The organism is Massilia sp. CMS3.1 (assembly GCF_051262535.1).
In the GTDB taxonomy this organism is placed as follows: Bacteria; Pseudomonadota; Gammaproteobacteria; order Burkholderiales; family Burkholderiaceae_D; genus Telluria.
Genome location: NZ_JBIMES010000002.1, coordinates 281,794 through 394,791, shown reverse-complemented (window position 1 = coordinate 394,791; position 112,998 = coordinate 281,794). Strand labels below are relative to the sequence as shown.

Here is a 112,998-nt window from a genome sequence, read left to right as displayed (position 1 = left end):
GCGTCAAATGAATTTCGCGCTCGCGCTGCTGACCGCAGCGACGCTGGCTGCATGCGGCGGCACCGGCAGCAGCGGTGGCGATCAAACGCACAAGGTTGCGTTCACCCAGCAAGTCACCTTCGGCGACAGCCTGTCGGACGTCGGCACCTATAACGTCGGCGCCATCACGGCCGCCGGCGGCGGCAAGTACACCATCAACGGCGACAACACGAGCGCGAACGCCGCCTACACCGGCCTGAACTGGACTGAAGTGCTGGCCGCGGAACTGAACCTGCCCAAGCCATGCGCCGCCCAGACCGGCCTGCTCGGCGCGGACAACGCCAGCCCGGCGCTCGACTTCAATGTCGCGATCGTCAACAACGCCAATTGTTTCAACTACGCACAGGGCGGCGCCCGCGTGAGCGATCCGATCGGCTCCGGCAACCGTGCCGTGAACCCGCAACTGGGCCAGATGACCCTGCCGGTCGTGAGCCAGGTCGCGAACCATTTGGCCAAGACCGGCGGCAAGTTCAAGGGCACCGAACTGGTCACCATCATGGCCGGCGGTAACGACGTCCTGATGCTGCTCGGCCAGCTGAGCAGCGGCGCCACGGTCGCCGGCACCCGCGCCGGCCAGACCGCATTCCCGACCCTGCTGATCGGTGGACTGGTTGCCACCGTGCCGGCCGCCAACCAGGCTATTGCCCAGCAGCGCATCGGCCTGGCAGTCCAGAACGCAGCGGCCGCAGGGGGCAGTCAGCAGGCTATCGCCGGCGCGGCCGCGATGGCAGCGATCCAGCTCGGCGCACCGCAAGACGTAGCGCTGGCCGCCGCCGCCAAGGCCGGTACCGACGCGCAAGCGGCCGGCGCCAAGGCAGGCGCCGACTACGCCGCCCAGCAAGGTCCGCTGATGGTCGCTGCAATGGGCAAGGCCGGCGTCGAACTGGCCGCCATCGTCAAGACCGAGCTGGTCGCCAAGGGCGCGAACTATGTGATCGTCAACAACCTGCCGGATGTTGCCAGCACCCCGTCGGGCAAGAAACAGAGCGTGGAGATCCAGGCGCTGATCAAGGCCATGGTCGACACCTTCAACGCACAGCTGAAGGCTGGCCTCGGCGACGACGCGCGCATCGCCTACGTCGACCTGTTCACGATCAGCCGCGACCAGGTGACCAATCCTGCGCCTTACGGCCTGACCAACACCGCGGTTCCGGCCTGCACCACCGAGTCTTCGCTCACCTGCACCAAGAGCACGCTGTCGGGTCCGGACGTGAGCCACTACATGTTCGCCGACGACATCCACCCGACTCCGTACGAGTACTGGCTGGTCGCGCGCTATGTCTTGTCAGACATGGCCAAAAAGGGCTGGCTGTAATCCTTATAAAAAATTGCTCGGCTGTACCGGCCTGCGGGCAGGCCGGTACAGCCGGTCGTCACAAGAATTCAGGAGAAAGTATGAAAGTACGTATGAATAGCGTCGCCAGGACCTTGATCGCCAGCGCCGCGCTGGCGTGCGCCGCGAGTGCATCGGCACAGTCGGCCGGCCAGTTTACGGCAAAGTTCGGCTTCAACCAGCTGACCCCGAAGGTCGACAGCGGCAACGTCTCCGCGCCGGCCCTGCCGTTCACCAAGGCCGATGTCGAGCGTGACATCCAGCCGGTGGTGATCATTGCCTACGGCCTGACCGACAACATCTCGCTCGAAGGCGCGCTCGGCACGCCGTACAAACACAAGATCATTGGTGCAGGTTCGATCGCCGGCACCGGCCAACTGGGTACGGTCGAGGCGCTGCCGCCGACCCTGTTTGCGCAGTACCGCTTCTTCGCGCCGACGGCCACCTTCCGTCCGTTCGTCGGCGTCGGTGCCACCTACGCCTTCTTCATGAAGGAACGCGGTTCGGGCGTATTGACCGCGTTGACCAACCCAGGCGGCCCGGCAACGACCTTCGAGATCGACAACAAGTTCACCTACACGGCTCAGCTCGGTGTGGCGATGAACTTCAGCGAGCGCTGGTTCGCCGACGTGACCGTCAACAAGAGCCGCGTGCGCACCGACGTGCACTTTTCGACCGGCCAGACCCAGCACATGAAGCTGGACCCGGTTGCCGTGGTGCTGGCGGTCGGCTACAAGTTTTAATACACTGCCTGCAGTGCGCGAAAAACCGGCGGGGCGCAGGCCCGGCCGGTTTTTTTTCGTCTCCGCATCTAATGCAATACTGCCGCATAAGCCGCGAAATGCTCGCCGCTCAATGCGCGTTCATAGAGAAAACCCTGGTAGACGAAGCAGCCGGCTTCGGACAGCCACTCGCGCTGGCCCTGGGTTTCGACGCCCTCGGCAATCACTTGCAGCCCCAGGCTGCCGCCGAGCGCGATGATCGAGCGCACGATCGAGGCGTCGTTGCGGTCGGTGAGCACGTCGCGCATGAAGGAATAATCGATTTTCAGCTGGTCGAGCGGCAGCTTGCGCAGGTAGGCCAGCGACGAGTAGCCGGTGCCGAAGTCGTCGAGCGAGAACGTGATGCCGAGGCGGCGCAGCGTTTCCATGGTCTCGACCGTGTGCGCGAAATCGGTCACCACCAGGGTCTCGGTCAGCTCGAATTTCAAACCGTGCGGATCGACGCCGGTGGCGGCCAGGATTTCCTGGGTCATGGCGACGAAATCGGGTTCGACGAACTGGCGCGCGCTCACATTCACCGACAGCGACAAGTGCTTCGTCACCGGATTACGCTGCCAGGCCGCCAGTTCGTTGCAGGCGGTGGCCAGCACCCAGCGGCCGATCTCGACGATCAGGCTGGTTTCCTCGGCTTGCTTGATGAAGTCGGTCGGATACAGGATTTCGCCGTTCGGCTGGCGCCAGCGCAGGAGCGCCTCGGCGCCGATCACGCGGCTGGCTTCGTCCAGTTGCGGCTGGTAGTTGAGCATGAATTCATGATTGCGCAGCGCCCGCCGCAACCCGTTTTCCAGTTCCGAACGGGCGTTCCACTTGGCCTGCATGTCGGGATCGAAAAAGCGGAAGGTATTCCGGCCGGCCGCCTTGGCCTGGTACATCGCCGTGTCGGCCTGCTTCAGGGCCGACTCCACCGTATCGAGCGCGCCGCTGATCATCGTCACGCCGACGCTGGTCGACACCGCATATGCGAAGTCGGCCAGCTGGAACGGCGTGCGCATGGCAGCAACCACCTTGGCCGCCACGGTTTCGGCCTGGTGCGCCGCCGCCTCTAGCGTGTCTTCCTCGGGCTGGACCAGGATGACGAACTCGTCGCCGCCGATGCGCGCGACCATGTCGGCTTCGCGCACGCTGTGCTCGAGGCGCCGCGCGACTGCCTGCAGCAGCATGTCGCCGGCCGCGTGGCCGTGCGTATCGTTGAGCGTCTTGAAGTTGTCGAGGTCGAGGAACATCAGGGCCCCGATCTTGCGCGAGCGCGCGCTGCCGAGCAGGGCGCGCCGCAGGTGGTCGAGCAGGCTGGCGCGGTTCGGCAACTCGGTCAGCGCGTCGAAATAGGCCAGGCGATGGATGCGCGCTTCGTTGTTCTTGCGCTCGCTGATGTCGGTGCTGATCACCAGGATCTTCTGCGGCACGCCTGACGCCGGGTCGGCCGGCACCACGGTCCAGCGGGTGTCGGCCTGCAGTTGCGTGCCGTCGCGCCGGTGCTGCAGCAGTTCGCCGACCCATTCGCCTTCGTCGAGCGCCGTCTTGTAGGCCTCGCTATAGGCCGCGTGGTTGTCGCACAGCATGTCGCACATGCGCTGTCCGATGGCCTGGGCCGCGTCCCAGCCATAGAGCCGCTCGGCGCCCTTGTTCCAGTAGATGATGCGCGAACCCGTGTCCATCACGAAGATCGCATCGCGCGCCTGGTCCAGCAGCGCCGCCTGTTCCTGCACCAGCAGGTCGGCGCGCCGCAGTACCGTGATGTCGGCAACGAAGCCTTCGAGCGCCTCGACATTGCCGTGTTCGTCGAAGACGGCCGAACCCTGCTCCCAGGCCCAGCGCAGCTTGCCGGACGCGGTCGTGATTCTGTAACTTAACTGGAAAGGACGACGTTCGCGGATCGCCGCATTGGTGTCGTCGACCACCCTGGCGCGGTCGTCGGGGTGGATCAGGCTGGCATACGACATCGCGTGCTCGCCAGTGAAGGCGGACGGCGGATAGCCGGTGAGCTTCTCGACCCCGGCGCTGAGGAAGATCATGGTCCAGCTGGGGTCGTTCACGCAGCGGTAGACGACACCCGGCAAATTGCTCAGCAATAGATCAAGCGACAACGCCGACGCATCGTGTGATCGCAAATTCGTCAATACTGGTTGGCCAGATGAGGGCATGTTCCTGCACTTGAGATAGGTGGAACACTAGCGGGACAACGTGTGATCTAGCACACATGGTAACGCGAAATATGCGTCGATTCGTTACTGTAAAGACAATTTATTTGAGTTGATGGCAAATCGATACGCTCAGCTAAGCTTTAACCCGGCTCGGGTAAGGAACCGGGGAAAACGCGCAGACTCTGTCAGAACGCGGCGATGCCCGTCTGCGCCCGGCCCAGGATCAGCGCGTGGATATCGTGTGTGCCTTCATAGGTGTTCACGACTTCCAGGTTGACCATGTGGCGGATGATCCCGAACTCGTCCGAAATGCCATTCCCGCCCAGCATGTCGCGCGCCACCCGCGCCACGTCGAGCGCCTTGCCGCAGGAATTACGCTTCATCATCGAGGTGATTTCCACCGCAGCGGTACCCTCGTCCTTCATGCGGCCCAGGCGCAGGCAGCCCTGCAGGCCGAGCGTGATCTCGGTCTGCATGTCGGCCAGCTTCTTTTGTACCAGCTGGTTTGCCGCCAATGGTTTGCCGAACTGGTGGCGATCGAGCGTGTACTGGCGCGCCGCGTGCCAGCACGCTTCGGCAGCGCCCAGCGCGCCCCAGGCGATGCCGTAACGCGCCGAGTTCAGGCAGGTAAACGGACCTTTCAAACCACGCACGTCCGGGAAGGCGTTCTCTTCCGGGCAGAACACGTTGTCCATCACGATTTCGCCGGTGACGGACGCGCGCAGGCCGAACTTGCCGTGGATCGCCGGGGCCGACAACCCTTTCGAGTCTTTGTCGAGCACAAAGCCGCGGATCGCGCCTTCGTCATCCTTGGCCCAGACCACGAACACGTCGGCCACCGGCGAATTCGTGATCCACATCTTCGAGCCGGTGAGCGAATAGCCGCCATCGACCTTGCGCGCACGGGTCACCATCGAACCGGGATCGGAGCCGTGGTTCGGCTCGGTCAAACCGAAGCAGCCGATCCATTCGCCGGTGGCCAGTTTCGGCAGGTATTTTTGCTTCGTTTCTTCGTTGCCGAATTCGTAGATCGGCACCATGACGAGCGAGGACTGCACGCTGGCCATGGAGCGGTAGCCGGAATCGACACGCTCGATTTCGCGCGCGATCAGGCCGTAAGCGACGTAGTTCAGGCCGGGGCCGCCGTACTGCTCGGGAATGGTCGGACCGAGCAGGCCGAGTTCGCCCATCTCGCGGAAGATCGAATTGTCCATTTTCTCGTGGCGGAAGGCCTCGAGAATGCGTGGCTGCAGCTTGTCCTGGCAGTAGGCGTTGGCCGCGTCGCGGATCATGCGTTCGTCATCAAGCAGCTGGCTGTTGAGCAGCAGCGGATCGTCCCAGTGGAAAGAGGCTTTACTTGGCGAATCGGCGTGGTGCATGGAGGTCCTGGTCTCGGTTCTTGTAGGAAGGCGAAGCGAACGATGCCGCTGCGCCGGGCCGAGCCATTATAAAAAGGACATGCCGGGGGATCTTTTCAAACTGCGACAGCCATTTTCATTTTTGTCCAACGTAAGGCCCGGCTTGCCTACTGCGTGAAGGAGACGGCATGTATCAAATCACCGTCGCGCAGGCGCGTCATGTCGCGCGTCGGGGGCGTGCCGAAGTGACGCGCATAGTCGCGGCTGAATTGCGACACGCTCATATAACCGACGCGCTGGCAGGCCAGGCCCGCATTCATGCCGGTGGACAGCATCAGCCGGCGCGCTTCCTGCAGGCGCAGCGTTTTCTGGAATTGCACGGGACTCATCGAGGTCAGCGACTTGAATTGCTCGTGCAACGAGGAAGTGCTCATGTGTGCCAGCGCAGCCAGCTCGTCGATGCGGATAGCCTGGTCGAAATGGGCGCGGATCCAGGCGACGACCTTGCCGATCCGGTGCGATTCGATGCGGCCGAGCTGCGCCAGCCGGGCACCGAACGGACTGCGCAGCAGCCGCAGCATGATTTCGTCGATCACCAGCGGCGCCAGCAGTGCAGCGTCTTCCGGCTGGGCCGCCAGCGCCATCAGGCGTGCTGCCGCGTCGATCACGGGTTCTCCCGCCTGGGCGACGTGCACGGCGCGGTTTTCGCGCAGGAGCGGCACGCCGTCGGGATAGACCTTCAGGATCAGTTCTCCCAGGCGCTCCTGGTCGAAATCGAGTCGGAACGACAGGTAAGGCGCCGCCGTGCTGGCTTGACGGATCAAGGCCGCAACCGGCAGGTCGAGCGAAAAGATCATCATGCGCGACGGATCGTAGTCGTAGGATTCGGCCCCGAGCATGACCGTCTTGGCTCCTTGTGCGACGATGCACAGCGCCGGCCGGTGCAGGCCATGCACCAGTTCCGTGCTCGCACTGCCGGCGCGTATCGCGTGAACGCCGGGAATGCAGGTCGCGAACGAACCGTCATGGGGCGCATGTGCGGCCAGCAGGCAGGCCAAACGCGCCAGGGCGGGTGCGCCGGTGCCGGCAGGGGGCGAATGGCCGAATGGTGTCATGATGCGGGCCCCTGGCTCATGCCTGGTGGTCGGTCGATGCCGATAGGGCCCGCCATTCCTGCAAATCGGCACTGCGCGCCTCCAGCGCTGTGCTCGTCATGGCGACGGCGTCGCTTCCCGCCAGGAACTGGGCAGGGGGCGCTTCCATCCCGGCCAGCCGGACGATCGCGGCGGCAAGCCTGGCCGGATCACCCAGTTGCTTGCCCCGGTACGGGCTGTAGGCGTCTTCGACCGAGCCCTGTGCGGCGTAATCGTCGATCACCCTCGTGCCGTAGCGGACTGAACTCTGTTCAAGGAATTCGGTGCGGAAGAAACCAGGCTCGACGGCCGTGACGTGGATACCGAACGGTTTCAGTTCGAGTGCGAGCGAGGCCGACAAGCCCTCGATCGCATACTTGGTAGCGCAATACACTGACGCGCCGTTGAAGCCGACCAGGCCGCCAACCGAACTGATGTTGATGACGTGGCCCGCGCGCTGGCGGCGCATGACAGGCAGGGCTGCCTGCAGCATGTGCATCACGCCATACACGTTGACGGCGAACTGGCGCCCGATATCGGCCATCGGCACCTCTTCCAGATTGCCCATTTGTCCATAGGCCGCATTGTTGACGAGCACATCGATACGACCGAATCGGGCGACGGCCGCCTCCACGGCAGGCAGGGCCTGGGCCTCCACGGCGACGTCGAGTTCGACCAGCATCAGGCGTGCCGGATCGGCAGCGCCGAAGCTTGCCTGTAGTTGTGCAAGATTGCGTCCCGTGGCGACCACCTTGTCGCCCTGGGCAAGGGCGGCACGGACGACGTCGGCGCCAATGCCGCGGCCGGCACCCGTAATGAACCAGACTTTACTCATGATTGCTCTCCATGTTGTGCCACGCGAGCGGCGTTGATGTGGAGAGCATGGTAGGGCGCGGAGCCGTGCGCAACTTGCCCGAAACTCCGGCAAGCTGGCGCAATCCTCGGCACATGCACGGCGTGCCTTCCTGGCGGGGCAGTGGTCAGGCCGGCCCGGTACTGCCGAAACGCCCACCATGAAACAGCAGGCCCGCCTGCGGCTGCACATTGCACTCCTCGACTTCGCCGACAAAAATCACGTGGTCGCCTTCCGGGTAGCGGCTGCGGTTGTGGCATTCGAACCAGGCGGCCACGCCCGTTAAAATCGGCAGGCCGGTGCGCGAGAGTTCGTAGTCGATGCCCTCGAAGGGATTGGTGTCGGTGCGGCGCGAAAAGCGCAGCGCCAGGTCTTGCTGGCCGGCGGCGAGCACGTTGATGACGTAATGCGAGTTGCCGGAAAAAACAGGCATGCTGTTGGCGCCCGCACCCAGGCTCCATAGCACCAGCGGCGGGTCGAGCGAGACGGAATTGAACGAACTGGCGGTCAGGCCACGAAAGCTGCCGTCGGCGAGACGCGTCGTGATCACGGTCACGCCGGTGGCAAATTGCGACAGCGCCTGGCGGAAATGCGCCGAGTCGAAACCGCGCGCGGCGGCGCGGGGGGAGCGTGTATTCATCGGTACCTTGGAAAGTTGCATGCACATTATGCCACCGCCGCTTGCCGGCCGTCGCCACGGGCGCATCACAGTCCCTATCGCGCCCCCATGAAGCGCCCCTTTGCGTTAGCATCGGGTCATTCAATGCAATGACGGGGCATGCGATGAACGAGCGAGGGCAGGGCGAGGTGGCAATTCTGGGCGGCGGATGTTTTTGGTGCGTCGAGGCCGTGTACCTTGAAGTGCGCGGCGTCACGCGCGTCGAATCGGGCTACATGGGCGGGCATGTCGTGAACCCGACCTACGAACAGGTCTGCGGCGCCGGCACCGGGCACGCCGAGATCGTGCGGCTCGAATTCGATCCATCCGTCATCAGCTACCGCGACATCCTGCAAATCTTCTTCACGATCCACGATCCGACGACACAAGACCGCCAGGGCAACGACGTCGGCCCGCAATACCGGTCCGTGGTCTTCTTCGAGAACCCGGAGCAGGAAGCGACCGCGCGCCAGGTGATCGCGGAGATGGCCTCGGTCTGGGACGCGCCGATCGTTACCCAACTTCTGCCGAGCGAGACCTGGTACAAGGCCGAGCAATATCACCAGAATTACTATGCCCAGCACCCGATGCAGGGGTATTGCGCGTTCGTTGTCGCGCCCAAGGTGGCGAAGTTTCGTAAAACGTTCACGCACTGGATGAAGTAGTGTGGTCGGCTCTACCCGGGAATGTGATCAGCCGCGACCCTGATGCCGCCCACGCGTTCATCCGGCTTCGTGATACCTCGCGACGCCGCAGACGTGCTTTGAACGCCCGCGTGGAGCCGACCGCTGAAGACGTCATTGAGGCCATTGGCCTAATGCCAGTCAGTTAAGCCTAGCGTCAACCGATGAGACAGGTGCTTACGGTTGCAGACGCTGCCTTGCCCAGCTTCCGTCTTCCTGCCGCGTGTAGACGATGCGGTCGTGGAAACGCGAGCGGCGTCCCTGCCAGAACTCGATGCGCTCGGGCACCAGGCGGAAACCGCCCCAGTTGGAGGGCCGCGCCGGCGCGTCGCCCGCAGTGGCGGCGACCGCTTCGTAGTTCCGTTCCAGGGCCGCGCGGTTGTCGATCGGCGCGCTCTGCCGGGAGGCGATCGCCGACAGGCGGCTCTTCAACGGCCTGCTGTGGAAATACTTGTCGCTTTCTTCAGCCGAGGTCGTTTCGACCCGGCCTTCGATGCGAACCTGGCGTTCAAGCTCGCTCCAAAAGAATAGCAGGGCTGCGTGCGGATTGGCGTGCAGTTCCTGAGCTTTCCTGCTGTCATAGTTGGAGTACCAGGTGAAGCCGCGTTCATCGAACTGTTTTACCAGCACGATGCGCGAACTCGGCCGGCCATCGGCATCGGTCGTCGCCACGTTCATCGCATTCGGCTCGTTCACTTGCGCGCTGATCGCCTGCTCGAACCAGCGCGTGAACTGCAGCATCGGGTCGTCCAGCACGTCGTCCTCGTTCAGGCTGGCCTGGCCGTAATCCTTGCGCAGGTCGGCCACCGCATCGCCGATCGTTGGCTGCACGGCGCTCGTTTCTTCACCGATGCCGCGGCGGCGCGCCATCGCCGTGCCGAGCTGCGTCATCTGGTCAGGCGAGAACAGGCGCATTGCCATCGGCGCCATCGTGCTTTCCTCGCGCTCCATATGGGCCAGGTAGCGTTGGCTAAAGCGCTGCACGCTCGAGCTCGACAGGGTGCCGGCGCCGCCGTCGGCAATCGCGGTCAGCTGCTCATGCAAATCCTGCCAGAGCGCGTCCATATCCTGGTGGTCTTGCAGGATCACAGGCGCCAGTGCCTGCAGCGTGGCGGCGTCTTCCCCTTGCGCCACGGCGCGCAGCATCGGAATCAGGTCTTGTTCCTCGTCGTCGTGGTGCAGGTGCGCGGCCTTCTCGAAATACTTCAGTACGGCGCTTGCCGCCTGGCGCGCGGCCTCATCAGCGCCGTGCTCGGGCAGGTGCGACAGCAGCCGCTCGAGGGTGCTTATTTGCTTGCGGATGCGGCCGTGGCAGTGCTTGAGCACGGCGATGGGCTGGTCGAAGCCGGGCGCCGTATCAGGAAGGAAATCGTTCATGTGCGTATTTTTGACAGTGGGAAGTTTTTTGATTGACTAAGCGTCATTTTAGAGCAGGCGTGAAAGACCGGTCCGGTAAAATGCCCGGATGACCTCGAACGACACCTTACTCCTTTCTCCGGCAATCGATGCCGACATCGACTTTGCGCGCCGCTTCGGCGGCATTGCCCGCCTCTACGGCGAGCGTGCACTCGAACGCTTCCGCACGGCGCACGTTTGCGTGATCGGCGTGGGCGGCGTCGGTTCCTGGATCGTCGAGGCGCTGGCGCGCAGCGCCGTCGGCCACCTGACCCTGATCGACCTCGACAACGTGGCCGAATCGAATGTCAACCGCCAGATCCAGGCCTTGACAAGCACGATCGGCCAGCCGAAGATCGAGGCGCTGCGCGACCGTATCGCCCAGATCAATCCGTTCTGCAAGGTGACCCTGGTCGAGGACTTTATTGATCCCGACAACATCCGGCAGATGATCGATGGAAAAGGTTTCGACTACGTCGTCGACGCCATCGACAGCGTCAAGGCCAAGGCCGCCCTGATCGCGTATTGCCGCGAGCACGCGCTGCCCCTGGTCACCATCGGCGGCGCCGGCGGCCAGATCGACCCGACAAAGATCGAGGTGCGCGACCTCGGCCGCACGGAGCAGGAACCGCTGCTGAAAAAGGTGCGCAAGCTGCTGCGCGCGCAGTATGGTTTTTCACGTGGCGAGAAGCAGAAATACGGTATCGACGCCGTGTTCTCGATGGAGCCGCTGCGCTATCCGGAAAGCGAAGACGCCTGCGAGATTGGGTCGAGCGTCACCGGCCTGAACTGCGCCGGCTTCGGTTCGAGCATGGTGGTGACGGCCAGCTTCGGCATGATCGCGGCCGCCCACATCTTGCGCAACATGGCCGGGGCGGCGCTTGCCTCAGCGCTCGCGCAGGAGCAGGCTGCCAAGGCCACGCAACCGGACTTTGTAACCACCTGAGTCCCCGCTGGGCATCGTGCCCCGGGCTTGCTATGATGGGATATCGCTTGAAACCCTGTCATTGAAAGAGCCCTCATGATGCGTCGTATCACTTTAGCCGCCCTGATGCTGGCGGCCGCTGCCGCCAACGCCCAGCAGGCCACTCCGGCCGCCACCCCGGCGAATGCCCCGCAAAACGCCCCCGCCGCCGACCAGGCAGCCAGCACCGTGCGCCAGCAGGGCGTCCAGAGTGCGGCCGACCAGGCCGCCGCCGCTTCTCAGCAGGCCGCCGGCCAGGCCGCCGCCGCCCTTGAACCCAGCACCGCCGCCCAGGCCGCTGCCGCCGCGCAGGCTGCGCAACCCGTGCCGCCACCACCATCGGGTCCCCAGCTCGAGACCATCGACCGCGTGGTCGGCAAGGGCCGCGAAGCAACGCTCGGCAGCCAGGTGCGGGTCAACTACACGGGCTGGTTCCACAAGCCGCTATCAAGCACCGGGCGTGGCCGCAAATTCGATTCCTCGCTCGACGGCGGCCGCGAGCCGCTCGAGTTCCGTCTCGGCGCCGGCCAGGTCATCAAGGGCTGGGAGCAGGGCGTGGCCGGCATGAAGATCGGCGGCAAGCGCACCCTGATCATTCCGAGCCAGCTCGCCTATGGCAAGCGCGGCGCACCGGGCGGCATGATTCCGCCGGACACGGATCTCATTTTCGATGTGGAACTGCTCGGCGTTAAATAAACGACACTTACTGGTGGGAGAACGGTTATGCGAATTGCGAACGATGTCACTGAACTGATCGGCAACACCCCGCTCGTCAGGATCCGCAAGCTGGCGCCGGGCGGGGCGGAAATCCTGGCCAAGCTCGAGTTCTACAATCCCGCGCACAGCGTCAAGGACCGGATCGGCCTGTCGATGATCGAGGCAGCCGAGCAGGCCGGCCTGATCGGCCCCGACACCGTCGTGGTCGAGCCGACCAGCGGCAACACCGGCATCGCGCTGGCCATGGTCTGCGCCGCGCGCGGCTACCGCTGCAAGCTTGTCATGCCGGAAACCATGAGCAACGAACGGCGCATGCTGCTGCGCGCCTATGGCGCCGAACTCGTGCTCACGCCCGGCTCCGAAGGCATGCTGGGCGCGATCCGCCGCGCCGAAGAGATCGTCGCGAGCGACCCGCGCGCCTTCATGCCGCAACAGTTCAACAATCCCGCCAACCCGGAAGTGCACCGGCGCACGACGGCCGAGGAAATCTGGCGCGACACCGACGGCAAGGTCGACATTCTGGTTGCCGGCATCGGCACTGGCGGCACGATCACCGGCGTCGGCGAAGTGCTGAAGGAACGTAAGCCCGGCTTCCAGGCCATCGCGGTCGAGCCGGAGGCGTCGCCCATGCTGTCGAAAGGTACCAAGGGCCCGCACCCGATCCAGGGCATCGGCGCCGGCTTCGTGCCGCAAGTCTTGAACACCGCGATCTACGACGAAATCATCACCGTCAGCAACGACAACGCCTTCGAGACGGCGCGCGCCGCCGCGCGCCAGGAAGGGCTGCTGGTCGGGATCTCGTCGGGCGCGGCGCTGTGGGCGGCGATGCAGGTGGCGGCGCGGCCGGAGAATGCCGGCAAGGTGATCGTGACGATCATCCCGTCGTTTGGCGAGCGTTACCTGAGCACCGCGTTGTTCGCCAATTTAGCTGGCTGAAACGTCGCGTGGGCACGCTGAAGTGCCCACGCGGTCGTGCTCTGCGTTATCAGGTCACCAGCGCGCAGCGGTGCTGCAAGGTCCCCTCTTCGACCTGCAGCGTGCAATGCTTGACCGCGAAATCGTGGCGCAAGCGCGTCACGATCTCCTCGATCGCCCGGTCTCCCGGATAACCACCCGGCATCACCAGATGGACAGTGAGCGCCGTCTCCGTCGTGCTCATCGCCCAGATGTGCAGGTCGTGCACCTCGGCCACGCCGGGCTGCCCGGCGAGAAATCGGTCGATCGCCACCGCGTCGACGCTCGCGGGCACGGCGGCCATCACCAGCCGCAGCGATTCGCGCAGCAGTGACCAGGTCCCAAGCACGATCACCAGCACGATCACCAGGCTCACTAGCGGGTCGAGCCAGGTCCAGCCGGTGCCCATGATGACCAGTCCCGAAATCACCACCCCCAGCGAGATCGCGGCGTCGGCCGCCATGTGCAGGTAGGCGCCGCGGATGTTCAGGTCGCCCTTGCTGCCGGCCATGAAGAGCCAGGCCGAGAAGCCGTTGATGGCCACGCCGATGGCCGCCACCACCGACACGGTCAGGCCTTCCACCGGGGCCGGCGCCGTGAAGCGGTGCACCGCTTCCCAGGCGATCGCGCCGCAGGCCAGTAGCAGCAGCATCGCATTGCCGAGCGCGGCCAGGATCGAGGAGCTGCGCATGCCATAGGTATAGCGCGCGCTTGGCGCGCGTTTCGCCAGCAGCGCCGCGCCCCAGGCCAGTATCAGCCCCAGCACGTCCGACAGGTTGTGTCCGGCGTCGGCCATCAGCGCCGTCGAGTTGGCGAGGAAGCCGTAGACGAATTCGATGGCTACAAAAACCGCATTCAGGGCGATCGCCAGCGCAAAGGCGCGCCCGTGGCCGGGTTCGGGAATGTGGTGATGGTGGTGGCCATGGCCGTGGTGGCCGTGACCATGCTGATGGTCGTGATCGTGGTCGTGGCTCATGGGTCGATTCCGGTGGTGGGTTCTGCGATGTGTTCGAACATGGTGGCGAGCAGGGTACTGATGTGGGCGTCGGCGGCGGCGTAGAACACCTGCTTGCCCTGGCGCTCGGCCTTGACGATGCGCGCCGCGCGCAGCAGGCGCAGGTGGTGGCTGACGAGGGAACTCGACAGTGCAAGCGTGGCGGCAATCTCGCCCACTGCGGTTGGCTGCCCCAGGCAGGCCAGCACGATGCGCAGGCGGGTCGGGTCGCCCAGCAGGTGGAACAGGTCCGCCAGCTGGTCGACCGCGTCATTCGGATAATCGGGTGTGTTCATTATAAACATGTGAATATTTGTTCATATGTTAGAGCAAGCCAGAAAATTACGCAACGCAATCATGCTGAAAGCCAGTGTGGAAGGGCGTTCCGGCCCCTTCCAATCGAACGGGGGTTAACCCGAACCCCATCATATAATTGTCGGTGTATTAATAAAAAGAACGACCGCGAACAGGCTAAGCGTCTTACAAGAACTGAAATTTACGCATGGGCGCAGGTCCGGTCAGCCGGTGGACCGCGCTCCCTGTGACCATCAACAATCAACAGTCAGGATAGATACACATGAACAAGAAAATCGCCATTGTCGGCGCTGGATTTTCCGGAGCTGTGATTGCCAACCAGCTCGCGCAAGCTGGTTACACCGTTGAAGTCTTCGAATCGCGCCCCCACATTGCAGGCAATTGCCACTCCGAACGCGATGCCGAAACCGGCGTCATGCTGCACGTCTACGGTCCCCACATTTTCCACACCGACAACGAGCGTGCTTGGGAATTCGTGAACCGCTACGCCGAGTTCAAGCCGTACGTGAACCGCGTCAAGGCAATCACCAAGGGGCAAGTGTTCACGCTGCCGATCAACCTGCTGACGATCAACCAGTTCTTCGGCAAGACCATGGGTCCGGCCGAAGCGGAAGAATTCCTGCAGTCGCTCGGCGACAAGACGATCGAAAACCCGACTACCTTCGAAGAGCAGGCGCTGCGTTTCGTCGGCCGCGAACTGTACGAAGCCTTCTTCAAGACCTATACCGTCAAGCAGTGGGGCCTGGAGCCGAGCGAACTGCCCGCCAGCATCCTGAAACGCCTGCCGGTGCGCTTCAACTACGACGACAATTACTTCAATCACAAGTACCAGGGCATGCCGGCCGACGGTTACACGGCGCTGGTCGAGAACATCATCACCGTGCCGGGCGTGACCGTGCACCTGAACACCCGTTTCGACCCGGACCTGAAATCGGATTACGAGCACGTCTTCTACAGCGGCCCGATCGACGCCTGGTTCAATCATGCCGAAGGCCGCCTGCCGTACCGCACGCTCGACTTCGAAACCTTCCGCGCCACCGGCGACTACCAGGGCAACGCGGTCATCAACTACTGCGACAACGAAAAGCCGTACACCCGCATCACCGAGCACAAGCACTTCTCGCCGTGGGAAAAGCACGAAAAGACGATCTGCTACAAGGAATACAGCCGCCAGTGCGAAGAGAAGGACATCCCTTACTATCCTATCCGCCTGGCGCGCGACAAGCAGCAGCTCGAGCTGTACGTGAACCTGGCGAACAAGGAGCCGAACGTCACCTTCGTCGGCCGCCTCGGTACCTACCGCTACCTGGATATGGACGTCACCATCAACGAAGCGCTGATGACGGCAGATAAATTCCTCGACTGCGCGCGGGACAAGGCGGCGATGCCGGCGTTTGTGATCGATCCGCTGGCGTAAGTCTGCCGGCGCTGCGGCGCCGCAGTCACGAAGCCCGTCAGTTGACGGGCTTTTTTTTGTCCTGCATGCCACTGCAAGTTACAAAAATGCTACTCACTGACGGGGCTGGGCGATAATGTCAAGATTCTCTTCCAGCTCATCCGATCAGAAAAGGAAATATGGCTTCGATGACCCGACGCAAGCGCGTCCGCTGGGCAGCAGCGGTCCTGATGTGCGCATGGTGTTTCCCCGGCACCGGCTGGGCTGCGGACGATGCCACGGCGCTGCGCGCCGCGGTCGATGGGGCGATCCGGCCCCTTATGGCCGAGCATGACGTACCCGGCATGGCCGTTGCCGTCACGGTCGATGGCCGGGTCAGCTTCTTTAACTACGGCCTCGCCTCGCGCGAGCAGAATTCGGCCGTCAGTGAACACACCTTGTTCGAACTGGGATCGATCAGCAAGACCTTCGCGGCAACGCTGGCGGCCTACGCACATGAGCAGGGCGCGCTGTCGCTCGCCGACCATCCTGGCACCTGGCTGCCGCAACTGAAAGGAAGTGCACTCGATCGCGCCACCTTGCTCCATCTCGGCACGTATACGGCAGGCGGGCTGCCGCTGCAAGTGCCTGAAGAGGTGTCGGACCTCCCCCAAGCGATGGCGTATTTCCAGAGCTGGAAGCCGGAGGCCGCACCCGGCACGGTGCGCCGCTATTCCAATCCGAGCCTGGGTTTGTTCGGGTATATCGCCGCGCTGGCCATGAAGAGCGATTTTGCCGGCGCCGTCGAAGGCCTGCTGTTTCCGCAATTTGGATTGCGCCAGACCTATGTGAAGGTGCCGGCCGGCGCCCAGGAAAACTATGCGTGGGGCTATAACCGTGCCAACAAGGCGATCCGGGTCAATCCCGGCGTGTTCGATGCCGAGGCCTACGGCGTCAAGTCGAGCACGGCCGACATGATTCGTTACGTGCAAGCCAATATCGATCCCTCCCGGCTCGCCGCACCGCTGCAGCGCGCGGTCGAGGCGACCCATGTCGGCCATTTCGACGTGGGGCCAGTGGTGCAAGGGCTAGGATGGGAACAGTATCCCTATCCGGTAACGCTCGGACGTCTGCTGGCCGGCAATTCGGACACCATTATCATGAACGCCAATCCGGTCCGGCCGCAGGCTTCCGGTGCGAAGCGCGGGCCGATCCTGTTCAACAAGACCGGCTCGACCGGCGGCTTCGGTGGCTATGTGCTCTTCGTGCCGGACAAGAAAATCGGCGTCGTCATGCTGGCAAACAGGAATTATCCGATTCCCGCCCGCGTGAAAGCGGGCTACGCGATCCTGGAGCAGCTCGCGCGCGCGGCGAAATAGGCGATTCGCGCGTGCCGGCCAGCCGGCTCAGCCCGGCAATTGCCCCATCAGAATCAGCGACACCGGCTTGCCGGTCTCCGGGTGCACCGGTTCGCGCAGCGACGTGATACGCAGGCCGCTGTCGATGAACAGCGCGACCCAGCTCGCCAGCGTGCGGAAATACCAGGGCGGGGCATCGGTAAAATCGGTGCTGAAACCGGCCCAGCTGCCTTCGCGCCAGCCATCGGCGTAGGGTGCGTCGCCGCAGGAGACGAGCGGGTGTACCGTCTGCACGATCAGGCTACCGCCCGGGCGCAGGTAAGTGGGCGCAGCGCGCAGCAGGCCGGCCGTGGACTCCTCGCCAATGAGCGAAAAATTGCAGATGGCGACATCGCTCGAGAGCTGCAGTGTGCCGGCGGCGATCTCTTCGTACGACATCACCCGGAAGTCGCCCGCGCTGCCGCTCGATGCCCGCGCCGCCTCGACCAGGCCGGAAATGGCATCGACCCCGACCATGTTTACTTCCGGCAGCGCGCGCACCAGCCAGCCTTCACCGCAGCCGAGGTCGACCCCAATGCGCGGCGTGCAAGAACGCACGGCGTCCACGATCGCCGCATCCGTCACCAGCGCGCGGCTGGCAATCTCCCGGCCGCGCACGGCGGCCACCCACGGGTCGCTGTTGCGCGACCATGATTGAACGATGCGTTCATCGGTCAGCTCGGCCATGCCCTCTCCTTGTCAACCTATCCGTCCTCAGGGACGCAGTTGCCCCTCGCTGTCGCGCAACTCGCTCGGGCCCAGTTTCAGTTTTTCCAGCTGCGGCGCAATCTTCTTGCGCTCGCCCACGGCGACAACCACCAGCTTGCCTGGATCGAGGTAGCGCTTCGCCGCCGCCTGGACGTCGGCCGCCGTGACGGCGGCCAGGCGCGCCGGCAGCTGGCTGTAGTAGTCGAGCGGCAGGCCGAAGACAAACGTCTCGGCCAGGCTGGCACCGATGTCGCTGTTGGTCTCGAAGCGGTTCGGCAGCGACAAGAGTTCCGCATTGCGCGCGCCGGCCAGTTCGTCGGGGTCCAGGGGTTTGTCGACCATGGCCTGGGCTTCCTTGAGCAGCTCGGTCACCGAGGCGCCCGTGACGTTGGCGCGCACGCTGCCGGCGATGATGAAGGGTCCCGGCGTGCGGTCGTATCTGAAACCCGAGTACACGCCATAGGTATAGCCTTTGTCTTCACGCAGGTTCTGGTTGATGCGGCTGGTGAACAGGCCGCCGAAGGCGGCATTCATCACTTCCAGCGCCGGGTAGGAAGGCGTCTTGCGATCGGCGGCGAGCGTCGTCAAGCGCAGTGCTGTCTGGCCCGCGCCCGGCTGGTCGACCAGCACCACGCGCGCTTTCGTCGTGACGGGCGTGCCGGGCACCAGCGGCGGCACCGGGGCGCTCTCCCAAGCGAGGAAGCGCGCCTCGGCCAGGGTTTCCAGTTCGGCGCGCGAAATATCGCCAGACACCACCAGCGCCGCATTGCCCGGCACGTAGTGGCGGCGCCAGAAGCCGTGCAGGTCTTCGCGCGTCACCGCGCGAATCGCCGGTTCGGTGCCCAGCTGGCCGTAGCCATACGGGTGGCGCGGGCCGAACAGGGCGCCGGCGGCGGCCAGTGCCGCGATCAGTTCCGGCTCGTCGCGCTGCTGCATCAGGTCGCCCAGGCGGCTGGCGCGCTGGCGCTCCACTTCCGCGGTCGGGAAGGCCGGGTTCTGCACGACATCGGCCAGCACCTCGAGTGCGGCGCCGAAATTGGCACGCAGCGACAGCAGCGAGACGGCGGACGCCGCGGTGCTGCTGTCGGCGTCCATGAAGGCGCCCAGCTGCGCGATGTCGTCGGCGATGCGCGGCGCGCTGCGCGTGGCTGTGCCTTCGGTAAGCATCTGCGCCGTGAAGCCGGCCAGGCCCGGCAGGGCAGGCGGGTTGGCGTCCGAACCGCTGCGCACGACGAGTTCGGCCGACACCAGCGGCAGCGCCGGATTGTAGTGGTGGATGACGGTCAGGCCGTTGGCCAGTGTGAAGGCGTCGCCTTGCGGCAGCTTCATGCGCGGCGCCGGCCCCGCTTTCGGCATCTGCGCGCGCCAGGCTTCGGCTTCGTTGATGCCGCCCGCGCCATGGCCGGAGCGCGCCTTCGGCGGCTTGGGTGCCGGCGGGTCGGGCGGCAGGTCGGGAATGCCGGGCACGCCGGCGACGACCACGCGCGATTTCTTTTGCAGCCAGGTGCGCGCGGCCTGCTTGACATCGGCGGCGGTGATGTTACGCAAGCGCGCGACGTCCTGCGCCAGGTAGCCGGGGTCGCCCGTGTACTGGTTGTAATGGTTCAGCTGGTCGGCCAGGCCGTCGCCGCCCAGTTTTTCCAGCGAGCTGACGATCGCCGTTTCGATCTGGTTGCGTGCGCGCGCCACTTCCTGTTCGGTCGGTCCATGGTCGCGCAGGGCGGCCAGTTCGGCGTCGATCGCTTCCTCGATTTCGGCCGGCGTGTGGCCGGCACGCGCGGTCACCTCGATCAGGAAAGCCGACGTCAAGGCGCGCGCATCCTGGTTGGCGTCGACGTCCTGGGCGATCTGGCGCCCGTAGACCAGCGATTTGTACAAACGGCTCGACTTGCCGCCGGCGAGAATCTGCGCGGCCACGGCCAGTTCGGCGTCGCCCGGTTGATACGCGGGGGGCGTGAGCCAGCCCATGTACACGCGCGGCAGTTCGACCCGGTCCGGCACCACCAGGCGTTTTTCAAGGGTGATCGGGGGCGTCGTCACCTTCGGGCGCACCACGGCCGGGCCGCGGCGCAGGCTGCCGAAATACTTGGCGACCAGGGCCCGCGTTTTCACCTTGTCGATGTCGCCGGCGATCACGATGCTGGCGTTGTTCGGGCCGTAGTAGCGGGTGAAAAAGTCGCGCACGTCCTCCAGCCTGGCGTTCTGGATGTCGGCGTGCGAGCCGATCACCGAGGCGCGGTACGGGTGCTCAGGCGGGAACAGCGCGTGGTTCAGCGCTTCCTCGACGATCCCGTAGGGTTCGTTCTCGACCGTGTCGCGGCGTTCGTTGCGCACCACGTCCTGCTGGTTGGTGAGCGACTTCTGGTCGAGCACGTCGAGCAGGTAGCCCATGCGGTCGGCGTGCACCCACAGCGCCAGCTCGAGCTGGTTCGAGGGCACGGTGTCGTAGTAATTGGTGCGGTCATAATCCGTGCTGCCGTTGCTGTCGCTGGCGCCGGCGCCTTCCATCAGGCGGTCGGCAAGACCGCGCGGCAGGTGCTTGCTGCCGGCGAACATCATGTGCTCGAACAGGTGGGCAAAGCCAGTCAGGCCCGGCACTTCGTTGGCCGGGCCGACGTGGTACCAGACGTTGACCGCCACCAGGGGCAGGCGCTTGTCTTCGACCAGGATCACCTGCAAGCCGTTGGGGAGCGTGTACTTGTCGAAGGCGATGGTCGGAATGCCGGGCAGGCTGGTGTCAGGCGCCGCGCTTGCGCTGACGGTGCTGCCCCCGCCGCCCTGCGCCCCGGCGCCGTTCAGGGCAGCCATCAGCAGCGATGCGGCAAACAGTGGGCGGGTTTTCATGTGATGCTCCAGAAAAAGAGGTAATGCTGAAATTCAGTGGCAGGCAGCGTTGCCGTGGTCGGGTGGCGAGGCGTTCGGTAACTGAGGTGGGGTCGCTTCCAGGAATTCCCAGTCGTAGCCACCCGCGTACAGGCGCAATCGCAGCACGCCGTTGCGGCTGGCGTCGCGCGTTTCGCTGTTTGCCAGGGGCAGCAGGAAGGGCGTCGGATAGGCGCCGCCGGTGCCGGCCACGAACTGGCGCGGGCCCTGCGGATCGAACTTTCCGTGTGCATCCTGGGGCGCGAAGCGCTCGTAATCGTGGTCGTGGCCCGACAGGACCAGCTCGGCGCCGGCTTCCCGCAGCAGCGCCCAGGCCGCGCGCATTGCCGGCACGCTGCCGTGGCCGCCCGAACTGTACAGCGGATGGTGCCAGAATGCCAGCGTGCAGGGCGGCGTGGCGCCTGGAGCGGCAAGGGCATCGCGTGCCAGTTCTTCTTTCAGCCAGGCCAGCTGCCTGGCCTGCGCGGCGCCCGCCAGATTGCTGTCGAGCGAATAAATGCGCCAAGCACCCAACTGCAGGCTGTAATGGCCACGGCCGGCACGCGCGCCGAAGTAGGCGAAATAAGGCGCCGCGTCCTTTGTATAGTATTCATGGTTGCCGGGAGAGGGCCAGGTGCGCTCCTTGAAGCGGCCCCAGGTAGGCCCATAGCACTGTGCGAATTCAGCAGCCGTGCCGCGCGGATAGGTGTGGTCGCCCAGGGTCAGCACGACGGCATCCGGGTCCGCTGCCAGGCCCGCCGCCACCACGGCGGCCGTGTCGGCGGCGCCCGACCAGCGCGGGTCGGGGTGGCTGCAACGGGCGATGTCGCCGACGGCGTACACGGTCTGGACCCCGGCCGCGGTGTTCGGAGAGGCGTCGCCGGCTGCATGGGCTGATCCCATCGCGCCGCCCAGCGCACAGCCGAGCAGCAGCGCGGCGCGCGGTGCCCTGGCAGGGCGCACTATGCGCGCCTCGCTATTCAATAAAACGCAGCAGGCCGCGCAGCGCATGCGCCACGCTCTGCTCGCGCACAGCCTGGCGGTCGCCCTGGAACACGAGGCGCTCGGTGTGGGTCGTGTCGCCGCGCGCCCAGCCGAAGCAGACGGTGCCGACCGGTTTGCCCGGCACCGCGCCGGTCGGGCCGGCGATGCCGGTGGTCGAGACGGTGACGTCGGCGTTGCTGTTGGCCAGCGCGCCCTCGGCCATTGCACCCGCGACTTCTTCGCTGACCGATCCGAACTGGGCCATCAGCGCCGGCGACACGTCGAGCATCTCGGCTTTCGAGGAATTCGAATAGGTCACGAACCCGCATTCGAACCAGCCGGTCGAGCCGGCGATTTCCGTGACGGCCTGCGAGACGCCGCCGCCGGTACAGGATTCGGCCGTCGCCAGCACCAGGCGTTTGGCCTGCAGTGCCATGCCCACTTTCGTTGCAAGATCGATCAACTCGTTCGTCACGTGCAGCTCCTTCAGGTAGCGCCGGGCGCACCCGGCGGCGGCGACAGCGGGTGGTCGCGCATGGTTCATTCTAGCGCGACGAGGCTTGGACGGGTGTGGCAAACTTGCTGCGCTCCGGACGCGCGCTACCCAAAGACCACGTGAGCGGGTAGAGTAAGTTCGATAAGTTCGTTAATAAATGTCCCGTGCGACACGACGACAATCCGGCCTGCTATTCTGCATCGCGGCGGTTTTCCGCCGCGTTTCTTTTTTTCAACAGACATCTCATGCCGCATGCATTTTTGACGTGCTCCCGGGTAGGGTCGGTCCGAGCGGCCTCAAAATCAGCGCGCGCCTGCTGGCGGTCGCCTTGCGCGTGACGGGGGCCTCGTGACCCGGCACTCCTCGATCCGCAAGAAGCTGGTGCTGGTCGTGATGGCCACCACCCTCGCCGCGCTGCTGGTGTCGGTCGGCCTGATCATCACCTACGACCTGCGCACTTACCAGCGCTCGCTGGTGAACGACTTGTCGACCCAGGCCGAACTGGTCGGGCACATGACCTCGGCCGCGCTGGCCTTCGACGACCCGCGCCTGGCGGGCGAAAACCTGGCGCTGCTGCGCACCCGGCCGATAGTCGGGGCGGCCGCGATTTTCGACGAGAACGGCCGCCTGTTCGCTTCCTATTCGGCGCGCGGGAAACCGGCGGTCTTCCCGCCACGGCCGCAAAGCGCCGGCGCGCGTACCGAGGGCGCGTCGCTCGTGGTGTTTCGCCCGATCGTTGAAAACGGCGAGACCATCGGCACGGTCTGGCTGCACGCCGAGAACCGGATGCTGGCGCGCACGCTCGACTATCTGGCCATTGCGCTTGGGGTGATGCTGCTGGCAATGGGCACGGCCTACCTCCTGATGCGCAGAATGGGACGCGTCATCACGGCGCCGATCGTCGCCGTCACCGAGATTGCGCGCGACGTCGTCGCCACCCGCGACTATTCGCGGCGCGCGCCGCGCGTCGGCAACGACGAGGCGGCCGAGCTGGCCGACTCGTTCAACGCGATGCTGACCGAGATCGAGCAGCGCACGCGCGAACTGGAAGACTCGAACGGCGAAATCGTGCGCGAAGCGCAAGAGCGCTCGCGCGCCCAGCAGGAAGTGATGCGCCTGAACGAGCAGCTCGAGCACCGCGTCGACGAACGCACGCTGCAGCTGGCGCTGGCGAACGCCGAGCTGGCCAACGCCATCGATGAGGCGCGCAAGGCGAACCAGGCGAAATCGGCCTTCCTGTCCTCGATGAGCCACGAGCTGCGCACGCCGCTCAACGCGATTCTCGGATTTGCCCAGATCCTGACGTCGCAGGCGCTGCCGACGACCGACGCGCAGAAGAAGGAATTCGCGAATCACATTTTGAAGTCGGGACGCCACCTGCTCACGCTGATCAACGAAATTCTCGACCTGGCGAAAGTCGAGTCGGGGACGATCACGCTGTCGATGGAGCCGGTCGGGCTGGGCGAGATCCTGGGCGAATGCCAGGGCATGATCGAACCGCTGGCGGCGGCGCGCGGCATCCGCGTGCTGTTCCCGCAGCAGGTCGACGCGGTGCTGATGGCCGACCGCACGCGCCTCAAGCAGGTGCTGATCAATCTCTTGTCGAATGCGATCAAGTACAACCGCGATGCCGGCGCCGTGGTGCTCGACTGCGTACAGGCGGGTCCCGAGCGCCTGCGCATCTCGGTGCAGGACACCGGCATGGGCCTGCGTGCCGACCAGGTGGAGAACCTGTTCCAACCGTTCAACCGGCTCGGCCAGGAAGCCGGCGCCCAGGAGGGGACCGGCATCGGCCTGGTCGTCACGCGGCGCCTGGTCGAACTGATGAACGGGACCATCGCCATGAGCAGCAGTCCCGGTGTCGGCAGCGTGTTTACGATCGAGCTGGGCACCACGGCGCCGCTGCCCTCGAGCGCCGGCGCCGGCATCGTGCCCGAGGCGGTCGAAGCGACGAGCGCGGAGGGCGCGCCCCACCTGCTGCTGTATGTCGAGGACAATCCGGCCAACCTGAAACTGGTGGAGGAAATCGTGCGCTTTCGCTCCGACCTGCGCCTGCTTGCCGCCGGCGACGGCCCGCTCGGCCTGTCCCTGGCGCGCGCGCATCGCCCCGAGATCATCCTGATGGACCTGAACCTGCACGGCATGAGCGGGCTGGAGGTACTGGCGCAGCTCCAGCGCGAGCCGGCCACGCGCGACATTCCGGTGATCGCGCTGACGGCCAATGCGATGGCGAGCGACATCGAGCGCGGCATCGCGGCCGGGTTCTTCCGTTATCTCACCAAGCCGATCGACATCGACCAGTTCAACGAGGCGATCGACACCACGCTGGCGCACCTGCGTGCGCCCAAGGGCGCCGGAGGGGCCGCGCCATGATCACGCCGGCCGATGTGCGCCGCGCGCGCGTGCTGGTGGTGGACGACCAGCCGGTCAACGTGCAGCTGCTGGAATACCTCCTGAAAACCACGGGCTACGAGAACGTGCACAGCACGACCGACCCGCGCCAGGTGGTGTCGCTGCACCTGAAATTCCGCTTCGATCTGATCATTCTCGACCTGCACATGCCGCACATGGACGGCTTCCAGGTGATGGAGGCGTTAAAACCGCTGGAGAGCGAATCCTGGCTGCCGGTGCTGGTGGTGACGGCCGAACCGGACAAGAAGCTGGCCGCGCTGGAAGCGGGCGCGCGCGATTTCCTGGGTAAACCGTTCGACACGGTCGAGGTCATGACGCGCATCCGCAACCTGCTGGAGGTGCGCCTGATGCACCGCGAGTCGCGCGAATACGGTGCGCGCCTGGAACGCACTGTGCGCGAACGCACCGCGGCGCTGGGGCGTTTTCGCAGCGCCATGGACGCCACCACCGACGGCATCTTCCTCATCGACGTGGCCAGCCTGGCGCTGGTCGATGTCAGCGACGGCGCCTGCCGCATGCTCGGCTTTTCGCGCGAGGCGCTCCTGCGCATCGATCCGGTGGCGCTGGGCCTGACCACCGGCGCCCAGCTGGAACGGCACTTGGCCACGAATGGCGCGGCGCACGAGGCCGACATCGCCGAGACCGAGCTGCTGCGCGCCGGCGGCGAAGGCGCAGTGCCGGTCGAGATCAGCTGGCAGTGGCAGGAGGCCGGTTCGAGCAAGTTATTGATTGCCGTGGCGCGCGACATCAGCGAACGCCTGCAGACGCAGCAGCACTTGCGGCACCTGGCCAGCTTCGACGCGCTGACCGGCCTGCCGAATCGCACGCTGTTTTTCCAGCACCTGCGCGAGACGATCGAGCTGGCGCAGGACAAGGCCTGGCGCGTGGCGGTGCTGTTCATCACGCTCGACCGCTTCAAGATCGTCAACGATTCGCTCGGCCCGAAGCTGGGCGACGAGCTGCTGCGCCAGTTCAGCGACCGGCTGGTGCGCGTGCGCGAGCAGCGCGGCGCGGTCGGGCGCCTCGGGGGCGACGAGTTCGCCGTCATCCTCAGCATGACGCGCGAGCAGCAGGAAGGGGCGGCGCACCTGGCTAATGAGATCCGCGAGGCCTTGCGCGCGCCCTTCGACCTTGAAGGCCAGCAGGCGGGCATGACCGCCAGCATCGGCATCGCCATGTATCCGGACGACGCGGTCGAGCCAGGCACGCTGGTGAAATATGCCGACACCGCGATGGTGCGCGCCAAGGAGGCGGGGCGCGACGGCTACCGCTTCTTCACCGCCGGCATGAACGTGCAGGTGCTGGCCCGCCTTGACCTCGAGGTGGCGCTGCGCGGCGCGCGCGAGGGGCATCAGTTCGTGCTGCACTACCAGCCGAAACTCGAACTCTCGACCGGCCGCGTGTGCGGGGTGGAGGCGCTGCTGCGCTGGCACCGGCCCGGCCACGGCCTGGTGTATCCGGCCGAATTCGTGCCGGTGCTGGAAGAAACCGGGATGGTGGTGCGCATCGGCGACTGGATCATCGACGAGGCGTGCCGCCAGATCGCCGAGTGGAACGACCACAGCGTGCGCGACCTGCGGGTGGCGGTCAACGTGTCGAGCCGCCAGTTCGTCGAGGGCGACCTGGAGGGCGTGGTGCGCGCGGCGATCGGACGCCACGGCATCGAGCCGGGCATGCTGGAACTTGAACTGACCGAAAGCGCGCTGATGACGAACGCCGAGCGCACCATCGAGGTGCTCGAAGGGCTGAAAGCGCTCGGCATCCGCATCGCGATCGACGACTTCGGCACCGGCTATTCGAGCCTGGCCTACCTGAAGCGCTTCCCGATCGACAAACTCAAGATCGACATCGCATTCGTGCGCGACATCGTCACCAGTCCCGACGACGCGGCGATCGCGCTGGCGATCATCAGCATGGCGCACAGCCTGCACATGCAGGTGATCGCCGAAGGCGTCGAGACGCGCGCCCAGATGGCTTTCCTGCGCCGCCACCGCTGCGACGAGATCCAGGGTTTTCACTTTTCGCGCGCGCTGCCGCCGGCGCAGCTGGCCCAGCTGGTGCGCAGGAACCGCGAGACGCCGGACCGCCCGAGCGCCGACGACAGCAATGTGCAGACGATCCTGGTGGTCGACGCAGACGTCAACACGCTCAGTGCGCTGCACCGGCTGCTACGGCGCGACAATTACCGCGTGCTGACCGCGGCAACGCCGACCGACGCGTTTGCATTGCTGGCGCTGTACCGGGTGCAGGTCGTGATGTGCGACCAGCGCGTGCCTACCATGAGCGGCACCGACTTCCTCAGCAAGGTCAAGGAGATGTATCCGGACACGATGCGAATCATCTTGTCCGGCCCCACCGGCGTGCAGACCGTGCTCGACTCGATCAACCGCGGTGCGATCTACAAGTTTTATACTAAGCCGTGGATCGATACCGAACTGCGCGAGAACGTGCGGCAGGCGTTCCGGCACTACTGGATGGAGCATGGGCCGTATGATGACCGCAAGGAGGAGCGGATGGGTCAGGGAACCATCATTCGCCAGTAAAATGATCCCATCCCTGCACATCCATCTCCACCGGCTCGCCCGCCGCATCGACCAGCCGTAAGCCCGGCTGTGCATCGATCGTCCCCACGCGCGTGACCGGCGTGCCGGCCGATCCCGCCGCCGCCAGCACGGCCGCACGGTCGGCCGCCGCGGCCGTGAAGCACAACTCGTAATCGTCGCCGCCGGCGAGGGTAAAACGGCGCCGCAGCGCGAGCGGCTGCTGCGCCAGCGCCGGGCCGGCCGGCAGCGCGTCGATGTCCAGGGTGGCGCCCACTTTCGAGGCGTCCAGGATGTGCCGGAGGTCGCCTGCCAGCCCGTCCGAAATGTCGAGCGCAGCATGCGCGATCGGCAGCGCGGCCAGCGCGCGTCCGAGTTCGACGCGCGGCGTCGGCAGGTGCATGCGCGGCGCGGCCAGTGCCAGCGCCCCGGCATCGAGCGCGATTTCCTTCCAGTAGCCAGCCAGCGCCAGGCGCGCGTCGCCCAGGGTGCCCGAGATCCAGATGTCGTGCCCCGCGCGCGCGGCAGCGCGCCGCAATGCGTGGCCGGGCGCGATCTCGCCGAACACGGTGATGCAGATCGCCAGCGGCCCGCGCGTGGTGTCGCCGCCGATCAGTTCGCAGTCGTGCAGGTCGGCCAAGGCGAACATCCCGTTTGAAAACGCTTCGAGCCATTCCGGGTCGGCGCCCGGCAGGGACAGGGCCAGCGTGAAGCCGACGGGTTTCGCACCCATCGCCGCCAGGTCCGACAGGTTCACGGCCAGGCTTTTATGGCCCAGCATGCCGGCGTCGGCGCCGGCGAAGAAATGGCGCCCTTCGATCAGCAGGTCGGTGGAAATCGCTGTATGCATGCCAGGGGTCGGGGCCAGCAGGGCGCAGTCGTCGCCGATGCCGAGGATTGCATGGCCGGCGCGGGCGCGGCGGAAGTATTGTTTGATGAGGTCGAATTCGGAAAGCATGGGCCAATTCTACCGTCCGGCGCCGCCGCGTGCGGCTGCGCAGGCTGCGCACCGATGTGAATTTATCGGTTTTGCTTATAAAGTAGCTCATCGTATAAGCAAAACTTATCGACTCCTCAGGCGTGGAAAATACGTAGCCGACTGCAATAGCCATTCTGATAAAATTGGAGGCTCCCCTCTAAGTTTCAGGAAGGCTGCATAGCATGGACTCATCGGACAAAAAAGAAGAACTGCGCCAACAACTGCGTGCTGCAGCGCTCGAGTACCACGAGTTTCCCCGTCCTGGCAAGATCAGCGTCACCCCGATCAAGGGCTTGCTCAATCAGCGCGACCTCGCCCTGGCGTACTCGCCGGGCGTCGCGGCCCCATGCGAAGAGATCGTCAAGGACCCGGCGGCATCGTTCAGATACACGTCGCGCGGCAACCTGGTGGCGGTGATCTCGAACGGTACCGCCGTGCTGGGCCTGGGTAACATCGGTCCGCTGGCCTCCAAGCCAGTGATGGAAGGCAAGGGCGTACTCTTCAAAAAATTCGCCGCGATCGACGTCTTCGACATTGAAATCGCCGAAAACGACCCCGACAAGCTGGTCGATATCATCGCCTCGCTCGAACCGACCTTTGGCGGCGTGAACCTGGAAGACATCAAGGCGCCCGAGTGCTTCTACATCGAGCGCAAACTGCGCGAGCGCATGAAGATCCCGGTCTTCCACGACGACCAGCACGGCACCGCGATCATCGTCGGCGCCGCCATCCTGAACGGCCTGAAGGTCGTCGACAAGGACATCACCAACTGCAAACTGGTCGTCTCCGGCGCCGGCGCGGCGGCCCTGGCCTGCCTCGACCTGATCGTCGATCTGGGCTTCCCGATCGAGAACATTTTTGTGACCGACCTGGCCGGTGTTGTTTATAAAGGTCGTCTTGAATTGATGGACCCGGACAAGGAACGCTTCGCGCAAGAGACGACGCACCGCACCCTGTCCGACATCATTCCCGGCGCCGACATCTTCCTCGGCCTGTCGGCGGGCGGCGTGCTGAAGCCCGACATGGTCGCCGCGATGGGACCGAATCCGATCATCCTGGCGCTGGCCAACCCGAATCCTGAAATCCTGCCGGAAGACGCGAAAGCCGTGCGCGCCGATATCATCATGGCCACCGGCCGTTCGGACTATCCGAACCAGGTGAATAACGTCCTGTGCTTCCCGTACATCTTCCGTGGCGCGCTCGATTGCGGCGCGACGACCATCACGCGCGCAATGGAAATCGCGGTCGTGCACGCGATCGCCGACCTGGCCCACGCCGAACAGTCCGATGTGGTCGCGACGACCTACGGCATCAACAACCTGTCCTTCGGCCCGGAATACCTGATCCCGATGCCGTTCGACCCGCGCCTCCTGACCCATATCGCGCCGGCGGTGGCGAAGGCCGCGATGGACGGCGGCGTTGCCGCCCGTCCGATCGCGGACCTGGAAGCCTACGCCGAAAGCCTGCAGCAGATCGTGTACCGCAGCGGCTCGTTCATGAAGCCGCTGTTCCAGGTCGCCAAGGCCACCCCGCCGGAACTCAAGCGCATCGTCTACGCCGAAGGCGAGGACGAGCGCGTGCTGCGCGCGGTGCAGGTGGTGGTCGACGAGCGGCTGGCGCGCCCGATCCTGGTCGGCCGCCCGGCGGTACTCGAGCAGCGCATCGAGAAGTTCGGCCTGCGCCTCAAATTGGGCGTGCATTTCGACGTCATCAACCCCGACTTCGACGAGCGTTACCGCGACTACTGGCAAACTTACCACCAGATGGTGATGCGCAAGGGCGTGACCGCGGACATGGCCAAGCTGGCGATGCGCCGCCGCCATACGCTGATCGGCGCGATGATGATCCACAAGGGCGACGCCGACGGCATGATCTGCGGCACCTACGGCACCACCTGGACGCACCTGGACTTCATCGACAAGGTGCTGGGCCGGCGCGCGGGCACCAACGTGTATGCCGCGATGAACTTCATCATCACCGAGGAACGCCAGCTGGCCATGGTCGACACCCACGTCAACGAGAACCCGACGGCCGAAGAGCTGGCCGAGATCACGATCATGGCGGCAGAGGAACTCGAGCGTTTCGGCATCACCCCACGCGTGGGGCTGCTGTCGCATTCGAATTTCGGCACGTCCGACAGCGAGTCGGCGCGCAAGATGCGCGCCACGCTGGCGCTGGTGCGGCAGAAGGCACCGAACCTGGAGATCGACGGCGAGATGCATGCCGACGCGGCGCTCGATTCGAAGCTGCGCGCCAAGATCATGCCGCAGTCGACCCTCAAGGGCGACGCCAACATGGTGGTGATGCCGAACATCGAGTCGGCCAATATCGCCTACAACCTGCTCAAGACGGCGGCCGGCAACGGTATCGCGGTTGGCCCGGTGCTGCTTGGCTGCGCGAAGCCGGTGCACATCCTGACGCCGTCGGCCACGGTGCGCCGGATCGTTAATATGACGGCAATGTGCGTGGTCGATGCGGTGTCGAACCGTTGAGATTAGGCAGTGCAGGCCTCCCGAAAGTTCGGGCTGCCTGACGCTTTCTTGCGATGGACCGACAGGCGAGCGTGCTCGCCTGTTTTTTTTGGATGGGACGAGTAACAATCCGTAAGCGCCTGCCTGGCGGCGCTGTGTTTCGGCGCACAATGCGCTGCCCTGCGGCCTGTTGTTATGCAGTACTGCTGCACCTGTACGGTGCAAGCGGCTCTGCTACAATGTGCGGTTGTCAGAAACGTATTCGCCGCGTACGCACTCATCCGGAATTCATATCATGCAGAAAACAACTAAACGAGCCGTTATCACCGGCATTACCGGCCAGGACGGCGCCTATTTGGCCGAATTGTTGCTGGAAAAAGGTTATCACGTCACCGGTACCTTCCGCCGTGCCAGCTCCACCAATTTCTGGCGTATCGAGGAACTCGGCATCCAGGCGCACCCGAACCTGGCGCTGGTCGAATACGACCTGACCGACCTGGCATCGAGCCTGCGCCTGATCCAGAACGCGGAACCGGATGAGGTCTATAACCTCGCAGCGCAAAGTTTCGTCGGCGTGTCCTTCGACCAGCCTCTGACAACCGCGTCGATTACCGGCCTGGGGGCCGTCAACCTGCTCGAGGCGATTCGTGTGGTCAACCCGAAGATCCGCTTCTACCAGGCGTCGACCTCGGAAATGTTCGGCAAGGTGCAGGCCATTCCGCAGGTCGAGGACACCCCGTTCTATCCGCGCAGTCCGTACGGCGTGGCCAAGCTGTACGCGCACTGGATGACGATCAACTACCGCGAGAGCTACGGCATCTTCGGTTCCTCGGGCATCCTGTTCAACCACGAGTCGCCACTGCGCGGCCGTGAGTTCGTCACGCGCAAGATCACCGATTCGGTGGCGAAAATCGTCCTGAACAAGCTCGACGTGCTGGAACTGGGCAACCTCGACGCCAAGCGCGACTGGGGCTTTGCCAAGGAATACGTCGAAGGCATGTGGCGCATGCTGCAGGCCGACCAGCCCGACACCTATGTGCTTGCTACCAACCGCACCGAGACCGTGCGCGATTTCGTCACGATGGCATTCAAGGCCGCCGATATCGCGATCGAGTGGAGCGGCAGCGGCGAGAATGAAACCGGCCAGTGCGCCAAGACCGGCAAGACCCTGGTGCGCATTTCGCCGAAGTTCTACCGTCCGGCCGAAGTCGAACTCCTGATCGGCGATCCGGCCAAGGCCAAGCGCGAGCTGGGCTGGGAGCCGAAGACGACTTTGGAAGAGCTGTGCCAGATGATGGTCGAGGCCGACCTGCGCCGCAACGAGCAGGGCTTTTCGTTCTGATATGAGTATCGCCATGGCAGATCCGCAGCAGGGCGCCGGCCCGCGCGAGGGCGAGGGCAAGCGCGCCCTGATCACCGGCCTGCGCGGCTTTACCGGGTATTACGTGGCGCGCGAACTCGAAGCGGCAGGGTACCGGGTGTTCGGCACCGTCATGCCGGGCAAGGACCTTGGTGAGGATGTGCTGCCGGTCGACCTGTGCGACCGCACAGCCGTCGCCGCGATGGTCGAGCAGGTGCAGCCGGACGTCGTGGTGCACCTGGCCGGCATCGCTTTCGTGGCCCACAGCGACGTCGAACAGATCTACCGTGTCAATGTGGTCGGCACGCGCAACTTGCTTGAGGCATTGGCCGCAGTTCGTCACCGGGCGTCAGCCGTGCTGTTGGCCTCGTCGGCCAACATCTATGGCAATGCCAGCGTGCCTGTCATCAGTGAAGACGTGGTGCCTGCGCCGGCCAACGATTACGCCGTCAGCAAGCTGGCGATGGAGTACATGGCGCGCCTGTGGATGGAGAAGCTGCCGATCATCATCGTGCGCCCGTTTAATTACACGGGCCAGGGCCAGGGCGACAATTTCCTGCTGCCGAAGATCGTCTCGCATTTCCGCCGCCGCGAGCCCCGCATCGAACTGGGCAATCTGGCGATCGCACGCGACTTTTCCGATGTGCGCATGGTGGCGCGCAGCTACCGCAGGCTGCTGGCAGCCGCGCCGAGCGGGGAAGCATTCAATATCTGTTCGGGCCGCAGTAATTCGCTGGAGCAAGTGATCGACATGGTGTCCGAGATCGCCGGTTACCGCATCCAGGTCGAAGTCAATCCCGCCTTCGTGCGCGCCAATGACGTGCTGACGCTCACTGGCAGCAACGCCAAGCTGGCGAGCGTGATCGGGCCGATCGAGCCGTTGCCGCTGTTTGACACCCTGCACTGGATGTACCAGGGGTGAGCATGCATCGGTTGACCGTGGGCCTGGGGACGACCACGATCGAACCCGGGCCTACCGGCGGCCACGTCGATGGCATCGGCGTGTACACCCGCGCGCTGCTGTCGCACCTGCCGCAAGCCGGATGCACCGTCGCACCGTATTCCTGGCCGCATGGCGCCGACCCGACCGTGGTCGGCCAGGCGCTGCCGCATTCGTTCGGGCGCGCCACCCTGGCTGATCTGGCCACGCCGCCGTGGCATCGGCTCCCCATGCCGGTCGACCTGTTCCACGCCACCGACTACCGGATCGTCCGCATGGCGTGTCCGGTCGTGGCCACCTTGCACGATGCATTGCCGATCAAATATCCCGAATGGTGCAATCCGCGCATGCGCCGCCTCAAGAATTGGCTGCAACGCAAGGCCGCCCGCAAGGCCGACCATGTGATCGCGGTGTCGCACTTTGCTGTCGATGAGCTGGTCGAGTGTTTCGGGATCGACCCGCAGCGTGTGTCGGTGGTCCACAACGGCGTCGACGACAGCTGGCTCGACGCTCCCGAGCCGCAAGCGATGGCTGCCACACTGGCGCAGTATGGCCTGCAACCAGGCTATTTTCTGTTTGTCGGTACTTTGCAGCCGCGCAAGAATGTCGAGGGTCTGCTCGCCGCCTGGCTGCGCCTGCCGCGGGCCGTGCGCTGCGAACGTGCGCTGGTGCTCGTGGGCGCTGCCGGTTGGCGGTGCGAAACACTGCTGCGCCGGATCGACGCGGCACGCGCGAATGGCGAAAACATCATCTGGCTCGACAAGCTCGGCGGCGCAGAAGCGCTGCGCCACGTGTATGCCGGCGCCGGCGTATTCGCCTTCCCCTCCCTGTACGAGGGTTTCGGCATTCCGCTGCTCGAGGCATTCGCCTCAGGCGTGCCGGTCGTGACCTCGAACACCAGTTCGCTCCCTGAAGTGAGCCAGGGGGCTGCGCTGGAAGTCGATCCGCTCGATGAGGGTGCGCTTGCCGACGCCATGCTGGCGCTGACGCGCGACGCATCGCTGCGCACGCGCTGCATCGACGCCGGGCGAGTCCGCGCCGCCGCCATGACCTGGCGCGCCACCGCGCATGCCACCGCCTCCGTCTACCGCACGCTCCTGGCGCGGTAACCTTTCCGCTTTCCGATACCTATGCGCGTTCTTCATTTCTACAAGACCTATTATCCCGACAGCGTCGGCGGTATCGAGCAGGTCATCCGCCAGATGTGCGTCGGCACCGGCCGCCTCGGCGTGACCAACACGGTGCTGTCGCTGTCGCGCGAAAAAAACCTGGTGCCGATCGCCTTCGAGGGCCATACCGTGCACCGCGTCCCGCTCGACTTCGAGCTGGCCTCGAATGCCTGCTCGGTGGCGTCCCTCGGCGCCTTGGCGCGCCTGTCGAAGGACGCCGACGTCGTGCACTATCACTTCCCGTGGCCCTTCATGGACCTGGCCCATTTCATCGCGCGCGTGAAGAAGCCGACGGTGGTGACCTACCACTCCGACATCGTGCGCCAGAAAAATCTGCTGCGCCTGTACCAGCCGCTGAAGCAGCGTTTCCTGCGCAGCGTCGACGCCATCGTCGCGACCTCGCCCAACTACATGGAATCGTCCCCGGTCCTGGGACGCTACCGCGACAAGACCCGCATCATCACCTACGGCCTGGACCGGACCACCTATCCGCAGCCCGACCCGGCGCGTCTGTCGCACTGGCGCAAGCGGATCGGCCCGAAGTTCTTCCTGTTCGTCGGCGTGCTGCGCTATTACAAGGGCCTGCACGTGCTGCTCGAGGCCGTGGCCGGAACCGATTACCCGGTCGTCATTGTCGGGGCGGGCCCGGAAGAAGCGGCATTGAAAGCGAAGGCGCGCAGCCTGGGCCTCGACAATGTCGTTTTTGTCGGCGCAGTCGGCGAGGAAGACAAGGTCGCCTTGCTGACCCTGTGCTACGCGCTGGCCTTCCCCTCGCACCTGCGCTCGGAAGCCTTCGGCATTTCGCTGCTGGAAGGGGCGATGTACGGCAAGCCGATGATCTCGTGCGACATCGGCAGCGGCACCACGTATATCAACATCGATGGCGAGACCGGGCTGGTGACGCCACCGGCCGATCCGCAGGCATTGCGCGCGGCGATGCGCACGCTATGGGACAACCCGGCGATGGCGCGCGACATGGGCGCGCGTGCCGCGGCGCGCTTCGAGGAAGTGTTTACGGCCGAGCAGATGGCGGCCAGTTATGGCGCTTTATACCGCGAAGTCGTGGCGCGTCGCGCCTGAGCCCTTTGTCAGGCGCTCCAGGGCAGTAGGGCCGGTCAGGCCGCTTCCGCCCAGCGCTCGCGCACGGTGCGGATTGCCGGCAGCTGGGCGACGAACAGGTCGATCAGGACCGGGTCGAAGTGCTTGCCCTTTTGCTGCACCATGTGGTCGATCGCTTCCTGTTCGGTCCAGGCGCGTTTGTACGGCCGGATCGAGGTCAGCGCGTCGAACACGTCGGCAATGGCCACGATGCGCCCGGTGAGCGGGATCGCGTCGCCGGCCAGTCCCTTCGGGTAGCCGCTGCCGTCGTATTTCTCATGGTGGGTCAGGGCGATCTCGCGCGCCAGCGCCAGCATGCCGCCGCCATGTTCGCCGATGATCTCGGCGCCGATCGTCGCGTGGCTCTGCATCACCTTCCACTCGTCCGGATCGAGCGGTCCTGCCTTCTGCAGGATGCGGTCGGGGATGCCGATCTTGCCGACGTCGTGCATCGGCGCCGCGTGCAGCAGGTCGTCTGCTTCCTGCTCGGTCATGCCGGCCGCCAGCCCCAGGATCTGCGAAAAATGGCTCATGCGGATCACGTGCAGGCCGGTCTCGTTGTCCTTGTACTCGGCCGCCAGGCCGAGCCGCTGGACGATCGCCAGGCGCGAGGCTTTCAATTCTTCCATCCGTACCAGCGACAAGTGGGTGCGCACGCGCGCGCGCACCACCGGCGGGCTGACCGGCTTGGTGATGTAGTCGACCGCGCCGGCTTCAAAACCCTCCAGCTCGTCGGCCGTGTCGGACAGGGCGGTCACGAAAACCACGGGAATGGGCGCCGTCAGCGGATTGGCTTTCAGGGCCGCGCAGACTTCATAGCCGTTCATCCCCGGCATCATCACATCGAGCAGCACCAGGTCGGGGCGCTCTTTATTTGCCAGTTCGAGCGCTCGGGCGCCGTCCTTCGCGAACAGCAACCGGTAGTGGTCCTGCAGGATCTGGCGCAGCAGTTGCAGGTTGCTCGCTTCGTCGTCGACCGCCAGGATCAGCGGCTTGGTGCTGGTAGTGCTCATCACATCGTTTCCTGTGGCGCGAAGTTATCGTGTTCGTCATGCTCGCCGAGTGCGGCCAGCGCGGCATCAAGCTGTTGCTGGGCGAGGTCGAAATCGAAATCGGCAAGCGCGGCCTGCACCTGGGTGACGCGGGAGGCGACCGGGTGGCCGCACAGCGCGGCTGCCAGACCGGCCAGCGCGGCGTCGTCGAGCGCGCCGCGGGACAGCGCCGCGCGCAGCACCTTGCCGGCACGCAGGGCGCGCGGAAGATCGGCAGCGCCCGCAGGTGCCGTCTGCGCCGGCACCGCGGCCGGGCGCTCGGCGCGGATCATCAGGAGCGCCGCCGCATGCGCGGCCTCGGCACGGGCCAGGGCTTCCGGCAGCAAGGCCACGCCGGCCAACTGCTGGCCCTTCTCACCTTCGGCCAGCTGTTCGAGCTCGGCCAGCGCATCGGCCAGCAGTTCCAGGCCGATGTTGGCGGCCACCCCACGCGCCTTGTGCGCCAGCATGCGCAGCGACGGGTAGTCGGCGCTGGCGAGGAAACCTTGCAGGAACTGCGGCAGCATCGCGTGCTGGTTGCGGAAGTGTTCCAGCGCTTCGCGCCAGGCGTCTTCCTTGCCGCCCCAGCGCTGTACGCCGCCGCTGCGGTTGAGCACATGGCGCTCGAGTTGCGTCGCCGCGTCATGCCCCGTGTTGCCGGAGCCCAGGCCCAGCACGCGCGCAATCTCGTGCGACAGCGTGACCCAGTCGACCGGTTTCGAGGCGAAACCATCCATGCCCACCTCGGCGCTGGCACGGCGGTGTTCGGGCAGCACGCTGGCCGTCATCGCGATCACCGGGACGCGCGCGCGTCCCGCGGCCAGCGCCTGCGCGCGGATCAGGCGCGTGGCGGAGAGGCCGTCGAGCACCGGCATCTGGAAGTCCATCAGAACCAGGTCGAATTCCTGGCGCGCGGCCATCTCGACCACGGCGGCGCCGTCGGACACCGCCGTCATCGTGTGGCCGCGGCGCGCCAGCAGCAATTGCAGCAGCTCGAGGTTCTGCGGCACGTCGTCGGCCGCCAGCACGCGCAGCACCGGCAGGGCGGCGGCGGTGCGTACGCGTGCCTGCTGCGGCGCGAAGCGCGCGACCAGCAGCGGCAGCACCACGTGGAAAGTCGTGCCTTCGCCGATGGTGCTCTCGGCCCAGATCTTCCCGCCCATCAGCTCGACCAGCTGCTTGCTGATCGTGGTGCCGAGACCGGTGCCGCCGAAACGGCGCGTCATCGAGGCGTCGGCCTGGGTGAACGGGTCGAAAATCGCCTGCAGCCGGTCCTGGGCGATGCCGATGCCGGTGTCTTTTACGCTGAAATGAAGCTTGCCGTCCTGCTGCTCGGCGCGGAGAATGACGGTGCCGGCGGCGGTGAACTTGATCGCGTTATCCAACAGGTTGGTGAGGACCTGGCGGATGCGCAGCTCGTCGCCGCGCAGATTGGTCGGCAGGGCCGGGTCGTAATGGATGTCGACCTGCAGGCCCTTGGCGCGGGCGTTGGCGGCCAGCGTCGAGGACAGCTCGTCGATCAGGGACAGCAAATTGAAATCGTTGACCTCGAGTTCGACCGCGCCTTTTTCCAGTTTGGCGGTGTCGAGGATCTCGTTCAGCAGGCGCATGAGCGAGCGGCCGTTGCTGCGCACCGTGTCGAGGTGACGGCGCTGGTCCGGCGCCAGTTCGCCGTCGAGCAGCACGTCGGTGAAGCCGAGGATCGAGTTCATCGGCGTGCGGATCTCGTGGCTCATGTTGGCGACAAAACTGGCGCGCGCCGCGGCGGCCTGCTCTGCCGCGTCCTTCGCTTCGCGCAGCGCGTCTTCCATCGTGCGGCGCTCGCTGATGTCGAGAATCACGCCGTCGAGCCAGGTCAGCACGCCCGTCTCGTCGTGCACGCCGGCGCCGTTTTCCCACAGCCAGCGGGTCGACCCATCGGCATGCAGCAGGCGGTATTCGACCAGGTAGGGGCGGTCTTCCTGCAGCGCCGTCTGAATCGCTTCCGACACGCGTACGCGGTCGGCGGCATGGATCAGGGCGCCGAAGCAGCGCCGCGGCGGGTTGCCGGTGAAGTCGTGGGCCGGGTAGCCGGCCACACGCTCGACGGCGTCGCTGATGAAGATTATCGGATGCGCGCCTTCGATCCGGCTGCGGTAGGAAATGCCGGGGATGGTGCCGATCAGGGAGCGGAACTGCTGCTCGCTGGCGCGCAGCGCCGCCACCATTGCGCGGCGCTCGCTGATGTCGGTGACGAAGCAGACGAAGAGCTCGCGCTCGCCGAGGCGCGCATGGCCGACGGCGACGCGGATCGGCACCAGGCTGCCGTCGCGGCGCACCGCTTCGACTTCGGCATTGTTCGGCGCGGCATGGGCGCCGCTGTCGCGCAGGTAGCCGAGCAGGCCGCCTTCGTTGTTGCGTTCGGCGTCCCCCATCAGGAGGCGGACATTCCCGCCGACGATGTCGTCGCGTTTCCAGCCGAAGATCTTCTCGGCCGATGCGTTGAATTCCTCGATCGTGCCGTTGCGGTCGACCGTGATCACGCCATCGACCGTGGTGGTGAGCAGGGCGCGCATCCAGGCTTCGCTGCGCGAGAGTTCGACATATAGCTGACGGTAGCGCAGCAGGCCGTTCGCGCCCAACACGACGAGCGTAAACAGGACCGTGATCAGCGAAATCGCCAGCGCCAGGAAGGTCGTGTCGGAAGCGACGCTTGCGTTCGGGTCGACCGTACCCACAAAACGCGCGGCGGCCATGCCGGTGTAATGCATGCCGGTGATCGCGCAGCCCATGACGATCGCGCCCAGCAGCAGGCGCTTGCCTTCGCTCAGGCGGCGCAGGCGGGTCAGGCCGAAGCGCACCCACAAGGCCAGCGTGGCCAGCACGACGGCCACCACGATCGACAGGCCGAAGGTAAATGGATCGTAGCGCAGGTCCAGGCTCATGCGCATGCCCGCCATGCCGGCGTAGTGCATCGCGCCGATGCCGGCGCCGACCAGCACGCCGCCCACGATCAGGCTGCCGGTGCCGATGCGCTCGCGCGCGATCAGGCTCAGCGCCACGTAGGAAGCGCCGATGCTCGGCAGGTTCGACAGGATCGTGATCATCGGGTCGTAATCGACCTGGGTGCACAAATTAAAGGCCAGCATGCCGATGAAGTGCATGGCCCAGACGCCGGCGCCGAGCGCCAGGCTGCCGGTGAACAGGAACAGGGTGCGTTGGCGCGTCTGCTGGCGCGCCTGGCCGGCGATCTGCAAGCCCATCCAGGAGGCGAAAATTGCCACCAGCAACGACAGCACGACCAGCTTCGGATCGTAGATTCCGTAACTGAGCAACGATGGATCGTCGGGCAACATGAAAAGCGACATGGGAATTCCGGCGGAAGAGAGCGCCCGGAACGGGCGGCGTTATCGTCAGTATGACATTTTCCACACGGAAAGTCTTTTTGGAATTGTTGAAATTGCTGAAGTCACAATTAATCTGTCGCGCAGTTGCCACCATATGGACGAGCACGAAAGCACAGCGGGTGGAACGGCTTGGCCGATGCGGTATGCTGGGCACATGCGGGGCACTTATGACGATGTTCCGGACGGGCGCGCTATGCTGATTCGACAAATTCAATGGACGGTGCTGGCAACGGTCCTGTTGCTTGGCGCCGCTTCGGCGCAGGCGGACATGCGCGCCGACACGGGCGGCCCGGCACGCCGTCCCGCTCCCCTGTACATCACGACCGAAACGGCCGCCCCGTCGAGCATGCAGGACAGCCAAGGGCAGGTGGTCGGCATCTCCACCGACAAGGTGCGCGCCGTCCTGGAGCGCGCCGGCCTGGCCTACACGATCGAACTGCTGCCCTGGAAGCGGGCGTACGCCGCCGCGCGCGAGCGCTTTGACGGCTGCGTCTACTCCACCACCCGCACGCCCGAGCGCGAGACGCTGTTCAAATGGGTTGGCCCGATCGACACCGCCGAATGGGTGCTGATGGCGCGCGCCAACCGCCGCTTCTCGCTGCGCACGCTGGAAGATGCGCGTCCTTACCGGATCGGTACCTACAACGGCGACGCGCGCGACGATTTCCTGCGCAGCCGGGGTTTTCGGGTCGACCCGGCGCCGAACGATCTGACCAATCCGCGCAAACTGCTGCTCGGACGGATCGACCTGTGGGCTGCGGCGCTGCGCGCGGGCAGTCCCGTCCTCGAGCAGAACAACTGGGCCGGGCAGATCGTGCCGGTGCTGGTATTCCACCGGCTCGACGTCTACCTTGCCTGCAACCGCGCGGTGCCGGACGACGTCATCGCCCGGCTCAACGGCGCTTTCTCGGCGCTGGAGCGCGATGGCACGATGGGGCGGATCGAGCGTTCGTACGACAGCTGGTCGGTGAGGGCGCCCGCGAAGTAAGCGCGCCCTGCACCCATGCATGCCGCATGGGGGGAGCGCCCGACGATACCTTGACGCTCGCCCGGCAGGACTTCGGATCGCGCTGTTGCCGCGCGCCGGTGGGTTTGCCAGGATGGACCCCGTTCATTCGCGGAGGTCCTCATGCGCCACCTACTTGTCGTTTCCCTGTTCAGCTTTGCCATCGCCTCCGGCACGGCAAGCGCGGCGCCAGACGGCGCCTCGTCCGCCCTGTCGCAGGCCAGCGCGAACCTCTCTGGCGTCGTCGTCGGCGGATCGATCCTGACCGTGGCCGCAGCCGGCAGTGTGCTCGTCGCCAGTGTGCGCACGGTCGGCGATGTGCTCGAGATCGTGCTGGAAAGCGCGGTCGACGCCAGCCGCACCACCGTGCGCGTATCGAGCGCCGCGGCGGGCGGCTTGTCGCTGGCCACCGGGACGGTGCTGGAAGTGGTCGCCGCTTCCACCGGTTATGTGCTGGTCATGTCGGGCAAAGCCATCGCCTTCCTGCCGAACGAAGCGGGCAAGGCGCTGCTGCACCATGCGCGGGCGGTCTAGCATGAAACGGCTGCTGCCAACGCTGCTGTTGGCGGGCGCGTTTGAAGCCCAGGCCGGCCAGGCCTGCGAGGAAAAGCGCTTGAGCCCGGACGAGGTCATCCGGTCGATGGACCTGGCCCAGCGCACCGTGCAGGCGTTGGAGGCCAGCGGCGCCCGGGTGGCGCTGGTTGCGCGCGCCGGCCAGGACCTGAGCCGCTATAAGGTGCGCTACTCGCACATGGGCGTGGTCGTGCGCGACCATCCGCGCGGCCGCTGGACGGTCGTGCACGAACTGAACGACTGCGGGACGGCATCCTCCGGCCTGTATTACGAAGGGATGGGCAATTTCTTCCTGACCGATCTGTACCGCTTCGAGGCGCAGCTGCTCATTCCGGGAAGCGCCATGCAGCACCGGCTGGCGGCGCTGTTCGCCACGCGCACGCCGCTGCGCATGCACGAGGCGCGCTACAACATGCTGGCCTACGTGTACTCGACGCGGTACCAGAATTCGAACCAGTGGGTGCTGGAAACGTTTGCCGCCGCCAGTGCGCCGCCGGGCGAGGTGGCAACCCGGGAGGAGGCGCAAGCCTGGCTGAAAGGCATGCGCTACCAGCCGCCGACCCTGGAGATCCCGGCCTCGGTGCGCCTGGGGGCGCGCCTGTTCCGGGCGAATGTCGCTTTTGACGACCATCCGTTCGATCGGAGGATGGCGGGGCAGATCGATACGGTGACGACGGATGCGGTGCGGCGGCTGGTGCGCGCCGTCGATCTGGAAATGAAGACAATGGTGATTGATAACTAAGCAGCTATCGAGAATGTTCCATGGATGAGCGTGGCGTAGAATCTCGTGCTGTTATCCGATAATAAGCAAGGTACCAGAAACGTTCGTCTCTGCATGCCCCACATCCGAAGGCTTCTGGCTGCTTGAAACTGAAAGCGGGTATGTGGTCTTTAACCTGGAACGAGGCACGCGAATGTATCACGCAGCATTCGGGAAACTTGAACCAGCATTCCTGCATTGGCTTGATCAAGAGCTGCGCTCATATCTCTTGCCTGGCAAACAGGTAGGCGCCTGTTAAAGTTCGCAGAGAATTTAAATCTGGACGCCGCCCTGGCTGGATAAAGCAGGTGGTCGGGCCAACCCGCCTCCAGAAATGCAAAACCCGCGTCCTCCAATGAAGAACGCGGGTTTTTTATATTCGTGCGTTGGTGCCGGGAGCCGGAATCGAACCGGCACGCCTCGCGGCGCGGGATTTTGAGTCCCGTGCGTCTACCTATTCCGCCATCCCGGCAACGCGCCCTGCATTATCGCTGATTTGCATTGCAGCGGCAACACTTTCCCGGCTTGAAAGAACGGCGCCGTCTTCCGCAGGAACCGGTGGGGGTGTCGTTCCCGCCAGCCTTGCCTGCAAGGCGCGCAGGGTCGGGATCGAGCCGGTGACTTCGAGGGCGTAGGGGCCGATGCGCACGCTGACCGACTGGGCGCGCCAGGCGCTGGTGCCGGCCTTGAGGTAGCGCACGCGCTCGGGTCCGGAGAGGGCTTGGGTGAATCCCATTTCGCCGAGTGCGCTGTCGAGCGTGCTGCGCATGTGATGGGCGTGGAAGCGGGTGCTGACGTTGAGCCGGCCCGGGGCATTGGTGCACAGCGGCAGGGCCAGGCCCGCCAGCACCGGCAGCACGATGCAGGCCAATGGTGCATCGGGGAAGGCTGCGCATAGTGCCAGCACCAAGAGCGGCATGCCGATTGCCAGGGTCAGGCCGTAGGCGGTCAGCGGGCTCAGGCCGCGCAGACCGGGACGGCGGGGTGCTTGCACGATTTCCGAGAACATTACGCTTTTCATGTTGTCTCCTCCTGAGGGACGGATCGGGATCGGCAAGGCACTTCTAGCATTGTCGGCCCCGCTTGCGCCCTGGAGTTGACGCGACTCAAACAAGCTGACCGGGTCGCTTGCCATGCCGGGCGTCGTTTCACGGCCAGCGCACTGCTTGTGCCCCAAAAACAAAAGCCGCCCGGGAAGGCGGCTTGCGTGACCTGAGCGGAGCGCTCAGGGCGCGCGCCGGTACAGGCGGAAGCGCTCGTTGCGGTCGGAGGCACGCCGGCCTTCCCACAGCAGCGTGGCGCCGCGCGCCGACCAGCTGCGGAACAGCGTGCGGTCGTCGCGCGTCTTGACGTTGTCCTGCAGCAGCACGTAATCGCACTGTCCGCCTTCGACGCCGACGAACGGCAGGCGCCCGTAGTAGGCGAACGAGGCACGCTGGGCGGCGCCGACATTCGTGTCGATGCAGTTCGCGTCGTGCGGCAGCTGGGCGGCGATCGCCTGCGCCACGCCGGCGTAGCTCTTGCTGTAGTTCAGGTCCGGCAGGAACAGGGTCATCAGGAGCACCCACAGCAGGATCAGGCCGCTCGACGAGAGCACGACGGCGCGCCACAGCACCGTGCGTTGACGCGACACGCGCCAGCGCACCAGCCAGATCCAGCCGATCGATACGGCGGCGGCCACCGTGAAGGCAATGACCCCGAATTCGGGCGTGAAGCCGGGCACCAGTTTCAATGCATTGTGCGACAGCTTGGCCGGCCAGCCGGTCAGCTTGGCGATCCAGAACAGCCAGACCAGGGCCGCCAGCGTCGTCAAGGCCATCACCGAGAACCAGTCGATGGCATTGATCGCCCCGCGCTTCATGGTTGGCAGGCCGAAGGCGGCCATCAGGGCCAGTGGCGGCAGGAGTTTCAGCAGGTCGCCGTTTTCCGGCGACGGGTCGCACAGGAACAGCGTGGTGAGGGCGCCCAGGAGGGTCAGCGGCAGCACGATGTGCAGCATGTTTTCCTGGCGCCGCCAGGCCCAGATCGCCCAGCCGGCGAACGGCCAGGCGGGCCAGAAGAACCAGACGCCGACGCGGAAGAAGGCCTTGATCGACACCCAGCTCGGCAGCGCCAATTGTTCGATATTCGAGCCGAACCAGGCTGCGCCCGGCGACTGGCCATACGGTTGCACCAGGCTGGCAGGGAGGATCCACACCAGGGTCAGGGCCAGGGCCGCGGCGCTGGCCAGGGCCGCGTGGCGCAAGGCAATACCGGGTGGGATATGGAAGAAGCGCGTGCACAGCAGCAGCGCCAACAGCAGGGCCAGCGGCGACAGCGGGCCGCGCGTCAGCGCCAGCGCGCCCAGCGACAGGCCGACCAGGGCGGCATTGCGCAGGCTTGCCGTCTCGATGTAGCGCACCGCGCGGTACAGGAAATAGGCGACCAGTGAACCTTGCAGCGTGACGGCCAGCGTTTCGTGGCTGTAGAGCAGCAGGCCGAGCGAGCCGAGGTAGACCAGCACCGTCGTGTCGGCCAGCGTGCGGCCATAGGCGTCGGGCTCGGGCTGGCCACCAAAGGCCAGGCGCAGCGGCTGCGCTTCGGGACGGCGGCCGAGGTGGAAAGCGGTGTACCAGAGCGACATGCCGCCCATCACGAAGATGCCGAGGTTCGACACGCGCGCCGCCAGCACGTCGCCCAGCAGCCAGCCGAACAGCTTGATGCAGACGGCGCCGAGCCAGAAGGTGAGCGGACCGTCTTCCAGGGCCGGCAAGCCGGCGATATTCGGATACAGCCAGTCGTCCAGGCCGCCCTTGGCCATCGTCCACATGATCCCGAAACTGCCTGCGTCGTCCTTCCACGGATCGCGGCCGATCAGGCCCGGCAGGATATACAGCAGGCCGAGCGCGAACAAGGCCCAGCGTGGCAGGGCCAGCGTGGCGGCGGCGGGGAGGCGGACTGGTTTCATCGATAAGTCTGATGTGTGAAATTAATGTCGCGCTAGTATAGCGGCTGGATATAAAGGCGAAAAAAAAGAAGCCGGAACGGCTTCTTTTTTTGAGACCCTGCGGGCTTTTGTATTTAACCCTGGTCGTTCGCGATGGCAGTCTTCGAACCGACGGCGCCGAACTTCTGGCGGAACTTCTCGACGCGGCCAGCGGTGTCGACGATCTTGTGCTTGCCGGTGAAGAATGGATGCGATTCAGCCGACACCTCGATCTTGACCAGTGGGTAGTCTTTACCTTCGAAGTTGATCGTTTCGCGGGTGTTGATGGTCGAACGGGTGACGAATTTGAAGTCGCACGACACGTCGTGGAAGACGACGTCGCGGTAATCTGGATGGATTTCGTTTTTCATGGTTCTGCCTTGGGTAGGGTTGGTAGCCAAACAGCACTTCGTCGGTCGTCTTGCTTCGTGACCCGATTGCCGCTCACTTGCCAGGGTTGAGGTCTTGCTGAACCGACGATTATAAGCCGCGCTGCGCCCCAAGGCAAGCTTTTGGCGGCCTGCTGTCGCGTCACGCAAATAAAAAATGGCGACCGAAGCCGCCCTTGTGGGGATGCTTTAAACGGTATTAACCGCCGCGGCGCATCATGTCGAAGAATTCGATATTCGTCTTCGTCGCACGCATCTTGTCGAGGATGAACTCCATCGCTTCGATCTCGTCCATCGAGTACAGCAACTTGCGCAGGATCCAGATCTTTTGCAGCTGGTCCGGCTTGATCAGCAGTTCTTCGCGACGCGTACCCGACTTGTTCAGGTTGATCGCCGGGTAGACGCGCTTCTCGGCCAGGCGGCGCTCGAGGTGCACTTCCATGTTGCCGGTGCCCTTGAATTCCTCGAAGATCACGTCGTCCATGCGCGAGCCGGTTTCGATCAGGGCAGTCGCGATGATGGTCAGCGAACCGCCTTCTTCGATGTTGCGGGCGGCGCCGAAGAAACGCTTCGGACGCTGCAGCGCGTTGGCGTCGACACCACCGGTCAGTACCTTGCCCGAGGCCGGGATCACGGTATTGTAGGCGCGTGCCAGGCGGGTGATCGAGTCGAGCAGGATCACGACGTCCTTCTTCATTTCGACCAGGCGCTTGGCCTTTTCCAGCACCATCTCGGCAACCTGCACGTGGCGGGTGGCAGGCTCGTCGAAGGTCGAGGCGACGACTTCGCCGCGCACCGAACGCTGCATCTCCGTCACTTCTTCCGGGCGCTCGTCGATCAGGAGGACGATCAGCGTCACGTCAGGGTGGTTCGAGGTGATCGCGTGGGCGATGTGCTGCAGGATGACCGACTTGCCCGACTTCGGCGAGGCCACCAGCAGGCCGCGCTGGCCTTTGCCAATCGGCGCGATCAGGTCGATGATGCGGCCGGTGATGTTCTCCTGGCCGTTCATGTCGCGCTCGAGGCGCAGCGGATCGGTCGGGTGCAGCGGCGTCAGGTTTTCAAACAGGATGCGGTGCTTCGAGGCTTCGGGCGACTCGCCGTTGACCTTGTCCACCTTTACCAGGGCAAAGTAGCGCTCGCCGTCTTTCGGCGTACGCACTTCGCCTTCGATCGAGTCACCCGTATGCAGGTTGAAGCGGCGAATCTGCGACGGCGAAATATAAATGTCGTCGGTCGATGCCATGTAGCTCGCATCGGGGGAGCGCAGGAAGCCGAAGCCGTCCGGCAGGACTTCGAGGGCGCCATCGCCGAAGATCTGCTCGCCGGATTTGGCGCGCTTCTTCAGGATCGCGAACATCAGTTCCTGCTTGCGCAGGCGCGCTGCGTTGTCGATGTCGAGGCCGATGGCCATCTCCAGCAGCGCGGAGACGTGCATTGCCTTCAGTTCAGATAAGTGCATGTTGTGTGGGTGTCCCGTGACGGGAAGTAAAGGTAGGGGAGGGAACTGCGTGGGTTAATAATCAAGTTGGGAGCGGTCGGAGCCGACCGGATTCCCGTCCGGACAATGGCGGCAGTGCGGGCGCACTGCCGCCGCTATGCGATCTTAGATATTGCTGTCGATGAAGGCCGTCAGCTGGCCCTTGGCCAATGCGCCGACTTTTTGCGCAGCGACTTCGCCGTTTTTGAACAGGATCAGGGTCGGGATGCCACGGATGCCGAACTGGGCCGGTACGGCCTGGTTGGCGTCGACGTCCATCTTCGCGATCGTGATCTTGCCGTCATATTCCTTGGCGACTTCTTCGAGGATCGGGGCGATCATCTTGCACGGACCGCACCACTCGGCCCAAAAATCGACCAGTACCGGGCGCTCGGACTTGAGCACGTCGGTTTCGAAAGAAGCATCGCTGATGTGTTTAATGTTTTCGCTCATGTTTTCCTCAAAGAGAGGTAAGGATCAATGTACGCCTGGAGACGATGCTGTTTTGCAGCTCATCCAGCTTCCGATTGCGAGTAAAGCTGGCTGCAGCACAATGGTGGAGGCAGTGTGCGCGAACTCAATATTGGAAGGTCGTCTGGAGGACGTCAGGCGGGGGATTTAGGCCGAATAATACCTTATTTTCCCAAAAGGTGTTCGGTCGTTTGTACAAAATCTTAAGTACTTCAACGCGCTACAGCCGAGCGCAACTGGTCCAGTGCGATCGGTTTGCGGAAGATACCCGCCACGCGTAATCCCAGCACCCGCGCCAGTTCGCCGGCCGCGTCGCGTACTCCGGAATCCATTCCTGACAGCAGGATCACGTCACCGCGAAAGCCGCGTTCGGCCGCTGCCTGCAGGAATTCGATGCCATCCATGTCGGGCAGCGCCAGGTCGCAGATCAGCACGTCCGGCGCTTGCTCAGCGAGGGTCGACAGGGCATGGCGGGTGGTGGCTTCGGTATACACGTCATGCACGCCGATGGTGTGCAGCATGTCCTCTAACATATCCAGCATGAAACGGTCGTCGTCGAGTACCAGCACACGGGGCGGTGGGTGATTGCCTGATACGGCGAGCATATTCATACAATTGGTTCCGGGGAATTATTGACTGGCAGCGATTATGTGCGAGAACTGGTGTTCTTGGAACATTATGTTCAAAATATTCGCGTCAGATGGCTTTGCCTTGAAGCCACGGGGCATCGATACACCGTAGCGAGCGGAAGGAGTGCCGGCTGAGAAGCGGAGCTGTACGAAAAGTACAGCGAGCATCGCAGGGCGGCACTACGACGCGCAGTAGGTTTATCGATGTCCCCTCAATTAACGCTGCCGGTAAACTGAATCAGGTGACCCGGATGCCACATCGTGACGACCGAGGCCACACGGCCCTCCGACGTCGTCCTGCGCTTGAGCACGAGGCAGGGCGTGCGGCCGTCGATGCCGAGCAGCTCCGTCACTTCGCGTGGCGCCGCCAGGGCTTCCAGGCTGTAGGTCGCGCCTTGCAGGGGGGCGACCGCCATCAGGTGTTCGTTCGGGGTGATACTGGCGAAATCCTGCTCCAGGTAGGCCGGGGCGCAGGCCGGATTGACCCAGCGGTCCTCGAGCTGGATCGGCACCTCGTTTTCGAAATGCACGATCAGCGAATGGAACAGCGGCGCGCCGGGGGCCAGTCCGAACTGCAGCGCCAGCGCTTCGGCGCCCGGCGCTTCTTCGAGCAAGTGCAGGCGGCTGGCGTGGCGGTGTCCGCGTGCGCGCACTTCATCGGCGATGCTGCGGATCTCGACCAGGGTCGCCTGGTACTTGCGCGGCGCGACATAGGTGCCCGAACCCTGGCGCCGCGTGAGTACCTGTTCGGCGGTCAGTTCGCGCACGGCGCGGTTGACGGTCATGCGTGAGACGCCGAACAGGCGCACCAGCGCCTGTTCCGACGGCACCAGGTCGCCTTCTTTCCAGCGCCCGGTGGCGATTTCGCCGACCAGGTAGTCCTTGATTTGCTGGAAGATGGGGATGCTCGCTTGCGCGCTCGATTCGTCCAAACTGCTCTCCGAAAGGCGATAATGTTGGCTGTTGAATGGTCCGATTCTAGCATCGCGAATTCGAAAGCAAGCGGCGAGGTGCGTACCGGCCTGCGAGCTGGCAGGATGACGTCATTCACCTCTGACCGGATTGCGCCATGAAAATCGAGACCATCGCCGAACCCTATGCCAGCATGGATGCGCGCTGGGCCGCTGTGCAAAGCCGCGACCTTGCTGCCGACGGCGTCTTCTTTTACGCGGTGCGCACGACCGGCGTGTATTGCCGCCCATCCTGCGGCGCGCGCTGCGCACTGCGCGCCAACGTCACCTTTTACACCAGCTGCGCCGATGCGGAATCGGCCGGCTACCGGGCCTGCCTGCGCTGCCGACCCGACCAGCCGCCTGTGGCCGAGCGCCAGGCGCAGGCCGTGGCCGCAGCCTGCCGCATTCTCGACGCGCTTGAGGCCGCACCGGACTTCGACGCGGTCGCGCAGGCGGTCGGCATGAGCCGCTTCCACTTCCAGCGCGTGTTCAAGGCGCATGCCGGCGTGACGCCGAAAGCGTATGCGGCGGCGCGCAGGGCCGCGCGCGTGCGCGCTGCCCTCAGCCAGGACGGCACGGTCACCGATGCGCTGTATGCGGCCGGCTTCAACTCGAGTTCGCGCTTCTATGCCGGCAGCGAGGCGATGCTGGGCATGGCGCCAGGCAGCTTCAAGGCCGGCGGCGCGGGCGAATCAATCCGGTTCGCGGTGGGCGCCTGTTCGCTCGGGGCGATCCTGGTGGCCGCGACCGAACGCGGGATCTGCGCGGTGCTGATGGACGACGACCCGGAGCTGCTGGTGCGCGACTTGCAGGACCGTTTTCCGAAGGCGCGCTTGATCGGCGCCGACGCCGGCTTCGAGCGCACCGTGGCGCAGGTGGTGGGCCTGGTGGAGGCGCCGCGCATCGGCCTGGACTTGCCGCTGGACGTGCGCGGCACCGCGTTCCAGCAGCGGGTCTGGGCGGCCTTGCGCGCGATTCCGGCGGGTGAAACGCTCAGCTATACCGTTCTGGCGCAACGCATCGGTTCGCCGGCGGCGGTGCGCGCGGTGGCCGGGGCGTGCGCGGCCAATCCGGTGGCGGTGGCGATTCCTTGCCATCGGGTGGTACGCAACGATGGTGGCTTGTCGGGCTACCGGTGGGGAATCGAGAGAAAGGCCGCGTTGATTGAACGCGAGAAGGCGTAGGCCTCAGCGCTTCTGTGCCTCCTGCGCCAGCGTCTTCGCCAACCGCGCCCGCCCGGCATCGGCATAGCTGGCGCTCGCTTCCGGATGCGCCGTCACCAACATATCGCAGGGCAGCGCCGCCACGCGCGCAATCGACTGTTCGACATCGCGCTTCGCATGTGGATAGGAGGCGCTGCCGCTGTAGCGAAAGCTGCCGGCGCCGAACGCGTTCAGGCTGTCCGCATACACCATGTTCAGCGTCTTGTTACCCTCGGTGGCGGTCCAGCTCCGGCTCATGCCGCCTTGCGTGTGGCCCGGCGTGTAGTGCGCTTTTACCAGCAGCGGGCCGAGTTTGACAAGCTCGCCGTCGGCCACCGTCTTCACATTGGCCACCGGCGCCATGTCCGGCAGGTCGCCGAATTGCGGATCGCCCTTGTCCGCCTTGCCCAGGCGAGGAGGAGGGCGAGTCGTTTCAAGGGATTCCTTTTCGGTTGATGGAATTGCTATGGCGAAATCATAACGAAAAAAGGCCGGGAGAAGAGCCCCGGCAGTGTCCAAGCCGCAGTGAGTTCGCTACACTCATGTTTTGCATTTCATAAACGTATAACGGAGAGTCCATGCAGCCCAGCCTCAAGCAGTGTTCCGCGTTCGTCCTTGCCGCCCTTGCCGTCATGGGCGCGCAGGCTGACACCGTGATTGTCAACGCCAACGGTTACACGCTCAACGCCAAGGGTGACCTGGTGCAGTTCGCCGCGCTCGCTTTCGACGACAAGGGCAAGATCCTGGCCGTCGGCACCGCTGCCGAGGTGGCGGCCAAGGCGCCCGGCGCGCGTCAGGTGGACTTGCAGGGTAAAACCGTGCTGCCGGGCCTGATCGACGCCCACGGCCACGTGTTCGGCCTGGGCCAGATGCTGACCCAGCTCGACCTGTCGCAGGCCACGTCGCTGGAAGGCGCCCTGACATCGATCCGCGACTACGCGCGTGCCAACCCGAACCAGGCTTGGCTGCGCGGACGCGGCTGGAACCAGGAAAACTGGAAGCTGGGCCGTTTCCCGACCGCCGCCGACCTCGATCCCGTCGTGGGCGACAAACCTGTCTGGTTCGAGCGCGTCGACGGCCACGCCGGCTGGGCCAACAGCCGCGCGCTGGCCGCGGCCGGCATCACGGACAAGACGCCTGACCCGGTGGGCGGCAAGATCATGCGCGACGCTGCCGGCCGTGCGACGGGCGTGCTGGTCGACGCGGCGCAGGAATTGGTGACAAAGGTCATGCCGCCGCAAACGGAATCCGAGGCCCGCGTTGCCCTCGACCGCGCACTTGGCGCGATGGCCAAAGTGGGCATCACCAGCACCCACGACGCCGGTCTCGGCGTGGCCGAAGACCGCCTGTACCGCGCCTATGCCGACGGGGACAAGCTGACTGCGCGTATCTACGGCATGATCGGCGGGACCGAAGCCGACTTCGACGCGCTGGCCAAGAACGGCCCCCTGAAAACCTACGGCAACGACATGTATGCGCTGCGTTCCGTCAAACTGTATTCGGACGGTGCGCTGGGCAGCCGCGGCGCCGCGCTGATCAAACCTTACAGCGACGAGGCGCATTCGCACGGCCTGTTGTTCTACAAGCTGGACAAGATGGACGCGATGATGAAGAAGGCGATGGCGCGCGGCTACCAGGTCAACGTGCACGCCATTGGCGACGCCGGCAACAAGCAGATCCTCGACATCTACAAGAAGGAGCTCGTTGCCACGAAAAGCGCGGCCCAGCGCCACCGCATCGAGCACGCGCAGGTGGTGACGCTGGATGACATCGTGCGTTTCAAAACGCTGGGCATCATCCCGTCGATGCAGCCGACCCACGCCACTTCCGACAAGAATATGGCGGAAAGCCGCGTCGGCGCCGAGCGCATCAAGGGCGCGTATGCCTGGCGCAGCTTCCTGCATCAAGGTTCGCGCATCGCCTGCGGTTCCGACTTCCCGGTCGAGTCGCCGAACCCGTTCTTCGGCATCCACGCGGCCGTCACGCGCCAGGACGCATCGGGCCAGCCGATTGCCGGCTGGTACCCGAACCAGGCCATGTCGCTGAAGGAAGCCTTCCGCTGCTTCACGCTTGACGCAGCCTATGCGGGCCACGCCGAGAACAGCCTGGGCTCGCTCGAGCCGGGCAAATGGGCCGACTTCATCGTCATCGACCAGGACTTGTTCACCATGCCGACCTACGACATCCACAAGACCGGCGTGCTGCAGACCTGGGTGGCGGGCAAGGCGGTGTACCGGAAACCGTAACACGCCGACGATATGGGTTGACGCAGTTGTATAGACAAGTCTAGACTCTCGGAGCGTTGAGGGTTTGCGGAAGGGCCGCGGCCCTTCCTTTCCTTCCAGGAGCTGCCATGACCCAAGAATCGTCCCAGATTGTCGATCCGCGCTTCGATCCGACGCGCACCATCCGCGCCCCGCGCGGCACCGAGCTTTCCTGCAAGAGCTGGCTGACCGAAGCTGCTTACCGCATGCTGCAGAACAACCTCGACGCGGAGGTGGCCGAGGATCCGCAGCGCCTGGTGGTGTATGGCGGCATCGGCCGCGCTGCGCGCAACTGGGAGTGCTACGACCAGATCCTGGCGTCCTTGCGCACCCTGGAAGACGACCAGACCTTGTTGATCCAGTCCGGCAAACCTGTCGGCGTGTTCCAGACCCACGAGAACGCCCCGCGCGTGCTGCTGGCAAACTCGAACCTGGTGCCGAAGTGGGCCACCTGGGAGCATTTCAACGAACTCGATCGCAAGGGCTTGTTCATGTACGGCCAGATGACGGCCGGCAGCTGGATCTATATCGGCACCCAGGGCATCGTGCAAGGCACCTACGAAACCTTCGCCGAAGCCGGGCGCCAGCATTTTAATGGCGACTGGGGTGGGCGCTGGATCCTGACCGCGGGCCTGGGCGGCATGGGCGGCGCGCAGCCGCTGGCGGCGACGTTTGCCGGCGCCGTGTCCTTGACCATCGAATGCCAGCAAACCAGCATCGATTTCCGCCTGCGCACGCGTTACCTCGACAAGCAGGCGCGCGATATCGACGACGCGCTTCGCCTGATCAAGGAACACACTGGCAAGCGCGAGGCGGTCTCGATCGGCCTGCTCGGCAACGCGGCCGACATCCTGCCCGAACTGGTGCGCCGTGCCCGCACCAAGGGCCTGGTGCCGGACATGGTGACCGACCAGACCTCGGCCCACGACCTGATCCACGGCTACCTGCCGCAGGGCTGGACGGTCGACGAATGGAAGGCGGCGCAAGCCGACCCGGCGCAACACGCGCGTTTGAAAGCCGCCGCCGCCGCATCGTGCGCAACGCACGTGAAAGCCATCCTCGACTTCAACGCGCTGGGTGCGCACGCGGTCGACTACGGCAACAACATCCGCCAGGTGGCGCTGGACGAGGGCGTGCAGAACGCATTCGACTTCCCGGGCTTCGTGCCGGCCTATATCCGGCCCCAGTTCTGCGAAGGGCGCGGGCCCTTCCGCTGGGTGGCGCTGTCGGGCGATCCCGAAGATATCTATAAAACCGACGCCAAGATCAAGGAGCTGTTCCCGCAGCACGCGCAGGTGCACCGCTGGCTCGACATGGCGCGCGAACGCATCGCCTTCCAGGGCTTGCCGGCGCGGATCTGCTGGCTGGGCCTGGGCGAGCGCCATCTGGCCGGCCTGGCCTTCAACGAGATGGTACGCACGGGCGAACTGAAGGCGCCGATCGTGATCGGGCGCGACCATCTCGATACCGGCTCGGTCGCCAGCCCGAACCGTGAAACCGAGAGCATGCGCGACGGCACCGACGCCGTCTCCGACTGGCCGCTGCTGAACGCCTTATTGAATACCGCCGGGGGCGCGACCTGGGTCTCGCTGCACCATGGCGGCGGGGTCGGCATGGGCTACTCCCAGCATTCCGGCGTCGTCATCGTGGCCGACGGCACCGAGGCGGCTGCAAAGCGCCTCGCCCGCGTGCTGGTGAACGACAGCGGCTCGGGCGTCATGCGCCATGCCGACGCCGGCTACGAAACCGCCATCGCCTGTGCCAAGCGCACCGGCCTGAACCTCCCGATGATCGACGCAGGCACACAATGAACAACGCATACCACGGCTGGACCCTGCAACCCGGGGCCATGACCCTGTCCGACCTGCGCGCGGCCTGGGCTGCGCACTTCCGGGTCAAGCTGTCGCAGGACGCCGCCGCGCCGATCGCCGCCTCCGCCGCACTGGTCAAGACCATCGTCGACAAGGGCGATCCGGCGTATGGCATCAATACCGGTTTCGGCATCCTGGCCAAGGCCCACATCCCGAACGAGCAGCTCGAGCAGCTGCAGCGCAACCTGATCCTGTCGCACGCGGTCGGCTGCGGCGAACTGATTTCGGATGCGGTCGTGCGCCTGATCCTGCTGACGAAAATCGGCAGCCTGGCGCGCGGCTATTCGGGCGTACGTCCGCTCATCATCGACACCCTGATCGCCCTCTACAACGCCGGCGTGATGCCCGCCATTCCCGTGCAAGGTTCGGTCGGCGCCTCGGGCGACCTGGCGCCGCTGGCGCACATGACGCTGGCGATCCTGGGCGTCGGACCGGTGCGCTACAAGGGCCGGATCATGGATGCCGGCGAAGCGCTGGCGCTGGCGGGCATCGAGCCGGTGACGCTGGCCGCGAAAGAGGGCCTGGCCCTGATCAACGGCACCCAAGTGTCGACCGCACTTGCTTTACATGGTCTCTTTATGGCCGAACGCCTGGTCGAAGCGGCGATGGTCACCGGCGCCTTGTCGGTCGACGCCGCCCGCGGCAGCGATGCGCCGTTTGATGCGCGCATTCACGCGGTGCGCGGCCAGCCGGGCCAGATCGCCGCCGCCGCCATCTACCGCGAACTGGTGAAGGGCAGCGCGATCCGCGCTTCCCACCTGGTCGGCGACGAGCGCGTGCAGGACCCGTACAGCCTGCGCTGCCAGCCGCAGGTGATGGGGGCGGTCATGGACCTGGTGGCCAATGCCGGCCGCACCCTGCTGATCGAGGCGAATGCAGTGACGGACAACCCGCTGCTATTCCCTGAGGATGGCGCGATCCTCTCGGGCGGTAACTTCCACGCCGAGCCGGTCGCTTTCGCGGCCGACACGCTGGCGCTCGCGATTGCGGAAATCGGCGCGCTGGCCGAACGCCGCATCGCGCTGCTGATCGACGCGCATTTGTCCGGGCTGCCCGCCTTCCTGGTGCGCGAGCCGGGGCTGAACTCCGGCTTCATGATTGCTCACGTGACGGCTGCCGCGCTGGCCTCGGAAAACAAGTCGCTGGCCCATCCGGCCAGCGTCGACAGCCTGCCGACTTCGGCCAACCAGGAAGACCATGTCAGCATGGCGACCTTTGCGGCGCGCCGTCTGGGCCAGATGGCGCACAATACATCGGTTATTGTCGGGATCGAGCTGCTGGCGGCAGGACAGGGAATCGAGTTCCACCGGCCCCTGGCCAGTTCCGAACACCTCGAACACGTGCATGCGCAATTGCGCAAGCGTGTGGCGCCGTTCGACGCCGACCGCTTCTTCGCGCCCGATATAGAGGCGGCGCGCCAGATGGTGATCGAGGGCGAGCTGTCCGCGTCCTGCAAGGAATTATTCACAGTCTTACATCCTTAACTCAGCAGGAGTCGTAATGGATTTTCGGTTCAAGGCAGGCGACGCACCGATGCTGCTCTCGATGCCCCACGTGGGCACCGACATTCCCGACGAGGTGGCCGCGCACATGGCGCCCTGTGCACTGGCGACAGCCGACACCGACTGGCACCTGGCCGAACTCTACGACTGCGCGGACCGCCTCGGCATCTCGACGCTGGCGGCGCGCTGGTCGCGCTATGTCATCGACCTGAACCGCCCGCCCGAGAACACCAACCTGTACCCGGGCCTGGACACGACCGGCCTGTGCCCGGTCGACACCTTCGGGCGCGACAGCCTGTATCAGGAGGGCCGCGTTCCCGACCAGGCCGAGGTCGAGCGCCGCTTGACGGGCTACTGGCAGCCCTACCACCAACAGCTGCGCGCCGAACTGGCCCGTCTGCTGGCGCTGCATGGGCGCGTGGTGCTATGGGATGCGCATTCGATCGCGTCGACCGTGCCGCGCTTCTTCGAAGGCCGCCTGCCGGACCTGAACTTCGGCACCGCCGAAGGCAAGTCCTGCGATCCTGGCCTGGAGAATGCGGTCGTTGGCGTCGCGCGTGCCCAGGAACGCTTTTCCATTGCCGTGAACGGCCGTTTCAAAGGCGGCCACATCACGCGTTTCTATGGCCAGCCGAAGGAGGGGGTTCACGCGATCCAGCTCGAGATGTGCCAGTGCCTGTACATGGATGAAGCGTCGCCCTTTGCGTACCGACCGGAAGTGGCGGCAGATGTCCAGCCGCTATTGAGCGACATGATGGGAGCCGCGCTCGACTGGGTGCGCGCATGAACGCCCTGTTCGCGCGCCATGCCTTGCTGCCCGAGGGCTGGCAGGGCGACGTGCTCATCGAATGGGATGCGCGCGGCAATCTGACGCGCGTCGCACCCGGAGCGCGTCCGCCAATCGGCGTCGCCCGTGCCGATTACGTCGTGCCGGGCATGGTCAACCTGCATTCGCACGCTTTTCAACGCGCGCTGGGCGGCCTGACCGAAAAAGCGGGCGATGGGCCGGACAGCTTCTGGACCTGGCGCGACCTGATGTACCGCTTCGCCGCTCACATCACACCCGAGCAGATCGAGGCGATTGCGGCCCAGCTGTTTTCCGAATGCCTGCGTCATGGCTATACGGCGCTCTGCGAATTTCACTACATCCAGCACGACCCGGCAGGCAGCCCGTATGCGCGGCCGGCCGAGATGGCCGAGCGCGTCGCCGCCGCCGGACAGCAGGCCGGCATCGGGCTGACGCTGCTGCCGGTGTTGTACAGCCATGGCGGCTTCGGCGCGCAGCCATTGACACCGGAACAGGCGCGCTTTCGTACCGATGTTGACACCGTGCTGCGCATCGTCGAGGCGCTCGAGCCGCTGCGCGGCGGCCAGCTGGAAGTCGGCGCGGCGCCGCATTCGCTGCGTGCGGCGGGTGTCGACCAGATCCACGAACTGATGGTGGCGTTGCCGAAGGAGCGGCCGCTGCACATCCACATTGCCGAGCAGCAGCGCGAAGTGCAGCAAAGCCTGGACTTCAGCGGGCGCCGGCCGGTCGACTACCTGTTCGATGAAGTGATGATCGATGCCCGCTGGTGCCTGGTGCATGCGACCCACCTGAACGCGGGCGAAGTGGCGCAGCTGGCCGCCAGCGGCGCAGTCGCCGGCCTGTGCCCGACGACCGAGGCGAACCTGGGCGATGGCCTGTTCCCCCTTGGCGATTACCTGGCCGCTGGCGGACGCTGGGGCATCGGCAGCGACAGCCATGTGTCGCACAGTCCGGTCGAGGAACTCCGCTGGCTCGAATACGGACAGCGATTGTTCAAGCAGCGCCGGAATATCGCCGCCACGCCGACAAGGCGCGACGTGGCGCTCAACCTGTGGCAGGATGCACTCTCGGGTGGCGCGCAGGCGGCCGGGCGTCCGGTCGGGGCCTTGGCGCCGGGGCGGCGGGCCGACCTGCTGGTGCTCGACGCCGCGCACCCGAACCTGGACGGCGTAGGCGACACCGATGTGCTGGGACGTCTGGTATTCTGCGGCAACGACAATCTGGTGCGCGACGTACTGGCCGGCGGACGCTGGGTGGTGCAGGGCGGGCGCCACATGGCGCAGGAAGCAATCGGGCGCCGCTACCGGCAAGCCATTCAACAGTTGCGCGAGGTATGAGCATGAATATCCTGATTCCGTTTGCCGGCCTGTCGGCATACCCGTGGAAAAACAGTGGCGGCAGCACCACGACGATCGCAGTCGGTCCGCCCGAGGCCGGCTTCGAGGACTTCGACTGGCGCATCAGCCTGGCCACGATTTCCGAAGACGGCCCGTTCTCGCGCTTTCCCGGCGTCGACCGTACGCTGGCGCTGGTCGATGGCCACGGCATGACGCTCGATATCGACGGCACTGAGCGCGTGATCATCTGCGAGAGCGGTCCGGTGCTGGCCTTCGACGGCGACTCGGAGGTGGTGGCCAAACTCAATCGCGGCCCGACCACCGGCTTTAACGTCATGACGCGCAGCGACCGCTGCTACCACCAGTTCGGACGCCGCCGCCTGGCCGGCAGATCGCGTTTTGTGGCGCGTGCCGACCTGACATTGCTGTTCCTGGCCGAGGGCGACACCCTCGAGATCGCCAGCGACGCCGAGCGCATCAACATGGTGCGCTACGACGCCGTGATGTTCGACCCGGGCACGATCTGGTCGATCGAGGCGACCCAGGCCGTCATCTTCATTGTCGACATTTTCTATTACAACGAAGACGAGGAATATGAAGATGAGTGAGCGCCACGCGCTCCGCGTCGATGCGGTGTTTGCGAACGTGAACCTGGCCACGATGGTCGATGGCTACGGCGAGGTGAAGGATGGCGCGATCGCCGTGCACCACGGCCGCATCGCCTGGGTCGGTGCGCGCCGCGAGGCGCCCCGTGCCGCCGTCATCCACGATTGCGACGGCGCCTGGCTGACTCCCGGCCTGATCGACTGCCACACCCATATCGTCCACGCCGGCAACCGCAGCGACGAATGGGAAGCGCGCCTGGAAGGGGCGAGTTACGAAGACATCGCGCGCAACGGCGGCGGCATCATGTCGACCGTGCGCGCCACCCGCGCGGCCAGCGTCGAAGACCTGCTGCGCCAGAGCGCGCCGCGCGTCTCGCAACTGCTGGCCGAGGGCGTCACCACCCTCGAAATCAAATCCGGCTACGGCCTGAACCTGCAAGGCGAAGCGGCGCTGCTGCGCGCCGCGCGCCGCATCGGCGAGCTGTTGCCGGTGGAAGTGCGCACGACCTTCCTCGGCGCGCACGCGCTGCCGCCCGAATTCACGGGCCGCCCCGACGACTACATCGCCGAAGTGACCGAGCGCATGCTGCCGCTGCTGGTCAAGGAAAAGCTGGTCGACGCGGTCGACGCCTTCTGCGAGCACATCGGTTTTAGTTATGACCAGACCGAACGGGTATTCGCCGCCGCCAAGCGGCTGGGGCTGCCCGTCAAACTCCATGCCGAACAACTGTCGGACGGGCGCGGCGCCGAACTGGTGGCGCGCTACCGCGGCCTGTCGGCCGACCACCTCGAACATGTCACGCCGGCCGGCATCGCCGCCATGGCCGCCGCCGGCACCGTTGCCGTGCTGCTGCCGGGGGCGTATTACTTCTTGCGCGAGACCCAGGCGCCGCCGATTGCCGCCCTGCGCGCGGCCGGCGTGCCGCTGGCGGTGGCGACCGACTGCAATCCGGGCACGTCGCCGCTCAGCTCCCTGCTGCTGGCAATGAACATGGCCTGCACGCTGTGGCGGATGACGCCGCGCGAAGCGCTGCTCGGCGCCACGGTCAACGCCGCACGCGCGCTCGGCCTGCAGGAACAGATCGGCACGCTGGAAGTCGGCAAGCGCGCCGATTTTGCGCTGTGGGACATTTCACGACCGGCCGAGCTGGCGTATGCGATCGGATTCAATCCCTGCCAGGCGGTGGTGAACGGCGGCGTGATGCGCGCGCGCGATGTGGGCTTGCCGGCGGGCTTGTAAGTAGACAGTGGGCCGCCGTCCATGAACGCTGCATTGGCCGCGTCAATGTGCGTTCGGCGGGATTTTTGTCAGAGCGACTGCAACTTCGAACGCGTCTCCGACATCGCCCGGTGCAGCATCCGCTCGGCATGGAAATCATTCTCGCGCTGTGCCGCAATGGCATGCAGGCCGCGGGTGTAATTGTCGAGACGGGAACGCAGCCACGCCTTGTAGAGACGCGTGGTGATCGGCTTGAGTCTGGAAGTCATGGTGTCTCCCTTTGTGCGAAGAACACATTGTCCGGGACACCTATTCCTTGCATTTGTCATCACTCAAGCGTGCGACGCCGACGGCTAACTATTGAGCAGTGTCAATTCGACGGTCTCCAGCTCGGTAATTATAGGTAGCAGACGATCCGTAAGAGAGGTAAGCAATTGTAAGAAAAACAGCTTCTGACGAGTTCACACAGCTATAGTGAAATCCTTGATTTCCAGTCTCCCCTCCCCATTTACATAATGGGTTCGCCCACGGCGCCTCACGGCCTCGTGGGCTTTTTCTTGTGGAGCGGTTAACCTGACCCTCATGGCTGCGTTGCATCGTCTCGCCGTACCAGCGTACTGTCTTCGACGATGCGCCTTGCCCTGAGGGCCAGGTTAACCGCTCTTGATATCGATCAGTCCGCGCGGCGCGCCAGATGGTCGAGCGCTTCGCCGGTCACGCGGCAGATGCGCCATTCCGGCATGATGTCGGCACCCATCGTCTTGTAGAAGCCGATCGCCGGCTCGTTCCAGTCCAGCACCGACCACTCGAAGCGGCCGCAATGGCGTTCGACGGCGATCTGGGCCAGGCGCGCCAGCAGCGCGGTGCCATAGCCCTTGCCGCGGTGCGACTGGCGCACGTACAGGTCTTCCAGATACAGGCCCTTCTTGGTGAGGAAGGTCGAGAAATTGTGGAAGAACAAGGCGAAGGCGACGACTTCGCCGTTTTCCTCGCCGATGATGGCTTCGCAGGCCGGGCGCAGGCCGAACAGGCCCTCGTGCAGCAGCTCTTCGGTGGCAACGACCATGTGTTCGAGTTTTTCGAACACGGCCAGCTCGACGATCATCGAGTGGATGTGGGTGACGTCGGCAGGTTCGGCGGGACGGACGGAGAAATGGGTAACAGCAGTCATGGAGTGTCGGATACTTGGTTCAGGGTTGCGGTGTGCACGGGTTTGGCTGCGGGTGCCTGCAGGGCCCAGGCCACGCTGGCCAGGCACAGGATCATGCCGAGGAATTCGACCGGACCCGGACGGTAGGCTTCCAGCTGGATCGACAGCAGTACCGACAGCACCGGCGTGATGACGCCGATATACACGGCCTTTTGTGGCCCGATGCGGTTGATCAGCGTGAAGTAGGCGAGGAAGGCGATCACCGAGCCGAAGATCGACAGGTAAACCAGGCCCAGCGTATAAGACACCGTCGGTGGCAGCACGAAGCGCTGACCGGTCAGGACGACGTAGAGGGCCACCAGCAGCGTGCCCCACAGCATCGACCAGGCAGTAGTCAGCATCACATTGTTGGACTGCTCGCGCACCTTCCCGACGACGATGCTGCCGGCCGAACTGGCGATGGTGGCGACCAGCGCCAGTACCACGCCCAGCAGGAAATGCCCGCTGCCGCCCGCCTGCACGTCGCGCCAGGCAGCGCCGATCGAGTGATAAAAGAGCAGGGCCACGCCGCAGGTGGCGACAGCGCCGGCGCCCCAGGTGCGCGGCGCGATCGGCGTGCCGTAGAAGACACGGCCGAGCAGCGGTGTCCAGAACACCATCAATGCGAACAGGACGGCGACCAGGCCCGAGACCACGACTTCTTCAGCCTGGTAAGTGCAGATATAGGATAAGCCGAAGGTCGCCATACCCTGGAGCATCAGCCACTTCTGGGTACGCCAGGGCAGTTGCAATTTAAAACCGCGGCCGATGCAGATGACGAACAGCACGCTTGAGGCCAGCGCAAAACGGTAGACCACCGATACTGAAGGCGGGACTTCGCCCAGCTGCAAGGTAATGGCCCAGAAGGTGGAGCCCCAGATGAGCGAGGCGATGATGAACAGGGCGCGAGAAGACATCGCGGAAGTATACGTGTTTTCCCCGTTTCCTGCCGTCTATAAATTGGTGCGGGGGGCGTCGCTTAGTGCGTTACGCGCGTGTTGTAACCATTGCTCAGAAGTCGCACCCGCTCGCCCGGACGGAACAATTCATCGGCCGCCTGGGTCACGGCGCGCAGTTCACCGCTGTCGAGTTTTACCGTGATTTCGAAGCCGGGGCGGTTGTTGGCGCTGGCCTCGACCCGCTGCCCGATCAGGCCGCCCGCAATGGCGCCGACGATCCCCATCGCCGCCGAACCGTTGCCGCTCCCGGCCTGTGAACCGGCCAGGCCGCCGAGCGCGGCGCCGCCCATCGTGCCCACACCCGATTCGGAATTGGCGATGACGACATTGCGCACCGACTCGACCGTGCCGGTACGCACGACTTGTTCGTTCTGGGTCTGGTAAGACCGGTAGACGCTGCCGGAGGGCGGCGCGGTGGCGCAGCCGGCGAGAAGGGCCGCCACGAGAAAGAGCGGAAAGGGGAGGGTGGCTTTCATGGCAGTCTCCGACAAGCGCAATGCGCTGCCAGGAAAGCTTACTCTCAGAAAGCAAGGTGCGCCGCACACATCGGCGCACTTCCCACCTGCTCAGTACGCGAGATGGAAGCGCCGGTACAGGAAGCCCAGCACGAACAGCGGACCGATCAGCAGAAAGCGCAGGTCGTCGAGGAAGGATGGCTTCTTGCCCTCGATCTTGTGGCCGATGAACTGGCCGATCCAGGAGACCACGAACACGGCGATCGACAGCGGCAGCACCGTCATGGGAGGCATCGCAGCCAGGATTGCCAGCATCAGGAGCGACATGGCCAACATGCCGATCGCGAACGGTTTCGAGAGCTGCAGGTAGTACCACATCGCCCCGCCCACGGCGGCCAGTGCCAGCACCGGGTGCAGCGACCACAGGATGCCGAGCAGCGAAAACACGATGAGCGGCACGCAGACGAAGTGAATCAATTCATTGGTCGGGTTGCGGTGGCTCTCGCTGTATTCGGCGAGCAGGGCGTGGATGTGGCGCGACTGTGCGGTCTGGTTCAAGAATGTCTCCGGCCGTGGTTGTTATACGGACGATTCTACACCTGCGCAGCAGCAAAATCAGGCCGCGCACCGAGCCGCATCTGCGGATGGTTCGCGAACACCTCAGACACCCATTCCACGAACACACGCACCTTGGCCGACATGTGGCGGTTCTGCGGATAGACGATGTGCACCGGCAGCGCGTCGCTGACCCAGTCCGGCAGCACCTGCACCATGCGGCCTTCCTCGACGTGTCGGGTCAAGAGGTAATCGGTCATCTGGATCACGCCCAAACCCGCCAGGCCTGCCTGCACGTAGGCGTTCGAATCGTTCAGGGCGATCACGCCCGGCATCGGCACTTCGATGCGCTCGCCATTCCGGTTGAAATCCCAGTCGTATACCTTGCCGGTCTTGGCCGAGAAATAATTGACGCAGCGGTGACGCGCCAGGTCGTCCGGATGCGCGGGCATGCCGAAGCGGGCCAGGTAGGAAGGGGCGGCGGCGGTGACGAAATTGATGATGCCGACGCGCCGCGCAATCAGGCTGGTATCGGTCAGCGGACCGCCGCGCACCGCGCAGTCGACACCTTCCTCGACCAGGTCGACCGGACGGTCGGTACTGCCCATTTCCAACGTGATATCCGGGTAGCGTTCGAAAAAGGCGGGCAGCGCAGGTATCAGGATCTCGCTCGACAAGCCGGTGGGCGTGTCCACGCGCAGGCGGCCGCTCGGATTGATGCGCATGCGCGACAGCGATTCTTCGGCTTCGCGCACGTCCGACAGGATGCGCACGCAGCGTTCGTAATAGGCGGCCCCGTCGGACGTCACCGTCACCTGCCGGGTCGTACGGTGCAGCAGCTTGGCCGACAGCGACGCCTCCAATGCCTGCACCAGGGTCGACACGCTGGCCTTCGGCAGGTCGAGCATCTGCGCCGCACGGGTAAAACTGCCGGTATCGACCACCTGGACGAATACCGCCATTGCCTGGAGCTTGTTCATGCTTTCCTCGCTTCGCGTTCAGCCGAACGCATCTTTGCGCTGATTGTTCGCAGAATCCGAACAATCAATTCGACATTGCCATCTTTATCTGATTGTAGATGATGTCTATAGTGTCCGTACTGGAGTAAAAACCTTTTGGCAGGCAGGAGCAGGACATGAAAGTTCGGGACAGCATTCTGGCAACGATCGCATTGGCGATCAGCACCCTGGCGATGGCCGGGATGGTCGGCAGCGGCGCCTATGCGCAGGCGGCAGGCGCCGAGGCGCGCGGCGTGCATGCACTGTCGGCCATGGCGCAAACGCTCTGCGACGATCCGGCGCCAGCCGCGACGCTGGCCGCCGTCTCGAACAAGGTGGCGCCATGAACGACCGACTCGATGCCGTCAACGCGGCCGCCGACGCCGTGCGGGTACGCGACCTTGAAGTGGCCGGAGAACAAGGTCCTTTGAAAGCGCGCCTGTACGCCACCGGCCAGAAAGGTAAGCGCGACACCCTGGTCGTGTTCTTCCCTCCCGGTGGTTTTGTCGCCGATACCCTCGACGACTCGGACGGCTTCCTGCGCCACCTGGCCGGCGTCAGCCACACCCCGGTCGTGCTGGCGTCGAGCTACACGCTCGCCACCGTGCGCCCGTTCCCGGCCGCGGTCGAGGATGCCCACGCCGTGCTGCTGTGGGCGAAAAAGAACAAGGCCACACTTGGCTGGAACGGCAAGCATTTGCTGGTGGCCGGCATCGAGGCCGGCGCCAACCTGGCCGCCGTCTGCGCCCTGATGTCGCGCGACCGCGGCGCACCCACACTCGCCGGCCAGATCCTGATCATGCCGATGCTCGACCCCGGCCTGTCGACCTGCTCGATGCGCGAGATGCCGAATTGTCCTGACCAGGAAAAGCTGGCCGACGGTTGCGCCGCCGCCTACCGCGGCTACCTGCCGAACGCGGCCGACCGTACCCATCCTTACGCCTCGCCCCTGCAATCGAGCCGGCTGAAGAACCTGCCGCCGGCCCTGATCCTGTCCGCCGAGGACGATCCTTTGCGCGACGAAGCCGAAGCCTATGGCGCAAAGCTCGCCAGCTTCGGCGTGCAGGCGACCGTGCGTCGCCTGTTGCCCGCGCCGCAAGCGGACGAGCGTAACGAATGCGCCTGCGAGCGGCCGGCGCTCGTCGAAATCTCCGACTTTATCGCACGTCTTGAGGGGCAGGGGGCCCTTCAAGCCTAAGTCAGCACTTACCTGGATTTCCAACTGAACTGAACCGGACAACCGCACCACCTGGTGCGGCGGGGCCCGCTTTTCCTGCGATTCGTCGCGGGCGGGACGGGTGTCGCCATCTTCTTAACATTCTCACAAAAAAAGGGGTCAACATGAGAAAGCTGACACAACTCACCAGCGCCGCCAGGCCGCTGATTGCCGCATTGGCGCTCGCCGGACTCGTGACGGGCACACTCGCCGGCTGCGACGACGCCACCGGAAAAACCGCCGCGCCAGCGGCACCTGCGGCGCCGCCGGTATCGGCCGCCATCGTGCTGGAGAAGCCGATCGCCGAAACCCAGGAATTCTCGGGCCGGCTGGAAGCCGTCGAGCGGGTCGAGATCCGCTCGCGCGTCAGCGGGTTCATCACCGCCGTGAACTTCAAACCGGGCAGTGAGGTGAAGAAGGGCGACGTGCTGTTCGTGGTCGACCCGCGTCCCTACCAGGCCGAAGCCACCCGCGCACAGGCCGCAGCCGCCTCCGCCCGTGCCAGGGCCGACCTCGCCAAACGCGAACTGGCGCGCGCCGAGAGCCTGATGGCTGACAAGGCGATCGCCCGCCGCGAATTCGACGAAGCCGCCGCAAGCCAGAAGGAGCTGGAGGCGAACGCCGGTGCGGCCCAAGCCCAGTATGAAGCAGCGCGCCTGAACCTGGCCTACACCCGCGTCGTGTCGCCGATCGACGGGCGCGTCTCGAAAGCCGAGATCACGCTCGGCAACCTGGTCGACGCCACGGCCGTGCTGACCTCGGTCGTTTCGCTCGAGCGCATCTACGCCAGCTTCGACGGCGACGAAGACACCTACCTGCGTGTCGGCGTGAAGGCCCGTGACGGCGCGCCGGTGGCGGTGCGCGTGGGCCTGGCCAACGAAGAAGGCTTTCCGCACGAGGGAACACTCGAATTCGTCGACAACCAGCTCGACGCCCGTACCGGCAGCGTGCGCATGCGCGCCACCTTCGAGAACAAGGACGGCGCCCTGGTGCCTGGCCTGTTCGCGCGCGTGCAGCTGGGCGCGGCCGACAGCCGCAAGGCCGTTCTGATCAACGAGCGCGCGGTGGGCACGGACCAGAGCCGCAAGTTCGTGTTCGTGGTGGGCGCCGACGGCAAGGCCGAGTACCGTCCGGTGACGCTCGGGCCGGTGGTCGACGGCCTGCGTGTCGTGCGCAGCGGCGTCAAGGCCGGCGAGAAGATCGTCGTCAACGGCTTGCAGCGCGTAAGGCCCGGCGCGCCGGTGGCGCCGCAGATCGTGCCGATGATCGATGCCGCCCCGCTGGCGCTGGCGCTGGCAGCCGCTACCGACGTCAAGGAGTAAGCCATGAACTTCTCCCGCTTCTTTGTCGACAAACCCATTTTCGCCGTCGTGCTGTCGGTGCTCATCTTCGTGTCGGGCCTGATCGCGATCTTCCAGTTGCCTATCTCCGAGTACCCGGACGTGGTGCCGCCCTCGATCGTGGTGCGCGCCCAGTACCCGGGCGCCAATCCGAAGGTCATCGCCGAGACGGTGGCCGCGCCCCTGGAAGAGCAGATCAACGGCGTCGAGAACATGCTGTACATGTCCTCGCAAAACACGTCGGACGGCGCCCTGATGCTGACGGTGACCTTCGCCATCGGCACCAACGTCGAGCAAGCCGAAACCCAGGTGCAGAACCGCGTGCAGCGCGCGCTGCCGCGCCTGCCGGAAGAGGTGCGCCAGATCGGCGTGACCACCGTCAAAAGCTCGCCCAACCTGACCATGGTCGTGCACCTGAATTCCCCGGACGGCCGCTACGACGACCTGTATCTGCGTAACTACGCCACCCTGAACATCAAGGACCGGCTGGCGCGTATCGAAGGCATGGGGGAAGTGCAGCTGTTCGGCTCGGGCGACTATGCGATGCGCGTCTGGCTCGACCCGCAAAAGGTCGCCGCGCGTGGCCTGGTGGCAGGCGATATCGTCGAGGCGATCCGCGAACAGAACGTGCAGGTGGCGGCCGGCGTTATCGGCCAGGGCCCGGCCAAAGGCGCCGAGTTCCAGCTGACCGTCAACACCCAGGGGCGCTTGTCGAGCGTCGAAGAGTTCGGCGCCATCATTGTCAAGGCAGGCGAGGACGGTTCAATCACGCACTTGAAAGACGTCGCGCGCCTGGAGATGGGCTCGAACTCGTATGCCTTGCGCTCGCTGCTGAACAACAAGTCGGCCGTGGCGATCCCGATCTTCGAAGCGCCGAATGCGAACGCATTGCAGTTGTCGACCGATGTACGCGCCACCATGGCCGAGCTGTCGAAAGAGTTTCCGGAAGGCGTAGAACACAGCATTGTGTACGACCCGACCCAATTCGTGCGCGAGTCGATCGACTCCGTGATTGTCACCCTGTTCGAAGCGGTCGTGCTGGTGGCGATTGTCGTGATCGTGTTCCTGCAAAGCTGGCGCGCCTCGATCATCCCGCTGCTGGCGGTGCCGGTGTCGGTCGTCGGCACCTTTGCCGTGATGCTGATGTTCGGCTTCTCGATCAATACCCTGTCCTTGTTTGGCCTGGTGCTGGCGATCGGCATCGTGGTCGACGACGCGATCGTCGTCGTGGAAAATGTCGAGCGCAACATCACGAATGGCTTGAACCCGCATGACGCAACGATCCAGGCCATGAAGGAAGTCAGTGGCCCGATCGTGGCGATTGCCCTGGTGCTGTGCGCCGTGTTCGTGCCGATCGCGTTCGTGTCCGGCTTGAGCGGCCAGTTCTACCGTCAGTTCGCGCTGACGATTGCGATTTCGACCGTGATCTCGGCCTTCGCTTCGCTCACGCTCGCCCCCGCCTTGTCGGCTGCGCTATTAAAAGCGCACGACGCGCCGAAGGACCGCCTCACGCGCGGCATCGACGCCGTCTTCGGGCGCTTCTTCGCCGCCTTCAACCGCTTCTTCGGGCGGGCATCGCACCGCTACGAGGGTGGCGTGCAGACGGTCCTGCGCCGCAAGACGCTGTCCCTCGCCGTGTATGCGGTCCTCGGTGTTGCCGCGCTGTTCATGTTCAAGGTCGTGCCGCCAGGCTTCGTGCCGCAGCAGGACAAGGCGTATTTGATCGGCTTTGCGCAGCTGCCCGACGCGGCCTCGCTCGACCGGACCGACGCCGTGATCCGCCGCATGTCGGCGATTGCGAAAGAGATTCCGGGCGTCGAGTCGTCGATTGCCTTCCCGGGCCTGTCGATCAACGGCTTTACCAATGCGCCGAATGCCGGCATCGTGTTCACGGGACTGAAGCCCTTCAGTGAACGGCGCGGCAAGGACCAATCGGCCGAAGCCATCGCCGCTGAAATCAACAAGCGCATGGGCGCCGTCGAAGACGCCTTCGTGATGGTGCTGCCGCCGCCCCCGGTAAACGGCTTGGGGACCACCGGCGGTTTTAAAATGATGCTGGAAGACCGGGGGAATCTTGGCTACGACGCGCTGTACAAGGCGGCGCAGGCCATGCAGGCCAAGGCCTGGGCCGACCCGCGCCTGGCCGGCGTGTTCTCGAGCTACCAGATCAACGTGCCGCAACTGTTCGCGGACGTTGATCGCGTCAAGGCCAAGCAGCTCGGCGTGCCCCTGCAGACGATTTACCAGACGCTGCAGATCAATCTGGGCTCGCTCTACGTGAACGACTTCAATCAGTTCGGCCGCACCTACCAGGTGCGGGTGCAGGCGGACGCCCAGTTCCGCTCGCAGCCCGAGCAGATCGCGCAGCTGAAGGTGAGGAGCGTCAAAGGCGAGATGATTCCGCTGTCGTCGCTGATGCAGGTGAAGGACAGCTACGGCCCGGACCGCGTGCAGCGCTACAACGCGTATGTGACGGCCGACATGAACGGCGGTCCGGCAGCCGGCGTCTCGTCCGGCCAGGCGCAGGCCATCTTCGAGCAGATCGCGCAAGAGACGCTCCCTAAAGGGATCGCCTATGAGTGGACCGACCTGACTTACCAGAACATCCTGTCGGGCAATACGATGGTCTTCGTCTTCCCGCTGTGCGTGCTGCTGGTATTCCTGGTGCTCGCTGCCCAGTACGAGAGCTGGACGCTGCCGCTGGCCGTGATCCTGATCGTGCCGATGTCGATCCTGTGCGCGCTGGTCGGCGTCAAGCTGACCGGCGGCGACAACAACATCTTCACGCAAATTGCGCTGTTCGTGCTGGTGGGCCTCGCCTCGAAGAACGCGATCCTGATCGTGGAATTCGCCCGTGAACTCGAACACCACGGCCGCAGCGTGGTCGACGCCGCGCTGGAAGCGAGCCGCCTGCGCCTGCGTCCGATCCTGATGACCTCGATCGCCTTCATCATGGGTGTGGTGCCGCTGGTGTTCTCCACCGGCGCCGGCGCCGAGATGCGCCACGCCATGGGTGTGGCCGTCTTCGCGGGCATGCTGGGCGTGACCCTGTTCGGCCTGTTCCTCACGCCCCTGTTCTACGTCCTGCTGCGCACCTTTGCCAAGCGTTTCGAGAAACCTGTTGCTACCCCCGCCGCGGTGCGGGCTGAAGGAGTACATCAATGAGAACAATGATTGCACGCGGCGTGGCGCCCCTGCTCGCCGCCTTGCTGCTGAGCGCCTGCGCCGCGCCCGCTTTCAGGCAACCGGCGATCGATACCCCGGCCGCCTTCAAGGAAGCGGGAGACATCAGGACCGCCGCTGACGGCAGCCTGTGGCGCCTCGCCCGCCCGGCGGAGCAGCAAGCGCGCGGCCAGTGGTGGCTCGCCTTCCAGGATCCGCGCCTGACCGAACTGGTGGATGAGGCAAGCAGCAACAACGCCAGCCTGGCCGTCGCCGCGGCGCGCGTCAAACAGGCGAGGGCGATCGCCGGGATTGCGCAGGCCGACCGGGTGCCGCAGGTCGGCGTCGGGGTCGGCGCCCAGCGCGCGCGGCCCGCGCCGCTGGACCTCAATCTTCCCCAGGGGAGCAGCATCGCGCCGCAAAACAGCTACAGCGCCAGCCTGAGCGCGAGCTACGAGGTCGACCTGTTCGGCCGCGTCGGCTCAAGCGTCGAAGCGGCGCGCCAGGATGCGGGCGCGAGCGAGGCCAGCTACCGCTCGGTGCTGCTGTCTCTGCAGGCGGACGTGGCCCAGACCTGGTTCCGGCTGCGCGCCCTGGACGCCGAACTGGCGACCGTCGATGGCGCCGTGCGGCTGCGCGAGGAAAGCGTGCGCATCAATCAGCGCCGCTTCGACCTGGGCGACATCGGCGAATTCGACCTGGCGCGCGCCAAAACCGAGCTGTCGGCCACGCGCGCCGAAGCGATCGGCCTGCAGCGCCAGCGCACGAATGCCGAACATGCGCTGGCCGTCCTGCTGGGCCGTCCGGCCGCACGCTTCACGGCCACTACCAGCCCCTTGCCGGACAGTGTCGCGCTGCCTGCCATTCCGGCCGGTCTGCCTTCGACCCTGCTCGAGCGCCGGCCCGATATCGCCAGCGCCCAGCGTGCGATGGAAGCGGCGAATGCCCGCATCGGCGTGGCACGGGCGGCGATGTTCCCGGCGCTGAACATCAATGCCGGGGGTGGTGGCGTCGGCGGCACCATGGCCGAGGTCTTCCATTGGAGCAGCCGCTCCTGGGTGCTGGGCGCGCTGCTGTCGCTGCCGATCGTCGACGGCGGGCGTAACAAGGCGAACGTGACGCGCAGCGAAGCGGTCCTGGAAGAATCGGTGGCGGCGTATCGCGAGCGGGTGCTGGCGGCATTCGCCGAGGTCGAGGACAACCTGGCCGGCGTGCGCATCCTGGCCGCCCAGGGCGAACAAGTCGACGACGCGGTGCGCTCGGCGCGCCGTTCGGCCGAACTGGCGCGCAAGCTGTACGACGCCGGCCGTTCGAGCTATCTCGACCTGCTCGACGCGCAGCGCAACCTGGCAGCGAGCGAACGTAGCGCGGTCCAGTTGCGCGGGAACCAGGCCATGACGACGGTGGCCCTGATCCGCGCGCTCGGTGGCGGCTGGGATGCGCCGGCGCAGGACGGCGCGGCGCCATTCGCGGCGCGCTAGCCACCGATTGTCTCGATGTGCCGCCGTTTTTTTCATGTGCGGCTTTATCCATCCGGCACGGCTACAATCGGCGCATGACGACCCCGGCACCTCTCGAGAACAATTTGCTGACAGGCCTGGCGCCGCTACTGGCGCTTGACACGCGCATTCTCATCCTCGGCAGCTTTCCGGGCGCCCAGTCGCTCGCCGCCGTTCAGTATTACGCCCATCCGCGCAACCAGTTCTGGCGCCTTGTCTCGAACCTGGTCGATGAGAACCTGGCAGCGCTGCCCTATGCCGAGCGCATGCCGCGCTTGCTGGTGCACCGTGTCGGCCTCTGGGACGTGCTCGGCGCCTGCGAGCGCGAGGGTAGCCTCGATTCCGCCATCCGCAAACCTGCCGCCAACGATTTCGAGCGCCTGCACGCGCTCTGTCCGCAGCTCGAAACGGTGGGTTTCAATGGCCAGACCTCGGGCAAGTTCGCGCCGCAGTTTGCCGCCGCCGGCTACCGGACAGTCGTGCTGCCATCGAGTTCGCCCGCGCACATGGCGATGAGTTTCGAGCAGAAGCTGGAGCTCTGGCGCCAGCTGGTCACGGATGCCGGTCCGAATCGATCACCTGTGCAGGGCTCCTTGCTTTGATTTACCTGCCGCGCTGCGCATTGGCGGTCCATCGGGAGGTGCGCAGCGGCGCGGCTTGCGTATCTACCGCGACTTGGCCGAGATCCCCCAAGCGGCGTCCGGGATTCCGGACTAAACTGTTGCACGAAGGCAGGCAATCGTGCGCCGGTCCGTACGCGCCCGAGCGATCCGTGTTACACTGGTTTCAGTCGTAAGGGTCATAAGGCCTTGACGACATCCCGTACGAGCCCGCAACGCGATGTGTGTAACGTCGCCCGCGACCAGGCCGAGGGATTGTGATTCGAGATACGTTGGTCGACTTACACCATGGAGGCACCATGCACATAGCATGGGCGTCCAGGGCTCCGCACCTTGCAGATAGCATGGGCTGGAGCAGCGATACAAGCATTGGCAAACCATTGAAACGAAGCCCGCAGCAAGCGGGCTTTTTTTTCTGTCACCGCGCAGGTCGGCGTCCGGCTGCAGTCCCGGATCGAAGCCGCCGCCGTCAATTATCCGCCAGATCGCGGCCCATTCACTCTTACTCCGATCCAGTCCTGTGCAGCACTGGTATCGAGCAGCATCGTCGCGGCGCCATCATCTTGCGCCAGCTCGTAGCACCAATCTTTAAAGGAAGAACAACATGGCAAAAGAAGAACTCATCGAAATGAATGGCCTCGTCACCGAAGTGCTGCCGGAACTGCGTTTCCGCATTGACCTCGACAACGGCCACAAGCTGATCGCCTATACCTCGGGCCGCATGAAGAAAAACCACATCCGCATCCTGGCGGGTGACAAGGTGACGCTTGAACTGTCCCCTTACGACCTGAACAAAGGCCGTATCGTGTTCCGTCACATCGAAACGCGCGGCGCCCCGGCACCACGCACCGGCGGCTTCCAGCGCCGCCGCTAAGCGGTTCTCGTTACGGGACGCGATGCGCGCATGACGCCGTCGCGACCGGTAACGGTCTACCTGCTGCGGCGCGGCCATTCGGCCGCGCCCGCATTTCTCCGGTAGCATTTCGCACCGCAGATACACCCCCCCGCACTATCCCCATCATTTTAGTGACGCCGCGATCCCGCCGCCACACTGCGCAGGTGCGCCAGCTTGGCCGAATAACGCGCGCGCGCATCAAGACGCACGCTGGTATCGCGCGCCAGCACCAGCTGCTTCTCCGCGGCGCTCATTTGTCCCAGCTGTAAACTGGCGACACCCAGCCAGAAATGGAATTCGTCGTTATAGGGCGCGCGCGCCACTTCGCGTGCGAATAGCGCTCTGGCCCCGGTGAAGTCGCCCGCTTGATAGGCAGCCATCCCCTGGTTGAAGTAATGGTAGGGCGGCGCCGGATACAGGCGCGCCACCCGTTGCTTGAGTGCCTCGGCCTCGCCGGTCTTGCCGTTTTCGGCGAGCAAACGGGCCAGGTTCTGCATCACGACCAGGCTGTCCGGCTCGCGCTCGAAGGCCGTGCGGTAGACCTGCTCGGCCAGGAGCTTATGGCCGCTGCGCTCGTAGACGACGGCAAGCGTGTTCCAGGCCATCGCCAGCGTCGGCTTTGTCAGCAGGGCGGCGCGCGCCCACCAGTACGCGTCGGTATGGCGTCCCCCCACGAGTTCTTCGGCCGCGCGGTTGTTCATGTACAGGGCAATGATGTCGGTCTTGTCGAGCGTGCGCACACGGTAGTGGCTGGCGCCGATCGACGGTATGAAGTCGACTGTCAGGGCGGCGGCGTCGGGATCGTCGAAGCGCGGTGCCCGTGGTGCGAGGCTGAGGTTGACGTGCGAGCTGATCAAGTACAGCGCACCCTCGCGGTTCCAGGTACTGTCCACCTGCACATCCTGGAAGCGCACGGTCATGCCCAGTTCGCGCGCGAAGGCGGCGGTCATGATGACCAGCGAGAGGCAATTGCCCTTGCGCGCGGCATAGGTTTCGGCGGCGGTGCCGGTATGGCTCGCATCGTAGTCGAGCTGGAGTGCGCGCCGGTCGTAGAGGGCTTGCAGCAGGCCCCTGACGGCGCCGTGTTCGCGCAGTGTCTCGCGGAACTGGGGGCTGTGGACGTGCTGGCGCATGGCGGGGCTGAGATCGAACAGGCCGCTGGCATCGGCAGGGCGCGCGGGTGGCGCGAACGCGGCGTCATTCAGGAGTGCAGATACCTTGCTCTCGGAGAGGGTCGGCGCCATCTGGGCGCAACCTGACAGCAGCACGAGCAGCGACAGAATCCAGGTTCTCATCATGCCTCCGAAGCCGGTAACGACACTTCAGTATCGTCCCGGCCGGGGCAGCCTGTCAAAGGCTAATGGTCGTCGTGCAGCGCCTCTTCGAGTTCGTCGAGCAGTTCGGCCGTTTCGTCCTCGTCGAGCGAGAGATAGGCGCGCGCGCGCTCGCCGCCCTTGTCCCATTCGGGTGAGCCGGCGTGGCCCTGGTAGCGGCGGATCGCGCGCTCGGCCAGCAGCGACAGGGCGACCAGCGAGCGCACGGCATCGTCGGTATGCTCGTCCTCGAGCACGGCGTAATCGTGGTGGTGCAGGATCGCCCACGATACTTCGCTCGATAGCCCCCAGTTACGCGCCAGCAGGGTGCCGACGGCCGCGTGATTGGTGCTGTGACGCTCGTCCTCGAGGGCGGTAAAGGCGCGCACCTGCTCGGCGCCGGCGTCAAGGAAAGTGGTTTCGTAATCGGGGAAGCGCTTGACCAGCAGCGGCATGCCGGTATCGCAAAACAGGCCGAAGGTATGGGCGATGTCGGGCGCGCCGATGCGCAGGCGGCGCGACAGGAACACCATCGCATGCGAACGCCTGGTCGAGACGTCCCAGAAATTGGCCAGCGCCGCGCTCTCGACAGGAATCGCCTGGCGCGCCAGCAGGCCGGTCATCAGCGCCGCCACCTGGTTGATGCCCAGGAACAGGATGGCCTGCTCGATCGACTTGGCGCGGCGTCCGCCGAACAAGGAGGAATTGGCGAGCTTCAGCAAGGCGCCGGCCATGCCGACATCGCGCGTGACGATGCGCCCGATGCGCTCCGGCGAAGGATCGCCCGACGCCAGCTCCGCCTGCAGGTCGGCCAGCAGGCTGGGACGCGGCGGAATGCGGATCGACCTGATCAGCTCGTCGACCGCATCCGTGGGCCCGGCAGCGGGTGCCGAAGGCGTGGCGCTACCCGCGCTCGCGAAGCGCGATCCGACACGCGCTGCGACGCGCGATGGCATTGCGTTACCGGCAGCTGTACTCATAGGGAAGAATGCTTATGGGAAATAAAAAGCGAAGACTGCCACTATAAGCGATGCTGCGTTTCCTTGCAGCAACAGGGCGCCTTGTGTGGAAAAACGGACAGAACCTTGTTGTCGAAACCCCTAAAATCGCCCGCATGAACCCAGCACATCTTGCAGGAATTGATTTTTATGGGGCGTCCGAGGTCCTTGCACGCCAGTTGATCGGGGTCGTGGTGCTGGTCGACGGCGTCGGCGGGCGCATCGTCGAAACCGAAGCCTACGACCGCGAGGATCCGGCCTCGCACGCCTTTTCCGGTCCCACCGAGCGCAACGCGGCCATGTTCGGACCGCCCGCGCATGCCTACGTTTATCGTTCCTACGGCATTCACTGGTGCCTGAATTTTGTCTGCCGCGAAGAGGGGCATGGCGCCGGGGTGTTGATCCGCGCGATCGAGCCGCTCGCCGGGTTGGACATCATGCGCCGGCGCCGCGACGCCGACGACAGCGCGGCGCTGTGTTCCGGTCCCGGCAAGCTGTGCCAGGCGTTGGAGGTGACGCGCGCCTTCAACGGACTATCGCTGGCGCAGCCGCCGTTCCAGCTGGAGGCAGCGCCCGCCGGACTGGAGGTCGTCAGCGGGCCGCGCATCGGCATCTCGAAGGCGATGGACGTACCCTGGCGCTTTGGTCTGGCCGGCTCGCGCTTCCTCAGCCGTCCGTTCCGCTGATCCGCTCAAACCGGCTTGCGGCGCCGGAGCCAGGCAGCGCCCGTCGCGTGGCGCGCATCGGACTGGCGTGCGAACGCCGGTCGGCTGGATCCTGGAACCCGGCCGATGCATTTGTCTCCTCGGCCAGCGGTTCGATGCCCTCGATCTGGAACACCGAGACCGCGCGCGCCAGGTTCACGGTCTGCTCATGCAGGCTTTCGGCCGCCGCCGCCGCTTCCTCGACCAGGGCCGCGTTCTGCTGGGTCATGTCGTCCATCTGTCCGACCGCGTGATTGACTTCGGCGATGCCGTCGGCCTGCTCGGTGCTGGCGATGCTGATGCGCTCGATGATCTCGTTCACCTGCTTCACCGAAGCGACGATGTGGCCCATGCTGCTGCCAGCTTCGTTGACCGAGGCGGCGCCGCCGTCGATGATCGACACCGAGTCGGCGATCAGCGCCTTGATTTCCTTTGCCGCCGCCGCCGAGCGCTGCGCCAGCGTGCGCACTTCGGAGGCCACCACCGCGAAGCCGCGGCCCTGTTCGCCGGCGCGTGCTGCTTCCACCGCCGCGTTCAGCGCCAGGATATTCGTCTGGAACGAGATGCCGTCGATGACGCCGATGATCTCGACGATCTTGCGCGAGCTGGCGCGGATCGATTCCATCGTCGCCACCGCGCGGTCCACCGCTTGCCCGCCGTGGCTTGCCAGGCGCGCCGCCTCGGCCGCGAGATCGGTGGCCAGGCGCGCATTGTTGGCGTTGTCCTTTACCGCTACCGTCAGCGCTTCCATGGCGCTGGCGGTCTGCTCGAGCGAGCCGGCCTGCATCTCGGTGCGGGTCGACAGGTCCAGGTTGCCGGTGGCGATTTCCTTCGAGGCCGTATCGATCGAGCGCACCGACGTCAGTATCGCGTGCAGGGTGGTGTTCAGGGTGCCGATCGTGTGGTCGAGCGCGCGCGAGGTGTCGGCGATCTCGTCGCGGCCCGTGCTGCCGGTCGCGCCGGCAAGCCGTCCTTCGGCGAGTTCGGACACGACATCCGAAATGGCGCGGATATCGGCCAGCATGGCGCGCCGCACCAGCATCGTGACCGTCAGCGAGAGGGTGATCGAGAGCAGCACCAGGATCGCCATCGTCACGCCCAGCATGCGAAACTCGGCGTCGGCCGCGGCATAGGCTTCTTCGCTCAGGCGCGTTTCGAGCGCCGCCAGCTGGGCCAGCTGGGCATTCAGGATGCCGAAATCCTTCTCGGCCTTTTGCATCGAATTGGTCGCGATCGACTGGTCGACCTGGGCCATCTCGATCGTGTCGAGCACCGCCTTGCGGTAGGCGGCCAGCGCCGTGCTGGAGGCGTCGATCAGCTTGCGTTCGGCCGGGTCGGCCACCTTGGCCAGCGCGGCGAGACGGGTCTTGATGTCGGCGTGCTTCTTGTTGATGTCGCCGACCAGGGCCTCGAGCCGGTTCTTGGCGAAGCTGCCGCTGATCCAGGCCAGCAGCTGGTAGATATTCGCGTGCGCGTATTTCGCGTCGCCGGCGACATCGGCGGTATCTTGCAGGCGCGCCGCGCGCACCTGCACCATGTTCTCCAACGAGGCATGCTGGCGCACCATGCCGTAATAGGCGCCGCCGGAAAGCAGTGTCAGCAGCACCAGCACCAATCCCGGCGCCAGCAGCAGCTTCGGGCCAATCCGTAGTTTGTTCAGCATGCTTTTCTCCCGTACCAACGAAAAAGGCGGCCGAAGCCGCCCCAGGTCACATTCCGCTTATTTCTTGTAGATGCCCGCTTCCAGAATCACACCGTCGACCAGCAGGATGTAAGTCGTTTTCGGTTCGATCTTGCCGTTCGTCGGGTTCTTGTACTGGTAGTCGACCCAGCCCTTGCCCTTGGCTGCGGCCAGCTCGATGATCTCGCGGCGGTATTTCTTGCCGTTTGCATCCGGTACGTCGGTCAGGTCCTTGCCGACGATCGACGGGTTGTAGGGGTGCGCCAGCACGATGCCGGTCTTGACGTCGCGCAGGTCGACATACAGTTCGCCCTGGACGAAGTCCGGATCCTTGGCATTGATGCGCTTCATCATTTCATCTTTGCCCTTGGCCTTGATCAGCGCGGCGCCGCGTTCGGCCATCGCGATCGCATCCTTTTCGGTGGGTTCGAAGGCCAGTGCACCGGAGCAGGCGAGTCCGAGGCACAGGGCGGTGGCAGTGGCGAGCAGCTTCATGAGCAGTCCTTTCGGTAAGACATCTGGGAGGAAACTTTCCTAAGTGCATTGAGAAATGTACGCCGCACTTTCAGTGGGCAGTTTGCGTTGACGCAAAATGGGGTAGGCAATTGGGATACGGCGCCACATGTCTTTGAGCAAATATTCGATGCTTTTAAGAAAGAATAGGCGCACTTAATTGATTTTGGGCAACTCAAAAGCCTGATACAGCACCTAAGATGAATTCCCGTCGGCAATTTCTTACTCAAGAATTCGCTCGTCGTCCCACCCATCTTTCCTCTCCAGGAGCATGCCGTGACCACCACTGAATCGACCCCCGCCAAGTTCAAGCCGTACACGCGTCAGACCATTGCGCTCGCACGCCAGTGGCAATGGATGAGCCCTGAGCTGCAGGAAGCAACCCAGGTCGTCTCCCATGTGCTGCCGTTTCGCGTCAACGAATACGTGCTCGACCAGCTGATCGATTGGGACCGCATTCCGGATGATCCGATCTTCCGCCTGACCTTCCCGCACCGCGACATGCTGCCCGCGCGCGAATACGAGCAGTTGCGCGACCTGGTGCTGCATAAAAAAGACGATGCCGCCACTGCGAAACTGGTGCACCAGATCCGCATGCGCATGAACCCGCACCCGGCCGGCCAGATGACCCACAACGTCCCGCGCGTGAACGACGCACCCTTGAAGGGCCTGCAGCACAAGTACAAGGAGACGGTGCTGTTCTTCCCCAGTTCGGGCCAGACCTGCCACGCGTATTGCACCTTCTGCTTCCGCTGGCCGCAGTTCGTCGGCATGGACGACATGAAGTTCGATGCGCGCGAATGCACGGAACTGGTGGCCTACCTGAAGACGCATCCGGACGTGACCGACGTATTGATCACCGGCGGCGATCCGATGATCATGAATACGCGCTCGTTGACGGAATTCCTCGAGCCGCTGCTGGCGCCGGAACTGGCGCACATCCAGAACATCCGCATCGGCACCAAGTCGGTCGCCTACTGGCCGCAGCGCTACGTGTCGGACAAGGATTCCGACGACCTGATGCGCGTGTTCGAGCGCGTCGTCAAGGCCGGCAAGAATCTCGCCATCATGGGCCACTACAACCACGCGGTCGAACTGCGTCATCCGATCGCGCAAGCGGCGGTCAAGCGCATCGTCGGCACCGGAGCCACGCTGCGCATGCAGGGTCCCCTCATCCGCCACATCAACGAAGACCCGAAGAGCTGGGCCGAGCTGTGGACCACCGGCGTGCGCCTGGGCGCGATCCCGTATTACATGTTCGTCGAGCGCGACACCGGCCCGAGCGACTACTTCTCGCTGCCGCTGGCACGCGCCCACGAGATCTTCCAGCAGGCCTACTCGATGGTCTCGGGCCTGTCGCGCACCGTGCGCGGCCCGTCGATGAGCGCTTTCCCGGGCAAGGTCGTGATCGACGGCGTGGTGACGATCAATGGCGAAAAGCTGTTCGCGCTGCAGTTCCTGCAGGCGCGCAATCCGGAATGGGTGCGCAAACCCTTCTTCGCCAAATTCGATTCCGAGGCCACCTGGCTCGACCACCTGAAGCCCGCCTTCGGCCGCAAGAAGTTCTTCTTCGAAGAAGAGGGTGGCGACGCGGGCCACCACGTGCCGGCCGGACGCGTGATCCCGATTGTCCAGGCGCAGCACGACCGCCGCGCCAGCGACAGCCAGCCCAGCGCAGCCTGATCCGGACCCGGATCCGGACCCGCCATGGCTGACCAGAGCTCGCCACGCCTGTCCGGCGTGGCGGTTTTCTTCTACGTGTTCCTGCCGTTCGCGCTGGGACACTACCTGTCCTCGCTGCTGCGCAACGTGAATGCCGTGCTGGCCCCGAACCTGGTCGGTTCGCTCGCGCTCACGCCGGGGCAGCTGGGCCTGCTCACCAGCGCGTTTTTCTTCTCCTTCGCGCTGGTGCAGCTGCCGGTCGGGATTGCGCTCGACCGCTACGGGCCGCGCAAGGTGCAATTGGTGCTGATGCTGGTGGCCGCGCTCGGCGCGCTATTGTTCGCGCGCGGCCAGGGGTTCGGCCAGCTGGTGCTGGCACGCGCCATCCTCGGCTGCGGCCTGGGTGGTTGCTTCATGTCGGCCGTGAAGGCCATCTCGACCTGGATCGCACCTGGCAAGCTGCCCTCGGTACATGGCTACCTGATCGCGGTCGGCGGCCTCGGTGCAGCGTCAAGCACCATGCCGGTGCGCATGGCGCTCGAACACATGGACTGGCGTGGCCTGTTCCTGCTGTTAGCTGCCCTGATTGCCGCCAGCGGCGCCCTGATCTGGCTGTTCGCGCCGCGTTGCGCAGCGCCGCCCGCCGGCAAGCGTCCGCCGATGCTGGCCTCGATCCTGAGCGTGTACCGCACACCCGCGTTTCGCTCGACGATCTCGCTGGTGCTGCTGCCGCATGCGGTATTCTTCGGCATCCAGGGCCTGTGGATCGGACGCTGGCTGTCGGATGTGGCGCGCTTTCCGAACGATGCCGTCGCCTACCTGCTGTACCTGAGCATGGCGGCCGTCATTTTCGGTGCGATCGCCGTCGGCATGATCACCGAATGGGCGGGCAAGCGCGGCATGACGCCGCTCGACGTCGCCGGTATCGGCATCGGCCTGTTCGTGCTGGTGCAGGCCGCCTTCATCGTCGGCTACAAGCCGAGCTTCCAGCTGCTGTCGGTGCTGTTTACGCTGGTGGGCACGATCACCGGCATCGAATACGCCATCGTCGCCCAGAGCATGCCGCGCGAACTGACGGGCCGTGCCGCGACCTGCCTGAACCTCCTGATCTTTGCCGGCGCCTTCCTGGTGCAGGCCGGGTTTGGACTCGTGATCGGGCTATGGCAGCCCGATGGCGGCGGACGCTATCCGGCGCTCGCCTACCAGGTGGCGTTCGGGGTGCTGGTGCTGCTGCAGCTGCCCGGTCTGGTCAAGCATATGCGGCGCAGATTCGCTTCCAGCCGCGTCGTGCAGCCTGCCATCGAGGAGGCGCATACGCCGGCCTGAACGGTGTATCGGTTGCTGGACGGAAACGAGCGGGTCGGTATTGTCGCTTTTGCTACAATCGGTCGATCCATTTTCGATGTTGATTCCGTCCAGGAGAAACCATGCGCCTTCGCTCGTCCCCCATCCTTGCCGCAGCCGTGCTGCTCACGCTTGCCGCATGCGGCGACAAGTCCAGCCTGCCCGTCGGCGCCGGCGTGGGTCCGTCGCCGACTTTGCCGGAACCCAAAAAGAGCTTGATTACGACAGTCGATATCGCCCCGGCCAAAGGCTGGAACGGCGGTAAACCAAGCGCGGCGCAAGGCCTGGAAGTGAGCGCGCTGGCATCCGGTCTGGACCACCCACGCTGGCTTCACGTGCTGCCCAATGGCGACGTGCTGGTGGCCGAATCGAACAAGCCGCAAACGCCCGAGACCAAGAAGTCGGGTATCAAGGCCTGGATCATGGGGAAGGTGATGGAAAGGGCGGGCGCAGGCGTGCCGAGCGCCGACCGCATCACGCTGCTGCGCGACGCCGACGGCGACGGGGCGGCCGAAGTGCGCACCGTATTCCTGAAGGGCCTGCATTCACCGTTCGGCATGGCGCTGGTGGGCGAGACGCTGTACGTGGCCAATGCCGACGGCATCGTGCGCTTCCCATACAAGGAAGGCGTCACCGAAATCGCCGACGCCGCACAGAAAGTAGCGCCGCTGCCGGCGGGGCTGAACCACCACTGGACCAAGAACATCATCGCCAGCAAGGATGGCAGCAAGCTGTACGCGACCGTCGGCTCGAACAGCAATGTCGGCGAAAACGGCATGGAGATCGAAGTCAACCGCGCGGCCATTCTCGAGGTCGACGCCAAGACCGGCGCGACGCGCCTGTTCGCCTCCGGCCTGCGTAACCCGAACGGCATGGGCTGGGAACCGCAAACCGGTGTGCTCTGGACGGTCGCCAACGAGCGTGATGAAATCGGCAGCGACCTGGTGCCCGACTACCTGACCTCGGTGAAGGACGGCGGCTTCTACGGCTGGCCGTACAGCTACTATGGCCAGCACGTCGACGAGCGCGTCAAGCCGCAGCGTCCCGACCTGGTGGCGAAAGCGATTTCGCCCGATTACGCGCTCGGCGCCCACGTCGCCGCGCTCGGCCTGACCTTCGCCGAAGGCGCGAAACTGGGTCCACTGTTCACGAATGGCGCCTTCATCGGCCAGCACGGTTCCTGGAACCGCAAGCCGCTGTCGGGCTACAACGTCGTGTATGTGCCCTTCGCCGACGGCAAGCCGAACGGCAAGCCGGTCGAGGTCTTGAGCGGCTTCGTCGACAAGAACGGCGACGCGTTGGGGCGTCCGGTGGGCGTGGCGATCGATAAGGCGGGTGCGCTGCTGGTGGCGGACGATGTCGGCAATGTCATCTGGCGCGTGCGGCCGGCGGCGAGGTAAGTTTCAGGGTGCGCGAACGTGCGTTGGACGCGTGGGCGGGTTCCCCACGCGTCCAACCAGCGTCCGATTATTCGCGACATATCTCCACCTGCGCTAAGCGCAACTCTCCACAAACCACAGCGGCACCGAGGTCCACGCAATCCCCGCGAAGGCCAGCAGCGCCGTGAGCGCCGCCGCCCAGTCCAGCAGCGCCGTTTCTTCCCCGCCACGAATGAAGGTATGCCGCGTGCGCCAGGCCAGCGCCGCGCAGATCGCCAGCGCCACGACCGTCATCAAGGCCAGCGGCAGGCGGTGCGGGCTGCCCGGCGCGAATCCGGCCGGGCTGCACTGGGCCGCCACCAGCACATAGCTGCCGGCAAAATGCGCGGCCCAGACCAGCAGCGGCAGGGTGCCGCGGATCAGCTTTCTGAAGAACCGTTCGCGCATCGATCACTCCATCAGCAAGGGCACGATATGCACCGCCAGCGCCAGGGCGATGCCCTGCAGCGTCGTGTAGTGCCAGATCAGTGCCGTATTGTCGAGCGTCGCACGGCTGTTCGGGCCCAGGCGGCCGCTCCAGGCGCGCGCCGCCAGATAAGGCCCGGCGATCGCAAGAATGATCACGTGCAGACCCTGGTAGCTTAGCAGCGCGGCGATCGTTGCGCTCCATGCAAGCGTGCGTGGCGCAAGACCGGCCAGTTGATAGCCATGCAGGTCGACCAGGAAGCTTGCTGCCACGCAGCCGGTGGCCGCCAGCGCCAGCCAGGGCAGGCGGCGTTTGCCGATGCTGCGCCCGGCCCACAGCATCAGGCCCGACCCCGCCACCAGCAGCGCGCTTGACAACATCGGCCAGCGCAGCGCCGGCAGACTGGCCGATGGCGGCGGACACACTTCCAGGCGCATCGAGATGTGGATATACGCGAAGACGAAGGAAGCGAAGATGGTCGCGTCGACCACCAGCATGATGATCGTCCCCCACCACGAGTGCGAGGCCGTGCCGCGCGCGCCGACCGGCAGCACCAGCGTATCGGACACCCGCGCCTCCAGGATCGGGGGCTTCCGGTCCGAGCCCCACAGCCAGGCCACGGTCGAGACGACCGCCGCGATGCCGCACGCCCAGGCCGTGACGTTCATTTTAGCCGTCAGCAGCAGGAAGAAACCCGCGGTGCCGGCCGCCGCGACAAACGGCAGCCAGCCGTCGGTCGGCAGGATCAGCAAATAGCTTGGCTTGCCGGCGATCGGGCTGGTGGCGATCGTTTCGCGCTGGCCGCTGGCGGTGCCGGGCAGGTAGTGCTGGCCGGCTTCCACCTGCTCGGCCAGATTCGGCTGGTCCCACAAGGGATCGGCGGACTTCACTTCCGGGATGCTGCGCGTGGCATACGCTTCCGTCGGCAGCCACTCGAGCGTCGCCGCATTCCACGGGTTGCCGACCGGGCGTTCGGGCCGGCGCAGCGTGCGCACGACGTCGATCAGGAACAGCAGCACGCCTGCCGCGAGGATAAAAGCGCCGAGTGTCGAGACCAGGTTCAGCCAATCCCAGCCCATCTCGGTCGGGTAGGTGTAGACCCGGCGCGGCATGCCGAGCAGGCCGGTGACGTGCATCGGGAAGAAGGCAATGTTAAAACCGCCGAACATCAGCCAGAATGTCCATTTCGCGACACGTTCCGATAAACGCTGCCCTTTGATCAGGGGCAGCCAGTAGTAGAGCGCCGCGAACACCGGGAACACCATGCCGCCGACCAGCACGTAATGCAGGTGGGCGACGATGAAATAGGTGTCGTGCGCCTGCCAGTCGAAGGGCAGCAGCGCCACCATCACCCCGGTCAGGCCGCCGAGCACGAAAATGAACATGAAGCCGCCCAGGAACAGGGCCGGCGCGTTCATCGTTACCTTGCCGCGCCAGAGCGTGGCGATCCAGCCGAAGACCTGGATGGCGGTCGGCACGGCCACCGCCATGCTGGCGGCCGAGACGAAACTCATCGTCATCACGCCCAGACCTGCCGTGAACATGTGGTGCGCCCACAGCGCAAAACTGAAGAAGCACACGGCGACCAGGGCCACGATGATCGCCTTGCGGCCGACCAGCGGCGTGCCGGCGATCGACGGGATCATCGTCGAGACCATGCCGGCGGCGGGCAGGAAGATGATGTACACCTCGGGGTGGCCGAAGAACCAGAACAGGTGTTGCCACAGGATCGGGTCGCCCCCGCGCTCGGCGATGAAGAAGGGCCAGTCAAAAGCGCGCTCCATTTCCAGCAGCGTGGTGCCGGCGATGATCGCCGGGAAAGCGAACACGATCATCACGGCCACGACCAGCATCGCCCAGGCGTAGACCGGCATGCGCGCGAGCGTCATGCCGGGCGCGCGCGTGAACAGGATGCCGACGATCAGTTCAATCGCACCGGCGATTGCCGAGATTTCGATGAAGCCGATCCCGAGCAGCCAGAAATCGGCATTGAGCCCGGGCGAATACTGTTTGCTCGTCAGCGGCGGGTACATGAACCAGCCGCCGTCGGGCGCCAGGCCGAAGAACAGCGTGCAGAAGAAGGCGAGCCCCCCGATCGCATACGCCCAGTAGGCATAGGCCGACAGGCGCGGGAAGGGCAGGTCGCGCGCGCCCAGCATGTTCGGCAGCAGGAAGACGGCGATGGCTTCGACAATCGGAATCGCAAACAGGAACATCATCACCGTGCCGTGCATGGTGAAGACCTGGTTGTAGACGGAAGCACTCAGCAAGGTATTCTCGGGCACGGCCAGCTGGGTGCGCATCATGAGGCCGAGGATCCCGGCCAGCAGGAAGAACAGCAGCGCGGTGCCGATGTACAAGAGGCCGATGCTGGTGTTGTCGACGCGGGTGACAAAGCGCCAGCCGGTCGGCCTGCGCCAGGGTTTTTCCAGCCGTTCCAGTTCGCCCGGAGGACGGGGCAGGGAGCTCGGCAACGAGCTGGGCAACGCGGCGGACACGTCGTCCAGGGTAGTGGTGGTGGTCATTTCAGCTGTTCAAGGTAGGCGGCCAGGGCTTGCAGCGTAGCCCCGTCGATGTCAGTAGCCGCCGGCATGCGCGCGCCGGGTTTGATGGCTTGCGGATCGGCGATCCAGCCGGCCAGCGTGCCGCGGTGGTTGCGCAGCGTGCCGGCGGCGATGTGCGTGCGCCCTCCGATGTGGGTCAGGTCCGGCCCCAGGCGTGCGCCTTCGGCCACGCCGCGGATCGTATGGCAGCTCTGGCAGCGCTGTTCGATGAAGGCGGCGCGTCCGCGTTCGACCAGGGCATCGGCCGGCGCCTTCGCCGGCTGCGCTTCATTGCGCAACCAGCGATCGAATTCCTCCGGCGCCAGCGCGATCACGTGCAAGGCCATGCGTGCATGCTGCTCGCCGCAGAACTCGGCGCACTGGCCGCGGTAGATGCCCGGTTTATCGGCATGCAGGGTCAGGCCCGTGACCCGCCCCGGTACGGTATCCATCTTGCCGTTCAGGGCCGGCACCCACAGGCTGTGGATCACGTCCGTCGAGGTCAGGCCGACATAGACCGGGCGGCCGGCCGGGATGCGGATCTCGTTGGCGCTGACGATTTGGCGCCCGCTTACCGGGTCGTGGTAGCGCACTTCCCACCACCACATCTTGGCAGTCACGCCGATGCTCATCGCGCCGCGCGAGGTCTGCGGCGTGAGCTCGGCGCTGCGCCAGGTGCTCCAGACCAGCAGCGCACTCAAGACCACGATCGGGAAGGCGATGCCGGCGCCGGCGATCCACCAGCGGGCCGAGACCGGCTGCGCATCGCGCCGCAGGCTCAGGATCATCAGCGCCATCACGGCGACAAAAATGACCGCGCCGCCGCCGAACAGGACCCAGGACAGCTGCGCGATGATGGCCGCGTCGGGACCGGCGGGGTGCAACACGGACTGCAGCGGCGCGCTCATCGCAGCGTCAGCAGATAGGCCGCCATGTGACGCGCTTCCTCGGGCGAGACGCCCAGGTCCGGCATGGCGGTGCCGGGTTTCACGGCTTGCGGGTTGTCGAGCCAGCGGGTGAGCTGTTGCGGTGTATTCGGGATGCCGCCGGCGATGTAGCTGCGCCGGCCGAACAGTTCCAGGGGCGGCCCGGCATTGCCGGCCGCGCCGGGCACTTCCGGAATCGCATGGCAGGCCGTGCACTGGTACTGCGCCATCAGGCGCTGGCCCTGGGCCGGATCGCCGCCGCTTACCTGGCGTGGCGCCGGCTGCTTCCCGCAGCCGGCCAGCAATGCCAGGCACATGCCGGCAACACAGAGCAGGCGGGCACGGCAGGGTGCCGGGGGAGGGAAGTGATTGCGCACAATTGAATCCGATGAAACCATAGGCTCTATATAATACAAGAGAAACAATATCATTTTTTCAATAGTGCGCACCCCTGCCAGCCACGACCGATGCCTTCGACCCGTACCCGCCTGATCCTGAAAACCGCCGTTGCCACCCTTGCGCTGGCGGGATTGGCGGCCGCCGCCGGCGGAGCCATCTTCCTGCGCGCCGGCTGGTATGACACCACCGCGACGTCGCAGCACCTGCAGCCGGTGTATTTGCTGCTGGAGCAGGGCATGCGTTACTCGGTGCGCAAGCACTCGGAAGACGTGGTCGTACCCGCGCTGGGCGCGCCGCAGCAGGTGATGCGCGGCGCCTTCGTCTACAACGCCCATTGCGTCCAGTGCCACGGCGGACCGGGCGCGGCCCAGGCCAAGATCGGGCAGAGCATGCAGCCGCTGCCCGGCCCCCTGATCGACGCAGGCGAGCACTGGCAGCCGCGCGAGCTGTACTGGATCACGAAGCACGGCATCAAGATGAGCGGGATGCCGGCCTGGCAGTTCCACCTGAGCGATGCCGACCTGTGGGCCGTGGTCGCCTTCATGGACGTGCTGCCGACACTGTCGGCGCGCGATTACGCACAGGCGACCGCGCCGCAGGCGACGCCGTCTGCGCCGGCCGCCGTCGGAGTTTCCCGATGAGCGCGCGCCTTCTCATCGGTGGCCTGGCGCTGGCGCTGCTGGCCGGCTGCGAGGGCAGGCCGGCGCCAACCGGCCTGCAGGGCGACCCGGCACGCGGGCGCATTGCGCTGGCCCAGCATGCCTGCCGCGCCTGCCACATGATTCCGGGTCTCACCGGCCCCGAGAGCTATGTCGGGCGTCCGCTGGTCGATCTCGCTGAACGTCGCTTCATCGCCGGCAAGCTGCCGAACACACAGGCCAACCTGGTGCGCTGGATCCGCGATCCAAAGTCGATCGACCCGCACACCGCAATGCCGGCGATGGGCGTGAGCGAACGCGATGCGCTGGACATGACTGCCTGGCTGCTGGCGCCGGAACAATGAGCGTCTAACGCTCCGGCTGGTATCATGCGAGCCCGCTGGATGCGCCATGGTGGCGCGCGCGAGGCAGATCAACAGGAGACAACATGAGATTGGTGCGCTATGGCCGCCCGGGCAAGGAAAAGCCGGGCCTGTTCGACGAAGAAGGGCGCCTGCGCGACCTGTCCGGCGTGGTCCATGATATCGATGGCACGGTGTTGAATGACCGCGCCCTGCGCAAACTCGCCAAGGTCGACGTCAAGACGCTGCCGCTGGTGCGCGGCAATCCGCGCCTGGGCGTGCCGGTCAGCCGCGTGGGCAAGTTCATCGGCATCGGCATGAACTATGCCGACCACGCCGCCGAGACGGGCGCCGCGGTACCGACCGAACCCGTCTTTTTCACCAAGGCGATCAGCTCCCTGAACGGCCCGGACGACCCGATCCAGCTGCCGCAGGGGTCGAAAAAGACCGACTGGGAAGTCGAACTCGGTGTCGTGATCGGCACCCGCGCCCAGTACGTGAGCGAAGAGGATGCCTTGACCTTCGTGGCCGGCTACTGCGTCGTAAACGACGTCTCCGAGCGCGCCTACCAGTTCGAGATGGGTTCGCAGTGGGACAAAGGCAAGGGCTGCGACACCTTCGGCCCGGTCGGCCCTTTCCTGGTCACACGCGACGAGGTGTTCGACGTGCAGGATCTCGACCTGTACCTGGAACTGAACGGCAAGCGCATGCAGACCGGGAACACGTCACAGATGATTTTCACGGTGGCGCAGCTGGTCAGCTATGTTTCGCGCTTCATGACGCTCGAGCCGGGCGACATCATCACCACCGGCACCCCGCCGGGTGTCGGGATGGGGCGTCAACCGCAGCGGTTCCTGAAAAAAGGCGACACGCTGCGGCTGGGGATTGCGGGCCTGGGTGAGCAGCAAACGGAAGTGGTGGCGTTTCCGAAGTGACGGCCTTTGTTGGGTGGCCCGGGTCACCCAACATGAATTATTTCAACAGCGCGGCATCGACCGCTTCCGCCAGCCGCGCCACGATCTCCGACAACTCGCTTGCCGTGACGATGAACGGCGGCGCCAACAAGATGTGATCCCCGCGCTGGCCGTCGATCGTTCCGCCCATCGGATACACCATCAGCCCGCGCGCCATTGCCTGCGCCTTGATCGCCGCATGCAGCTTGCGTTCCGGCGCGAAGGGTTCCTTGGTCGCGCGGTCGCGCACCAGTTCGATCCCGAGGAACAGCCCGCGCCCGCGAATGTCGCCCACATGGTCGTGCTTGCCGAAGACGTCGCCCAGCATGCGTTTGAGGGTCGCGCCGCGCCGCTGCACCTGGGCCAACAAGCCATCGCGCTCGATTACCTGCTGCACCGCCAGCGCGGCGGCGGCCGCCACCGGGTGGCCGATATAGGTATGGCCGTGCAGGAAGCTGCCGCTGCCCTGGCGCAGGCGCTCGACAATCGCGCCTTGCGCCAGCACCGCGCCGATCGGCTGGTAGCCGGCGCCCAGACCCTTGGCCACCGTGATGATGTCGGGCGCCACGCCATCCTGCTCGATCGCGTACATGGTGCCGGTGCGCCCCATCCCGCACATCACCTCGTCGGCGATGAACAGGATGCCGTGGCGGTCGCAGATGTCACGCACGCCTTTAAAATAGCCGGGCGTGGGTGGAATCGCGCCGCCGGTGGCGCCGACCACCGGTTCGGCCACGAAACCGATGACCTTCTCCGGCCCGGCTTTCATGATCGCCGTCTCGAGTTCGTCGAGGAGAAGCGCCGTGTACTCGTCGACGCTCTGGCGCTCGGCGCGGCCGCGGTATTCGTAGCAGGGGGCCACGCGCGGCACCTCCATCAGCAGCGGCGCGAAGGGTTGACGGCGCCATTCGTTGCCGCCGACGGCCAGCGCGCCCAGCGTGTTGCCGTGATAGCTCTGGCGCCGCGCGATGAACAGCGACCGTCCTTCTTCGCCGCCTTCGACGAAATACTGGCGCGCCAGCTTCAGCGCCGTCTCCATCGCTTCGGAGCCGCCCGACACCAGGTAGACTGCTTCGATGCCCTTCGGTGAGCGCGCCGCCAGCGTGGCGGCCAGTTCTTCCGCCACCTCGGTGGTGAAGAAAGCCGTGTGCGCGTAGGCGCAGCGGTCGATCTGGCGGTGCATGGCGGCGATCACGTCCGGATGGCCGTGCCCGAGCGAGGACACGGCCGCGCCGCCGCTGGCATCGAGGTAGGCGTGTCCAGCACTGTCGAAAACCGTAATACCCGATGCGCGCACCGCGATCGGCGGCGTCTGGCGCAAGCTGCGATGGATGATGAAGCTCATGAATTTCCCTCCAGCAAAAGTTGACGGTTGACAATAAGCTTCTCGGCGCCGGATTCCTTTGATCTTTGACGGAAGCTGTGCGAATATTTTTCCGGTCAGACACTTCTGCGACGCCGACCATGACCGACCGTCTTCGCCCCATTCCACCCGACCAGATGACCGAGGCCCAGCGCCGCGCCGCCCAGGCGGTCATTGAAGGCCCGCGCGGCGCGCTGTACGGCCCGTTTGTCCCGCTGCTGCGCAGTCCGGAGCTGCTGGAAAACGCGCAACGCATGGGCGAGTACCTGCGCTACCGCAGCGCGATCGGGGTCAGGCTGTCGGAACTGGCGATCCTGGTCACGGCGCGCCAGTGGAACCAGGGTGTCGAGTGGGCGATCCACGCGCCGATCGCGGCGCAGGTGGGCGTGCCGCCAGACGTGATCAATGCGATCGCGCGGCGCGCGCGGCCCGAAGGGATGCTGGTGGACGAATCGGTGGTGCACGACTTTTGCATCGAGCTGCACCAGAACAAGGAAGTTTCGGACCGGACCTATGCCGACGCGGTCGCGCTGTTCGGCGAACAGGGCGTGGTCGATTTGATGGGATTGAACGGCTACTACACGTTGTTGGCGATGGTGATGAACACGGCGCGCACTGCAGTGCCCGTATCGAGCGCGGCGCCGCTACCGGAGTAGCGGTGCCGTCCGGCATTACGCCAGCGCTTCCTTCGCCGCCTCTTCCGGCGTCAAGCCGTCATAGAACAGATCGGTGAACCACTCGACCTCTTCCTCGATATGGTCCTGCGCCTGTTTTTGCGTGGCGCCCCCGGCAACCAGATGTCCTTCGACCTCGATGCACCAGTTAATCAGCGCCATCGTTTCTTCGTCGAGCTGCTCTTCCTTCTTGGCCATCATGACCTCCATGTAAAACGGGAGCCGAGGCTCCCGCGGTTGAGGCGTTAAGCCAGTACCCTCTTCAGCCAGGCTGAAATGTCCTGCACTTCCTCGCCGCAGAGCGAATGCTGCATCGGATATTCGTGCCACTCGATCGTATAACCAAGGCCGGTCAGGACGTCGCGCGACTGCTCCGCGCGGACGAACGGCACCACGTGATCCTGGCGGCCGTGCGCCATGAAGATCGGGGTGTCGATGCTTTCCTCGGTGCGCTCGTGCGTCACTTTTTCGTTCAGCGGCAGGTAGCCCGACAGGCAGAGCATGCCGGCCAGCTTTTCCGGGTGGCGCAGGCCGGTCTGGAGCGTCATCGCGCAGCCTTGCGAGAAGCCGGCCAGGATGATGCGCGAAGCCGGGATGCCGCGCGCCTTTTCGCGGGCGATCAGGGCTTCGACGTCGCGCTGCGAGTCGCGCAGGCCGCCCTCGTCTTCACGGCGCGTGAGGTCCGCGACGCTGATGTCGTACCAGGCGCGCATGATGTAGCCGCCGTTGATCGTCACCGGAATCTGTTTCGCGTGCGGGAAGACGAAGCGGATGCCAGGCAAGCCCTTCAAATCGAGCTCGCGCACCAACGGCACGAAGTCATTGCCGTCGGCGCCCAGGCCGTGCAGCCAGATGACCGCGATCGTCGGATTCGGCGCGGTTTCGATTTCGATGTTTTGCAGCAGATCGCTCATGCGTTGTCCTGGGTTGAGGCCGGACGCTGGGCCGATTTTGGGCGCCAGGCAACCGTCACAGCCGGATTGGTTTCCATATACGGGCCGCCGATCAGGTCGATGCAGTAGGGGACGGCAGCAAAAATACCGCCGGCGATGACGTTCCCGTCCGCGTCCTTCAGCCCTTCCAGCGTTTCCTTGATCGCCTTCGGCTGGCCGGGCAGGTTCATGATCAGCGCCGCGTGGGTCGCGCTCTCGCGGATCACGGCGACCTGGCGCGACAGGATCGCGGTCGGCACGAAGCGCAGGCTGATCTGGCGCATCTGCTCGCCGAAGCCCGGCATTTCCTTGGTGCCGACGGCGAGCGTCGCCTCGGGCGTAACATCGCGCCGCGCAGGTCCCGTGCCGCCGGTGGTCAAGACCAGGTGGCAGCCGCTGACATCGACCAGTTCGACCAGGGTCTTCTCGATTTGCGTGCGCTCGTCGGCAATCAAACGCGGCTCGATCCGGTAGGGCGTCGTGATGGCCGAAGCGATCCAGTCCTGCAGCGCAGGAATGCCCTTGTCCTCGTAGACGCCGCCGCTGGCGCGGTCCGAGACCGACACCAGGCCGATGACCAGCTCCGCAAGCGGGGGATTAGTCGTCTGCTGGTTCATCGTCTTCCGATTCGTCGTCGCTTGGCGCAGCCTTGCTCTTCTTGCTCAAGTCCTTCAGGATCTGGAACAGTTCGCGGAAAGCCTTCGGCGGCTTCGATTCGGCCTGCTCCTTGCGCGCGTTGCGGATCAGCGTGCGCAGGTGCTGCACGTCGAGTTCCGGGTTCTCTTCGAGCAGCTGAGTCAAGGCTTTGTCGTCGGTGAGGAGCTTGTCGCGGCGGCGCTCGAGCGCGTGCAGCGCGGCCGTCTCGGCCTTAGAGGCGCCTTTCCAGCTGTCGATGGTGCGCTGGATGACGGCCACTTCCTCTTCGGTCAGGGTGCGCATCTTCTTGCCGACGAATTGCAGCTGGCGGCGCCGTCCTTCGTGGTTCGTGATGGTCTGGCACATCAGGATGGCGTCCTTGACGTCTTCCGGCATCGGCACGCGTTTGACGCGGTCGCGCGGCTCGGCAACGAGTTGCGCGCCGAGTTTTTGCAACTCGTCCATCTGGCGCTTGAGCTCAGATTTGGAAGGGCGATCGTATTCTTGCTCGAACTCGTTGGACTGGAAGCCCACCGAGCCGCGGTTTGGATTTGGCATGATATTGAATGATCCGATTGGCGCTGAGCCGATCAGTAAAAACAGTAAACGGCTGCTATGATAACTGTTTTAGGGCTCGCACAAAAAAACTCGATATGAACAGCTCCGTTTTCACCCACACCCAGGACCAGTTGAAAGAACTGGCCAAGAGCATGCTCTCGTTTGCCCAGGAACAGGGCGCGACCGATGCCTCGGTCGAAATCAGCGAGGGTAGCGGACTGTCGGTGTCGGTACGTCGCGGCAAGATCGAAACCATCGAGCAGAACAAGGACAAGGGCATCGGCATCACCGTCTACGCCGGCCAGCGCCGCGGCAACGCCAGCACTTCCGACTTCTCCGAAGCCTCGCTGCGCGCCACGGTGGAGGCGGCCTGGAACATCGCCCGCTTTACCGCCGAGGACGACGCGGCCGGCCTGCCCGACGCCGACATGCTCGAGATGAACCCGCGCGACCTGCGCCTGTGCTACCCGTGGCAGATCTCCACCGAAGAAGCGGTCGAACTGGCGCAGCGCTGCGAGAACGCGGCCTTCGAAGTCGACCGCCGCATCACCAACAGCGAAGGCGCCAGCGTCTACGTGCAGCAGTCGCATTTCGTCGCCGCCAACTCGCGCGGCTTCATCGGCGGCTATCCGTTCTCGCGCCACACGATGTCGATTGCGCCGATTGCGGGTAAAGGCAACAAGATGCAGCGCGACGACTGGTACACCTCGGCGCGCGACCCGAAAAAGCTGGCCAAACCCGAAGCGGTGGGCCGCTACGCCGCCGAGCGTGCATTGGCGCGCCTGAATGCACGCAAGCTCGATACGCTGACCTGCCCGGTACTGTTCGAAGCGCCGCTGGCCGCCGGCCTGCTCGGCGCGTTCGTGCAGGCGGTGTCCGGCGGCGCGCTCTACCGCAAATCGACTTTTCTCCTCGATACGCTCGGCAAGCAGGTCTTCCCGCGCCATATCCAGGTCATGGAAGACCCGCACGTGATCGGCGAAGCCGGCTCTTCCCCCTTCGACGAAGAAGGCGTGCGCACCGTGCGCCGCAAGGTGATCGACAGTGGCGTGCTGCAGGGGTACTTCCTCGGCTCGTATTCGGCCCGCAAGCTCGGCATGAAAACCACGGGTAACGCCGGCGGCGCCCACAATCTCACGATCACCTCCGACGAAACGAAGCTGGCCGACGATTTCGAAGGCATGCTGCGCAAGATGGGCACCGGCCTCCTGGTCACGGAACTGATGGGGCAGGGCGTGAACTACGTCACCGGCGACTATTCGCGCGGCGCTTCGGGCTACTGGGTCGAGAACGGCGTCATTCAGTACCCGGTCGAGGAAATCACGATCGCAGGGAATATGCGCGAGATGTTCCAGCAGATCGTCGGCATCGGCAACGACGTGCTCGCGCGCGGCAGTAAATCGACGGGCTCGATCCTGATCGAGAAGATGGTCGTCGCAGGTAATTGAATCAAACAAGGAATAGCATGAGCAAGTTCATTCGCATCGACAAAGAAAACAACCCGAAGAAGGCGGTGCTGCTGAACCTCGACCTGGTGGCATCGGTCGAACTGTCGCCCCAGTCCGATTTGCTGAGTTCAGCCGACGAAAAGCGTGTCTACCTCAGCTGCCTGGCGCACGACAAGACGGTGATCGCCACCGTGCACTTCGACACCGTCGAAGATGCGCATGCGTGGGTGGAAAAGAACCTGGGCGTGCAGCTGTAAGCGGCAGCATCAGCGCAATGGCCGCCAACAAGACGCAGCCGACTCCCGCCGACGCGCAGGCGTATCTGGGTGCGATCGAAGATCCGGTACGCCGCGCCGACTGCCTGGCCCTGGCCGGTTTGATGGAGCGGGTCACGGGCCAGCCGCCGGTCATGTGGGGCGCGGCCATCGTCGGTTTCGGCAGCTATCACTACCGCTACGCCAGCGGGCGCGAAGGCGACGCCCCCCTGGTCGGCTTTTCTTCGCGCAAGGGCGACATCAGCATTTACCTGAGCGGCTTCGAGGAGCGAGAAGCGCTGCTGGCCAAGCTCGGCCGGCACAAGATCGGCAAGGCCTGCCTGTATGTGCGCACCCTGGCCGAGGTCGACCTCGCCGTCCTCGAACAACTGGTGCGCGAATCGATCGCCACCACTGCAGCGCTCTACGGCGGCGCTTGACCGGCGTCCGCCTCGCCATCCATCTTCTGCAAGGCGCGCTCCACGGTTGCCGCCAGCTCCGCCAGTTGAAACGGTTTGCGCAGCAGCATGTCGTCCCCGATCACCTGTTCGATCGCCTTCATGTCGGCATAGCCGGTAGCGATGATCATCGGTACGCCCGGCAGCTCCGCGCGTGCAACCAGTACCAGTTCGGCGCCGGTCATGCCCGGCATCAGGTAATCGGTGATGATCAGGTCGGGGCGCGCACGCTGCAGTTCGAGCAGGCCCGCTTCGCCGTTCGATGCCTGCGCCACGGTATGGCCGAGCGCCTCCAGCGATTCGACCATCGATTCGCGCACGAAATTGTCGTCCTCGACCACCAGGATGCGTACGCCCGCGCGGGCCGCGGCAGCAGGCGCCGGAACCGCCGCAGGCTGCAAGTCGGCGTCGGCGCCGGCGGCGCGCAGCCAGATCTCCACCGTCGTGCCGACGCCTTGTTCGCTCAGGATGCGCGCCGCCCCGCCCGATTGCTGGGCCATGCCGTAGACCTGGGAGAGACCCAGGCCGGTCCCCTTGCCGACGCCCTTGGTGGTGAAGAAGGGTTCGAACACGCGTGCGGCCACTTCCGGCGGCATGCCTTCGCCGCTGTCGGTGACGGCGATGCGCACGTAGTCGCCGGGAGGCAGGAGCCCGGCCGGGGGCAGGGCGAGGCCCGCATGGAAGCGCAGTTCGCCGCCGCCATCCATGGCGTCGCGCGCATTGATCGCCAGGTTCAGGAGCGCCATCTCCATCTGGTTCATGTCGGCCATGATGTTGGCGGTGTCGAGCTCGACCTCGAATGCCAGGCGGATGCTCGAGCCGAGCGAGGTGGACACCAGTTCGCGCACGCCTTCGAACAGGGTGTTCACGTCGAGCGGGCGCAAATCGAGGCTCTGGTTGCGCGAGAAGGCCAGCAGCTGGCTGGTGAGCTTGCCGCCGCGCTGGCAGGCCCGGCGCGCCACTTCGGCGCGTTGTTTCGCCACCTCGTCCTTCGACATCATGAGGATCAGGTCCATGCTGCCCTGGACCACGTTGAGCAGGTTGTTGAAATCGTGGGCGATACCGCCGGTCAGGCGCCCGACCGCTTCCATCTTCTGGAACTGGACCATTGCCTGCTGCACGCGCTCGCGCTCGATCACCTCGTTCATCAGGCGGTCGTTGGCCTGGGCCAGCGCGCGGGTACGCTCCTCGATGCGCAGTTCCAGCGTTTCGTTCAGGTGCACCAGCGCTTCCTGGCTCTGGCGCAGGCTTTCGGCGGTGCGCTCGCGATCGAGCAGCACGTCGCGTGCCTGGTACTGGCGGCGGCGCGCGCGCAACACCGACATGGCGGCGCTGCGCAGTGTCTGCGCGTTCAGCGGGCGCTCGAGCAGGATCACGTTGCCGAGTTCCCCCAGGCGCGCCCTGGCGCCGTCGGCGGGCGGCCCGCTGACCCGGGTAAGCAGCACGACGAAAGGAAAATCCGACCAGTGTTCCTGGGCCTCGAGCCAGGCGCGCAGGCGCGCCAGGTCGATGCTTTCCAGGGCTTCCTCGGCGACGATGGCAGCCCCCGCGCCGGCGGCAATGCTGGCGGCGAATTCGTCGACGGTGTTGACGGTGTCGCAGGCGAAGCCGTCCTGGGTCAGCACCGAACACATGACCTGCGCATCGCGCCCATGGGGCGCGAAGATCAGGATGCGCTCTTCCAGCGATTTACTCGGCTGCATGCGGACGGGAGACCATCATCTTGGTCGAACCGTGGTAATTGGGCAGGCCGCTGAGCACGCCCTGGAAGCCTTCGAGCGGCTCACCGATGCGCACCCCGTCGGAGCCCAGCTGCAGTTCGTGAATGGTCATTGCATGGCTGGCGGCGCGGCTCTTCATGACGGTGATGGCGCGGCGCAGGCGGCCATTCGCTTCAAAAAAGCGCAGCAGCACCGTGGTGTCGGCCAGGTAGCTCAGGTCGACGTCGGAGCGCACTTCACCGATCAGGCCATGCTGGCCGAGCACCAGCAAGGTGGTGACGCCCTGCTGGTTCAGGTAGGACAGCAGCTCGTGCATCTGCAGCATCAGGTATTGCTCGCCCGGCATCGCCTGCAGGTAGGCATTCAGGCTGTCGATGACGATGAAGCTCACCTGGCGCTGCTCGACCTCGTCGCGCAGCATTTGCGCGAATTCGCCCGGCGACAGTTCGGCCGGGTCGATGTGGTGGATGCGCAACTGGCCATTCGCGGCGAAGGCGCGCAGGTCGATGCCCAGCGCTGTCGTGCGGGCGAAAAAGGTGCCCAGGCCCTCGTCGAACAGGTAGTACGAGGCCTTTTCGCCGCGCTCGAGGGCCGACAGCAGGCAGCGTGCCGAGAGCGTGCTCTTGCCGATGCCGGACGGGCCGACGACGAGCATGTTGGTGCCGCTGACCATTCCGCCGCCCAGCAGCTGGTCCATGCCTGCCGATCCGGTGGAGCGCATCTGCGGCACGAAGTCGAGCCTGTGCTCGGCCGCGACCAGGCGCGGGTACATCGTGATGCCGCCCGTTTTCAGTGCATAGTCGTGGTAGCCGCCGCGAAAGTGGATGCCGCGCATCTTGATGATGTTGACGCGGCGGCGCTGCTTGCCGAAGTCCTTGGTGATCTGATCGAGGCTGATCACGCCGTGGACGATGCTGTGCAGGTGCTGGTCGGAGGTACTGGTTTTGTCGTCGAGCAGGAGCACGGTACAGTGTCGGGAGCCAAAAAAATGTTTCAGCGCCAGGATCTGGCGCCGGTAGCGCAAGGGATTTTGCGCCAGCAGGCGCATTTCCGACAGGCTGTCGAATACCAGGCGCACCGGTTTCACCTCGTCGACGTGCTTCATCACGTTGCGCGTCGTCTCGCCGAGTTCGATTTCGGACGGGTGGAATACCGACTGCTGGGCGTCGAGGTCGAGCGCCTCGTCGCCGGCCAGCTCGAACAGCGAGAGCGCATCGAGCGACCAGCCGTGCGTCGCCGCCACGGCGCGCAATTCCTCGGACGTTTCGGACAGGGTGATATACACGCCGCAGTCCCCTTTGGCGGCGCCGTCGAGCAGGAACTGCAGGCCGAGCGTGGTCTTGCCGGAGCCGGGCGAACCCTCGACCAGGTAGATACGCTGCGGCGTCAGGCCGCCACCGAGGATGTCGTCGAGACCGGCGACGCCGGTCGACATGCGCGGGACGGGATTCGATTCTGCGGTGCGGAGGGAAGCTGGAGAGTTCATGGGCACGGCCTATCGGTTGACCGGGGCGACTGCTGCTGCATGGCGGCGGACGCCGTCGCAAGCCCGACCGGATGTTGGTAGCGTTGCCGACGTTCGCGACAGTGCTGATGAACTTATTATAATGCTATTTTTCCATGCTTTAATGTGCGCTCGGGCACGCTCAGACAGCTTCGATGCGGCTCAGGCGCTGGCCGTAAATACCCCAGCTGACATCTTCCCCGTCGACCCGACCGCGCAGGGCCCAGCCGGTGCCGATCTTTTCGACGCTGATGGGGGTCTCGAGTTCCTTGGCGACTTTTTCGGCCCACATGGTGGCCGAGCCCTGGCCTTTGAAGAGTTCCTGGCCATTGTAGATGACGGTGGCGTCGAAGACGGAGGCGGAGAAGATGGTCATGGTGCGTGTTCTTTCTGGGATGAGACAACGCCCCGGCTGGCGGGGCGTTCGTACTGGTTAATTCAATGCGTCACGTCGTGTGCGGATCGATTGCAGCACCGGCTGCAACACTGCTGCGCCAAGACGGGCGCTGCGTGCGCCGTCCCAGCCCACTTGCGGGTCGGGGTCGTTGGCGTTGTCCTTGAACGGCAGTTCAAGCGTCAGCGACAGGCAGCCGAAAGCGTGCGTGATGTGGGGCGAGCCCATGGTCAGCGTCTCGTCGGTATAGGGCGATTCGCCATAGCCATGCACGTCCTGGAAGTCCGGGCTGGCGATTTTGAAGTCGGCAATGAAACGCTTCTGGGCTGCGTCCTGTTCTGGCGTAAACGTCGGCAGGGATTCGCTGCCGGCCACGAACACGTAGGGCAGGCCTTCGTCGCCGTGCACGTCCAGGCACAGGTCGACGCCCGTCTCATGCATCTTCTGGCGCACCAGGAAGACTTCCGGGCTGCGTTCCATGGTCGGGTTGAGCCACTCGCGATTCAGGTTGGCGCCGGCCGCGTTGGTGCGCAGGTTGCCGCGCACCGAGCCGTCCGGGTTCATGTTCGGGACCACGTAGAACACCGCTTCGTTCAGGAGCTGGCGTGCGAACGGGTGGGCCGGGTCGAGCAGGGCGTCGAGCATGCCTTCGACAAACCACTCGGCCATCGTCTCGCCCGGGTGCTGGCGCGCGATGACCCAGACCTTCTTTTTACCTTCAGCCGGCTCGCCGATGACCAGCATGTTCAGGTCGCGCCCGTCGACGGTCGAACCGAGATCGAGCATGCGCACGTTTTCGCTCATCTGCGCGCGGTCGAGCAGTTCCAGGTGGCGTTCGAACGAATACGGCTCAAAATACGCGTAGTAGACGCTGTCCATGCCAGGGGTGTGCTCGATCGTCATGACCTGGCCGTCGAAGGTGGTCGGCACGCGGAACCAGTTGATGCGGTCATAGCTGGCCATCGCCTGGTAGTCTTCCCAGCCGGCCGGATAAGCGGCCTGGCCGGCGTTCAGCAAGCGCATGGTGCAAGCCTGGCCTTCCGCGCCCTGCAAGCGGAAGTAGAACCACTGGATGATATCGGCGTGCGAGTCCTTGCGGATGTTCAGATCGATGGCGTTCGCGCTCGTGGCGTTCACGATCTCGATGGCGCCGGCGTCGAACTGGCTGCTGATCTTGATAGACATGGTGTGTCCCGTAGAAGGCGTAAAGCCGAGATGATACCAACTTATCCGCCCCGCAATCCCCCAAACCGCTGATAAAACGCGTCGTCGGCCGCTGGCGCCGATGCATCCTCGCGCTTGAGCACCGCATCGATATGCACCTCCGCCTGCGCCGCCACCATCAAATACACCGCCCGCGCCACCTGGTACGCATCCGACCCCGGCCACGGATCCGGTAACAACGCGATCGGCAGCATCGGATCGTGCAGCTGCAGCCGCCGGTAGGCATGAATCAAGAGCGAACGAATCGCAAACGCATCCGGCGGCGCCACCTGCGCTTCGTCGCGCAACAAGGTCAGCAGCGGCGTGAACTGGTCGATAAATCCGCAATAGCTCTGCGCCACAGCTGTCAGATCCCAGCCTTCGCCCACAAGTTCCTGCAGCGGCCGCGAGCCCACATGGGGCAACTCGGCCGCGCTGACCACGAATACCTTGTCGCGCGCGCCGGTACGCTCGAGCGCGTCGAGCAGCCCCTCGGCATCGGCGCCTGGGCGCGCCAGCACGCCTGGTGCGAGCATGGCAAAGCCTTCCCATTCGAGTTCCTTCCTCACCGCCGCGCGCAGGCCGCCGTCGATGCTGCCGTTCGGCGCCAGCACCAGCGTCCAGCGCCCATCCCAGTGCAGGCCGGGCGGGGCGTAGATGCGGCGGTCGGCGCGCTGGAAGCGCGGCAAGGACTTCGCGTCGAACGCGTAGCGGCTGCGCCGTCCCTCGCGGCTGGCCGTCAGCCAGCCTTCCTGCACCAGCCGGAACACGCTGGTGCGCACCAGCCGGTCGGTGACGCCAAGCGGGGCCAACAATTCGATCAGGCTGCCCAGCCAGGCCACGCCGCCATGGGGTGCGATGGCGTCGCCCATCACCGTCATCACCAGGGATTTTGAGCGTAGCGGTTCAGCGGCAAGCGCGTGCGCGATCCACTCGGTGCTGGTCATTTGTTTCATGCAAATTCGTATTTTAATGCTGCTGGATATGATTCAAAATTTTGGTGTACATCTCGTTTTCTGTATCGTATTATTGTTGGACGATGTTTGCAATGGGAGACTGACCATGTATGCGCAACTGGTAGAAACGGGCCTGAAAAAGGTCCAGACTCACGAAGACATGTCGCTTGAGGAGCAGGCCTTCCAGGCCCGCATCGACGCCGGCGTGAAGATCGAAGCGAAGGACTGGATGCCGGAGGCCTACCGCAAGACGCTGGTGCGCCAGATCTCCCAGCACGCGCACTCCGAAATCGTCGGCCAGCTGCCCGAAGGCAACTGGGTAACGCGCGCGCCTACGCTGAAACGCAAGTCCGTCTTGCTGGCGAAAATCCAGGACGAAGCCGGGCACGGCTTATATTTGTATAGCGCCGCCGAAACCCTGGGCGTGTCGCGCGACGAGCTGCTCGCCGCACTGCACTCGGGGAAAGCAAAATATTCGAGCATCTTCAATTATCCGACCCTTAGCTGGGCCGACATGGGCGCGGTCGGCTGGCTGGTCGACGGCTCGGCCATCATCAACCAGATCCCGCTGTGCCGCTGCTCGTACGGCCCGTATGCGCGCGCCATGATCCGCGTCTGCAAGGAAGAGTCCTTCCACGCACGCCAGGGCTACGACATCATGATGAGCCTCGCGAAGGGCACGCCGGAACAAAAGGCGATGGCGCAAGATGCGCTGAACCGCTGGTGGTGGCCCTCGCTCATGATGTTTGGCCCGTCGGACGCCGAATCGGTGAACAGCGCGCAGTCGAGCAAATGGCGCATCAAGCTGTTCTCGAACGACGAACTGCGCCAGCGCATGGTCGACCAGACCGTGCCGCAAGCCGAGTATCTCGGCCTCACGGTGCCCGATCCCGACCTGAAATTCAACGCCGACACCGGCCACTACGAATTCGGCGAGATCGACTGGAGCGAGTTCAACAACGTCCTCAAGGGCAACGGTCCGTGCAACCGCGACCGCCTGCGCACGCGCGTCAAAGCCTGGGACGACGGCGAATGGTTCCGCGATGCCCTGGTTGCCCACGCCGACAAGCAAGCCGCTAAAAAAGCCGCCGCTTAAAAATTCTGCAACACCGGAGACAAACCATGAGCAAAGAATGGCCCCTGTGGGAAGTATTCATCCGCAGCCAGCACGGCCTGGCCCACAAGCACGTCGGCAGCCTGCACGCCCCTGACGCCGAAATGGCGATCAACAACGCGCGCGACGTCTACACGCGCCGCAACGAAGGCGTCTCGATCTGGGTGATCCGCGCCGTCGATATCGTCGCTTCCAGCCCATCGGACAAGGAAGCGCTGTTCGAACCGGCCAACAGCAAGGTCTATCGCCACCCGACCTTCTTCCCGATGCCGGAAGAAGTGAAAAACCTGTGAGCATGGCCGTGGACGCGAAAATTCAATACCTGCTGCGTCAGGCCGACAACGCCCTGATCCTCTCGCAACAGCTCTCGCAGCTGTGCGGCAAGGGCCCGGCGCTGGAAGAAGACATGGCGCTGACCAACGTCGCGCTCGACTTGCTCGGTCAAACCCGCATGTGGCTGACCTATGCGGGCGAACTCGAAGGGCAGGGACGCGACGAAGACAAGCTGGCCTTCCACCGCGACGCCGGCGAGTACCGCAACTGCCTGCTGGTCGAGCAGCCGAATGGCAGCTATGCCGAAACGATGATGCGCCAGTTCCTGTTCGATAGCTGGCACTACTTCCTGATGCAGGGCCTGCTGCAATCGACCGATTCACGCATCGCCGACATCGCGGAAAAGTCGTTCAAGGAAATCACCTACCACCTGCGCCGCAGCGGAGACCTGGTCGTGCGCCTGGGTGACGGCACCGATGTCAGCCACAAGATGATGCAGGCGGCGCTGGACGATCTCTGGATGTACGGCGGCGAATTCTTCATCTACGACGAGGTCGACAACGCGATGGTGGAGCAGGGGATCGCACCGCCAGCTGACGGTCTGCGCGCCGCCTTCCTCGACCACGTGAACGATATCCTGGTCGAAGCCACCTTGAGCATGCCGTCTCCGGACGCCTACATGCAGCGCGGCGGCAAGGCAGGCCGCCACACGGAACGCCTCGGCTTCATCCTGGCCGAGATGCAGTTCCTGCAGCGCGCCTACCCTGGAGCCGAGTGGTAATGAACGCCACGCAGGCCACGCTTGACCAGATATGGTCCTGGCTCGGTGAAGTGCCCGACCCCGAGATCCCGGTGATCTCGGTCGTCGATCTCGGCATCGTGCGCGACGTCGCTTTCGACGGCGACGCATGCGTGGTCACCATCACCCCGACCTATTCGGGCTGCCCGGCGATGCAGGTCATCAGCGAAGCCGTGACCGAGGCCCTGCACGCGCACGGCCTGGACAAGGTCCGCCTGGTGAACCGCCTGTCCCCGGCGTGGACCACCGACTGGATGAGCGAGACCGGCAAGGCGGCATTAAAAGGCTATGGCATCGCGCCGCCGGCACAGCAGGCGATCGACATCAGCGGCCTGCGCGGCGGCGTCAAGCGCGGCAGCTTCGTGGAGCCCGAAGTGAGCTGCCCGAACTGCGGCTCGAAGCACACCCAGTTGACCAGCCAGTTCGGTTCGACCCCGTGCAAGGCGCTGTACAAATGCCTCGACTGCCGCGAACCTTTCGATTATTTCAAGTGCCACTGAGCGACCACCAAGCGACCATGAGCAAATTCTATCCACTCACCGTGGCCAAGGTGAAGCACGAGACGCGCGACGCGGTCGCCGTCACCTTCGCCGTGCCGCCGGAACTGAAACAAACCTTCGCCTACCAGCAGGGCCAGCACCTGACGCTGCGCGCTGAGATCTCCGGCGAGGACGTGCGCCGCTCCTATTCGATCTGCTCGGCCGTGCAGGACGACCTGCTGCGCGTGGCGATCAAGCGCACGCCCGGCGGCCTGTTCTCGAGCTGGGCCAACGAAAGCCTGAAGCCCGGCGCCACGCTGGAAGTGATGCCGCCGATGGGCCACTTCAACGTGCCGCTCGACCCGAACAGCGAACGCCACTATCTCGCCTTTGCCGCCGGCAGCGGCATCACCCCGATCCTGTCGATCATCAAGACCACCTTGTTGGCCGAGCCGAAGAGCCGCTTCACGCTCGTCTACGGCAACCGCGCGTCGTCATCCGTCATCTTCCGCGACGAGCTGACCGACCTGAAGGATATCTACATGGGCCGCCTGAAGCTGGTCTATGTGATGAGCCGCGAGCAGCAGGACATTGAACTCTTCAACGGCCGCATCACCGGCGAGAAATGCAGCGCCTTCCTCAAGCACTGGATCGACCTTGATGCCATCGACATCGCCTTCATCTGCGGCCCGGAAGACATGATGCACGGCGTCTCCAAGTCGCTGCAGGAAGGCGGCATGGCCAAGGAAAAAATCCGGATCGAGCTGTTCGCCGCCAGCATCCCCAAGCACGAACACAAGCCGCGCCCGGTCGTGGAAGGCGCACGCCACCAAACCGAAGTCACCGTGATCATGGACGGCAGCGCCGCCAGTTTTACGATGGACAAGGACAAGGAATCGATTCTGGACGCCGGCCTGCGCGCCGGCATCGACATGCGCTACTCGTGCAAGGGCGGCGTCTGCTCGACTTGCCGCTGCAAGGTCGTCGAGGGCAATGTCGAGATGGACGTGAACTACGCCTTGGAGGACTACGAAGTCGCGCGCGGCTTCGTACTGAGCTGCCAGGCTTTCCCGATCACGGATACGGTGATCGTCGATTTCGACCAGCACGAATAATAAGAACTGGAGGAGACACCATGAGCTACGAATCGATTTTATTCACGATTGAAAACGGCGTTGCCGTCCTCACCCTGAATCGCCCGGACCGCCTGAACAGCTTTACCCAGGCAATGCACCTTGAAGTGCGCGACGCGCTGGATACACTGCAGGCCGACAAATCGGTGCGCGTACTGGTGCTGACCGGCGCCGGCCGCGGTTTCTGCGCCGGCCAGGACCTGGGCGACCGTGCCGTGGCGCCAGGCGCGCCGGGCGTGGACCTCGGCGAATCGGTCGAAAAATTCTATGCGCCGCTGGTGATGACCTTGCGCAGCCTGCCGATGCCGGTCATCTGCGCCGTCAACGGCGTGGCCGCCGGCGCCGGCGCGAACCTCGCGCTGGCCTGCGACATCGTGCTGGCGGCTAAATCGGCCAGCTTCATCGAAGCCTTTTGTAAACTCGGCCTGATTCCGGACACCGGCGGCACCTGGCACTTGCCGCGCCTGATCGGCCACGCGCGCGCCACGGGTCTGGCGATGCTGGGCGACAAACTGTCGGCCGAGAAGGCGGAAGAGTGGGGCCTGATCTGGCGCTGCGTGCCCGACGAGGCGCTGATGGACGAAGCGCTGGCCATGGCCGACCACTTCGCCAGCGCAGCAACCCGTGGTCTGGCATTTACCAAGAAAGCGCTGCAGGCGAGCTACGCCAACACGCTGCCGGAACAGCTGAAACTCGAGGGCGAGATGATGCGCGAACTCGGCTACAGCCACGACTACCGCGAAGGCGTCGCCGCCTTCATCGCCAAGCGCCCGGCCCAGTTCAAGGGAGAATAAGATGCCGGCACTGGCAAGCGGCAGTGTCGTGGCGGTGATCGGCAGCGGCGCTATGGGTGCCGGTATCGCGCAGGTGGCGGCCAGCAGCGGCCACGAGGTGCGCCTGTTCGATACGCGGCCCGAGGCGGCAGCAAAAGCGATCCTTGATATCGGCAAGGTTTACGACAAACTGGTCGACAAGGGCCGCATGAGCGCGGCGCAAGCCGACCTCGCACGCGATCGCCTGCAGAGCGTTGACTCGCTGGCGGGGCTTAGCGAGGCGGCGCTGGTGGTGGAAGCGATCGTCGAGAACCTCAATGCCAAGCGTGCGCTGTTTGCCGAGCTGGAGTCCATCGTCGACGCGCGCTGCATCCTGGCGACGAACACCTCCTCGCTCTCGGTCACCGCGATCGGCGCCCAGTTGCGCCATCCGGAGCGCCTGGTCGGCATGCACTTCTTCAATCCCGTGCCCTTGATGGCGCTGGTCGAAGTGGTCAGCGGTCTGGCAACCGATCAACATGTTGCCGACACCGTCTACGCCACCGCGCAAGCCTGGGGCAAGGACCCGGTGCATGCGAAATCGACGCCCGGCTTCATCGTCAATCGCGTCGCCCGCCCCTACTATGCCGAGGCATTGCGCCTGCTGCAGGAAGGCGCGGCCGATGCGCCGACGCTGGACGCGGTGATGCGCGATTGCGGGGGTTTTCGCATGGGTCCCTTCGAATTGATGGACCTGATCGGCCACGACGTGAATTTCTCGGTCACGCAATCGGTGCACGCGGCCTATTTCAGCGACCAGCGTTTTACCCCATCGGTGCTGCAGCAGGAACTGGTGAATGCCGGTTTTCTCGGCCGTAAATCGGGGCGCGGCTTTTATCGCTATGGCGACGATGCAAGCAAACCAGGCGCACAGGTCGAGTCACAGCAGCCAAGCCCGCACACGGTCGGCATCAGCGTCGCGCGCGAAGTCACATCCAGTATCCTGAGCCCGATGGAAGCACGCCTGCTTGCTGCCGGTTTCACGGTCGCCCACCGCGAGCCGCTGCAAGGCGCCGAGAAACATGAGGCGCCGGCCTTCCACACGAATGGCGCCGCGATCTTCCTCACCGACGGACGCACTGCCACCGAACGCGCCGCCGCCAACAAGCACCCGAACACGGTCGTCTACGACCTGCTGCTGGACCACGCAAAAGCCACGCGCATTGCGCTGGCCCGCGCCGACCAGTGCAGCGACGAGGCATACGGGGCTGCCGTCGGCCTGTTCCAGGCGGCCGGCTTCGCCGTCACGCGCCTCGACGACCTGCCCGGCATGGCCGTGATGCGCACCGTCGCCATGCTCGCCAACGAGGCGGCCGACGCCGTGAATCAGGGCGTGTGCAGCGCGGTCGCGGTCGACATTGCGATGCAGAAGGGCGTGAACTACCCGCGCGGGCCGCTGGCCTGGATGGATGCCGTCGGCATCGCCCACATCGTGACGGTACTGGCCAACCTCGCCGCCGCCTATGGCGAAGACCGTTACCGCGTCTCGCCGCTCCTGCGCCGCAAGCTCGCCGCCAATCCCACCGGAGCCCGTTTTCATGCATAGCAATCCACAACAGCTGGCCGAACTGGCCGGCAAAACGATGTACGAGCGCGACCCGGCCAGCCAGGCACTCGGCATGAAGCTCGACGAAATTCGTCCCGGTTATGCGCGCATGTCGATGCGCGTGCGCGCCGACATGCTCAACGGGCACCAGACCTGCCACGGCGGCTACATCTTCATGCTGGCCGACAGCGCTTTTGCGTTTGCCTGCAACTCCCACAATTTCAACACGGTCGGCGCCGGCTGCACGATCGACTACCTGGCGCCTGGCCGTGAAGGCGACCTGCTGGTGGCGGAAGCGCTCGAGCAGGCGCTGCTTAGCAAAACCGGCGTCTACGACATCACGGTGAAAAACGAAGAAGGGCGCACGATCGCGCTCTTTCGCGGCAAGTCGCACCGCGTGAGCGGCATGGTGGCCGACGTCGCCGCCGCCGCCGCATAGTCCACAAGGAGGCTCACATGGTCCAACGTATTCCCTCGCCAGGCGAGCTGGAGGCGATCGAACGCGCCAGCCGCGACGAACTGCAAGCGCTGCAGCTGGAACGCCTGACATGGTCGCTCCAGCATGCGTACGACAATGTGCCGCACTACCGCAAGGCTTTCGATGACGCAGGCGTGCATCCGGGCGACCTGAAGTCGCTTGCCGATCTGGCGAAATTCCCGTTCACCGAGAAGAAGACCCTGCGCGACAACTACCCGTTCGACCTGTTCGCCGTACCGCGCGAGCAGGTGGTGCGCGTGCACGCCTCGTCCGGCACGACCGGGCGCCCGACGGTGGTCGGCTATACGAAGAAGGACATCGACACCTGGGCCGACGTGGTCGCACGCTCGATCCGCGCGGCCGGTGGCCGCCAGGGCGACATGGTGCACATCGCCTACGGCTATGGCCTGTTCACCGGGGGCCTGGGCGCCCACTATGGCGCCGAGCGCCTGGGCTGTACCGTGATCCCGATGTCGGGCGGGCAGACGGAAAAGCAGGTGCAGCTGATCTGCGACTTCGAGCCGTCGATCATCATGGTCACGCCGTCCTACATGCTCAACATCGTCGAGGAATTCAAGCGCCAGGGGCTCGATCCGGCGGCGTCTTCGCTGAAGGTCGGCATCTTCGGCGCCGAACCCTGGACCAATGAAATGCGGCGCACGATCGAAGCCGAAGCGGGGCTGGACGCGGTGGACATCTACGGCCTGTCCGAAGTCATGGGCCCGGGCGTGGCCAGCGAATGCATCGAGAGCAAGGATGGCCCGGTGATTTGGGAAGACCATTTCTATCCCGAGATCATCGACCCGGACACCGGCGAAGTGCTGCCCGACGGTGAAGAGGGCGAGCTGGTATTCACCTCGCTGACGAAAGAAGCGCTGCCGATCATCCGCTACCGCACGCGCGATCTGACGCGTTTGCTGGCGCCGACCTCGCGTTCGATGCGCCGCATGGACCGCATCACGGGCCGCTCGGACGACATGCTGATCATTCGCGGCGTGAACGTGTTCCCGAGCCAGATCGAAGAGCTGGTATTGAGGATGCCGGCGCTGGCGCCGCAGTACCAACTGGTGGTCTCGCGCGACGGCCATCTCGACACGCTGGAAGTGTTCGGCGAACTGAAGGAGGCCGGCCAGCCGCAAGCGACCGTGGACGCGCTGGCTGGCGAACTGCAGCACTGCATCAAGACCTATGTCGGCGTCACCACCAAGGTCACATTGACGCCGCCGATGGGGATCGAGCGCACCATGACCGGCAAGGCCCGGCGCGTGCTCGACAAGCGTCCTAAAAACACCTGAGAGGGAACCAGGCATGGTCAAAGTCTATGAAATCGACGGCGTGCGCCCGGTGGTGCACCCGACCAGCTATGTGCATCCGACCGCGGTGCTGATCGGCGACGTCATCATCGGCCCGCGCTGCTACATCGGCCCGCTGGCCTCCCTGCGCGGCGACTTCGGCCGCCTGATCCTGGAAGAGGGCGCGAATATCCAGGATTCCTGCGTCATGCACGGCTTCGAGGATGGCGAGACCGTGATCGAAGTCGACGGCCACATCGGCCACGGCGCCGTGCTGCACGGCTGCCGCGTCAAGCGCAACGCCATGGTCGGCATGAACGCGGTCGTGATGGACGGCGCCGAGGTCGGCGAGGAATCGATCGTCGCCGCCATGAGTTTTGTGAAAGCCGGCATGATCATCCCGCCGCGCAGCATGGTGATCGGTACCCCGGCGAAGGTGATGCGCGCGCTGACCGAGGAAGACATCAAGTGGAAGAGTTTTGGGACGCACCAGTACCACCAGCTCACCACGCGCTCCCTGAACACCATGCGCGAAGTCGAAGCTTTTACGGAAATCGAACCGAACCGCCCCGTCTTCGACTTCAGCGCCACCGGTGGCCACTTACCAAAAAAATAATCCCGAGGAGACAATACAATGGCACAAGCAAACACCCTGCAAAGCTGGATCGCCAACCGCTGGATCGGCCAGGAAGCAAACACTCCGCTGCACAGCGCACTGGACGGCCAGCTGGTCTACCACACCCACCTTGAGAAAATCGACTTCGACGAAGCCCTCACCTACGCCCGCAAGACCGGCGTCCCTGGCCTGATGAAGCTCGACTTCCAGACCCGCGCCCAGCGCCTGAAAGCCTTGGCGACCTACCTGATGGAGCGCAAGGAAGAGCTGTACGAAATCTCGCACCTGACCGGCGCCACGCGCCAGGACAGCTGGGTCGACGTCGAAGGCGGCATCGGCACCCTGTTCGCCTACGCCAGCATGGGCTCGCGCGAACTGCCATCCTCGAACGTGCTGCACGAAGGCCCGGCCATCGCGCTCGGTAAACGCGGCGGCTTCGCCGGCACCCACATCCTGGTGCCGCGCGGCGGCGTCGCGGTGCACATCAACGCCTTCAACTTCCCGATCTGGGGCCTGCTCGAGAAATTCGCCCCGAGCTTCCTCGCGGCCATGCCGTGCATCGGCAAGCCCGCCACGGCAACGAGCTACCTGACCCATGCGGTCGTCAAAATGATGCAGGAGTCGAACCTGCTGCCGGAAGGCGCACTGCAGCTCGTGATCGGCTCGACCGGCGACCTGCTGGATCGCCTGACCGGTTTCGACGCCGTCACGTTTACGGGTTCCGCCGACACCGCGGCCAAATTGCGCGCGAATCCGAACCTGATCCGCGAATCGGTGCCGTTCACGGCCGAAGCCGATTCGCTCAACTGCGCGATCCTGGCGCCGGACGTCGCACCAGGCGATCCCGAGTTCGACCTGTTTGTGAAAGAAGTGGCGCGCGAGATGACCGGCAAGGCCGGCCAGAAGTGCACGGCGATCCGCCGCATCATCGTGCCCGAACAGCACGTCGACGCACTGGGCGAGCGCCTGCGCGACCGGCTCTCAAAAATCGTGGTCGGCAATCCGAAGATGGAAGGCGTGCGCATGGGCGCGCTCGCCTCGATGGACCAGCACCGCGACGTGTCGGAACGCGTCGAACTGCTCGCGCGCGGCAATGAAGTCATCTTCGGCGCCGGTCACGGCTTCAATCCGGTGGGCGAGGGCGTCGCGAACGGCGCCTTCTTCGCGCCGACCCTGCTCCTGTGCCGCAACGCGACCATCAACACGGCGGTGCACGACATCGAAGCCTTCGGCCCGGTCAGCACGATGATGACCTACCGCGATATCGACGAGGCGCTGCACCTGGCCGCGCTGGGCCGCGGCAGCCTGGTCACGACCCTGGCCACAAAAAGCCCGACGATTGCCGCCCATGCGGTGCCGGTGGCCGCCGCCTCGCACGGGCGTGTGCTGATCCTCGACCAGGAAGCGTCGGTCGACAACACGGGTCACGGTTCGCCACTGCCGCAACTCAAGCACGGCGGTCCCGGCCGCGCGGGCGGCGGCGAAGAGCTGGGCGGGATTCGGGCCGTGAAGCACTTCCTGCAGCGCGCGGCGGTGCAGGGCTCGCCGACGATGCTGGCGGCCGTGACGGGAGAGTATGTGCGCGGCGGCGCGGTGAAGGAATCGGAACTCCACCCCTTCCGCCGCCACTTCGAAGAGCTGGAAATCGGCCATTCTCTGCTGACCCACCGCCGCACCGTGAGCGAAGCGGACATCGTCAATTTCGGCGGCGTCTCGGGCGACTATTTCTACATGCACTTCGACGAGATCGCCGCAAAGGACACCCAGTTCGGCAAGCGCATCGCGCACGGCTACTTCGTGTTGTCGGCAGCCGCCGGCCTGTTCGTCTCGCCGGCGCCCGGTCCCGTGCTGGCCAACTACGGTCTCGACAACCTGCGTTTCGTCGCGCCGGTGGCGATCGGCGACACCATCCGCGCCAGGCTCACCTGCAAGCGCAAGGTCGACCGCAACCGCCTTGATGAACAGGGCCGTGGCCAGGGCGTTGTCGCCTGGGACGTACAGGTAACGAACCAGAACGACGAACTCGTGGCAAGTTACGATATCCTGACACTGGTACAGAAACGCGTGAACTGAGTCCCGCTTCGAGAAGCATGTGAAAAATTCCTCCATGGCGGCCTGGCATCGTCCCGCCGTACTGGCGTACTGGCGTACTGTCTTCGACGACGCGCCTTGCCCTGGAGTTTTGTTCACATGCTCAAGCAGGGGGAGTCGGCCCACCCTCGAGCTCCGCCAACCAGGAAGGATTGCGTATGTCACGGCTAGACCTGAGCAGTATCCCCGTACTGACCGGAACCGGTTATCCGGATCCGTTCGCCGAGGCCGTCAACGGCCGTAGCCGGCAGGCCCTGGGCCAGGCCGGCGGCCTGACCCAGTTCGGCGTCAACCTGGTCGAACTGAAACCGGGCGCGGCCTCGTCCCAGCGCCACTGGCACACCCATGAAGACGAGTTCGTCATGGTCGTGTCGGGCGAACTGACCCTGGTCACGGACGAGGGCGAAACCCTGATGCGCGCCGGCGACTATGCGGCCTTTCCGGCGGGGCGGCCGAACGGCCACCATCTGCTCAACCGCAGCTGGGGCAACGCCCTGTTCCTGGCCGTCGGCCCGAATAATTCCGAAGACAAGGCGACCTATCCGGACATCGACCTGATGTACGACGGCAGCACCGACAGCTACACGCACAAGGACGGCACCCCGTACCCGAAACGCGACGCCGCCGCCATCGTCTTACCCCAGCCTCCGGTCGAAGAACACACCCTCACCCCGCGCGTCTACCGCCACGAATAATCGTGACGTTGCCAAGCAAGCCGTGGCATTGACCGTCGGCCGGAATGGTGGCGTAAGCTAGGGTGGGCTCTCGAGCCCACGCGGTGCAGCATATGCGCGTCGAAAAGCTCGGCACGCAAGTCCGCTTAATCCACCACCCCAACCACATCCGTCTCCACCGGATAGCCATGCGTCACCGCCATGACAATACTGGCCATCCCTGCCGCCTTTGCCGACGCCAAGCCCGCCAGCGTAGCCTCGAAATGCTGCCGTCCATGTCGAACAGGAAGGCGGCGAAGGCGCGCTCGGGCAGGGTAGGGGCATGGAGAATGGGCAGGAGGAATAAGGATAAACGTACAATGGGTGCATGATAGAAGACCACGCATCGTTCCGCCAGATGGGACCCCACGCGCTCGACCGCGCATTGCAGGATGCGCGCCAGCGTACGCTGTCCCTGTTCGATGCCCTGGCCGCTGGCGGCCACGACCAGGCGGCGCGGGTGCCGCGTACTGCCACGCTGAACCTGCCGCTGTGGGAGCTGGGGCATATCGCCTGGTTTGCCGAATGGTTTGTCCTGCGCGAGGCTGCCGGCAGCGGGCGGGGCGAGGCCGTCAAGCCTTCGCTGCTGGCGCAGGGCGACAACTGGTTCGACTCGAACACGGTCGTCCACGGCACGCGCTGGACGCTCGAGCTGCCCGCGCAGGAGGCACTCAAGCGCTATTGCCGTGACGTGCTGGACGGCATACGAGAGCGCCTGGCGCGCACGCACGAGGACGACGCAGCGCTCTACCCGTATCGCCTGGTGCTGGCGCACGAGGACATGCATGGCGAAGCCCTGCTCTACACCCTGCAGACGCTTGGCGCGGCGCCGCCCGCCTCTGGCACGCCCAACGCTGGGCAAACGCGGGAAGTCCTCACGCCTGGCGAGATCGCCTTCGCCGGCGGTGATGTTCTCCTCGGCGGCGCGCAGTCGCGCGGCTTCGTGTTCGACAACGAACGGCAGGCGGCACCATGCCGTGTCGCCCCGTTCTCGATCGATGCCGGCCTGGTGTCGAATGCGGCCTATCTCGGCTTCATCGAGGATGGCGGCTACCAGCGCGACCAGTACTGGAGCGAAGCCGGACGTGCATGGCTGATGGAACGACAGCGCTCGGCGCCGCGCTACTGGCAGCAGGACGGGGCAGGTGGTGGCTGGAACAGCGTACGCTTCGGGAGCCAGGCAGCGCTCGATCCAGCCGAGCCGGTGCGCCACGTGAGCCT

Annotated in this window: 104 protein-coding genes and 1 tRNA gene (2 of these 105 cut by a window edge); 57 read left to right on the top strand and 48 right to left on the bottom strand. The window is 65.1% G+C overall.

From position 1 onward, the window contains the following. Window positions 1-1,354 carry the 3' portion of an SGNH/GDSL hydrolase family protein gene (locus ACHAC9_RS05450; protein ID WP_435757906.1) on the top strand. It extends 2 nt beyond the left edge of the window, so the window shows 1,354 of its 1,356 coding nt (coding positions 3-1,356); the start codon is cut by the window's left edge — 1 of its three bases falls inside, at window position 1; its stop codon occupies window positions 1,352-1,354. A gap of 80 nt (window positions 1,355-1,434) precedes the next feature. Further along, entirely contained in the window at window positions 1,435-2,115 is a 681-nt protein-coding gene (locus ACHAC9_RS05445; RefSeq protein ID WP_435757905.1) for an OmpW/AlkL family protein, read from the top strand. Window positions 2,116-2,183: 68 nt separating this feature from the next. Here ACHAC9_RS05445 and ACHAC9_RS05440 read toward each other — a convergent pair whose 3' ends face one another. The 5 genes from ACHAC9_RS05440 to ACHAC9_RS05420 all read right to left on the bottom strand — a co-directional run bounded on the left by ACHAC9_RS05440 (window position 2,184) and on the right by ACHAC9_RS05420 (window position 8,279). Next, entirely contained in the window at window positions 2,184-4,238 is a 2,055-nt protein-coding gene (locus ACHAC9_RS05440; RefSeq protein ID WP_435757904.1) for a putative bifunctional diguanylate cyclase/phosphodiesterase, read from the bottom strand. A 242-nt stretch (window positions 4,239-4,480) separates the two neighbouring features. Next, on the bottom strand, window positions 4,481-5,674 hold the full coding sequence (locus ACHAC9_RS05435; RefSeq protein ID WP_435757902.1) for an acyl-CoA dehydrogenase: 1,194 nt from the start codon (window positions 5,672-5,674) through the stop codon (window positions 4,481-4,483). A gap of 146 nt (window positions 5,675-5,820) precedes the next feature. After that, complete coding sequence (locus ACHAC9_RS05430; RefSeq protein WP_435757900.1) at window positions 5,821-6,768, bottom strand: AraC family transcriptional regulator N-terminal domain-containing protein; 948 nt, start codon at window positions 6,766-6,768, stop codon at window positions 5,821-5,823. A 16-nt stretch (window positions 6,769-6,784) separates the two neighbouring features. Continuing rightward, a complete protein-coding gene (locus tag ACHAC9_RS05425; RefSeq protein ID WP_435757898.1) occupies window positions 6,785-7,621 on the bottom strand; it encodes an oxidoreductase in 837 nt (278 codons plus the stop codon). A 145-nt stretch (window positions 7,622-7,766) separates the two neighbouring features. Beyond that, on the bottom strand, window positions 7,767-8,279 hold the full coding sequence (locus ACHAC9_RS05420) for a flavin reductase family protein (RefSeq protein ID WP_435757896.1): 513 nt from the start codon (window positions 8,277-8,279) through the stop codon (window positions 7,767-7,769). A gap of 143 nt (window positions 8,280-8,422) precedes the next feature. Between ACHAC9_RS05420 and msrA the strand changes: the two genes are divergently transcribed. Further along, window positions 8,423-8,962: a peptide-methionine (S)-S-oxide reductase MsrA gene (msrA, locus tag ACHAC9_RS05415; RefSeq protein WP_435757894.1), complete on the top strand. Its 540-nt coding sequence runs from the start codon at window positions 8,423-8,425 to the stop codon at window positions 8,960-8,962. Between the two features lie 195 nt (window positions 8,963-9,157). Here msrA and pdxH read toward each other — a convergent pair whose 3' ends face one another. Beyond that, a complete protein-coding gene (pdxH, locus tag ACHAC9_RS05410; protein ID WP_435757892.1) occupies window positions 9,158-10,357 on the bottom strand; it encodes a pyridoxamine 5'-phosphate oxidase in 1,200 nt (399 codons plus the stop codon). 88 nt (window positions 10,358-10,445) lie between these two features. On the opposite strand from pdxH, the gene tcdA reads away from it, so the two are divergent. The 3 genes from tcdA (at window position 10,446) to cysK (ending at window position 12,992) form a co-directional block, all read left to right on the top strand. Then, window positions 10,446-11,321: a tRNA cyclic N6-threonylcarbamoyladenosine(37) synthase TcdA gene (gene tcdA, locus ACHAC9_RS05405; protein WP_435757890.1), complete on the top strand. Its 876-nt coding sequence runs from the start codon at window positions 10,446-10,448 to the stop codon at window positions 11,319-11,321. A 75-nt stretch (window positions 11,322-11,396) separates the two neighbouring features. Further along, on the top strand, window positions 11,397-12,035 hold the full coding sequence (locus ACHAC9_RS05400; RefSeq protein ID WP_435757888.1) for an FKBP-type peptidyl-prolyl cis-trans isomerase: 639 nt from the start codon (window positions 11,397-11,399) through the stop codon (window positions 12,033-12,035). 27 nt (window positions 12,036-12,062) lie between these two features. Further along, window positions 12,063-12,992: a cysteine synthase A gene (gene cysK, locus ACHAC9_RS05395; RefSeq protein ID WP_435757886.1), complete on the top strand. Its 930-nt coding sequence runs from the start codon at window positions 12,063-12,065 to the stop codon at window positions 12,990-12,992. Between the two features lie 49 nt (window positions 12,993-13,041). Here the strand turns inward: cysK and ACHAC9_RS05390 are convergent, their stop codons facing one another. Next, complete coding sequence (locus tag ACHAC9_RS05390) at window positions 13,042-13,986, bottom strand: cation diffusion facilitator family transporter (protein ID WP_435757884.1); 945 nt, start codon at window positions 13,984-13,986, stop codon at window positions 13,042-13,044. Then, entirely contained in the window at window positions 13,983-14,300 is a 318-nt protein-coding gene (locus ACHAC9_RS05385) for an ArsR/SmtB family transcription factor (RefSeq protein ID WP_435757883.1), read from the bottom strand. Before ACHAC9_RS05385 ends, ACHAC9_RS05390 begins: the two co-directional genes overlap by 4 nt. Before the next feature lie 281 nt (window positions 14,301-14,581). Here ACHAC9_RS05385 and glf point away from each other — a divergent pair, with 281 nt between their 5' ends. Further along, window positions 14,582-15,736: a UDP-galactopyranose mutase gene (gene glf, locus ACHAC9_RS05380; RefSeq protein ID WP_435757881.1), complete on the top strand. Its 1,155-nt coding sequence runs from the start codon at window positions 14,582-14,584 to the stop codon at window positions 15,734-15,736. 167 nt (window positions 15,737-15,903) lie between these two features. Beyond that, window positions 15,904-17,073: a class C beta-lactamase gene (gene ampC / locus ACHAC9_RS05375; RefSeq protein ID WP_435758099.1), complete on the top strand. Its 1,170-nt coding sequence runs from the start codon at window positions 15,904-15,906 to the stop codon at window positions 17,071-17,073. A 27-nt stretch (window positions 17,074-17,100) separates the two neighbouring features. On the opposite strand, the gene ACHAC9_RS05370 is transcribed toward ampC, so the two are convergent. From ACHAC9_RS05370 to ACHAC9_RS05355, 4 genes are read right to left on the bottom strand one after another with little or no spacing between them, the layout of a single operon-like run. Next, complete coding sequence (locus ACHAC9_RS05370) at window positions 17,101-17,778, bottom strand: class I SAM-dependent methyltransferase (protein WP_435757879.1); 678 nt, start codon at window positions 17,776-17,778, stop codon at window positions 17,101-17,103. A gap of 27 nt (window positions 17,779-17,805) precedes the next feature. After that, the gene (locus tag ACHAC9_RS05365) at window positions 17,806-20,643 is read right to left on the bottom strand and encodes a M16 family metallopeptidase (RefSeq protein WP_435757877.1); all 2,838 of its coding nucleotides are present in this window, start codon (window positions 20,641-20,643) and stop codon (window positions 17,806-17,808) included. 33 nt (window positions 20,644-20,676) lie between these two features. Continuing rightward, window positions 20,677-21,624 carry a metallophosphoesterase family protein gene (locus tag ACHAC9_RS05360; protein WP_435757875.1) on the bottom strand — a complete coding sequence of 316 codons (948 nt, stop codon included), beginning with the start codon at window positions 21,622-21,624 and terminating at the stop codon, window positions 20,677-20,679. Window positions 21,625-21,637: 13 nt separating this feature from the next. Then, window positions 21,638-22,120 (bottom strand): CinA family protein, encoded by a 483-nt coding sequence (locus ACHAC9_RS05355; RefSeq protein ID WP_435758097.1) that lies wholly within the window; start codon window positions 22,118-22,120, stop codon window positions 21,638-21,640. A 369-nt stretch (window positions 22,121-22,489) separates the two neighbouring features. On the opposite strand from ACHAC9_RS05355, the gene ACHAC9_RS05350 reads away from it, so the two are divergent. Continuing rightward, window positions 22,490-24,514 (top strand): ATP-binding protein, encoded by a 2,025-nt coding sequence (locus ACHAC9_RS05350; protein ID WP_435757873.1) that lies wholly within the window; start codon window positions 22,490-22,492, stop codon window positions 24,512-24,514. Beyond that, on the top strand, window positions 24,511-27,096 hold the full coding sequence (locus tag ACHAC9_RS05345) for an EAL domain-containing protein (protein ID WP_435757871.1): 2,586 nt from the start codon (window positions 24,511-24,513) through the stop codon (window positions 27,094-27,096). Before ACHAC9_RS05350 ends, ACHAC9_RS05345 begins: the two co-directional genes overlap by 4 nt. On the opposite strand, the gene thiL is transcribed toward ACHAC9_RS05345, so the two are convergent. After that, entirely contained in the window at window positions 27,083-28,051 is a 969-nt protein-coding gene (gene thiL, locus ACHAC9_RS05340; protein ID WP_435757869.1) for a thiamine-phosphate kinase, read from the bottom strand. The two genes, ACHAC9_RS05345 and thiL, sit on opposite strands and share 14 nt — an antisense overlap. Before the next feature lie 203 nt (window positions 28,052-28,254). Here thiL and ACHAC9_RS05335 point away from each other — a divergent pair, with 203 nt between their 5' ends. From ACHAC9_RS05335 to ACHAC9_RS05315, 5 genes are all read left to right on the top strand, one after another. Then, window positions 28,255-30,564 carry an NADP-dependent malic enzyme gene (locus tag ACHAC9_RS05335; protein ID WP_435757868.1) on the top strand — a complete coding sequence of 770 codons (2,310 nt, stop codon included), beginning with the start codon at window positions 28,255-28,257 and terminating at the stop codon, window positions 30,562-30,564. Window positions 30,565-30,838: 274 nt separating this feature from the next. After that, window positions 30,839-31,885 (top strand): GDP-mannose 4,6-dehydratase, encoded by a 1,047-nt coding sequence (gene gmd, locus ACHAC9_RS05330; RefSeq protein ID WP_435757866.1) that lies wholly within the window; start codon window positions 30,839-30,841, stop codon window positions 31,883-31,885. 13 nt (window positions 31,886-31,898) lie between these two features. Continuing rightward, window positions 31,899-32,825 carry an NAD-dependent epimerase/dehydratase family protein gene (locus tag ACHAC9_RS05325; RefSeq protein WP_435757864.1) on the top strand — a complete coding sequence of 309 codons (927 nt, stop codon included), beginning with the start codon at window positions 31,899-31,901 and terminating at the stop codon, window positions 32,823-32,825. 2 nt (window positions 32,826-32,827) lie between these two features. Next, complete coding sequence (locus ACHAC9_RS05320; RefSeq protein ID WP_435757862.1) at window positions 32,828-33,952, top strand: glycosyltransferase family 4 protein; 1,125 nt, start codon at window positions 32,828-32,830, stop codon at window positions 33,950-33,952. Window positions 33,953-33,973: 21 nt separating this feature from the next. Then, complete coding sequence (locus ACHAC9_RS05315) at window positions 33,974-35,092, top strand: glycosyltransferase family 4 protein (protein ID WP_435757860.1); 1,119 nt, start codon at window positions 33,974-33,976, stop codon at window positions 35,090-35,092. Window positions 35,093-35,127: 35 nt separating this feature from the next. On the opposite strand, the gene ACHAC9_RS05310 is transcribed toward ACHAC9_RS05315, so the two are convergent. Together ACHAC9_RS05310 and ACHAC9_RS05305 are read right to left on the bottom strand one after the other, a co-directional pair. Further along, the gene (locus ACHAC9_RS05310) at window positions 35,128-36,123 is read right to left on the bottom strand and encodes a response regulator (RefSeq protein WP_435757858.1); all 996 of its coding nucleotides are present in this window, start codon (window positions 36,121-36,123) and stop codon (window positions 35,128-35,130) included. Beyond that, window positions 36,123-39,488, bottom strand: a complete 3,366-nt coding sequence (locus tag ACHAC9_RS05305) for an MHYT domain-containing protein (protein ID WP_435757856.1) — start codon at window positions 39,486-39,488, stop codon at window positions 36,123-36,125. Before ACHAC9_RS05305 ends, ACHAC9_RS05310 begins: the two co-directional genes overlap by 1 nt. 232 nt (window positions 39,489-39,720) lie before the next feature. Here ACHAC9_RS05305 and ACHAC9_RS05300 point away from each other — a divergent pair, with 232 nt between their 5' ends. From ACHAC9_RS05300 to ACHAC9_RS05290, 3 genes are all read left to right on the top strand, one after another. Then, window positions 39,721-40,515, top strand: coding sequence for a substrate-binding periplasmic protein (locus ACHAC9_RS05300; protein ID WP_435757854.1), 795 nt, complete (start codon window positions 39,721-39,723; stop codon window positions 40,513-40,515). Between the two features lie 141 nt (window positions 40,516-40,656). Next, window positions 40,657-41,067 (top strand): hypothetical protein, encoded by a 411-nt coding sequence (locus ACHAC9_RS05295; RefSeq protein WP_435757852.1) that lies wholly within the window; start codon window positions 40,657-40,659, stop codon window positions 41,065-41,067. A gap of 1 nt (window position 41,068) precedes the next feature. Continuing rightward, a complete protein-coding gene (locus ACHAC9_RS05290; protein WP_435757850.1) occupies window positions 41,069-41,848 on the top strand; it encodes a DUF2145 domain-containing protein in 780 nt (259 codons plus the stop codon). Window positions 41,849-42,253: 405 nt separating this feature from the next. On the opposite strand, the gene ACHAC9_RS05285 is transcribed toward ACHAC9_RS05290, so the two are convergent. From ACHAC9_RS05285 to hutC, 8 genes are all read right to left on the bottom strand, one after another. After that, window positions 42,254-42,338 (bottom strand) — tRNA-Leu (locus tag ACHAC9_RS05285). Beyond that, the gene (locus ACHAC9_RS05280; RefSeq protein WP_435757848.1) at window positions 42,321-42,887 is read right to left on the bottom strand and encodes a hypothetical protein; all 567 of its coding nucleotides are present in this window, start codon (window positions 42,885-42,887) and stop codon (window positions 42,321-42,323) included. The genes ACHAC9_RS05285 and ACHAC9_RS05280 overlap by 18 nt, the downstream gene beginning before the upstream one ends. 204 nt (window positions 42,888-43,091) lie before the next feature. Then, complete coding sequence (locus tag ACHAC9_RS05275) at window positions 43,092-44,813, bottom strand: ArnT family glycosyltransferase (RefSeq protein WP_435757846.1); 1,722 nt, start codon at window positions 44,811-44,813, stop codon at window positions 43,092-43,094. Window positions 44,814-44,926: 113 nt separating this feature from the next. Beyond that, on the bottom strand, window positions 44,927-45,202 hold the full coding sequence (locus tag ACHAC9_RS05270; protein WP_435757845.1) for a type B 50S ribosomal protein L31: 276 nt from the start codon (window positions 45,200-45,202) through the stop codon (window positions 44,927-44,929). 217 nt (window positions 45,203-45,419) lie between these two features. Further along, the gene (rho, locus tag ACHAC9_RS05265; protein WP_435757843.1) at window positions 45,420-46,682 is read right to left on the bottom strand and encodes a transcription termination factor Rho; all 1,263 of its coding nucleotides are present in this window, start codon (window positions 46,680-46,682) and stop codon (window positions 45,420-45,422) included. A 144-nt stretch (window positions 46,683-46,826) separates the two neighbouring features. After that, window positions 46,827-47,153 carry a thioredoxin TrxA gene (gene trxA, locus ACHAC9_RS05260; protein ID WP_056343349.1) on the bottom strand — a complete coding sequence of 109 codons (327 nt, stop codon included), beginning with the start codon at window positions 47,151-47,153 and terminating at the stop codon, window positions 46,827-46,829. 230 nt (window positions 47,154-47,383) lie between these two features. Continuing rightward, window positions 47,384-47,782 carry a response regulator gene (locus tag ACHAC9_RS05255; protein WP_435757841.1) on the bottom strand — a complete coding sequence of 133 codons (399 nt, stop codon included), beginning with the start codon at window positions 47,780-47,782 and terminating at the stop codon, window positions 47,384-47,386. A 230-nt stretch (window positions 47,783-48,012) separates the two neighbouring features. Continuing rightward, complete coding sequence (gene hutC, locus ACHAC9_RS05250; RefSeq protein ID WP_435757839.1) at window positions 48,013-48,732, bottom strand: histidine utilization repressor; 720 nt, start codon at window positions 48,730-48,732, stop codon at window positions 48,013-48,015. Between the two features lie 137 nt (window positions 48,733-48,869). Here hutC and ada point away from each other — a divergent pair, with 137 nt between their 5' ends. Next, complete coding sequence (gene ada / locus ACHAC9_RS05245; RefSeq protein WP_435757837.1) at window positions 48,870-49,937, top strand: bifunctional DNA-binding transcriptional regulator/O6-methylguanine-DNA methyltransferase Ada; 1,068 nt, start codon at window positions 48,870-48,872, stop codon at window positions 49,935-49,937. 3 nt (window positions 49,938-49,940) lie between these two features. Here ada and ACHAC9_RS05240 read toward each other — a convergent pair whose 3' ends face one another. Then, window positions 49,941-50,318, bottom strand: a complete 378-nt coding sequence (locus tag ACHAC9_RS05240) for a hypothetical protein (protein ID WP_435757835.1) — start codon at window positions 50,316-50,318, stop codon at window positions 49,941-49,943. Window positions 50,319-50,533: 215 nt separating this feature from the next. Between ACHAC9_RS05240 and ACHAC9_RS05235 the strand changes: the two genes are divergently transcribed. The 7 genes from ACHAC9_RS05235 to hutI all read left to right on the top strand — a co-directional run bounded on the left by ACHAC9_RS05235 (window position 50,534) and on the right by hutI (window position 59,582). After that, window positions 50,534-52,201, top strand: coding sequence for an amidohydrolase (locus tag ACHAC9_RS05235; RefSeq protein ID WP_435757833.1), 1,668 nt, complete (start codon window positions 50,534-50,536; stop codon window positions 52,199-52,201). A 107-nt stretch (window positions 52,202-52,308) separates the two neighbouring features. Next, window positions 52,309-54,030, top strand: a complete 1,722-nt coding sequence (gene hutU / locus ACHAC9_RS05230) for a urocanate hydratase (protein ID WP_435757831.1) — start codon at window positions 52,309-52,311, stop codon at window positions 54,028-54,030. Then, the gene (gene hutH, locus ACHAC9_RS05225; protein WP_435757829.1) at window positions 54,027-55,574 is read left to right on the top strand and encodes a histidine ammonia-lyase; all 1,548 of its coding nucleotides are present in this window, start codon (window positions 54,027-54,029) and stop codon (window positions 55,572-55,574) included. The genes hutU and hutH overlap by 4 nt, the downstream gene beginning before the upstream one ends. A 16-nt stretch (window positions 55,575-55,590) precedes the next feature. Beyond that, window positions 55,591-56,379: an N-formylglutamate deformylase gene (gene hutG, locus ACHAC9_RS05220; protein WP_435757827.1), complete on the top strand. Its 789-nt coding sequence runs from the start codon at window positions 55,591-55,593 to the stop codon at window positions 56,377-56,379. Beyond that, window positions 56,376-57,737 (top strand): formimidoylglutamate deiminase, encoded by a 1,362-nt coding sequence (locus ACHAC9_RS05215; protein WP_435757825.1) that lies wholly within the window; start codon window positions 56,376-56,378, stop codon window positions 57,735-57,737. Before hutG ends, ACHAC9_RS05215 begins: the two co-directional genes overlap by 4 nt. A gap of 2 nt (window positions 57,738-57,739) precedes the next feature. Beyond that, on the top strand, window positions 57,740-58,345 hold the full coding sequence (locus ACHAC9_RS05210) for a HutD/Ves family protein (protein ID WP_435757823.1): 606 nt from the start codon (window positions 57,740-57,742) through the stop codon (window positions 58,343-58,345). Next, a complete protein-coding gene (gene hutI, locus ACHAC9_RS05205) occupies window positions 58,338-59,582 on the top strand; it encodes an imidazolonepropionase (protein ID WP_435757821.1) in 1,245 nt (414 codons plus the stop codon). The genes ACHAC9_RS05210 and hutI overlap by 8 nt, the downstream gene beginning before the upstream one ends. 68 nt (window positions 59,583-59,650) lie before the next feature. Here the strand turns inward: hutI and ACHAC9_RS05200 are convergent, their stop codons facing one another. The 6 genes from ACHAC9_RS05200 to ACHAC9_RS05175 all read right to left on the bottom strand — a co-directional run bounded on the left by ACHAC9_RS05200 (window position 59,651) and on the right by ACHAC9_RS05175 (window position 63,699). Then, entirely contained in the window at window positions 59,651-59,830 is a 180-nt protein-coding gene (locus ACHAC9_RS05200) for a hypothetical protein (RefSeq protein WP_435757819.1), read from the bottom strand. A 404-nt stretch (window positions 59,831-60,234) separates the two neighbouring features. Further along, the gene (locus tag ACHAC9_RS05195; RefSeq protein ID WP_435757817.1) at window positions 60,235-60,732 is read right to left on the bottom strand and encodes an N-acetyltransferase family protein; all 498 of its coding nucleotides are present in this window, start codon (window positions 60,730-60,732) and stop codon (window positions 60,235-60,237) included. Further along, window positions 60,729-61,667 carry a DMT family transporter gene (locus ACHAC9_RS05190; RefSeq protein WP_435757815.1) on the bottom strand — a complete coding sequence of 313 codons (939 nt, stop codon included), beginning with the start codon at window positions 61,665-61,667 and terminating at the stop codon, window positions 60,729-60,731. The genes ACHAC9_RS05195 and ACHAC9_RS05190 overlap by 4 nt, the downstream gene beginning before the upstream one ends. A gap of 62 nt (window positions 61,668-61,729) precedes the next feature. Beyond that, complete coding sequence (locus ACHAC9_RS05185) at window positions 61,730-62,185, bottom strand: glycine zipper 2TM domain-containing protein (protein ID WP_435757813.1); 456 nt, start codon at window positions 62,183-62,185, stop codon at window positions 61,730-61,732. 90 nt (window positions 62,186-62,275) lie between these two features. Further along, window positions 62,276-62,722: a DUF962 domain-containing protein gene (locus ACHAC9_RS05180; RefSeq protein WP_435757811.1), complete on the bottom strand. Its 447-nt coding sequence runs from the start codon at window positions 62,720-62,722 to the stop codon at window positions 62,276-62,278. Window positions 62,723-62,757: 35 nt separating this feature from the next. Next, window positions 62,758-63,699 carry a LysR family transcriptional regulator gene (locus ACHAC9_RS05175; protein WP_435757809.1) on the bottom strand — a complete coding sequence of 314 codons (942 nt, stop codon included), beginning with the start codon at window positions 63,697-63,699 and terminating at the stop codon, window positions 62,758-62,760. Between the two features lie 155 nt (window positions 63,700-63,854). Between ACHAC9_RS05175 and ACHAC9_RS05170 the strand changes: the two genes are divergently transcribed. The 7 genes from ACHAC9_RS05170 (at window position 63,855) to infA (ending at window position 72,428) form a co-directional block, all read left to right on the top strand. Next, the gene (locus ACHAC9_RS05170) at window positions 63,855-64,064 is read left to right on the top strand and encodes a hypothetical protein (protein WP_435757807.1); all 210 of its coding nucleotides are present in this window, start codon (window positions 63,855-63,857) and stop codon (window positions 64,062-64,064) included. Beyond that, complete coding sequence (locus ACHAC9_RS05165; RefSeq protein ID WP_435757805.1) at window positions 64,061-64,915, top strand: alpha/beta hydrolase; 855 nt, start codon at window positions 64,061-64,063, stop codon at window positions 64,913-64,915. Before ACHAC9_RS05170 ends, ACHAC9_RS05165 begins: the two co-directional genes overlap by 4 nt. Window positions 64,916-65,058: 143 nt before the next feature. Then, a complete protein-coding gene (locus ACHAC9_RS05160; RefSeq protein ID WP_435757803.1) occupies window positions 65,059-66,255 on the top strand; it encodes an efflux RND transporter periplasmic adaptor subunit in 1,197 nt (398 codons plus the stop codon). A 3-nt stretch (window positions 66,256-66,258) separates the two neighbouring features. Then, window positions 66,259-69,438 (top strand): efflux RND transporter permease subunit, encoded by a 3,180-nt coding sequence (locus tag ACHAC9_RS05155; protein ID WP_435757801.1) that lies wholly within the window; start codon window positions 66,259-66,261, stop codon window positions 69,436-69,438. Continuing rightward, window positions 69,435-70,916 carry an efflux transporter outer membrane subunit gene (locus tag ACHAC9_RS05150; RefSeq protein WP_435757799.1) on the top strand — a complete coding sequence of 494 codons (1,482 nt, stop codon included), beginning with the start codon at window positions 69,435-69,437 and terminating at the stop codon, window positions 70,914-70,916. Before ACHAC9_RS05155 ends, ACHAC9_RS05150 begins: the two co-directional genes overlap by 4 nt. 74 nt (window positions 70,917-70,990) lie before the next feature. Then, window positions 70,991-71,536 carry a DNA-deoxyinosine glycosylase gene (locus tag ACHAC9_RS05145; RefSeq protein ID WP_435757797.1) on the top strand — a complete coding sequence of 182 codons (546 nt, stop codon included), beginning with the start codon at window positions 70,991-70,993 and terminating at the stop codon, window positions 71,534-71,536. A 622-nt stretch (window positions 71,537-72,158) separates the two neighbouring features. Beyond that, window positions 72,159-72,428: a translation initiation factor IF-1 gene (gene infA, locus ACHAC9_RS05140; protein ID WP_435757795.1), complete on the top strand. Its 270-nt coding sequence runs from the start codon at window positions 72,159-72,161 to the stop codon at window positions 72,426-72,428. Window positions 72,429-72,577: 149 nt separating this feature from the next. Here infA and ACHAC9_RS05135 read toward each other — a convergent pair whose 3' ends face one another. Further along, entirely contained in the window at window positions 72,578-73,744 is a 1,167-nt protein-coding gene (locus ACHAC9_RS05135; protein ID WP_435757793.1) for a tetratricopeptide repeat protein, read from the bottom strand. Between the two features lie 62 nt (window positions 73,745-73,806). Beyond that, a complete protein-coding gene (locus tag ACHAC9_RS05130; protein ID WP_435757791.1) occupies window positions 73,807-74,718 on the bottom strand; it encodes an HDOD domain-containing protein in 912 nt (303 codons plus the stop codon). A gap of 158 nt (window positions 74,719-74,876) precedes the next feature. On the opposite strand from ACHAC9_RS05130, the gene ACHAC9_RS05125 reads away from it, so the two are divergent. Next, window positions 74,877-75,446, top strand: a complete 570-nt coding sequence (locus ACHAC9_RS05125; RefSeq protein ID WP_435757789.1) for a DNA-3-methyladenine glycosylase — start codon at window positions 74,877-74,879, stop codon at window positions 75,444-75,446. Here ACHAC9_RS05125 and ACHAC9_RS05120 read toward each other — a convergent pair. Next, window positions 75,427-77,127, bottom strand: coding sequence for a methyl-accepting chemotaxis protein (locus ACHAC9_RS05120; RefSeq protein ID WP_435757787.1), 1,701 nt, complete (start codon window positions 77,125-77,127; stop codon window positions 75,427-75,429). The genes ACHAC9_RS05125 and ACHAC9_RS05120 overlap by 20 nt on opposite strands. A 57-nt stretch (window positions 77,128-77,184) precedes the next feature. Next, window positions 77,185-77,640, bottom strand: coding sequence for a cache domain-containing protein (locus ACHAC9_RS05115; RefSeq protein ID WP_435757785.1), 456 nt, complete (start codon window positions 77,638-77,640; stop codon window positions 77,185-77,187). A gap of 294 nt (window positions 77,641-77,934) precedes the next feature. On the opposite strand from ACHAC9_RS05115, the gene ACHAC9_RS05110 reads away from it, so the two are divergent. The 3 genes from ACHAC9_RS05110 (at window position 77,935) to ACHAC9_RS05100 (ending at window position 82,064) form a co-directional block, all read left to right on the top strand. After that, a complete protein-coding gene (locus tag ACHAC9_RS05110; protein WP_435757783.1) occupies window positions 77,935-79,341 on the top strand; it encodes a KamA family radical SAM protein in 1,407 nt (468 codons plus the stop codon). 24 nt (window positions 79,342-79,365) lie between these two features. Next, complete coding sequence (locus tag ACHAC9_RS05105) at window positions 79,366-80,646, top strand: MFS transporter (RefSeq protein WP_435757781.1); 1,281 nt, start codon at window positions 79,366-79,368, stop codon at window positions 80,644-80,646. A gap of 101 nt (window positions 80,647-80,747) precedes the next feature. Continuing rightward, a complete protein-coding gene (locus tag ACHAC9_RS05100; RefSeq protein WP_435757779.1) occupies window positions 80,748-82,064 on the top strand; it encodes a PQQ-dependent sugar dehydrogenase in 1,317 nt (438 codons plus the stop codon). 93 nt (window positions 82,065-82,157) lie between these two features. On the opposite strand, the gene ACHAC9_RS05095 is transcribed toward ACHAC9_RS05100, so the two are convergent. From ACHAC9_RS05095 to ACHAC9_RS05080, 4 genes are read right to left on the bottom strand one after another with little or no spacing between them, the layout of a single operon-like run. Further along, on the bottom strand, window positions 82,158-82,490 hold the full coding sequence (locus tag ACHAC9_RS05095) for a hypothetical protein (protein WP_435757778.1): 333 nt from the start codon (window positions 82,488-82,490) through the stop codon (window positions 82,158-82,160). 3 nt (window positions 82,491-82,493) lie between these two features. After that, window positions 82,494-85,034 (bottom strand): cytochrome c oxidase subunit I, encoded by a 2,541-nt coding sequence (gene ctaD / locus ACHAC9_RS05090; protein ID WP_435757776.1) that lies wholly within the window; start codon window positions 85,032-85,034, stop codon window positions 82,494-82,496. Further along, a complete protein-coding gene (gene coxB / locus ACHAC9_RS05085; protein ID WP_435757774.1) occupies window positions 85,031-85,960 on the bottom strand; it encodes a cytochrome c oxidase subunit II in 930 nt (309 codons plus the stop codon). Before coxB ends, ctaD begins: the two co-directional genes overlap by 4 nt. After that, complete coding sequence (locus ACHAC9_RS05080) at window positions 85,957-86,355, bottom strand: c-type cytochrome (RefSeq protein ID WP_435757773.1); 399 nt, start codon at window positions 86,353-86,355, stop codon at window positions 85,957-85,959. Before ACHAC9_RS05080 ends, coxB begins: the two co-directional genes overlap by 4 nt. A 90-nt stretch (window positions 86,356-86,445) precedes the next feature. Here ACHAC9_RS05080 and ACHAC9_RS05075 point away from each other — a divergent pair, with 90 nt between their 5' ends. From ACHAC9_RS05075 to ACHAC9_RS05065, 3 genes are all read left to right on the top strand, one after another. Then, window positions 86,446-87,018: a c-type cytochrome gene (locus tag ACHAC9_RS05075; protein ID WP_435757771.1), complete on the top strand. Its 573-nt coding sequence runs from the start codon at window positions 86,446-86,448 to the stop codon at window positions 87,016-87,018. Then, window positions 87,015-87,380 (top strand): c-type cytochrome, encoded by a 366-nt coding sequence (locus ACHAC9_RS05070; protein WP_435757769.1) that lies wholly within the window; start codon window positions 87,015-87,017, stop codon window positions 87,378-87,380. Before ACHAC9_RS05075 ends, ACHAC9_RS05070 begins: the two co-directional genes overlap by 4 nt. Window positions 87,381-87,463: 83 nt before the next feature. Further along, window positions 87,464-88,312: a fumarylacetoacetate hydrolase family protein gene (locus ACHAC9_RS05065; protein WP_435757767.1), complete on the top strand. Its 849-nt coding sequence runs from the start codon at window positions 87,464-87,466 to the stop codon at window positions 88,310-88,312. Between the two features lie 37 nt (window positions 88,313-88,349). Here the strand turns inward: ACHAC9_RS05065 and ACHAC9_RS05060 are convergent, their stop codons facing one another. Further along, the gene (locus ACHAC9_RS05060) at window positions 88,350-89,675 is read right to left on the bottom strand and encodes an aspartate aminotransferase family protein (RefSeq protein ID WP_435757766.1); all 1,326 of its coding nucleotides are present in this window, start codon (window positions 89,673-89,675) and stop codon (window positions 88,350-88,352) included. A 119-nt stretch (window positions 89,676-89,794) separates the two neighbouring features. On the opposite strand from ACHAC9_RS05060, the gene ACHAC9_RS05055 reads away from it, so the two are divergent. After that, window positions 89,795-90,349: a carboxymuconolactone decarboxylase family protein gene (locus ACHAC9_RS05055; protein ID WP_435757764.1), complete on the top strand. Its 555-nt coding sequence runs from the start codon at window positions 89,795-89,797 to the stop codon at window positions 90,347-90,349. Between the two features lie 15 nt (window positions 90,350-90,364). Here the strand turns inward: ACHAC9_RS05055 and ACHAC9_RS05050 are convergent, their stop codons facing one another. The 4 genes from ACHAC9_RS05050 to yjgA are packed head-to-tail and all read right to left on the bottom strand — an operon-like array spanning window position 90,365 to window position 92,493. Beyond that, window positions 90,365-90,565 (bottom strand): hypothetical protein, encoded by a 201-nt coding sequence (locus ACHAC9_RS05050; RefSeq protein WP_435758095.1) that lies wholly within the window; start codon window positions 90,563-90,565, stop codon window positions 90,365-90,367. A gap of 47 nt (window positions 90,566-90,612) precedes the next feature. Continuing rightward, window positions 90,613-91,281: an alpha/beta hydrolase gene (locus ACHAC9_RS05045; RefSeq protein ID WP_435757762.1), complete on the bottom strand. Its 669-nt coding sequence runs from the start codon at window positions 91,279-91,281 to the stop codon at window positions 90,613-90,615. Continuing rightward, window positions 91,278-91,916 (bottom strand): molybdopterin adenylyltransferase, encoded by a 639-nt coding sequence (gene mog, locus ACHAC9_RS05040; protein ID WP_435757760.1) that lies wholly within the window; start codon window positions 91,914-91,916, stop codon window positions 91,278-91,280. Before mog ends, ACHAC9_RS05045 begins: the two co-directional genes overlap by 4 nt. After that, a complete protein-coding gene (gene yjgA / locus ACHAC9_RS05035; RefSeq protein ID WP_435757758.1) occupies window positions 91,897-92,493 on the bottom strand; it encodes a ribosome biogenesis factor YjgA in 597 nt (198 codons plus the stop codon). Before yjgA ends, mog begins: the two co-directional genes overlap by 20 nt. Before the next feature lie 95 nt (window positions 92,494-92,588). Here yjgA and pmbA point away from each other — a divergent pair, with 95 nt between their 5' ends. Genes pmbA through ACHAC9_RS05020 form a run of 3 tightly spaced genes read left to right on the top strand, consistent with a single transcriptional unit; the run spans window position 92,589 to window position 94,635 of the window. Beyond that, window positions 92,589-93,941 carry a metalloprotease PmbA gene (gene pmbA, locus ACHAC9_RS05030; protein ID WP_435757756.1) on the top strand — a complete coding sequence of 451 codons (1,353 nt, stop codon included), beginning with the start codon at window positions 92,589-92,591 and terminating at the stop codon, window positions 93,939-93,941. 17 nt (window positions 93,942-93,958) lie between these two features. Continuing rightward, window positions 93,959-94,198: a hypothetical protein gene (locus ACHAC9_RS05025; protein ID WP_435757754.1), complete on the top strand. Its 240-nt coding sequence runs from the start codon at window positions 93,959-93,961 to the stop codon at window positions 94,196-94,198. A 17-nt stretch (window positions 94,199-94,215) separates the two neighbouring features. Next, on the top strand, window positions 94,216-94,635 hold the full coding sequence (locus tag ACHAC9_RS05020) for a DUF1801 domain-containing protein (protein WP_435757752.1): 420 nt from the start codon (window positions 94,216-94,218) through the stop codon (window positions 94,633-94,635). Here ACHAC9_RS05020 and ACHAC9_RS05015 read toward each other — a convergent pair. The 5 genes from ACHAC9_RS05015 to paaX form a co-directional block, all read right to left on the bottom strand. Beyond that, window positions 94,620-96,356, bottom strand: coding sequence for a response regulator (locus tag ACHAC9_RS05015; protein WP_435757750.1), 1,737 nt, complete (start codon window positions 96,354-96,356; stop codon window positions 94,620-94,622). The two genes, ACHAC9_RS05020 and ACHAC9_RS05015, sit on opposite strands and share 16 nt — an antisense overlap. Continuing rightward, on the bottom strand, window positions 96,343-97,860 hold the full coding sequence (locus ACHAC9_RS05010; RefSeq protein ID WP_435757748.1) for an ATPase domain-containing protein: 1,518 nt from the start codon (window positions 97,858-97,860) through the stop codon (window positions 96,343-96,345). Before ACHAC9_RS05010 ends, ACHAC9_RS05015 begins: the two co-directional genes overlap by 14 nt. A 160-nt stretch (window positions 97,861-98,020) precedes the next feature. Continuing rightward, window positions 98,021-98,254 carry a hypothetical protein gene (locus tag ACHAC9_RS05005; protein WP_435757746.1) on the bottom strand — a complete coding sequence of 78 codons (234 nt, stop codon included), beginning with the start codon at window positions 98,252-98,254 and terminating at the stop codon, window positions 98,021-98,023. A 57-nt stretch (window positions 98,255-98,311) separates the two neighbouring features. Next, the gene (locus ACHAC9_RS05000) at window positions 98,312-99,457 is read right to left on the bottom strand and encodes a M14 family metallopeptidase (protein WP_435757744.1); all 1,146 of its coding nucleotides are present in this window, start codon (window positions 99,455-99,457) and stop codon (window positions 98,312-98,314) included. A gap of 41 nt (window positions 99,458-99,498) precedes the next feature. Beyond that, window positions 99,499-100,431: a phenylacetic acid degradation operon negative regulatory protein PaaX gene (gene paaX / locus ACHAC9_RS04995; RefSeq protein ID WP_435757742.1), complete on the bottom strand. Its 933-nt coding sequence runs from the start codon at window positions 100,429-100,431 to the stop codon at window positions 99,499-99,501. Between the two features lie 106 nt (window positions 100,432-100,537). On the opposite strand from paaX, the gene paaA reads away from it, so the two are divergent. The 13 genes from paaA to senA form a co-directional block, all read left to right on the top strand. After that, window positions 100,538-101,527 carry a 1,2-phenylacetyl-CoA epoxidase subunit PaaA gene (paaA, locus tag ACHAC9_RS04990; protein WP_435757740.1) on the top strand — a complete coding sequence of 330 codons (990 nt, stop codon included), beginning with the start codon at window positions 100,538-100,540 and terminating at the stop codon, window positions 101,525-101,527. 26 nt (window positions 101,528-101,553) lie between these two features. After that, window positions 101,554-101,838 carry a 1,2-phenylacetyl-CoA epoxidase subunit PaaB gene (gene paaB / locus ACHAC9_RS04985; RefSeq protein ID WP_435757738.1) on the top strand — a complete coding sequence of 95 codons (285 nt, stop codon included), beginning with the start codon at window positions 101,554-101,556 and terminating at the stop codon, window positions 101,836-101,838. A gap of 2 nt (window positions 101,839-101,840) precedes the next feature. Next, on the top strand, window positions 101,841-102,599 hold the full coding sequence (gene paaC, locus ACHAC9_RS04980; protein WP_435758093.1) for a 1,2-phenylacetyl-CoA epoxidase subunit PaaC: 759 nt from the start codon (window positions 101,841-101,843) through the stop codon (window positions 102,597-102,599). After that, window positions 102,599-103,117 carry a 1,2-phenylacetyl-CoA epoxidase subunit PaaD gene (paaD, locus tag ACHAC9_RS04975; protein ID WP_435757736.1) on the top strand — a complete coding sequence of 173 codons (519 nt, stop codon included), beginning with the start codon at window positions 102,599-102,601 and terminating at the stop codon, window positions 103,115-103,117. Before paaC ends, paaD begins: the two co-directional genes overlap by 1 nt. Before the next feature lie 17 nt (window positions 103,118-103,134). Further along, window positions 103,135-104,211 (top strand): 1,2-phenylacetyl-CoA epoxidase subunit PaaE, encoded by a 1,077-nt coding sequence (gene paaE / locus ACHAC9_RS04970; protein WP_435757734.1) that lies wholly within the window; start codon window positions 103,135-103,137, stop codon window positions 104,209-104,211. Window positions 104,212-104,231: 20 nt separating this feature from the next. Then, window positions 104,232-105,023, top strand: a complete 792-nt coding sequence (gene paaG, locus ACHAC9_RS04965) for a 2-(1,2-epoxy-1,2-dihydrophenyl)acetyl-CoA isomerase PaaG (protein ID WP_435757732.1) — start codon at window positions 104,232-104,234, stop codon at window positions 105,021-105,023. A gap of 1 nt (window position 105,024) precedes the next feature. Further along, window positions 105,025-106,587, top strand: a complete 1,563-nt coding sequence (paaH, locus tag ACHAC9_RS04960) for a 3-hydroxyacyl-CoA dehydrogenase PaaH (RefSeq protein ID WP_435757730.1) — start codon at window positions 105,025-105,027, stop codon at window positions 106,585-106,587. Continuing rightward, window positions 106,580-107,026, top strand: coding sequence for a hydroxyphenylacetyl-CoA thioesterase PaaI (gene paaI / locus ACHAC9_RS04955; RefSeq protein WP_435757728.1), 447 nt, complete (start codon window positions 106,580-106,582; stop codon window positions 107,024-107,026). Before paaH ends, paaI begins: the two co-directional genes overlap by 8 nt. A gap of 17 nt (window positions 107,027-107,043) precedes the next feature. After that, entirely contained in the window at window positions 107,044-108,360 is a 1,317-nt protein-coding gene (gene paaK / locus ACHAC9_RS04950; RefSeq protein ID WP_435757726.1) for a phenylacetate--CoA ligase PaaK, read from the top strand. A 13-nt stretch (window positions 108,361-108,373) separates the two neighbouring features. After that, window positions 108,374-108,973, top strand: coding sequence for a phenylacetic acid degradation protein PaaY (locus ACHAC9_RS04945; protein ID WP_435757724.1), 600 nt, complete (start codon window positions 108,374-108,376; stop codon window positions 108,971-108,973). A gap of 18 nt (window positions 108,974-108,991) precedes the next feature. Continuing rightward, entirely contained in the window at window positions 108,992-111,046 is a 2,055-nt protein-coding gene (gene paaZ, locus ACHAC9_RS04940) for a phenylacetic acid degradation bifunctional protein PaaZ (RefSeq protein ID WP_435757722.1), read from the top strand. Between the two features lie 176 nt (window positions 111,047-111,222). Continuing rightward, window positions 111,223-111,759: a cupin domain-containing protein gene (locus tag ACHAC9_RS04935; protein WP_435757720.1), complete on the top strand. Its 537-nt coding sequence runs from the start codon at window positions 111,223-111,225 to the stop codon at window positions 111,757-111,759. A gap of 346 nt (window positions 111,760-112,105) precedes the next feature. Beyond that, window positions 112,106-112,998 carry the 5' portion of a selenoneine synthase SenA gene (gene senA / locus ACHAC9_RS04930; protein ID WP_435757718.1) on the top strand. It continues 319 nt past the right edge of the window, so 893 of the gene's 1,212 nt are visible here — the first part of the coding sequence; it begins with the start codon at window positions 112,106-112,108; its stop codon lies off the right edge, out of view.

Coding starts and splice junctions, on each gene's coding strand:
- ACHAC9_RS05055 (WP_435757764.1), top strand. CDS start 89,795: ATGACCGACCGTCTTCGCCCCATTCCACCCGACCAGATGACCGAGGCC.
- paaA (WP_435757740.1), top strand. CDS start 100,538: ATGTATGCGCAACTGGTAGAAACGGGCCTGAAAAAGGTCCAGACTCAC.
- paaK (WP_435757726.1), top strand. CDS start 107,044: ATGGTCCAACGTATTCCCTCGCCAGGCGAGCTGGAGGCGATCGAACGC.
- ACHAC9_RS05255 (WP_435757841.1), bottom strand. CDS start 47,782: ATGAATATGCTCGCCGTATCAGGCAATCACCCACCGCCCCGTGTGCTG.
- ACHAC9_RS05065 (WP_435757767.1), top strand. CDS start 87,464: ATGAGATTGGTGCGCTATGGCCGCCCGGGCAAGGAAAAGCCGGGCCTG.
- ACHAC9_RS05235 (WP_435757833.1), top strand. CDS start 50,534: ATGCAGCCCAGCCTCAAGCAGTGTTCCGCGTTCGTCCTTGCCGCCCTT.
- tcdA (WP_435757890.1), top strand. CDS start 10,446: ATGACCTCGAACGACACCTTACTCCTTTCTCCGGCAATCGATGCCGAC.
- pdxH (WP_435757892.1), bottom strand. CDS start 10,357: ATGAACGATTTCCTTCCTGATACGGCGCCCGGCTTCGACCAGCCCATC.
- ACHAC9_RS05280 (WP_435757848.1), bottom strand. CDS start 42,887: ATGAAAAGCGTAATGTTCTCGGAAATCGTGCAAGCACCCCGCCGTCCC.
- ACHAC9_RS05075 (WP_435757771.1), top strand. CDS start 86,446: ATGCCTTCGACCCGTACCCGCCTGATCCTGAAAACCGCCGTTGCCACC.
- ACHAC9_RS05005 (WP_435757746.1), bottom strand. CDS start 98,254: ATGACCATCTTCTCCGCCTCCGTCTTCGACGCCACCGTCATCTACAAT.
- ctaD (WP_435757776.1), bottom strand. CDS start 85,034: ATGACCACCACCACTACCCTGGACGACGTGTCCGCCGCGTTGCCCAGC.
- ACHAC9_RS05435 (WP_435757902.1), bottom strand. CDS start 5,674: ATGCACCACGCCGATTCGCCAAGTAAAGCCTCTTTCCACTGGGACGAT.
- trxA (WP_056343349.1), bottom strand. CDS start 47,153: ATGAGCGAAAACATTAAACACATCAGCGATGCTTCTTTCGAAACCGAC.
- ACHAC9_RS05120 (WP_435757787.1), bottom strand. CDS start 77,127: ATGCTGAACAAACTACGGATTGGCCCGAAGCTGCTGCTGGCGCCGGGA.
- ACHAC9_RS04935 (WP_435757720.1), top strand. CDS start 111,223: ATGTCACGGCTAGACCTGAGCAGTATCCCCGTACTGACCGGAACCGGT.
- ACHAC9_RS05130 (WP_435757791.1), bottom strand. CDS start 74,718: ATGCCATCGCGCGTCGCAGCGCGTGTCGGATCGCGCTTCGCGAGCGCG.
- coxB (WP_435757774.1), bottom strand. CDS start 85,960: ATGAGCGCGCCGCTGCAGTCCGTGTTGCACCCCGCCGGTCCCGACGCG.
- ACHAC9_RS05390 (WP_435757884.1), bottom strand. CDS start 13,986: ATGAGCCACGACCACGATCACGACCATCAGCATGGTCACGGCCACCAC.
- ACHAC9_RS05105 (WP_435757781.1), top strand. CDS start 79,366: ATGGCTGACCAGAGCTCGCCACGCCTGTCCGGCGTGGCGGTTTTCTTC.
- ACHAC9_RS05400 (WP_435757888.1), top strand. CDS start 11,397: ATGATGCGTCGTATCACTTTAGCCGCCCTGATGCTGGCGGCCGCTGCC.
- ACHAC9_RS05270 (WP_435757845.1), bottom strand. CDS start 45,202: ATGAAAAACGAAATCCATCCAGATTACCGCGACGTCGTCTTCCACGAC.
- paaE (WP_435757734.1), top strand. CDS start 103,135: ATGAGCAAATTCTATCCACTCACCGTGGCCAAGGTGAAGCACGAGACG.
- ACHAC9_RS05445 (WP_435757905.1), top strand. CDS start 1,435: ATGAAAGTACGTATGAATAGCGTCGCCAGGACCTTGATCGCCAGCGCC.
- cysK (WP_435757886.1), top strand. CDS start 12,063: ATGCGAATTGCGAACGATGTCACTGAACTGATCGGCAACACCCCGCTC.
- hutG (WP_435757827.1), top strand. CDS start 55,591: ATGGATTTTCGGTTCAAGGCAGGCGACGCACCGATGCTGCTCTCGATG.
- ACHAC9_RS05155 (WP_435757801.1), top strand. CDS start 66,259: ATGAACTTCTCCCGCTTCTTTGTCGACAAACCCATTTTCGCCGTCGTG.
- hutI (WP_435757821.1), top strand. CDS start 58,338: ATGAGTGAGCGCCACGCGCTCCGCGTCGATGCGGTGTTTGCGAACGTG.
- ACHAC9_RS05060 (WP_435757766.1), bottom strand. CDS start 89,675: ATGAGCTTCATCATCCATCGCAGCTTGCGCCAGACGCCGCCGATCGCG.
- ACHAC9_RS05275 (WP_435757846.1), bottom strand. CDS start 44,813: ATGAAACCAGTCCGCCTCCCCGCCGCCGCCACGCTGGCCCTGCCACGC.
- ACHAC9_RS05100 (WP_435757779.1), top strand. CDS start 80,748: ATGCGCCTTCGCTCGTCCCCCATCCTTGCCGCAGCCGTGCTGCTCACG.
- ampC (WP_435758099.1), top strand. CDS start 15,904: ATGACCCGACGCAAGCGCGTCCGCTGGGCAGCAGCGGTCCTGATGTGC.
- ACHAC9_RS05045 (WP_435757762.1), bottom strand. CDS start 91,281: ATGAGCGATCTGCTGCAAAACATCGAAATCGAAACCGCGCCGAATCCG.
- rho (WP_435757843.1), bottom strand. CDS start 46,682: ATGCACTTATCTGAACTGAAGGCAATGCACGTCTCCGCGCTGCTGGAG.
- ACHAC9_RS05015 (WP_435757750.1), bottom strand. CDS start 96,356: ATGCAGCCGAGTAAATCGCTGGAAGAGCGCATCCTGATCTTCGCGCCC.
- ACHAC9_RS05365 (WP_435757877.1), bottom strand. CDS start 20,643: ATGAAAACCCGCCCACTGTTTGCCGCATCGCTGCTGATGGCTGCCCTG.
- gmd (WP_435757866.1), top strand. CDS start 30,839: ATGCAGAAAACAACTAAACGAGCCGTTATCACCGGCATTACCGGCCAG.
- ACHAC9_RS05310 (WP_435757858.1), bottom strand. CDS start 36,123: ATGAGCACTACCAGCACCAAGCCGCTGATCCTGGCGGTCGACGACGAA.
- ACHAC9_RS05420 (WP_435757896.1), bottom strand. CDS start 8,279: ATGAATACACGCTCCCCCCGCGCCGCCGCGCGCGGTTTCGACTCGGCG.
- ACHAC9_RS05165 (WP_435757805.1), top strand. CDS start 64,061: ATGAACGACCGACTCGATGCCGTCAACGCGGCCGCCGACGCCGTGCGG.
- ACHAC9_RS05430 (WP_435757900.1), bottom strand. CDS start 6,768: ATGACACCATTCGGCCATTCGCCCCCTGCCGGCACCGGCGCACCCGCC.
- ACHAC9_RS05175 (WP_435757809.1), bottom strand. CDS start 63,699: ATGAACAAGCTCCAGGCAATGGCGGTATTCGTCCAGGTGGTCGATACC.
- ACHAC9_RS05160 (WP_435757803.1), top strand. CDS start 65,059: ATGAGAAAGCTGACACAACTCACCAGCGCCGCCAGGCCGCTGATTGCC.
- thiL (WP_435757869.1), bottom strand. CDS start 28,051: ATGCTTTCCGAATTCGACCTCATCAAACAATACTTCCGCCGCGCCCGC.
- paaZ (WP_435757722.1), top strand. CDS start 108,992: ATGGCACAAGCAAACACCCTGCAAAGCTGGATCGCCAACCGCTGGATC.
- ACHAC9_RS05215 (WP_435757825.1), top strand. CDS start 56,376: ATGAACGCCCTGTTCGCGCGCCATGCCTTGCTGCCCGAGGGCTGGCAG.
- paaI (WP_435757728.1), top strand. CDS start 106,580: ATGCATAGCAATCCACAACAGCTGGCCGAACTGGCCGGCAAAACGATG.
- ACHAC9_RS05125 (WP_435757789.1), top strand. CDS start 74,877: ATGAACCCAGCACATCTTGCAGGAATTGATTTTTATGGGGCGTCCGAG.
- ACHAC9_RS05315 (WP_435757860.1), top strand. CDS start 33,974: ATGCGCGTTCTTCATTTCTACAAGACCTATTATCCCGACAGCGTCGGC.
- ACHAC9_RS05050 (WP_435758095.1), bottom strand. CDS start 90,565: ATGGCCAAGAAGGAAGAGCAGCTCGACGAAGAAACGATGGCGCTGATT.
- ACHAC9_RS05025 (WP_435757754.1), top strand. CDS start 93,959: ATGAGCAAGTTCATTCGCATCGACAAAGAAAACAACCCGAAGAAGGCG.
- ACHAC9_RS05290 (WP_435757850.1), top strand. CDS start 41,069: ATGAAACGGCTGCTGCCAACGCTGCTGTTGGCGGGCGCGTTTGAAGCC.
- ACHAC9_RS05150 (WP_435757799.1), top strand. CDS start 69,435: ATGAGAACAATGATTGCACGCGGCGTGGCGCCCCTGCTCGCCGCCTTG.
- ACHAC9_RS05010 (WP_435757748.1), bottom strand. CDS start 97,860: ATGAACTCTCCAGCTTCCCTCCGCACCGCAGAATCGAATCCCGTCCCG.
- ACHAC9_RS05200 (WP_435757819.1), bottom strand. CDS start 59,830: ATGACTTCCAGACTCAAGCCGATCACCACGCGTCTCTACAAGGCGTGG.
- ACHAC9_RS05210 (WP_435757823.1), top strand. CDS start 57,740: ATGAATATCCTGATTCCGTTTGCCGGCCTGTCGGCATACCCGTGGAAA.
- pmbA (WP_435757756.1), top strand. CDS start 92,589: ATGAACAGCTCCGTTTTCACCCACACCCAGGACCAGTTGAAAGAACTG.
- ACHAC9_RS05135 (WP_435757793.1), bottom strand. CDS start 73,744: ATGAGAACCTGGATTCTGTCGCTGCTCGTGCTGCTGTCAGGTTGCGCC.
- ACHAC9_RS05335 (WP_435757868.1), top strand. CDS start 28,255: ATGGACTCATCGGACAAAAAAGAAGAACTGCGCCAACAACTGCGTGCT.
- paaD (WP_435757736.1), top strand. CDS start 102,599: ATGAACGCCACGCAGGCCACGCTTGACCAGATATGGTCCTGGCTCGGT.
- ACHAC9_RS05000 (WP_435757744.1), bottom strand. CDS start 99,457: ATGTCTATCAAGATCAGCAGCCAGTTCGACGCCGGCGCCATCGAGATC.
- ACHAC9_RS05185 (WP_435757813.1), bottom strand. CDS start 62,185: ATGAAAGCCACCCTCCCCTTTCCGCTCTTTCTCGTGGCGGCCCTTCTC.
- ACHAC9_RS05170 (WP_435757807.1), top strand. CDS start 63,855: ATGAAAGTTCGGGACAGCATTCTGGCAACGATCGCATTGGCGATCAGC.
- ACHAC9_RS05320 (WP_435757862.1), top strand. CDS start 32,828: ATGCATCGGTTGACCGTGGGCCTGGGGACGACCACGATCGAACCCGGG.
- ACHAC9_RS05325 (WP_435757864.1), top strand. CDS start 31,899: ATGGCAGATCCGCAGCAGGGCGCCGGCCCGCGCGAGGGCGAGGGCAAG.
- paaC (WP_435758093.1), top strand. CDS start 101,841: ATGGCCGTGGACGCGAAAATTCAATACCTGCTGCGTCAGGCCGACAAC.
- mog (WP_435757760.1), bottom strand. CDS start 91,916: ATGAACCAGCAGACGACTAATCCCCCGCTTGCGGAGCTGGTCATCGGC.
- ACHAC9_RS05300 (WP_435757854.1), top strand. CDS start 39,721: ATGCTGATTCGACAAATTCAATGGACGGTGCTGGCAACGGTCCTGTTG.
- infA (WP_435757795.1), top strand. CDS start 72,159: ATGGCAAAAGAAGAACTCATCGAAATGAATGGCCTCGTCACCGAAGTG.
- ACHAC9_RS05295 (WP_435757852.1), top strand. CDS start 40,657: ATGCGCCACCTACTTGTCGTTTCCCTGTTCAGCTTTGCCATCGCCTCC.
- ACHAC9_RS05095 (WP_435757778.1), bottom strand. CDS start 82,490: ATGCGCGAACGGTTCTTCAGAAAGCTGATCCGCGGCACCCTGCCGCTG.
- paaH (WP_435757730.1), top strand. CDS start 105,025: ATGCCGGCACTGGCAAGCGGCAGTGTCGTGGCGGTGATCGGCAGCGGC.
- paaX (WP_435757742.1), bottom strand. CDS start 100,431: ATGAAACAAATGACCAGCACCGAGTGGATCGCGCACGCGCTTGCCGCT.
- hutU (WP_435757831.1), top strand. CDS start 52,309: ATGACCCAAGAATCGTCCCAGATTGTCGATCCGCGCTTCGATCCGACG.
- ACHAC9_RS05070 (WP_435757769.1), top strand. CDS start 87,015: ATGAGCGCGCGCCTTCTCATCGGTGGCCTGGCGCTGGCGCTGCTGGCC.
- ACHAC9_RS05370 (WP_435757879.1), bottom strand. CDS start 17,778: ATGGCCGAGCTGACCGATGAACGCATCGTTCAATCATGGTCGCGCAAC.
- ACHAC9_RS05190 (WP_435757815.1), bottom strand. CDS start 61,667: ATGTCTTCTCGCGCCCTGTTCATCATCGCCTCGCTCATCTGGGGCTCC.
- ACHAC9_RS05425 (WP_435757898.1), bottom strand. CDS start 7,621: ATGAGTAAAGTCTGGTTCATTACGGGTGCCGGCCGCGGCATTGGCGCC.
- ACHAC9_RS05020 (WP_435757752.1), top strand. CDS start 94,216: ATGGCCGCCAACAAGACGCAGCCGACTCCCGCCGACGCGCAGGCGTAT.
- paaG (WP_435757732.1), top strand. CDS start 104,232: ATGAGCTACGAATCGATTTTATTCACGATTGAAAACGGCGTTGCCGTC.
- ACHAC9_RS05115 (WP_435757785.1), bottom strand. CDS start 77,640: ATGAAGCTGCTCGCCACTGCCACCGCCCTGTGCCTCGGACTCGCCTGC.
- ACHAC9_RS05345 (WP_435757871.1), top strand. CDS start 24,511: ATGATCACGCCGGCCGATGTGCGCCGCGCGCGCGTGCTGGTGGTGGAC.
- ada (WP_435757837.1), top strand. CDS start 48,870: ATGAAAATCGAGACCATCGCCGAACCCTATGCCAGCATGGATGCGCGC.
- hutH (WP_435757829.1), top strand. CDS start 54,027: ATGAACAACGCATACCACGGCTGGACCCTGCAACCCGGGGCCATGACC.
- glf (WP_435757881.1), top strand. CDS start 14,582: ATGAACAAGAAAATCGCCATTGTCGGCGCTGGATTTTCCGGAGCTGTG.
- ACHAC9_RS05195 (WP_435757817.1), bottom strand. CDS start 60,732: ATGACTGCTGTTACCCATTTCTCCGTCCGTCCCGCCGAACCTGCCGAC.
- ACHAC9_RS05240 (WP_435757835.1), bottom strand. CDS start 50,318: ATGGCGCCGGTGGCCAATGTGAAGACGGTGGCCGACGGCGAGCTTGTC.
- ACHAC9_RS05305 (WP_435757856.1), bottom strand. CDS start 39,488: ATGTCGCTTTTCATGTTGCCCGACGATCCATCGTTGCTCAGTTACGGA.
- msrA (WP_435757894.1), top strand. CDS start 8,423: ATGAACGAGCGAGGGCAGGGCGAGGTGGCAATTCTGGGCGGCGGATGT.
- ACHAC9_RS05145 (WP_435757797.1), top strand. CDS start 70,991: ATGACGACCCCGGCACCTCTCGAGAACAATTTGCTGACAGGCCTGGCG.
- paaB (WP_435757738.1), top strand. CDS start 101,554: ATGAGCAAAGAATGGCCCCTGTGGGAAGTATTCATCCGCAGCCAGCAC.
- ACHAC9_RS04945 (WP_435757724.1), top strand. CDS start 108,374: ATGGTCAAAGTCTATGAAATCGACGGCGTGCGCCCGGTGGTGCACCCG.
- yjgA (WP_435757758.1), bottom strand. CDS start 92,493: ATGCCAAATCCAAACCGCGGCTCGGTGGGCTTCCAGTCCAACGAGTTC.
- ACHAC9_RS05385 (WP_435757883.1), bottom strand. CDS start 14,300: ATGAACACACCCGATTATCCGAATGACGCGGTCGACCAGCTGGCGGAC.